Origin of the sequence: Pseudomonas sp. BF-R-19 (genome assembly GCF_019956445.1) — a bacterium.
GTDB lineage: Bacteria > Pseudomonadota > Gammaproteobacteria > Pseudomonadales > Pseudomonadaceae > Aquipseudomonas > Aquipseudomonas fluorescens_BH.
This window is the reverse complement of sequence record NZ_JAHBDN010000043.1, coordinates 1-82,101: the sequence shown is the minus strand read 5'-3', so window position 1 is coordinate 82,101 and position 82,101 is coordinate 1. Positions and strand designations below refer to the sequence as shown.

The following is an 82,101-nucleotide window of genomic DNA, read 5'->3' as shown; positions in this document are numbered from 1 at the left end:
TGGGCATCGATTCTCATCGAGGCGCGGGGCGACAACCCCAACTCAGACGCCGGATAGATGAAAGCAAGCCAAACACGACATCAACAACAGTATTGCAGAAAAGGGGGTAACCATAGATGTGGGAGCGGGCTTGCTCGCGAAAACGATTTTCCAGCCAACATCAACGTTGAATGTTAAGCAGCCTTCGCGAGCAAGCCCGCTCCCACATTGGGACAGTGGTGTTGATCAGGTGTTTTTATGGCGCTTGCGCACCAGTTTCATCACCACCACAAAGAACACTGGCACGAACACCACCGCCAACGTCGCCGTGATCATCCCGCCGATCACCCCGGTGCCGATGGCCTGCTGGCTCGCCGAACTGGCGCCGGTCGCGATCGCCAGCGGCACCACGCCAAGGATGAACGCCAGGGAGGTCATGACAATCGGCCGCAACCGCAGGCGTGCCGCTTGCAGGGTGGCGTCGATCAGGTCGTGGCCTTCGTCGTACAGGCTCTTGGCGAACTCGATGATCAGGATCGCGTTCTTCGCCGACAGGCCGATGATGGTGATCAACCCGACCTTGAAGAACACATCGTTGGGCATCCCGCGCAAGGTCACGGCCAGCACCGCGCCGAGCACACCCAGCGGCACCACCAGCAGCACCGAGGTCGGGATCGACCAGCTCTCGTACAACGCCGCCAGGCACAGGAACACGATCAGCAGCGACAGCCCCAGCAGGATCGGCGCCTGGCTGCCGGACAAACGTTCCTGCAACGACAACCCGGTCCATTCCTGGCCCAGGCCCGCCGGGCCTTGCGCCACCAGTCGCTCGATCTCGGCCATGGCCTCACCGGTGCTGTGGCCCGGAGTCGGTTCACCGGAAATGCTGATCGCCGGGTAGCCGTTGTAGCGGGTCAACTGCGCCGGGCCCTGAGTCCATTTGGCCTGCACAAAGGCCGACAAGGGCACCATTTTTTCTTGGGTGTTGCGCACGTGAATCTTCAGCAGGTCAGCCACTTGACTGCGTTGATCGCCTTCGGCCTGCACCACGACGCGCTGCATCCGTCCCTGATTGGGGAAGTCGTTGATGTAGGCCGAGCCCACGGCCGTGGACAGCACGTTGCCGACGTCGGCGAAGGACACACCCAGCGCGTTGGCCTGCTTGCGGTCGACCACCAGTTGTACCTGCGGTGCCTCGGCCAGGGCGCTTTCGCGCACGTTCATCAGGATCGGGCTTTTTTCGGCCGCCGCGAGTAACTCGGTGCGGGCTTCCATCAACTTCTCATGGCCGAGGCCACCGCGATCCTGCAGGCGGAACTCGAATCCGCTGGACGTACCCAGGCCATCCACGGGCGGCGGCAGCACGGCAAACGTCACCGCATCCTTGATCTGGCTGAGGGCGACGTTGGCCCGGTCGGCAATGGAAGCGGCCGAATCTTCGCTGCTGCGCTCGGACCAGTCTTTTAGCGTGCTGAACGCCAGCGCCGCATTCTGCCCGCTGCCGGAGAAGCTGAACCCGAGAATCACCACGCTGTCGCGAATACCCGGTTCCCCGGCGTTGTGCGCTTCAACCTGCTCGGCCACCTGCACCGTGCGATTCTTGCTCGCACCCGGCGGCAACTGGATGTCGGTGATGGTGTAACCCTGGTCTTCCACCGGCAGGAACGAAGAGGGCAGGCGACTGAAAGCCAGGCCCAGACCGATCAGCAGCACGCCGTAGATCAGCAGGTAGCGCCCGGTACGTTTCAACGCATAGGCAACCCAGCCCTGATAACGGTCGGTCAGTTGCTCGAAGCGACGGTTGAACCAGCCGAAGAATCCGGACTTTTCATGGTGCTCGCCTTTGGCAATCGGTTTGAGCAACGTCGCGCACAGGGCCGGGGTCAAGGTCAGGGCGAGGAAGGCCGAGAACAGGATCGAGGTGGCCATCGACAGCGAGAACTGCTGGTAAATCACCCCGACCGAGCCCTGCATGAACGCCATCGGAATGAACACCGCGACTAACACCAGGGTGATGCCGATGATGGCCCCGGTGATCTGTTGCATGGCCTTGCGCGTGGCTTCCTTGGGCGACAGGCCCTCGGTGGCCATGATCCGCTCGACGTTTTCCACCACCACGATGGCGTCGTCCACCAGAATGCCGATGGCCAGCACCATGCCGAACATGGTCAGCACGTTGATCGAAAACCCGAGCGCCAGCATCGTCGCGAACGTGCCCATCAGCGCCACGGGCACCACCAGGGTCGGAATCAGCGTGTAGCGGATGTTCTGCAGGAACAGGAACATCACCGCGAACACCAGCAGCATCGCCTCAAAGAGGGTGTAGACCACCTTGGTGATCGAGACCTTGACGAAAGGCGAGGTGTCGTACGGGATCGAGTACTCGACGTTCGCCGGGAAATAGCGCTTGAGTTCGTCCATCTTCGTCCGCACCAGGGTCGCGGTATTCAGCGCGTTGGCACCAGGCGACAGTTGCACGGCGACGGCGGTGGACGGTTTGCCGTTCAGGCGCGTGGAAAACTGGTATTCCTGGCTACCGATTTCGACCCGCGCCACATCGCTGATGCGCACGGTCGAGCCGTCCGGGTTGGCCTTGAGGACGATGTCGGCAAACTCTTCGGGGGTCGACAACTGACCCTTGACCAGAATGGTCGCGGTGATTTCCTGGGTGGTGCGGGTCGGCAGATCGCCGATGCTGCCCGCCGACACCTGGGCGTTTTGCGCGACGATGGCGGTGTTGACGTCCGCCGGCGTCAGGTTGAAGGCGAGCAGTTTCTGCGGGTCGATCCAGATCCGCATCGCCCGTTCGGCGCCGTACAGCTGCGCCTTGCCGACGCCGTCCAGACGCTTGACCTCGTTCATCACGTTGCGCGCCAGGTAATCGCTGAGCGCCACGTCGTCGAGCTTGCCGTCGCTGGAGGTCAGGGTGATCAACAGCAGGAAGCCGGAGGAGACTTTCTCCACTTGCAAACCTTGCTGGATCACCGCTTGCGGCAGCCGTGACTCCACGGATTTCAGGCGGTTCTGCACATCCACCTGGGCCAGTTCCGGGTTGGTGCCCGGCTGGAAGGTGGCCTTGACGGTGGCGCTGCCCAGGCTGCTCTGGGATTCGAAATACAACAGGTGATCGGCGCCGTTGAGCTCTTCCTCGATCAGGCTGACCACGCTCTCGTCCACGGTTTGCGCCGAAGCGCCCGGGTACACGGCGTAGATTTCGATTTGTGGCGGCGCAACATCCGGGTATTGCGCCACCGGCAGTTGCGGAATGGCCAGCGCACCGGCCAGCAGGATGAACAGGGCAACCACCCAGGCGAACACCGGGCGGTCGATAAAGAACTGCGGCATAAAAAAGCGTCCTGCTTACTGACCAGTCGCCTGGGCAAGTGGAAGAGGGGTGTCGTCGATCTGCACTTTCTCGCCGGGGCGGGCGTGCTGCAGGCCCTCGATGACGATGCGGTCGCCGGCTTTCAGGCCGCCGGTGACGATCCAGCGATCGTTCTGCACAGCGCCCAGTTCGACCGGTTGCTGCCCAACCCGCTGTTCGGCGTCGAGCAGCAGCACCTGGGCGATGCCGGCGCTGTCGCGCTGGATGGCCCGTTGCGGCACGCTGATTCCCTGCTGGTTGACCGCTTGTTCCAGGCGTACGCGCACGAAGCTGCCGGGCAGCAAGTCGAGGTCGGGGTTGGGGAACTCGCTGCGCAGGATGATCTGGCCGGTGCCCGGGTCGACGGTGATGTCGCTGAACAGCATTTTGCCCGGCAGCGGGTAGAGGCTGCCGTCATCCTGAATCAGCGTGGCTTTGGCCTGGCCCTGGCCGACCTGCTGCAACTGACCGGAACGGAAGGCGCGACGCAGTTCGTTGAGTTCGCGGGTGGACTGTGTCAGGTCGGCATGAATCGGGTTCAGTTGCTGAATCAGCGCCAGCGGCGTGGTTTCGTTCTGCCCGACCAGCGCGCCTTCGGTGACCAGCGCGCGACCGATACGCCCGGAAATCGGCGCGGTGACGGTGGCGTAACCGAGGTTCAACCGGGCGCGTTCCACCGCAGCCTTGTTGCCGGCAACGTCGGCGGCGGTCTGCCGTGCGTTGGCCCGGGCGTTGTCGTAGTCCTGAGCGCTGATGGCCTTGTCGTCGATCAACCGGGCGTAGCGCTGTTCCTGCAATCTGGCCTGGAACGCATTGGCTTCGGCCTTGCGCAATGCCGCTTCGGCGCTGTCCAGGTCAGCCTTGAATGGCGCCGGGTCGATGCGGAACAACACATCGCCCTGTTTCACGTCACTGCCTTCACGGAAGGTGCGCTGCAAGACCACGCCCGCCACGCGGGCACGCACTTCGGCCATGCGCGGTGCGGCAATCCGCCCGCTCAGTTCGCTGCTGATGGTCAGTGGCAGCGCTTCGATGGTCTCGATGCGAACCGTGGCCAGCGGCGCCTGTTCCTCGGCGTTCGAGGACTTTTCACACGCGCTCAGTGTCAACGCCAGTGCAATCAGGCTGAGCCTGGCAAGCAGATTCTTCGACATGTAATACCCCAATAAAGACTCCCAGCATCCTACTGGGCGACGGCGAGGGTAGCGGTGAAGCTTTGTTGGTGCTGTGTGAAATTGTGTAAGGGTTTTACTCAGGTGTGCGTCAGGGCGTATATCCTTCAGTCCTTGGATTTTATTGCGCCTGACAGGCCGCCTTCGCGAGCAAGCCCGCTCCCACAGTGGTCGGTGGTGTTCATATCATTTGTGTTCACCTCAAATCCCTGTGGGAGCGGGCTTGCCCGCGAAGAGGCCGGAACAGACGCCACAGCACTTTCTGGAAACACCCCATGCCCAACATCCTCCTGGTCGAAGACGACACCGCCCTCGCCGAACTGATTGCCAGCTACCTGGAACGCAACGGTTATTCCGTCAGCGTGATCGGTCGCGGTGACCATGTTCGCGAACGTGCGCGGCTCAATCCGCCGGACCTGGTGATCCTCGACCTGATGCTGCCCGGCCTCGACGGCTTGCAAGTCTGTCGCCTGCTGCGCGCCGATTCGGCGACCTTGCCGATCCTGATGCTCACCGCCCGCGACGACAGCCACGACCAGGTCCTGGGCCTGGAAATGGGTGCCGACGACTACGTCACCAAACCCTGCGAGCCGCGGGTGTTGCTGGCGCGGGTGCGGACCTTGCTCCGCCGCAGCAGCCTCAGCGAGCCGCAGACCGCCAACGACCGCATTCTGATGGGCAACCTGTGCATTGATTTGTCCGAACGCACCGTGACCTGGCGCGAGCAATTGGTGGAACTGTCCAGCGGTGAGTACAACCTGCTGGTGGTGCTGGCCCGGCATGCCGGCGAAGTGTTGAGCCGCGACCAGATCCTGCAACGCCTGCGCGGCATCGAATTCAACGGCACCGACCGTTCGGTGGACGTGGCGATTTCCAAGCTGCGGCGCAAGTTCGACGACCACGCTGGCGAGGCGCGCAAGATCAAGACCGTGTGGGGCAAGGGCTACCTGTTCAGTCGATCCGAGTGGGAATGCTGAGCCGATGTTCAGAATTCTCTTTCGTTTGTACCTGGTGACCATCGTCTCTTTCAGCGCGGCGATCTATCTGGTGCCGGACCTGGTGGTCAAGGTGTTCCAGGAGCGCTTTGTCACCTACAACCTCGATTACTCGCGAGGGCTGCAAACGCTGATCGTCAAACAGTTTCACGGGGTCCCGGCCGAACAGTGGCCGACCCTGGCCGCTGAAATGGACAAGGACTTCTCTCCTCTGCACATCGTGCTCAGCAGCAATGACGACAGCAGCCTGACCCCTGATGAGCAGCAGCGCTTGCGCCGCGGCGAGAACGTCGTGCGCGTGGGCGACTGGGGCTGGCGCACACTGGCGGTCGCGCCGCTGAACGAGCGCACCGTGGTGCAAATGGTCGTGCCACCGGATCCGCTGGACGTCAACCTGTTGTACTGGAGCATCAACGTTCTGATCGGCGCGACCATGCTTGCGTGCCTGTTGCTGTGGCTGCGCCCGCACTGGCGTGATCTGGAACGCCTCAAGGGCGCCGCCGAACGCTTTGGCAAGGGTCACTTGGGCGAGCGCACGCAAATCTCCCCGAGTTCCAACATCGGCAGCCTGGCCAGTGTGTTCGACACCATGGCAGGCGACATCGAGAACCTGCTCAACCAGCAGCGGGACTTGCTCAATGCGGTGTCCCACGAGTTGCGCACGCCGCTGACGCGCCTGGATTTCGGCCTGGCGCTGGCGCTGTCCGACGACTTGCCGGCGGCCAGCCGCGAGCGCCTGCAAAGCCTGGTGGCGCACATTCGGGAACTCGATGAATTGGTGCTGGAGTTGCTGTCCTACAGTCGCCTGCAAAACCCGGCGCGGCTACCGGAGCAGGTCGAGGTCTCGCTGGATGAATTCATCGACAGTATTCTTGGCAGCGTCGACGAGGAAATGGAATCCCCGGAAATCGTCATCGACGTGCTGCTCCACGGCCAGTTCGAACGCTTCAGCCTGGACCCGCGCCTGACCGCCCGCGCCTTGCAGAACCTGCTGCGCAACGCCATGCGCTACTGCGAGAAGCGTATTCAGATCGGTGTGCAGGTCTATGCCAGCGGCTGTGAAATCTGGGTCGACGATGACGGCATCGGCATTCCGGACGACGAACGCGAGCGGATCTTCGAACCCTTCTACCGCCTCGACCGCAGCCGCGACCGCGCCACGGGTGGTTTCGGACTGGGACTGGCGATCAGCCGCCGCGCACTGGAGGCCCAGGGCGGCACGCTGACGGTGGAAGCCTCGCCGCTGGGCGGCGCACGGTTTCGCTTGTGGTTGCCGGCTTCGGCCTGACGCGCTTCGCAGGCGCTGCCGCAGCGCCTGCGTTGAGCCAAGGTTTCTCAGGTACTCAGGCGACTGCGCAACAGCTTCGCCATCGCCTCCAGATCCGCGATCGGTTGATGCCCGATCAGCATCCAGGCGTGTTCCATGTCAGCCCAATACACGATGTTCAGCTCGCGCCGCTGCTCCCGGGCGAATTGGCGGCTGCCGCTGTTGGAGCGGGTGACGCACAGCGCCATGGGGCCGTGCGCCGGATCGAGGTAGGTGATCTGGGCGATGGGCGCACCGTCGTACTCGAGGATTTGCGCACGCTTGAACTCGGCACGGGGCAGGCTCAGTTTTGCCGGCGCGAGGTTGAGGCCCAGACGCGCATCGATGGTTCGCAGTTGTGCCCGTTGGGCGGCTTCATCGGCGGGTAAATGATCCAGGGTTTCCGGCACGTAGAGCGCCATATAATCGGCCACCAGGCCGCGCCAGTTGTGTGTCTGCCGGCTCGCTTGCCAGCCGAGGAACAAACGGTCCGCCAGCACGCCGCCGGCCAGCAGTCCGGCCGCGGCCGCAAGGAACCAGCGTCGGCTGAGCCCGGGACGGGCAGGTGAGGGCAGCGTGGCGAGCATGGCTTGCAGGCGATCTACCGGCGCCTGCCGGACCAGTTCATCGTAGGCGTCCTTGAACGGCAGGCTGCTGCGATCCAGCCATTGCAGGCGCAGGCCGAGCATCGGGTCGGCAATGATGGCCGCGTCGATACGCGCGCGCTGCTCGGTATCGAGTTGGTTGTCGAGGTAAGCCACCAGTTGTTCGTCCGAGGGTATCGCGTTCATCAATGTTCTCCTCGGTAGGGGGTTGGCACCGTGTGCAACGGTGGGTATTCAGCCAGTTTCGCCCGCGCGGCGGCCAGGCGACTCATGACCGTGCCGATGGGCACTTGCAATACTTCAGCGACTTCGCGGTAGGACAGGCCTTCGACGTAGGCGAGAAACACCGTTTCGCGCTGGGTCTCGGGCAACGCATCGACGCGGCGGATGACCTGCGCCGCCAACACGTGGGTCTGGGCCACGGCCTCACCATCGAACGACAAGGCCTGATCGGCGTCCACACAGCCCTGACCCTGGCGCACCCGCCGGGCGCGGACTTCGTTGAGCCAGATCGAATGCAGAATGCTCAGCAGCCAGTGGTCCATGCGCGTCCCCGCCACGTATTGCCCGGCCCGTTCCAGCGCCCGCACGCAAGTGGCTTGCACCAGGTCATCGGCGACATGCCGTTGCCGGGACAGCAGCAAGCCGTAGCGCCATAAACGCGCCAGATGCTGGTTCAGTTCCGTTCGTATTGCCTGATCGCTGGCGATGGCGACCTCCGTCCGCTCGGGTTGTCAGGTTTTCGATGAACCATTGATGGCTTCGGCCAGGTCCTGGTACTCCTCGCATTGAGTGCTGCCACAGATGGATTCGATCTGCTGCAGTTGCTCCTGCGCAAGATCCAGCCGGCCTTTGATCACATAGGCCTCGCCGAGGTATTCGCGGACTTGCGCGTACTGCGGGTCGAGTTTCACCGATTGCAGGTAATAGCCGATGCCTTCGTCGGTACGTCCCAGTTTACGCGTGGCGTAACCGCGATAGTTCAACGCTTTTGCCGTGTTTGGCTGTTTTAGCGTGTCGAGCAGGGCCAGGGCTTCTTCGTAACGCCCGTCCTTGGCCAGTCGATAGGCATAGTTGGTGCGGTCTTCGTCCGGCACCAGGTTGCTGGTCTGCCTGACGCAACGCTTGGATTTGCTGTCGAACACCTGACCTTTGGGGCAGTTGGGCCTGATGGGCGCGTCGTCGTCCCCGCCACCTCCGTTGGCCAGGGTGAGGGAGCCGGACAACGCAACGCTCAGCAACAGAGGGGGCATCGAAACAGCAAAGCGAATCTTCATGGGCGTTGCTCCACAGTTTCATGGGTTTCGGATCAGGTCGCGCCCTGCCAGATGCAGCGCATGATTGATGTGATGAGAACACCGCAGCATGAACAATTATTCGTTGCGTCCTGGCGGTGTTTTTCAAGGAAAGCTCATAACGCAGCATTGTGCGCGCCGAAGATCCCTGTGGGAGCGGGCTTGCTCGCGAAGGCGGTGGGTCAATCAACATTAATGCTGCCTGCCACTCCGCCTTCGTCGGATCGCCGCCCGGAGCAAGCCCGCTCCCACACAGGATTTTCGTCGAACACAACATGGGCGGCGTTCCGACGAAGCATGATGACGCGGTATCAACCCAGCAGACGAATCGGAGTGCCTGCCGACCAGGCCTGAATGTCCTCGATCATTTGCGAGAAAAACAGTTGGTAGTTCTGTTGGCTCACGTACCCGACATGGGGCGTCGCCAGTACATTGTCCAGGGTCCGGAACGGATGGTGGGCGGGCAGCGGTTCCTGCTCGAAGACGTCCAGTGCGGCACCGGCCAGCCGTTGTTTCTGCAGCGCCTTGATCAGCGCCGCTTCATCGACAATGGGGCCGCGAGCGGTGTTCACCAGCAATGCCGTGGGTTTCATCCAGCCAAGGGCTTGCGCGTCCACCAGGCCCCGGCTGCGCTCGCTGAGCACCAGGTGCACCGACAGCACGTCGGCCTGTTCGAACAATTCCTGCTTGCCGACACAGGTCACACCGACCTGCGCCGCACGTTCGGCGGTGAGGTTTTCACTCCAGGCGATGACGCGCATGCCGAACACCTGACCGAACTGTGCGACTCGCTGGCCGATGCTGCCCAGACCGAGGATGGCCAGCGTCTTGCCATGCAGGTCGCCACCCAGGCCTTGTTGCCATTGGCCGGCGCGCAGGGCATTGGCTTCGACCACCAGGTTGCGGGTCGCGGCCATGATCAGCGCCCAGGTCAGCTCCGGCGCGGCGTGTTTGTAGCTGTCGGTGCCGCTGACCGAAATGCCCAGCGCGGCGGCGGCTTTCAGGTCCAGGGCGGCGTTGCGCATGCCGCCGGTCACCAGCAGTTTGAGTTTCGGCAGCCGGCGCAGCAGGTCTTCATCGAAACGGGTGCGCTCGCGCATCACGCAAATCACCTCGAACCCGGCCAGGCGCTCGGCCAGTGATGGGGTATCGGAGGGGTAGTCATGGAGAAAACTCACCTGGCCGACGCTGTCCAGCGCCGACCAGTCCACCACATCCCGCGCCACATCCTGCCAATCATCAAGCACTGCAATCTGCACTGGCATCGCCTTTCCTCTTTAACGCACGGGGTTGGTCTTGTTCAGCCAGGCGAGCAGGGCCTGGTGGAATTCTGCCGGTTCTTCCATTTGTGGCGCGTGGCCCATGCCTGGGAATTCGACCAGCGTGGACTGGGGAATCAGCCTGGCCACTTGCTTGCCAAGGACGTCGTAGTGTCCGAGCTTCGCCTTGACCTCGGGGGAGGCGATGTCACTGCCGATGGCGGTGGTGTCGGACGTACCGATCAACAGCAGGGTCGGCATCTTCAGGTCCTGGAATTCGTAGTACACCGGTTGGGTGAAGATCATGTCGTAGATCAGCGCCGAGTTCCACGCGACTTGCGTATGCCCCGGGCCTTTGTTCAGGCCGGCGAGCATGTCGACCCAGCGATCGAATTCCGGCTTCCAGCGGCCGCCGTAATAGGTGCTGCGTTCGTAGTTGCGGATACCGTCGGCGCTGAGTTTGAGTTCGCGTTCGTACCATTGGTCAACCGTGCGGTAGGGCACGCCGAGGGCTTTCCAGTCTTCCAGGCCGATGGGGTTGACCAGCGCCAGTTGTTCGACCTGTTCGGGGTATAACAAGGCATAGCGAGTGGCAAGCATGCCGCCGGTGGAATGCCCCAGCAGAGTGGCTTGCTGGATGCCCAGGGCCTTGAGCAATTGCTGGGTGTTCGTCGCCAGTTGCTGGAAACTGTACTGATAGTGCGCCGGTTTGCTGGAGGTGCAGAAGCCGATCTGGTCCGGGGCGATGACCCGATAGCCGGCGTCGCTGAGGGCTTTGATCGAGTTGTCCCAGGTGGCACCGCAGAAATTCTTGCCGTGCATCAGCACCACGCTGCGACCATTGGCCTTGCCGTGGGCAGCGACATCCATGTAACCCATTTGCAGGGATTGGCCCTGGGATTCAAAGGCGAAGTGCTTGAGGGTGTAGGGGTAGTCGAAACCTTGCAGCTCGGGGCCGTATTCCGGTCCTTCGGCGTGGGCGATGATGGGCAGGGTTGCGGTCAACAGCAGGCCAGGTAACCAGCGGGAAAAGGGGCGCGACATGGGAGAGCTCCATGGAAAATCCGCCGATGCTGGATCGATTCGATTAGGGCGGCATTAAACACAGGCAACCGCCGCCCTTGATGGTTCAACCCATCCAGCCCAAAGTCGCCATGGCCAGTACGCCGTAGCGGGCACCTTTGGCCAGGGTGACGATCAGCAGGAAGCGCCCCAGCGGCTCGCGCATGACCCCGGCGACCAGCGTCAGCGGATCGCCGATCACCGGCAGCCAACTGAGCAGCAATGACCAATGGCCGTAGCGTTGGTAATGCAGTCGGGCTTTTTCCAGGTGCCGGGGGCTCACCGGAAACCAGCGCCGGTCGCGGAACCGCTCGATCCCGCGCCCCAGCCACCAGTTAAGCAGCGACCCCAGAACGTTGCCAAACGTTGCCACCGCCAGCAGTGTCCAGAGCCAATACCGATCGCTGAGCAGCAGGCCGACCAGCACCGCTTCGGATTGCAACGGCAGCAGCGTGGCGGCACCGAATGCCGCGAAAAACAGCCCGAGGTACGCGCCGGACATCAATGGGCGGGGTAGTCCGCAACCACCATGTCAGTGCCGTCCTTTTTCAGGCCGATGACCTGATAGGCATCGCTCATGCCGTCCATTTCCATGCCGGGCGAACCCATGGGCATGCCGGGCGCAGCGACGCCCAACAGATCGTCGCGCTTGCTCAAGGCCAGGACCTGGTCGGCCGGGACATGACCCTCAACGAATTTGCCGTTGATCAACGCGGTGTGGCAAGACGCCAGGCGCGGCGGCACGCCGTGTTGTTGCTTGAACTCACTCATGTTGGCTTCGACGTGGTCTTCGACCTTGAAGCCATTGGCCTCCAGGTGAGTGATCCATTTTTTGCAGCAACCACAGTTGGCGTCGCGATGAACCTCGATCGGAATGAGGTCGGCGGCCTGGGCCAAGGAGGACATGAACAGGGCGCTCAGGGCGATCAGACGCAGAGGGTTTCGCATGGGATTCGTCTCGGCTAACGGGCAAAAAAACGCATTCTGACCATTTTTATGGGTCAGGCATTCAAGGAGTGTTTCGAATTGCTACAAAGGTCTGCGATTCGATAATGGTAGATCATCGCTGTCAGGCAGATGAGGGGCACATTACAAAATCGTCAGGTTGAAATGCCGAGGGTAAGTATCGGCGTTGATGAACACCAACTAGTCGCTATGTAAGAAAAGTCTGAAAGACCATTCTTTAAGACGCCAGGATCCAATAAACAATAAGTTTTACAGTATGTATCTTAATTGTACGAGAATTGTTAAAACTCTTAATTAAAGTTTGGTGGCCTCAAGTGCTCCGACCGATACTCCTGAGCTCCTAACTTGGTCAAACAAGGAGTTTTCAATGACTATCGGATATACCGGCGCCTGGACCGCGAAAGCGGGCTTGTTGGTTCGAGATACCTCCAGCAGATCAAAGCCTGTTCCCCAGAGCGTCAAGGTCAGGCAGATGCTTGACCTGGTGGGCAACAATCCAGTTGAACTGGATACAGTCAAGATGGACAAGATGAAATTGCGCAAGCAGATGAAGGGTTTTGATCCTACTGATATTTCAGTCAAATCCATGGGCAGTCTCAGTGTCTTTCTGAAAGAACGTGGCCTGATCAGTGATGTGACGGCGGTCACGCTGAGCAATGCCGGTGACAAGTTCGACCGGTTTGGCATCAAGGACCCTGACGCCAAGTTCAATGCACTGGAATATTTCGCCACGCAACTGGAGAACATCCAGAACAACAATCTGAAGGGTAACAAGTACGCCAACTACCTGGTTCCCGAGTTCAAGAAAGCGATCTACGTGCTGCAAAACCTGGAAACTTACGGCAAGAACAACGGCCCCATGGTGAGGCCAGGCAGTATTCTCTCGGACGAGGCTTGAGGCCATGTTGCCCGGCCCGCCCGGTTCATTGAGCGGGCCGGCGGGTGCGTGTGTTCGTCGATTGGCTGGTGGAACTGTGTGCCCAGCCCGGCAATGACTTTTACCGCAAGGATTCAGGCCGTTGAACCGCTGTTAACGATGTGGGTAGTAACCCGGTCCGCCATGATTGTCATAGTGATCGTGGTGCCAGCCCCCGTGGGGGAACACAATGCATCCGCTCAGGGTCAGGATGGCCAGCAGGGGAATCAGCAGTGTGATTCGACGCAACATTTGAAAGTCCTCATGGTTATCGCCGCAATGAAGCTAAAACTCTTCATCGGCTGTAACATGAGACCCCGCTTGTAGCCGCTTATCCCCGAAACAGGGTAAGCGCTTGGCATGCGTGTCGATACAAACCGGATACATTTTCAGATTCAGGAACCCGCAATGACTCAGTCGCAACGTTTGAAATACTCGATTCTGATCTCCCTGGTGGTGCTGGGGATCATGTTTGGCCTTTCCTGGTTGCAGAATACCGGCGTCATCAGCGAAAAACTGTTCCAGTACATCGCCATTGGTGTGGCGGTGGTCGTGGTGGTCATCAATGGCGTGATGCGCCGCAAGGTCAAGCCCTGATCATTCGATCATCGGTTGCGCAAAATGGCAGCAGCCTGGGGATGCAGGCTGTAGCTTTTGTCGGGGTTGAGGACAATCACACCTTCGCTGCACAAACGCTTCAGCACTTCACGCACGCTGAGAAAGGACAGGGGAATATCCAGGTCGAGCAATTGGCTGTGCACGCCGCGCACACCAAGGCTGCGGTCGTTTTCGGCGGCCGTCAGCAGGGCGTCGATGACTTTCAGGCGGATCAGGCTGGTTCGCAGGCCAAAGCTTTTGAGCAGGATCCTGATCCGCTCGTTGCGGCGGCGATCGGTACGCGGCTCGAATACGCCGACTCCCATGGAAGTACCCTTTGGCGCGTTGCTGCCATCCGTTGGCAGTTGCGAGTTATACATTGCAAAACTCCTTTTCAGAGCCTGATCAGGAAAAAATGGGCGCTCTTACAGGACTAGACGTATGAGCAGCCCGAATCATGAAGGTTCGAATGTAGAAAATTTGTCGCCATCGCGTGATCAACCTGTCAGACCATGGGTTGTTGCGCAGTAGTTCCTTAAATTTTCGTGGTGAGCTTCGTCCCTACAGGGAGGCACGGTGCGCGTGGATATGCGCAGCTGTGGCCATCGTTTTTTCGATCAGGAGCGAGTGTGATTATTTCCAGCCAGTTAACCAGGTTGAGCCTGGCGGGTGTGACTCTGGGGTTGAGCCTGGGGCTGAGCCTTGCGGCGAGCGCTACGCCTGCGCAAACGAGCGCCGACATCCGCCGAACCGGTTTCGGCGTGCCGCACATCCGCGCCGACAACGAGCGCGGGCTCGGCTACGGCATCGGCTATGCCTACGCCCAGGACAACCTGTGCCTGCTGGCCAACGAGATCACCACGGTGAATGGCGAACGTTCGCGGTATTTCGGACCGGATCAATTCACCGTTGAGGAGCGTGAGAACCTGGTCAGCGACGTATTTTTCACCTGGCTGAACACCCCGCAAGCCGTCGCCGGTTTCTGGCAGGCCCAGACCTCGCCAGTGCGTGAGTTGGTCGAAGGTTATGTGGCGGGGTACAACCGCGCCTTGAGCGAGCGTCGTGCCCAGGGTTTGCCGGCGCAGTGCCAGGGCGATTGGGTGCGCGACATCACCCCCTCGGATCTGGTCAAGCTGACCCGGCGCCTGTTGGTCGAAGGTGGCGTCGGCCAGTTTGCCGAAGCCCTGGCCGGTGCCACGCCACCCCAAGCCGTGGCCCAGGCTTCCAACGCGCAGGCAGCGTTCCAGGTGGCCGCCACGCGGATGCAGCGCTTTGCCCTGGACCGGGGCAGCAACGCCGTCGCGGTCGGCAGCGAGCGCTCCTTCAATGGACGCGGCATGTTGCTGGCCAATCCGCACTTCCCGTGGGTGGGCGGCATGCGTTTTTACCAGATGCACCTGACCATTCCCGGCAAACTGGACGTGATGGGCGCGGCGTTGCCCGGCCTGCCGGTGATCAACATCGGTTTCAATCAACATCTGGCCTGGACCCACACCGTGGACTCGTCCAGTCATTTCACGCTGTATCGCCTGCAATTGGACCCCAAGGATTCGACCCGTTACCTGCTCGACGGCCAGTCCTTGCCGATGGACAAGCAGACCGTGACCGTCAACGTCAGGCAGGCGGACGGGCAGGTCCAGGCGATTTCCCACGTGGTCTACAGCTCGAAATTCGGTCCGGTGGTGCAATGGCCGGGAAAACTGGATTGGGATGATCAGTACGCCTACAGCCTGCGCGACGCCAATCTGGATAACGACCGCGTTCTGCAGCAGTGGTACGCGATGAACCGCGCTGAAAACCTCAAGGACTTCCAGGCCTCGGTGCACAAGATCCAGGGCATTCCGTGGGTCAACACGCTGGCGGCGGACGATCAGGGGCAGACGCTGTACATGAACCTCTCGGTGGTGCCCAACGTCAGCCTCGACAAGCTGGCGCAATGCAGCGATCCGCGAGTTGGCTTGCAGATGATCATTCTCGACGGCTCCAACAGCGCCTGTGCCTGGGACATCGACCCGCAGGCGCCACAACAGGGTATCTATGCAGCGGACAAATTGCCGCAATTGCTGCGCAAGGATTTTGTCCAGCACGCCAACGACTCGGCATGGATGGCCAACCCGGCGCAACCGCTGACCGGCTATTCGCCGTTGATCAGCCAGGACAGCCAGCCATTGGGGCTGCGCTCGCGCTTTGCCCTGGACCGTTTGAGCACGCTGGCCCAGGCCGGCAAGGTCGGGGCAGCCGACTTGCAACGCATGGTCATGGACGATCAGGTCTATCAGGCGGATCAAGTGATGCCGGACCTGCTGCAGTTCTGCGCGGCGGATCTCGGTACCGATGGCAAAACGCTCACGCCACTGTGCGCCAGCCTCAAGGCCTGGGACCGCAACGCCAACCTGAGCAGCGGTCTGGGCTTTGTGCACTTCCAGAATATCATGGAGGCGTTGGAGCCAGTGCCGGACGTATGGCGCGTGGCATTCGATCCGCAGGACCCGCAACATACGCCGCGTGGACTGGCAATTGATCAACCGCAAGTGGCGAAGGCGTTACGGGCAGCGATGCTGGCTTCGGCTGAACTGGTCAAGGCATCAGGACTGAAACCCGACAGCCGTTGGGGCGATATCCAGGTGGTCAGCAGCGGCGGACAACAGACGCCGATCCACGGCGGGCCGGGTACGCTGGGGGTCTATAACGCCATACAGAGCGTGCCGCGCAGCGATGGCAAGCGCGAAGTGGTCAGCGGCACGAGCTACCTGCAAGTGGTGACTTTTGACGAAAACGGACCGCAGGCCAAAGGGCTGCTGGCGTTCTCGTTGTCCAGCGACCCGGCGTCGAGGTATTCACGGGACCAGACGCAGGCCTTCTCCAGGAAGCAATGGAGCGTGCTGCCTTTCACCGAGCAACAGATCCTGTCCGATCCGGACTATCAGGTGCAGACGATCCGTCAGCAGGATGCAAAGGTGGCCGCGCAGTAAAGTAGTGGAGTTTTGCATGAACGCTGAAGGCCGCACCCCGCAAGGGTGGCGGCCTTTTCAGCTTTTCGGGGATTTTTGCGGAATCGCGTTGACCACCAGATTGCCGTTCTGGTTGCGGGTCAGGTAGACCGGCAGGACCCGCGGCAAGGACTTCACCAGGCCGTTGATCTCCTTGATGTTGTAGATGCCGCCGATATGGATCGAACCGGTGCTGTTGTCAGCCACCATCAACGGTTTGTCCAGGTAGCGATTGATCAATGGCAGCGCATCGCTCAGGGCCAGATCGTCGAGCACCAGCTTGCCCTGGCGCCAGGCCAGCGAGCTGTCATTGTCATAGGTCTGGCTGATGCGGGGGATGAAGTCGCCGTGGCGATAACTGGCCTGCATCGCCGGGCCAAGGCGCAAACCGTCGCCTTGCAGGTCGGCGTTGCTGCTGACCAGTACCGAACCCTCGATCAGGTTGACCTTGACCTGGTCTTCATACATCCAGACGTTGAATTGGGTTCCGGTTACGCGAATCCGGCCTTCGGCGGCCTTGACCACGAAAGGGTGACGGGTGTCATGGCTGACCCTGAAGAACGCTTCGCCTTTTTCCAGCGTGACTCGCCGCTGATCCTTGTAGTTGCTGTAGGTCAGCTCGCTGCCCAGGTTCAGTTCCACCTGGCTGCCGTCTTTCAAGGTGACCGTTCGAACATTGTCGGACGCTTCGAAATGCTGGTACGCGTTCGGAACCCAGCCCAGGTGCCAGCCGCCATAACCGGCCAAAGGCAGTGCCAGGGCACACACCGCCGCTGCAATAGCCAGGCGGCGCCACGGGTTTACGGGTTGGGTGCGAACCAGCGGCACCACAGGTTCGGGACGGGGCAAGTCGCCGGCGACATCCCAGATCTCCAGCATCGCTTCGTACTCGAAGGCATGGAGCGGATGCGCATCACGCCATTGCTCGAACGCCTGGCGCTCTTGCTCGGTACAGTCACTGGCGTGCAGACGCATGCACCAATGCGCGGCGGCATCGGTGATAGCGTCGAATTCGGCTTCCGAAAGCGTGTGGTCGGTCATTGGCCCTTCCTGATTTCCTGCATTCTAACCTTGGTGGAAGTCTGCGAGAACATCAGTCATGGCATTTAACCATCAATGGGCAGTTTTTTTTCAACGCTTCGTCTCTGGAGCACCTGCTGTCGCGTAGCAGTATCCACAGGACACGTGAAAAAAAGATCAAGACAAACACCGCTGTAGTGCGCAGATCCAGGGATCTGCGCGTTATTACGCCGGGATCAGGGTTTTGGGGGCATAGCGACCGGTACCGGGTCCAGTTGCCGGCCCATTTCGCAGATCAAAAAGGCGATCGAGTCGGCATTGTGCAAAATGACGTCGATTCGGAACTTCGAATCCTGCACGTTAAAAAAAGCCTCCCGTGCCTTATCCATGGTCTTGCTGCCCGTTAGCCGCAGGATAGCCTTGCCGATGTGGTAAGAATCCGCAATCGAATCCAGGCTGATCCACGATTGCAGCCCATTGTTCCAGCGTGCGAACAGTTGCTCCTCTGGCGTTTCCATCGACAACGCTTCTCGCTGGAAGTCCAATTGAGACTGTTTCTTTGCTGCGCCATAGCCGGTGACTGACGCGACCAAATCGCTGAACGGCAGCCTGGCCTCTAGGTATGCAATGTCCACGGCGCCGGAAAACAAATGAGCGAACTCGTGTATCAGGGTCACGGCCTGGCTGTGGCCGTCGACATCGAAGGGCTGTGTCAGACTGGATTTGTACCAGTCGAGTTGTTGATCGAAGAATTTTTCCGTGAAATGCACATTGCGCTGTAGATCCTTGTCCACGACAAACGCGACGAGGTCGTCCTTCGGGTCCCAGCTTGAACCCACGATAAAGCGTTGCGAGTTCATCCAGTCTTCATCGGGATCGACCAGCGCATTGCAGATGGGGACGATGGCCTGTTTGATTTTTTCGAGCAGTGCTTTGTCGACCTGACCAACATCAAAGAACTGTTTGAGGAAGGTATCGAGCCGTGTGCCCGGGACGAGTTTCCTGAGTTGCACCAGGTTGTGCAGGCTGTTGAACGCGTAATAACGAGCCATGTCGATGGCCTGCACGATCATGCAGGCTTTATCGGGATGTTTGGCCCGGATTTCGTCCATCCCCCGGGCCTCGATATTCAGTACCTCCCTGGCAACATAGGCGTTGGCATACCGATTGTGCATTTTCGAGACGACTTTGCCGAAGTGAACGGTATGGAAATCCGGGTCGATGACCAATTGTTTGTCAGACGTAGTCGCTAACACGGGGCCTTCTTCCTTGCCTTTGATCGTTCTCCAGACCGCGCCGGTCTTGTTCACGCCGTACACCTTTCCGGCAATGGTGGCGAAGGTTTTCTTGCTGCGCGCTTCCAGATAGGTGCCGTCAGTGCTGTTTTTCGCCAGGTCCTTGAGTTCAACCGTGGTTTCGAACGGTTGCAGCCGGGTACGCATTACCGCTGTCGACCGGAGCTGCGACCAGGGTTGCGCGATCACGGGGGTGGCAACCGGTTGAGCAACGGCTTCGCCGGTTGCCTGGGCGCTTTCAGCCCATCCTTCAAGCGACAACCGGCCCAATGACAGGATTTGGGCCGCGCCGGCAATAAAGTCGCGCAATGCGCTCGTCCAGTGATGGTCCTGCAGGGCTTCGGCTGAGTTCAGGGCGTCCTTGTAGGCCTTCCAAAGAAACTGCACGTACGCGAGCTTGCCCGGCAGCAGGCCTGAAACGAGCTCGATGCCGGAGCTGAACAGGTGTTTGACGGCCTCCCAGTCAGACTGCGCGGTAGCGGTTGCCTGGCTGCCGAGCATCTTCACCAGCAGCTTAGTGTTGTCATGGAACAAATGGGTGAGCAGGTTGCCACCGATGGGGTTGGACGCAAGGGTGATTTCGCTCGATTGGCCGACGGTGGACTTGAACAGGTTGCGAAACACGGTTTGCTGACTGTTGGGCAGGCGACGGAGCAACATGTCCTGCAATGGCCCCGGTGTGTTGAGCGCCGAGACAATGCTGGCCTCATTATCAAACTCAACGAACGGTGAGCCACCGGGCTGGTAGGGGGCATAGAGGATTTGCGGGCCTGCCTTGCCTTCGCCGGGACCCATCAGGTACATGCCCAGTGCCTTGACGGCGGAGGCACCGCTTGTCTTGAGCAGTTCCAGTGGTCGGGCAATGGAGTGTGCGCCTTCTACGGCCGCCCGGGCGATGGCGTCCGGCATGTCGAATACTTGCCGAAGCAAATCGAAAGCGCTGTCGGACAGTCGCTGCTGCAGTTTCAGTTCGTGGGCGTGTTGCAGCAGTTGCCAGGGCAGTTGTTTGACGAAGCGCAACACCCTGCTTTCGACGTCGGCCGCTTGATTCGACAAGCTGTCCGTGACCTGTTTGGCGTAGTTCTGCGCAATGTCCAATGACAGCAACAGTTGGCGGACAGCCGCCTGGTCCAGACCCCGGGGCAGCGTTTGCGTGGTTGCCGACCCGACCTTGAACCCGGTGCCTTGCGCAATGTTGACGTGGTGCAAGGCGAACTCGGTGAGGGTCCGGGCGGGGCCGACCAGGGCCAGGTTCGGGGTGATTTCAATATTGTCAGGGTCCAGCGCTGTGGCAGGGAAGCGGCTGGCGAGCAACGACTTCAACGTTTCATGCACATACGACTTGAGGGGTTTGATCCCGTGTAAATAGTCTTTGTCCTCAACAACGCTGTTGCGGTATTGCTCCAGCAGTTCAAGGTGCAGTCGCTGCTCATGTAGCGGAGCCATTCCCAGCCAGGCGGGCAGGGACTGCTGCTGGCTGATTGCACGGGCAATCGACGTGGCTCTTCGCAGGTTGGTGTTGAGGACCGTTGTGGTCAGGGCTTCCAAGGCTTTTTTCTTTTTTGTGTCGTCAAGGTCGAAGGTGCGTACGTGTTCGCAGCGAGCCAAAAAGTGCTCGATGGACGATTGCGCGACCCGCTCCAATGCAGGCCCTTCAATCAGCCGCAGCGGACCCAATGAGTAGCGCTGGTGGAAGATGCGTTGGGTCGGGGTCAGGTTTTCCAGCAACGCCAGGCGTAGTTGCGGTTCGAGCAGGCGCCGGTTCAGTTCCAGCCTTGCACGACCGATGGTGTCAAAGACTTCCAGGCCCTCGGCGGGTGTCCACAGGATCGTCCGGCCGGAATGCGAGGGGTCGAGTCCGCCACGCTCGGTCAACAGTAGGCAATGGGCCAGAGGCAGGACATCCTCCTGGCCGGAGCACTCCAGCGTCAATGAGTAGGCATCGGGTCGGAAGCCCTTGAGGGACGGACGGTTTAGCCGGTCGGTCTGGTCCGGATTGAATACCGTTTCGACAATGTCCCGATCCGCATCCCGCAGCGTCGAGTCGAGTACCCGCAGGCTGGCTTCGCCACGCAGGCCAACGGACAGTGCATGGGCCAGGCGGGGTTTGATGTTTTCCAGATAGACCCGTTGCAAGGCCAGAGAAGCGACCGGTTGTGCTGCGAAATCTGCGTTGATCTGTGTTTCGATGTCGTTGAAGGTCTTGACGAAAGTCTCCACCGTATCGGCCAGCACAGTTGAGGGATGCTGATCGCCGGATAACACGGGCCGCGTGCTCCAGCGTTCGTCGGTAGTGAGTGTCAGCAGGCGCTCGCTGATCATCGAGCGGATATCCAGCGCCTTGTCGAACAGAGCGTGGATGTCCACGTTGCCGTCACTGTGACGGAACACTTGCAGGGCATATTCCAGGTTCTGCAGTTGCTTGCCGATGATCCTGTCGAAGAGCTTGGGGAGGATCGCGCCGGAAATCACTTCGCCGGTCACATTCGGCCGGTCAAAACCAATGAAACGCTGACGCTCCTCCAGGCTCAGCAGGCCATAGAGCTCATCCTCGTGACCGGCCGCGCTGAACTTGCTCAGCACCGTATCGCGCAAGTCCTGATAGTCCTCGAGCACCTGCAGGCCTGCGGTGGGCGTGTAGAGAAACGCATTGCTGGCGCTGACCATCAGTGAGCCGGCCAGCTCCACATAGTTGGCCTGGTACTCCCACAGGCGCACGGTTTCGACCGTCATTGCTTCGTTCGTGCGGCTGGCCGTCGAGATCAATGCGTGCAAATCCTGGCTCTGCTCAGGGGTGATGATCCCGGCTTCGCGCTTGAGCAGCAGTTGCACTCGGACCTGATCGGCGATCGCCTGGCCGAAGAACTGGCGACGCGATGCGCCATCGGCGCTCGGCACAGCCCAGAAACCTTCGAGCTGCCCGACCAGCAGGTTGACCAGGTGGCGCGAGATTGTCGTGACGGCGGTTTCCCAGAATGGCTGGTCGCCTGTCGCCGGGGACTTTTTCGGATGGGAAAACTCAGGGGAAGACCCGGACGGCCAACGCTGGTGGCGATAGTGCAGAAGGACGGCCTCACTCAGGGACAGGGAGTTGACCCAGCGTCGCGCCGGATGGCTTTCGCCAGCATTTCCTGGCGTTGTTGCCTGGTAGAAGTTGACTTGGGTCTGGCTCTGATCCAGACCGGGGAACGACGCCGTCAGCTGTTGACTCAGCAATGTGTCGAGCAGCGAGGTCAGGGACGGCAGCGCTTTCAATTCGTCGAGCAGAGCCTGGTCATTGAGTTGCTGATGGGTGGAGAGGGTGTTGCGCTGGTCTTCGAACACGTCGCCTTCAATGGTTCGAAAGTCCAGTTCGATGTCGGCGGCGTCCACCACGGTCTTGCGTTGAGACAGCGCGATGAAGGCCAGCAGGTCGTCGTCTTCGCTTGCCGCCTTGAGTTGCGTCATCAGTTGTTCGGTCAGGTCCGAACGGTTGGCGAACTTTTTTATTCCGGCGTACGGGGTGTAGAGAATCAAGCCATTGTCATCGGGCGTAGCAGTCAGCAAAAAGCTGCCGGCCAGCGCCACGGGTTCCAGGCCAGGGATTTTCAGCAGGATCCTTTTCGCCAGCATGGGCGGCGTCTGCTCATCGCGCAGTGCCTGGGTGGCCAGTTCGATATGGCTGAACCATTCGAAGTCCCTTTGCGTCAGTCCGTGGGTTTGGCCAAGCTCTCTCCAGAGGCCGCGCGACGTCAGCGCCTCGGGGAAAAACAGCGGAGTTACTGGTGTAGACATCGTCGAGTCTCGTTCAAGGTGCCACTTAACGGCGCCTGTGGATTGAGCAGCGAGACTAAAAGCCGGTGCGTTGACGCAGGTGGTAAATAGATAACGCACGGGGCGCGGGCATTCGTGACAGGGATATATCTCATCGCCCCTGAGCGAAAGGTTGACAGTTCGCACGCCGCGCGTTGTTAATCGGCGGGTCTTTGTACGCTGTTGTTCCCTCCAATAATCAGTCTGGAGCTTCAGATGTCTGCGCCACACGATCACGCCTCTACCGCAGTCTCGTCACACCTGTCATTCGAAGCGCTGAGCGCTTTGCTGGAGAAGATTTTTCTGCGTCACGGCACGTCGGGCGAGGTTGCCAGGGTGCTGGCGCAAAACTGCGCCGGTGCCGAGCGCGACGGCGCGCACAGTCACGGGGTTTTCCGCATTCCGGGTTATGTTTCGACGCTGCAAAGCGGCTGGGTCAATGGCCAGGCCGTTCCAGTGGTCGAAGATGTGGCTTCAGGGTTTGTGCGGGTCGACGCCAATAATGGTTTTGCGCAGCCGGCCCTGGCGGCGGCACGCGAGTTGCTGGTGCAGAAGGCCCGAAGTGCCGGCATCGCGGTGCTGGCGATCCGTAACTCACACCATTTCGCGGCCTTGTGGCCGGATGTCGAACCCTTCGCGGATGAAGGCCTCGTGGCATTGAGCGTGGTCAACAGCATGACCTGCGTGGTGCCCCACGGTGCCGACCGGCCGCTGTTCGGCACCAACCCGATTGCCTTCGCTGCGCCGCGGGCCGATGGCGGACCGATTGTCTTCGACCTGGCCACCAGTGCCATTGCCCATGGCGATGTGCAAATTGCCGCACGCGAGGGTGAACGCTTGCCGGCAGGGATGGGGGTAGACAGCCTCGGCCAGCCGACCACAGACCCGAAGGCGATTCTTGAGGGCGGCGCGTTGCTGCCTTTTGGCGGGCACAAGGGCTCGGCGTTGTCGATGATGGTCGAGTTGCTTGCGGCGGCACTGACCGGCGGCAATTTCTCCTTCGAGTTCGACTGGAAGAACCACCCTGGCGCCAAGACGCCCTGGACTGGCCAATTGCTTATCGTGATCGATCCGGGCAAAGCGGCGGGGCAAAGTTTTGCCGAACGCAGCCAGGAACTGGTGCGGCAAATGCACGGTGTCGGTCTGAAGCGTTTGCCGGGTGACCGGCGTCATCATCAGCGCGCCAAGTCGCTGGCCAATGGCATTGAACTGGATGCCCGGACGCTGGCGAATCTGCGGGAGCTGGCGGGGGCGTGATCCTTTAGATACACCGCAACCTCCTGTGGGAGCGGGCTTGCTCGCGAAGGCGTCGTGTCAGCCAATATCCAAGTTGCTGACACACCGCCTTCGCGAGCAAGCCCGCTCCCACAGGGTTCAGTGTTTGCCAGTGCTTAGCGACGCCCCAACAACAACCCCACCACCAGGCCAAACCCGGCGGAAATCGCCACGGTTTGCCATGGATGCCCGCCGATATAGGTTTCAGTGGCCTCGACCGCGGGCAGGGTGCGGTCGCGCACGCTACTCACCGAATCCCTGGCCTGCTGGAGTTTCAGGGCGATTTGTCCGTGAAGGGTCTCCGCTTCTTCCCCGACCAGCGAGGCGCTGCTTTTCAGCAGCTTTTCCGACTCTTCGATCAGCGATTGAAGCTCGCTGAACGCTTGATCCTTGATTTGATCTTCGGCGGCTTGAGCGGCGGTTTTGCGGGCCATTGAAGTACTCCTTGCAGGTGAGTGGACAGTGAACAATGGAGTCAGTCGCCGTCGGAAAAGTTGCAGCTATTTTGCCCGGGGAGGCCATCTTGCTGAAAAACCGGCGCAGGACATTTCGTCCTACAGTGTAAGATGTCGCCTATTTTACGCAGCAGGAAATTCCCATGAGCTTCAATCTGGCCGACAAACCCCTCGCCGAGCGCGCTGCGCTTGAAGACGAGAAATCCCGTCTGTTCGAACTCTGGCAAAACAACCTGGGCAAAGCCAAGGGTGAGGCCGCGCGGTTGTTCGGCGAACGGGCCAAGCGCAAAGGCAAGTGGGCGGAATGGGTGCGCGCCGAACTGGATGGCATGTCGCCCCCGGAATACGCCAACATGGTGCGCAGTGAAGTCAATCGCCTGATGGCGGCCAACAAGTAACAACCGTTGTCACGCGAAGCTCGCGACAATCGCCTCGCGCACTTTCAACACCACCGGGTCAAGCTGGGTGCTGGTCCGCCAGCCCAGTTCGATCGGGTAGCGCGGCAAGGCCAAGGGGCAGGGCAGCAGCGCCAGTCCGCTGAGCGTTGCGATGCTTTGGGCGGCATGGGCCGGAATGGTCGCCACCGCCCGGCTGCCTTTGAGCAAATGGGGCAACGCGGCAAAATGCGTGGTCGAGGCGCACACCCGTCGACTGAGCCCCAGCGCCGCCAATCCTTCATCGGTAATCCCGATAAAACCGCCGGAGGACACCAGAATGTGTTCGCGGGCCACAAACTCCTCAAGACTGATGCTCTGCTGGCCCTCGACCAGGCTCGACGGGTCCACCAGGCACAGATAACCACCTTCCCCCAGCACCTGACGACTGAGCAGCCGCTCGGCAAACCCGCCCGCAGCAATCGCCAGGTCAATGCTGCGTTCCATCAGCGCCTGGGCGACGATCTGGCTGTGGGTCTGGCGGAAGATCAACCGCAGTTTCGGCGCGCACCGGGCGATTTCTTCGATCAGCCGCCGGCCGTAGGCAATCTCGAAATCATCCGACATTCCCAAGGTGACCGAGCGACCTTCGTACTGTTGCGCGGCCGGATCGACCATCGCCAGGCTCTGCCGGCATTTGTTCAGGGCATCGCTGACCACCGGTTTGAGCTGATTGGCCTTGAGCGAGGGGGCCAGGCCGCGTCCGGTGCGCACGAACAACTGATCGCCATACACCTCGCGCAACCGACGCAAGGCCGCGCTGACGGCCGATTGCGTCACGCCCAGGCGCAGTGCGGCACGGCTGGCGCTGGACTCTTCGTGCAGTGCTTCGAAGACTTTGAGCAGATTGAGGTCGACGTCGGTGATATTCATTTGGTTCATATCATTCAGCAGTGAATCGGTCTTTATTGATGATCACGTGGCGCAGGAGAATGAGCAACACCTGATGCGAATGGAGTTTCCGAGATGCCCAAATCAATCGTTGCGGCCCTGCAAATCGGCGCCTTGCCCGGTGGCAAGGCTGAAACCCTGGAACAGATCCTGTCCTATGAAAACGCGATCATCGAATCCGGCGCCGGGTTGGTGGTGATGCCGGAAGCGCTGCTGGGCGGTTATCCAAAAGGCGAGGGCTTTGGCACGCAATTGGGCTATCGCCTGCCGCAAGGGCGCGAAGCCTTTGCTCGCTATTTTGCCAATGCCATCGACGTACCCGGCGCGGAAACCGAGGCGCTGGCGGCGCTGTCTGCACGCACCGCAGCCAATCTGGTGATCGGCGTGATCGAGCGCGCCGGCAGCACCTTGTACTGCACCGCGCTGTACTTCGATCCGCAGGCAGGGCTGCTGGCCAAACACCGCAAGTTGATGCCCACGGGCACCGAACGGCTGATCTGGGGCAAGGGCGATGGTTCGACCTTGCCGGTGATCGACAGCCAGGTCGGGCGCGTCGGTGCGCTGGTGTGCTGGGAAAACATGATGCCGCTGCTGCGCACCGCGATGTACGCCAAGGGCGTGGAGGTGTGGTGCGCGCCGACCGTGGACGAGCGGGAGATGTGGCAAGTCAGCATGCGCCACATCGCCCATGAGGGGCGCTGCTTTGTGGTCAGTGCCTGTCAGGTCCAGGCATCGCCCCAGGCCTTGGGTGTGGACATCGCCAACTGGCCGGCGGAGCGGCCGTTGATCGCCGGCGGCAGCGTGATCGTCGGTCCCATGGGCGACATCCTCGCCGGACCGTTGCGTGACAGCGCCGGTTTGCTCACCGCACAAATCGACACGGACGACCTGGTACGCGCCCGCTACGACTTTGACGTGGTCGGCCACTACGCGCGGCCGGATGTGTTCGAGCTGACCGTGGACGAACGCGCCAAACCCGGGGTGCGCTTCATCGCTTGATACCCTGCGGGCTTTGGCCAAAGCAGTCAGACAACTTGATAGCTTTGACCATTGCCCGGTAACCCGCGCAGAGCGAGTATTTCCCTGTTGATTACGGTTCCCCCCAACCTAATAAAAAACACAGAGGGATTCTGGCAATGCGCGATTACTTGTCTGCTACTTCTCAGTTCAACTATCAGCACACCGTCGATGCCGCACTCGCGGGCGATTTGACGGCCCTCAACGCCTGTGTCGAATGCTGTGACCGGCATGCCTTGCCGGGTCGCATCGCACTGTTCTGGGAAGGACGCGACGGCACCGGTGCGACGTACACCTTCGCCGACTTGCAAGACAAGGCCGCGCGTTTCGCCAACTACCTGCTGGCTCAGGGCGTGAAGAAAGGCGACAAGGTCGCCGGCCTGTTGCCACGCAATATCGAGCTGTTGATCACCGTGTTCGCCACCTGGCGCATCGGCGCGGTGTATCAACCGCTGTTTACCGCGTTCGGCCCCAAAGCCATCGAGCATCGCCTGAGCAGCTCTGGCGCCAAAGTGGTGGTGACCGATGCAGTGAACCGGTCGAAACTCGCCGAAGTCGCCGATTGCCCGACCACGGTGACCGTCACCGGCGCCAAAGGGCAGGGCCTGGTGCGTGGCGATTTCAGTTTCTGGGCCGAACTGGCCAACTATTCCGCCGACTGTGAACCGGTGCTGCTGACCGGCGAAGATCCGTTCCTGCTGATGTTCACCTCGGGCACCACCGGCCCGTCGAAAGCACTGTCGGTGCCGCTCAAGGCCATCGTTGCCTTCCAGAGCTACACCCGCGATGCGGTGGATCTGCGCCCGGAAGACGCCTTCTGGAACGTCGCCGATCCGGGTTGGGCCTACGGTATTTATTTCGGTGTCACCGGGCCAATGGCCATGGGCCATCCGATCACCTTTTACGATGGCCCGTTCACCCTCGAAAGCACCTGCCGGGTAATCAACAAGTACGGGATCACCAACCTCACCGGTTCGCCGACGGCCTACCGCTTACTGATTGCCGGCGGCGATGAATTCGCCAGATCGATCAAGGGCAAGCTGCGCATCGTCAGTAGCGCCGGCGAGCCGCTGAACCCGGAAGTGATCCGCTGGTTCGCCGACAACCTCGGCGTCGTGATCCACGACCACTACGGCCAGACCGAACTGGGCATGGTGCTGTGCAATCACCACGGCCTTGAGCACCCGATTCACATGGGCGCCGCCGGTTTTGCCTCGCCGGGCCACCGCATCGTGGTGCTGGATGACGACTACAAGGAACTCGGCGTTGGCCAGCCGGGCATCCTGGCCATCGACCGCAGCCAGTCGCCGATGTGCTGGTTCGCCGGTTACGAAGGCGGGCCGACCAAGGCTTTTGTCGGCAACTATTACCTGAGTGGCGACACCGTCGAGTGGAACCCGGACGGCAGCATCAGCTTCGTCGGTCGCAGCGATGACGTGATCACCACCTCCGGCTACCGGGTCGGTCCGTTCGATGTGGAAAGTGCGCTGATCGAACACCCGGCCGTGGTCGAGGCCGCCGTGGTTGGCAAGCCCGATCCGGAGCGCACCGAACTGGTCAAGGCGTTCGTCGTGCTCAGCGCGCAATACCGCGCCGCCCCCGAGTTGGCCGAAGAGCTGCGCCAACACGTGCGCAAGCGTCTGGCGGCGCACTCGTACCCTCGTGAAATCGAATTTGTCAGCGAATTGCCGAAAACCCCAAGCGGCAAATTGCAGCGCTTTATCTTGCGCAACCAGGAAATCGCCAAGGCTCAAGAGGCCGCGGCGAAGAACCTTCCAGCTTGAATCCAGGGAAACAATGATGCAGATCGAGAACAAGATTTTTATCGTCACCGGTGGCGCTTCCGGCCTCGGTGCAGCGACTGCCGAGGTACTGGTCGCCGCTGGCGCGAAAGTGATGCTGGTGGACATGAACGCCGAAGCCGTTGCAGCCCAGGCCCAGCGCCTTGGCGCACACAGCGTGGTGGCGGACATCAGCGACGAAGCGGCGGCCGAAGCCGCGGTGCAGGCGACGGTCAAGGCTTTTGGCGGCCTCAATGGCCTGGTCAATTGCGCCGGCATCGTGCGTGGCGAGAAGATTCTCGGCAAAAATGGTCCACACGCGCTGGCCAGTTTCAGCCAGGTGATCAACGTCAACCTGATCGGCAGCTTCAACATGCTGCGTCTTGCGGCAGCGGCGATTGCCGAGACCGAAGCGGATGCCGATGGCGAGCGCGGCGTGATCATCAACACCGCGTCTGCCGCGGCTTACGACGGTCAGATCGGCCAGGCGGCTTACGCGGCGTCCAAGGGTGCGATTGTCAGCCTGACCTTGCCGGCGGCCCGCGAACTGGCGCGTTTCGGCATCCGTGTCATGACGATCGCCCCAGGCATCTTCGAGACGCCGATGATGGCCGGCATGACCCAGGAAGTCCGCGATTCCCTGGCCGCAGGCGTGCCATTCCCGCCGCGTTTGGGCAAACCGGGCGAGTATGCCGGGCTGGTCAAGCATATTATTGAAAACAGCATGCTCAACGGCGAGGTGATCCGTCTCGACGGTGCCTTGCGCATGGCCGCCAAGTAAGGAGGATTTGTCATGACAATGTCCAACGATCCAATTGTTATCGTCAGCGCCGTCCGCACCCCGATGGGCGGTTTCCAGGGCGAACTGAAAAGCCTGACCGCGCCGCAACTCGGTGCGGCCGCCATCAAGGCCGCCGTCGAACGTGCCGGCGTTGCCAGTGATAGTGTCGACGAAGTGTTGTTCGGCTGCGTACTGCCGGCAGGCCTTGGCCAGGCCCCTGCGCGTCAGGCGGCGCTGGGCGCGGGGCTGGATAAATCGACCCGCTGCACCACTCTGAACAAGATGTGCGGTTCCGGCATGGAAGCGGCGATCCTGGCCCATGACATGCTGGTGGCGGGCAGTGCCGACGTGGTGGTCGCCGGTGGCATGGAAAGCATGTCCAACGCGCCCTATCTGCTGGACCGCGCCCGTGCCGGCTACCGCATGGGCCATGGCCGGGTGCAGGACTCGATGTTTCTCGACGGCCTCGAAGACGCCTACGACAAGGGCCGCCTGATGGGCACCTTCGCCGAAGAATGCGCCGAAACCAACAGCTTCAGCCGTGAAGCCCAGGACGCGTTCGCCATTGCCTCGACCACCCGCGCACAGCAGGCGATCAAGGACGGCAGCTTCAAGGACGAAATCGTTCCGCTGACCGTGACGGTCGGCAAAGAGCAAGTCGTGATCAGCAACGACGAGCAGCCACCTAAAGCCAGGCTGGACAAGATCGCCTCGTTGAAACCGGCGTTCCGCGAAGGCGGTACGGTGACGGCGGCCAACTCCAGTTCGATCTCCGACGGTGCCGCTGCGTTGGTGCTGATGCGCCAGTCGCAGGCACAGAAGCAAGGTCTGAAACCCTTGGCGGTGATTCATGGCCACGCCGCATTCGCCGACACCCCGGGCCTATTCCCGGTGGCGCCAATCGGTGCGATCAAGAAATTGATGAAAAAAACCGGCTGGTCGCTCAATGACGTCGATCTGGTGGAAGTCAACGAAGCCTTCGCCGTGGTCGGCATGGCCGCGATGACTCATCTGGAAATCCCCCACGAGAAACTCAACGTGCACGGCGGCGCTTGCGCCCTCGGGCACCCGATCGGTGCGTCCGGTGCGCGGATTCTGGTGACCCTGCTTTCGGCCCTGCGCCAGAAAGGCTTGAAACGTGGCGTTGCAGCGATTTGTATCGGCGGCGGTGAAGCGACGGCCATGGCCGTGGAATGCCTCTACTGAAACTGACGCCAATCCCATGTGGGAGCGGGCTTGCTCGCGAAAGCGGTGTGTCATTCAACAAAGATGTCGACTGACACGGCCTCTTCGTCGGATCGCCGCCCGGAGCAAGCCCGCTCCCACAGGGGGCTGCGTCGTAACCAGATTCAAGGATTCACCATGATCCCCAATGACGACCAACAACAAATCCGCGACATGGCCCGGGACTTTGCCCAGGAACGGCTGAAGCCGTTCGCTGCCGAGTGGGACCGCGAGCATCGCTTTCCCAAGGAAGCCATCGGCGAGATGGCCGCACTGGGCTTCTTCGGCATGCTGGTGCCGGAGCAGTGGGGCGGATGTGACACCGGTTACCTGGCCTACGCCATGGCGCTGGAAGAAATCGCCGCCGGCGATGGCGCCTGCTCGACCATCATGAGCGTGCACAACTCCGTGGGCTGTGTGCCGATTCTCAACTACGGCACCGATGAGCAGAAAGAGCGCTTCCTCAAGCCACTGGCCAGCGGTGCGATGCTTGGCGCTTTCGCCCTGACCGAACCCCAGGCCGGTTCCGACGCCAGTGGCCTGAAAACCCGTGCGCGCCTGGAAGGCGATCACTACGTGCTCAACGGCTGCAAGCAATTCATCACCTCCGGGCAGAATGCCGGGGTGGTGATCGTGTTTGCGGTGACCGATCCGAGCGCTGGCAAACGCGGCATCAGCGCCTTTATCGTGCCGACCGATTCGCCGGGCTACACCGTTGCGCGGGTCGAAGACAAGCTCGGTCAGCATGCGTCCGACACCTGCCAGATCCTCTTCGAAGACGTGAAGGTGCCGCTGGCCAATCGTTTGGGCGAGGAGGGCGAAGGCTACAGGATTGCCCTGGCCAACCTTGAAGGCGGCCGCGTCGGCATCGCTTCGCAATCGGTGGGCATGGCCCGTGCCGCATTCGAAGCGGCGCGTGATTACGCCCGTGAGCGCGAGAGCTTCGGCAAGCCGATCATCGAGCACCAGGCCGTGGCCTTTCGCCTGGCGGACATGGCGACCCAGATCGCTGTGGCGCGGCAAATGGTGCACTACGCCGCCGCCCTGCGCGACAGCGGCAAGCCAGCGCTGGTCGAAGCGTCGATGGCCAAGTTGTTCGCCTCGGAAATGGCCGAGAAGGTATGCTCCTCGGCGCTGCAAACCCTGGGCGGTTACGGTTACCTCAACGACTTTCCGCTGGAACGGATCTACCGCGACGTGCGGGTCTGCCAGATCTATGAAGGCACCAGCGATATTCAGCGCATGGTCATTTCGCGCAATCTATAAGAAGGAGTCCCCTGTGAGTTATGAAACGATTTTGCTGGAAACCCACGGCCGCGTTGGCCTGATCACCCTCAACCGTCCACAAGCGTTGAACGCGTTGAACGCGCAGATCGTCAGCGAACTGAACCACGCCCTCGATGGCTTCGAGGCTGACTCGAACATCGGCTGCATCGTCCTGACCGGTTCGAAAAAAGCCTTCGCCGCCGGTGCCGATATCAAGGAAATGGCCGAGCTGACCTATCCGCAGATCTACATCGACGACCTGTTCAGCGACAGCGATCGCGTGGCCAACCGCCGCAAACCGATCATCGCGGCGGTCAACGGTTTCGCCCTGGGTGGCGGCTGCGAACTGGCGTTGATGTGCGACTTCATCCTGGCTGGTGACAACGCCCGATTCGGCCAGCCGGAAATCAACCTCGGCGTGCTGCCGGGCATGGGCGGCACCCAGCGCCTGACCCGCGCGGTGGGCAAGGCCAAGGCCATGGAAATGTGCCTTAGCGGTCGTCTGATCGATGCCGTGGAAGCGGAGCGTTGCGGGATTGTCGCGCGTATCGTGCCGAGTGATGAGCTGCTGGATGAAGCGCTGAAAGTCGCGGCGCTGATTGCCAAGAAGTCGCTGCCGATTGCGATGATGGTCAAGGAAAGCGTCAACCGTGCCTTTGAAGTGAGCCTGGCCGAAGGCGTGCGCTTTGAGCGCCGGGTGTTCCATGCGGCGTTTGCGACGCAGGATCAGAAGGAAGGGATGGCGGCGTTTATTGCCAAGCGTGAGGCTGAGTTCCAAGGCAAGTGATGTTAACGCCATTTTGAGCAAGCCTGCTCCTGTAGGAGCGAGCTTGCTCGCGAAAAACCTGAGGGCGCCGGGTTGATTCAGGTGCCCCGCGTCATTGTTGACCTCCATCGCGAGCGAGCTCGCTCCTACAGGGCTTCACACCAGGTAGTTCTTCAGTTCGCGGGCAATCACCATCCGCTGAATCTCGCTCGACCCTTCGTAGATCTGCGTGATCCGCGCATCCCGGTAGTACTTCTCCACCGGATAGTCTTCCAGATACCCATACCCGCCATGAATCTGAATGGCGGACGAGCAGACCTTTTCCGCCATTTCCGAAGCAAACAGCTTGGCTTGTGACGCCTCCGACAGGCAGGGTTTGCCGGCCGTGCGCAGGCGGGCAGCGTGCAGGATCAGCAGTCGCGCGGCGTTCAACTGCATGTGCATGTCGGCCAGCAGGTTGGCGATGCTCTGGTGCTCATTGATCGTTTTGCCGAACTGCACACGATCACGGGAGTAGGCCAGCGCCGCTTCGAACGCCGCGCGGGCGATGCCCAGTGCCTGGGCGGCGATGCCGATGCGGCCGCCTTCGAGGTTGGACAGGGCGATGGCCAGGCCTTTTCCGCGCTCGCCGAGCAGATTGGCCTCAGGGATGGTGCAGTTGTTCAGGGTCACCGCACAGGTGTCGGAAGCACGTATGCCCATCTTGTGTTCGGTGCGATCAACGATAAAGCCGGCAGTGTCGGTCGGCACCAGGAACGCCGAGATGCCACGTTTGCCCAGGTCCGGATCGGTCACGGCAAACACAATCGCCAGCTTGGCACGCTTGCCATTGCTGACGAACTGCTTGGCGCCGTTGATCACCCACTGGCCGTCGCGCAGTTCGGCGCGGGTGCGCAGGTTGTGCGCCTCGGAACCGGCCTGGGGTTCGGTCAGGCAGAAGCAGCCGATGACCTTTCCGCTGGCCAGGTCCGCCAGCCAGGTCTGTTTCTGTTCTTCGCTGCCGTAGTTGAGCACCGGCCCGCAGCCCACGGAGTTGTGGATGCTCATGAAGGCGCCGGTAGCACCGTCGCCGGCGGAAATCTCTTCTACCGCCAGCGCGTAGGCCACGTAATCGACATAGGTGCCACCCCATTCCTCGGGGACCACCATGCCCAGCAGGCCCAGTTCACCCATCTTCGCCACCAGACCGTCATCGATCCAGCCGGCCTTTTCCCAGGCCTGGGCATGGGGCGCGATTTCGCCGCGGGCAAAATCCCGGGCCATGTCGCGGATCATGACTTGCTCTTCGCTCAATTCGATATCGTGCATGGCTCAGCTCTCGCTCTGGTCAAACTCGCTGAAGAAGCTCGCCACGTGTTCGGCGTCCAGCGCCTCGAGGGTGGGCGGGTTCCAGCGCGGTGTCTTGTCTTTGTCGATCAGCAAGGCGCGCACGCCTTCGATCAGGTCGCCGCGCTCGAACCACTGGCGGTCCAGATGCAGCTCAAGGGCGAAACATTGTTCCAGTGGCAGCTCGCGTCCGCGACGGAGCATTTCCAGGGTCACGGCCATGGCCAGCGGCGAGCGGGTTTCCAGCAGGTCGGCGGTGGTGATGGCCCACTCATGGCTGTCGGCGACCGCTACCTGACGCAGTTGCTTCACAATACTCGGCACATCGGGTTGGGCGAAGAAGTGGTCGATGGCCGGGCGCAAGGTCGCCAGTGGCGCATCAGGCAGATGCTGCCTGGCGAGTGTTGCCAGCAGGCCTTGCAGATCCTTGAGCGGCGTGTCGTGCCATTCGAGCTGGTCGAGTTTTTCGTCCAGCGTGCCCAGCTTGGCGCTTTCGATGTACCAGTCGGCCAGGCCGCAATACAGCGCATCGGCGGCGCGAATCTGTACCCCGCTGACGCCGAGGTAAATCCCCAGTTCACCGGGGATGCGCGGCAGGAAGTAACTGCCGCCGACGTCCGGGAAGTAGCCGATGCCGACTTCCGGCATGGCCAGGCGGCTTTTCTCGGTGACCACACGCAAGTCCGCGCCTTGCACCAGGCCCATGCCGCCACCGAGGACAAAACCGTCCATCAGGGCCAGCACCGGTTTGCGGTAATGGTGGATCGCGAGGTCGAGGGCGTATTCCTCGACGAAGAAATCTTCATGCAGGGTGTCGCCGCTTTTGAAGCTGTCATGCAGCGAGCGAATGTCACCACCGGCGCAGAAGGCTTTTTCCCCGGCACCGCGCAAGACCACGGCATGGACTTGCGGATCCTGGGCCCAGGCGTCGAGCTGGCGGTGCAGGTTGCGCACCATGTCCAGGGTGAGGGCATTGAGGCCGGCGGGGCGGTTGAGGGTCAGGTGACCAATGTGGTTGCGTACCTCGGCCAGCACTTCGTTTTGCAGGGCATCCATGAACTGCGCCCCCTTCGATGAAACTTGAGCAGTCATCACTAACTCCCTGCTTTTATTGTCTTTATCGAGATGCTCGCGCGCGAGCGATGACGGATCGTATCAGTGCAAATTTGCCTTGTACAACCCGGATAAGTGCAGGTTATCTGTGCAATTTTGCATGTCGGTGTCCGGTATTGTTACAGCGTAGACCAAGGCCAATTCAGGCAAACGCCGCGAGCAGATCCTCTTCGAACGCCTTCTGCGCCTCGCCGGCCACCTGTGCCCGGTGCCGGGCCAGATGAAACTCGACATCGAAACTCATGTCGCCTCGGCGCACGGCCCTGAGCAAACCCTTGTCTTCCCAGCCACGAGCGAAGTGGCTGGGCAAGTAACCGACATGCCTGCCGGAAAGGATGAAGGCGAGGGTGCCTTCGACTTGTTCGGAGCGTGCCGAACACAACTTGCCCTGGAAGGGTTCGTCACTGCGCAGGAAACGGTAGGGGTGGTCGACCCGGTCGCAGGCCTGCAGATCCTGATCGTCCGGGTTCGGGTTGGTGAACAGCGGATGGCCGGGGGCGCAATACAGATGCTGGGTTTCAATGAACAATTGGCGGTAGTCAAACGCACTTTGCACTTGCGAGAAGTAGCCGATGGCCAGGTCCAGCCGCTGTTGCAGCAGCAGGCGCTCCATTTCGCCGGGCATGGCGCTGATCAGTTCGATGCGCACTGACTCGTCCCGTTCACGGAAGCGCCGGATCGCCCCGGCCACCCGTTGCAGCACCGATTGATCCAGGGCTTCGGACAGACCCAGGCGCACTTCGCCGATCAAGCGCCCGGCCACGCCGTTGGATTGATGACGGAAGGCTTCGATGGACTGGAACAATCCACGGGTGGCGCTGAGCAGTTGTTCGCCCTTGGGTGTGATCCGGAACCCGCCCTTGCCACGACTGCATAGCCGATAGCCAAGGCGCGTTTCCAGTTTGGCCATTTGCTGGCTGATGCTCGACTGGCTCAACCCCAACTCGCCCTGGGCGGCGCTGAAACCACCGCACTCCACCACGCTGACAAACAGACGCAACAATTGCAGATCCAGATCGTGGAGCTGGCCGAGCATCAAACATTACTCCGTCATAAAGTCAGGTTAATTAACTTGATATTTTACCAATGTATCCGACGACGCATCCTGCCACCACTTCCTCTGGTCAGGTGTTCGTCATGGCTCCCATGTTCAAGCTGTGTTTACCCGCGCTGTTCCTTGCCATGGCCGCCTCGGTCCAGGCCGAAGACAAGGTGGTCAATCTGTACAGTTGGGCCGATTACGTGGCCCCCGAAACCCTGCAACGGTTTGAGCAGGAGACGGGCATCCATGTGCGCTACGACACCTTTGATTCTTCGGAGGTGCTGGAGACCAAGTTGCTCACCGGTGGCAGCGGTTATGACGTGGTGGTGCCGTCCTCCAGCGTGCTGGCCCGGGGTCTTGCGGCGGGGGCGTTGAAACCGATTCCCCATGAAGGACTCAAGGGTTACGCCAACCTCGATCCGGACTTGCTGGAAAAACTCGCCGCTGTCGACCCGGGCAACCGTTACGGCGTGCCTTACACCTGGGGCACCCTGGGTTTGGGCATGAACGTCGAGGCGGTCAAGCAGCGCTTGCCGGATGCGCCGCTCAACAGCCTGGACCTGCTGTTCAAACCCGAGTACGCGAGCCAGTTGAAAGACTGCGGCATCGCCATTCTCGACTCACCCCAGGAGGTGATCGGACTGGCGCTGCATTACCTGGGTAAAGATCCCTACAGCACGGACAAGAACGATCTGTCAGCCGCCGAGGCGTTGCTGCATCAGCTACAGCCGAACGTGCTGTACGTCGCCACCGGGCGGCAGATCAGCGACCTGGCCAATGGCAGCGTGTGCCTGGCGCTGACCTACAACGGTGACGCGAGCATGGCCGCCGACCAGGCACGCAAGGCGAACAAACCCTATGAAATCGCCTACCGGATTCCCAGGGAAGGCACCCTCGTGTGGCAGGACAACCTGGCGATTCCCAAGGATGCGCCGCACCCCGAAGCCGCCCGCGTCTTTATCGAGTTCATGTTGCGCCCCGAGTCCGTCGCGGCACTGACTAATACGTTGTTCTTCGCCACGGCGAACCAGGCCGCCACGCCGCTGGTGGATGAAGCGGTGCGCACCGATCCGAACATCTACCCGCTGGCCGACGTGCGGGAACGGCTTTACGCCGACCGCAGCATGAGACTCAAGGACATGCGCCAGCGCACCCGCTTGTGGACCACTTTCCGTAGCCGCCAATAAGAAAAGAGAAGGAGCCTTCAATGGACGTCCCGATGCAGAACGATCAAGCCATTACCCGCGACAGCCTATACGGTACGGCCGCCGAAAGTACCTACGCTGGTATCACCAGTTTCATGCGTCGGCGCTACAGTCGTGACCTGCGTGGCGTTGATGTGGCCGTCAGTGGCGTGCCGTTCGACACGGCCACCAGCAACCGCCCCGGCGCCCGCTTCGGACCACGGGGCATTCGTGCCGCCTCTGCCGGGATCGCCTGGGAACGGCACTGGCCGTGGACGTTTGACCCGTTCGATCATCTGGCGGTCATCGACTACGGCGATTGCGATTTCGATTACGGCTCGCCGCAGTCGACGCCTGAAATGATTGAGGCCCACGCCGAGCACATCCTCAATGCCGGCACGGCAATGCTGACCTTTGGCGGCGACCATTTCATCACCTATCCGCTGCTCAAGGCCCATGCCCGCAAGCATGGGGCGTTGTCGCTGATCCACTTCGACGCCCACAGCGACACCTGGCCGGATGAAGAGGGCAAGCGCATCGACCACGGCACCATGTTCTGGCACGCGGCCAAGGAAGGGCTGGTAGACCCGTCGCGCTCGGTACAAATCGGTTTGCGCACCACCAATGATGATCACCAGGGCTTTCAAGTGCTGGACGCGCGGCAGGTGCATCGCCGTGGCTGCGAGGCGATTGTCGAGGCGATTCGCGCGCGGGTCGGCGACAACCCGGTGTACCTGACCTTCGACATCGACTGCCTCGATCCGGCGTTCGCTCCGGGTACCGGAACACCGGTGTGCGGCGGCTTGAGCACGGTGCAGGCGCTGGAGATTCTCGGCGGTCTGCGCGGGATCAACCTGGTGGGCATGGACGTGGTGGAAGTGGCCCCGGCCTATGACAGCGCGGAGATTACGTCACTGGCGGCGGCGACGCTGGCGATGGAGATGCTGTGTTTGTATGCGGCCAAACACAAGGTCGATAAGTAATACAAAACCCAATGTGGGAGCGGGCTTGCTCGCGAAAGCGGTATGTCATTCAACACCAATGTCGACTGAAACGACGCTTTCGCGAGCAAGTCGGATCGCCGCACCGCCGCTCCCACAATTTTGATTTGTGTCAGGCCACTGGAATGGCCGGCAGGTCGAGAATCTGCCCCCCGCTGAACCGCGCGAACGAACCGGAAATGGATTCGTGCGGCACGCCTTTGGCCACGTCACTGACGCCGTCCAGTCGCGCCAACTGCTCGGTGCTCAACTGCACATCCAGCGCCCCCAATGTCGCGTCCAGTTGCTCACGGGTCCGGGAACCGAGGATCGGGATCAGCGCCGTGGTCGAGCGCCTGGCCTTTTCCCGCAACCAGGCGATGGCCACGTGGGTCGGGCTGGCGTCCAGTTCTGCGGCGACATCGATCAAGGTGTCGAGCAGGGCGGTTTCGCGGGCGCTTTTTTCGGCGTGAATCAGCACGCCGAGCTTGTTCGCGCGATTGTCGCCCTCACTGTTGCGATATTTGCCAGTCAGGAAGCCGCCACCCAGCGGCGACCACAAGGTCGCTGCCAGACCCAGGGCTTCGGCCATCGGCAGTTGTTCACGCTCAGCAGTGCGTTCGGCGAGGCTGTACTCGACCTGGATCGCGGCAATCGGCGCAAAACCACGCACCTCGGCCAAGAGGTCGGCGCGGGCGATGCGCCACGCGGGGAAGTTCGACAGCCCGGCGTAATGAATCTTGCCGGCACTGACCAGGTCGTCGAAGCCGCGCAGGATCTCTTCCATGGGCGTGACGCCGTCGCTCATGTGCGCCCAGAACAGGTCGATATGCTCGGTCTTCAGCCGTTTAAGGCTTTCTTCGACGGCGCGCACCATGTTCTTGCGGCTGTTACCGGTGTGGGAAATGCCGGCCGCCGGTGTAGTCCCGAGGGTGTATTTGGTGGCGATGACCAGGCGATCCCGCTCTGCGGCGATGAATTCGCTGAGCATGGCCTCGGACTGCCCGCCCTGATAGCCGTTGGCGGTATCGATGAAATTGCCACCGGCTTCCAGATAGCCATCAAAAATCCGTCTGGCTTCGTCACGCTCGGCGCCATGGCCCCAACCGGTACCGAAATTACCGGCACCCAGTGCCAGTTCGGAAACACGCAAGCCGGTTTTACGACCGAAAACTTTGTAATGCATGGGATGACTCCAGAGGGATGGCGACAAGATTTAATAGATTTTCAGCAACATCTATTAAATATGATGCTAGTAATTTAAAGCGTCAAGGCGCTTTTCCTTTCTGCACAAAACTGCCGATCACCGGTCACGTTTTTCATTCGCAATGGCATACTGCCGCCCATGACTATCGATTCCCCCTTAAGCGCCTGGCAGCATGCCATCGAACAAAAGGGCTTCGTCCAGGACGAGGCCCAGGAACATGCCGTGTGGGCCCTGCAAAAGTGCCACGAAGCCCTGCACGAAGGCCGCGCGCCCATTTCCGGCGTGTACCTGTGGGGGCCGGTGGGGCGGGGCAAGACCTGGTTGATGGACCAGTTCTACCAAAGCCTGCGCGTACCGGCGCGGCGCCAGCACTTTCACCACTTCATGGGCTGGGTGCACCAGCGCTCGTTTCAACTGACCGGCACCGCCGATCCGCTCAAGGCGTTGGCCCGTGAACTGGCCGAAGAAGTGCGCGTTCTGTGTTTCGATGAGTTGTTCGTCAACGACATCGGCGACGCGATTATTCTCGGGCGCCTGTTCCAGGTGATGTTCGAACAGGGCGTGGTGGTGGTCTGCACGTCCAATCTGCCGCCGGACCAGTTGTACGCCGACGGCTTCAATCGCGACCGTTTCATGCCCGCCATCGCGGCGATCAAGCAGCACATGCAGGTGATTGCGGTGGATGGTGCGGAAGACCATCGCCTGCATCCGGGTGCCGGTTCGCAACGCTACTGGGTGGCCGAGCCCGGCAGGCCCGGCGCGCTGGGTGAAGTGTTCCAGACGTTGAGCGTCGGCCAGTCGGTTTCGAGCGAGTCGATCCAGGTCGGTTACCGCACCCTTGAGGTGGTCAAGGCCAGCCCGACTGTGCTCTGGACCCGTTACGCCGCGCTGTGCGAGCAACCCTTCGCGGCCATGGATTTCATCGCCCTGTGCGATACCTACGGCGCTATTCTGTTGAGTGACGTGCCCAACCTCAGCGCACAGAAACGCGCCGGGCGCATTGCCCGTGGCACCGAGGACGGTGTCGAGCGGGTGGACGCGGGGGATCGCGAGTTGCCGCAGTTGTCGGTGCATGACGACGGGGTGCGACGGTTCATTGCCCTGGTGGACGAGTGCTACGACCGCAAGGTGCCGCTGTACCTTGAGGCGCAGGTGCCGATGGCGTCGCTTTACACCGAGGGTTATCTGGAGTTCCCGTTCCGCCGCACCCTCAGTCGATTGCAGGAAATGCAACTGCAACGGTTTGCCGAAGTTTGATCGGGATTTGATCGGGAGCAGCGAACATGAATCAGCCCCTGTCACACCATTTGCTGACCATGGCCTATCAGAACGCCTGGGCCAATCACCGACTGGCCAAGGCCTGGCGTCAGTTGAGCCCGCAGGAACTGAGCGCACCCCGGGTCAGCTTCTTCCCCACGATCCGCGCCACGCTCAACCACATCCTCACCTGTGACTGGTTTTATGTGGACGCCCTGGAGCGCGAACTGCGCGGCGACGACCCGCATCCCGATTGCCGGGTGTTTTTCAAGGAAGACGAGCCCTGCCTCATGGCAACGGACCTGGTTGGCGAACAGGCCCACGTCGACCGCCGGCTGATCGCCTACTGCGAGCAGATGCGCGACGCCGACCTCGGCAAAATCGTGACCATCGCCCGCGACAACCCGCAACACGACAGTCGTTTGCGCCTGTTGTCCCATTTGTTTGAACACCAGATCCATCACCGCGGCCAGGTTCACGCCATGCTCAGCGGCACCTCGGTCCAGCCACCGCAACTCGACGAGTTTTTCTGCGCCGGAGAGTCGCACTTGCGCGCCGAGGATTTTGCCGAGCTGGGATGGACCGAAGCCTTGATCTGGGGCGCTTGAGCGCCAAAAATTTGCGCGGTTGCGATTGTCGGTACCACGGTGCTCGCGCTATGGTCTGCCGGCACTTCAGCGTGAAATACATGCTGGGGGCTACTTCATGTGTGATCGAGGATGGAAATGGACTCCGCAGAAATTCTTGTGCTTCAGGCCAGTTACACCAATCCGGTGCATGCCGAGGCTATTTGTCTGCTGTTGAACCACTACGCCGAGGACCCGATGGGAGGCGGCCAGCCGTTGCCAGCCAATGTACTGGCGCAACTCCCGGCAGAGCTCGCCAGGCGCCCCCACGCTTTCAGCGTGCTGGCCTTTGTCGGTGGCGAGCCGGCCGGGCTGGTCAATTGCTTCGAGGGATTCTCGACCTTTGCCTGCCGGCCGCTGGTCAATGTGCACGATGTATCGGTGGTGAAAAAATTTCGCGGCCTGGGCTTGAGCCAGAAGATGCTGCAAAAGGTCGAGGACATCGCCCGTCAACGTGGCTGCTGCAAGCTCACCCTGGAAGTATTGGAAGGCAATGCCGTGGCGCAGGGTTCGTATGAAAAAGCCGGTTTCGCCGCCGGCATGTTCGACCCGGCTCATGGTCGAATGCTGTTCTGGACCAAGAGCCTCTGACTCAACAGGCAAAAAAAAGGGCGCCGATCAGGACGCCCTGTAGTCTTCTCCGACTGTAGAGCCGCAGTCAGGAGGCCATGGATCATTTCGGTCTGTAGGTTTCAGTCATTTGTGCGGTTTGATCGTCCGGAACCCGCAGCTCAGTGCTTTGGATAGGGTGGCCCAGAGCTTGTTGCTGGGCCAGTCGCAGGCTTTCGTAGTAATAGCGCATGCGTTCGGCTCCACCTTCGGCAAAAGCGCTGGTTGAGCCCAAGGCCATCAGGCCGGCGAGAATCATTGCGGTGCGTTTCATGGTTTGCCTCCCACTACAGATGTCGGATGCCTTTCGTCCATGAATCAATGAAGCAGTGTCGAATTGGCATTATCCGCCGATTCGGTTAAATGGGAATGAACTTCACGAGCATGAAAAAGGGGCCGGAACCGGCCCCTTCAAGGATCACTGCTGGACGACCGTCGGTGGCGTCTTCGGCTTCATCAGACTGAAGTCGATCAACGCCCGTTGCTCACGTTCATACGGGTTGCCGATCATCAATGGCCGGGGCTTGAAGCTGTCGCTGACCACGCTCTTGCTGCGATCGAGCTCGTCGAAGCTCAGGCCTGCGAGGTCCGCCCAGGTGTGGATCAGGTGCGAACTGCTGTAAGGACGCGACAGATCGCCGGCGAGGTTCCAGTCATGGGCTGCTCGCCATTTCGGGGAGGCCCAGGCCATGAACGGAATGGTGTACATCGGTGCTGTCGGCTTGTTCTCGTTGCGCCCCAGGGTGCTGTGGCCCACGGAATCGAACACGTCTTCGCCATGGTCGGAGAGGTACAGCAGGAAGCCGTTCGGGTCGGTCCTGGCGTAGTCCTTGATCAGGCTGGACACCACGAAGTCGTTGTACAGCACGGCGTTGTCGTAGCTGTTGTACGTCGGCAACTGGTCATCGCGAATGCCGGCAGGCACGCCGTCACGGTCCTGGAACTTGTCGAAGGTCGACGGGTAGCGGTACTGGTAGCTCATGTGCGTGCCGAGCAAATGCACGACGATGAGTTTGCGCGGTGCCGCATCGGCCAAGGCCTTGTTGAACGGCTCGATCACGTCGCCATCGTACTGGGCGGCGTTCTGGTTGCGGTTGTTGTTCAGGTACACCTGCTCGTCGGCCTGTTCGGAGAAGGTCGTGAGCATGGTGTTGCGCTTGGTCATGGTCTGCTGGTTGGTGATCCAGAAGGTCTTGTAGCCCGCCTGTTTCATCATGCTGACCAACGATGGTGTCGACAGGTACAGGTCCGGGTTTTCTTCGTCGGCGAAGGTCAGGACCTGCTGCAGTGCCTCAATGGTGTAGGGACGCGGGGTGATGACGTTGTCGAAAACGTCCAGTTGATCCTTGAGCTTGTCCAGTTCCGGCGTGGTTGCCCGGGGATAGCCGTACAGGCTCATGCGCTGACGGTTGGTGGACTCGCCGATCACCAGCACCAGGGTCGCAGGCGTGTTGGCCGTGGCGTCCTTGAGGTTGTGCAGCGGTGGAATCTTGCTGGCGCTTTCGAGCATGTCCTGCATTCCGGCCAGGGTGTCGAGGTAACGGTGATAGGCCACGGCCATCTGCCATGGCACCGCAGGTTCGATGCGGGTTTCGAACTTCTCGAAACCGGCGGCGAAACTGCCGGTGCGCTGGGTCTGCTTGATCAGCGGATAGGCGACCACGGTGAACAGGAGGGCGGTTGCCGCGACCAGCGCCTTGCCACGGGGCAGGTACACCGGGCGCAGGCGTGTCCACAGGAACCAGGAAAAAGCGCTGTGGGCGAGGAACGCCGGGACCATCCACCAGGCAAAGTACTGGGTCATGTACTCGCCGGCTTCAGCCACGTTCGACTCGAACATGATGAAGATGACGCTCTGGGAAAATTCTTGCTGATAAATGAAGAAATATCCCAGGCTCGCCATGGAGCACGCCCACAGTACAACGCCAATCACGGCGGCCATGACACGGGTTTGCCGAGGGAACAGCAACATCGGCGCCAGCCAGATGGCGCTCATGACGAAGGCCTGGCGGAATCCGGTAAAGCCGGAGGTGCCAGTCAGCTGGATCAGTAGTTGGGTAATGCCGGAAAAGTACCAGAAGAATACAAACAGCCAGAGGAACCCGGCCCAATCAAATCCTGCCGCAGTCGTTTTGCTGCGTTTAAACAAAGACATTCAGCGCTCCAGCCGAGAATTCACTACCACCGCCGGGACTTGGATATCGCGGACGACGAACGAGGGCCGCGCGGAATCGGGCGACCTAAACGAGTAATTATTGTGAAACAATTGTGAAAATTATGTGAGTTGCCAGGAGTGGCAGGGCGTGAGCCGGTGCGGAAGCAGTGCAATCAGCTCCCGCTTGAAAGGAGGGGGTGTCAGGCCAGTGGAGCGCGTTGCGTCACAGCCAGGGGCTGCGTCTGACCGGTTTGCAGCAGCAGCCGCAAGTGCGCCAGCTCCTGTTTCAATTGATCGCGTTCGTCCTTCAACTGGCGCAATTCATCGCGACGGATAGTGACGTAAAGGGTTTGTGCTGGCAGTGCGGTGTGTACTGTGCCCATTGCTCACCTCGCAAATGGCGTGTCTCAACTGTAGGTACGCCTCGAAATCCGGGGCTGACCTACTATCGGCGCCAATTTTGATTTCTTTTACCCCCAAAGGGAACTTTTTTATTTTTCATGGTCGTTGTGTCTTCGGTTTGATTCCCGACGTTATCCATCAGGATCGGGCACAATGCCCGGAAACTTCACGCCAACGCTCTGGACTAACCTCATGAGTCGCGTTGGGCTATAACCTTTGACACACTTTTATTTGTAGTAGGGAGCATCAGCACATGCAACTCGGGATTATTGGACTGGGCCGCATGGGCGGCAATATTGCGCGGCGCCTGATGCTCAACGGGCACACCACCGTTGTTTATGACCGCAATACCGCCTTTGTCGAAGCCCTGGCCACAGAAGGCTCCACGGGCGTCACCGATCTGCCAGCGCTGGTCGCTGGCCTGGCCAGGCCGCGTGCGGTCTGGGTCATGCTGCCAGCAGGCGCACCGACCGAAGAAACCATCGACACCCTGAGCACCTTGCTCGAAGCCGGCGACACCATCATCGACGGCGGCAACACCTTCTATAAGGACGATATCCGTCGGGCGAAGACCCTGTCGGAAAAAGGCCTGCATTACATCGACGTCGGTACGTCCGGCGGCGTCTGGGGTCTGGAGCGCGGTTACTGCATGATGATTGGCGGCGATGCCGAGACCGTTAAGCGCCTGGACCCGCTGTTCGCAACCCTGGCCCCGGGCCTGGGCGACATCCCGCGCACCAAGGACCGCAAGTCCGACGACGAGCGTGCCGAACACGGCTACATTCACGCCGGTCCCGCCGGCGCCGGGCACTTCGTGAAGATGATCCACAACGGCATCGAATACGGAATGATGCAGGCCTTCGCCGAGGGCTTCGACATCCTCAAGACCAAAAACAGCGAGAGCCTGCCGCAAGACCAGCGTTTCGACCTGAACGTCGCCGACATCGCCGAAGTCTGGCGTCGTGGTAGCGTGGTGTCCTCGTGGTTGCTGGACCTGACGGCCGACGCCCTGGCCAGCGATCCGAAGCTCGACGGTTTTTCCGGGTCCGTGGCCGACAGCGGTGAAGGACAATGGACCATCGAAGCCGCGATGGAGCAAGCGGTGCCGGTGCCGGTGCTGTCGAACTCGCTGTTCTCTCGCTACCGCTCGCGTGGGCAAGGAACCTTTGGCGACAAGGTTCTCTCGGCCCAGCGCTTCGGCTTCGGCGGCCATGTGGAGACCTCGAAAAAATGACCCACTCGATCCGCAGAAAATCCAAGGCTGAACCCGCGCCGCCGACCACGCTGTTCCTGTTCGGCGCCCACGGCGATCTGGTCAAGCGCCTGCTGATGCCGGCGCTGTACAACCTCAGCCGTGACGGTTTACTCGGGGATGGACTGCGGATCATCGGCGTTGACCACAACGCCATCAGCGATGAAGGCTTCGCGAAAAAGCTCGAAGACTTCATCCGCAACGAGGTGGCCACCAGGACCGGCAAGGGCGATCAAGCCCTTGACCCGGCGCTGTGGGCCACGCTCGCCAAAGGCATCAGCTACGTCCAGGGCGATTTCCTGGACGACAGCACTTATCAAGCGCTGGCGGCAAAAATCGCCGACAGCAGTACCGGCAATGCGGTGTTCTACCTGGCCACCGCGCCGCGTTTCTTCAGTGAAGTGGTACGCCGCCTCGGCTCGGCCGGCTTGCTGGGAGAAACCCCCGAGGCCTTCAGAAGGGTGGTGATCGAAAAGCCCTTCGGCTCCGACCTGCATACGGCCGAAGCCTTGAACGCTTGCCTGCTCAAGGTGATGACGGAAAAGCAGATCTACCGCATCGACCATTACCTGGGCAAGGAGACCGTGCAGAACATCCTGGTCAGCCGGTTCTCCAACAGCCTGTTCGAAGCGTTCTGGAACAATCACTACATCGACCACGTGCAGATCACCGCCGCCGAAACCGTCGGCGTGGAAACCCGTGGCAGTTTCTATGAGCACACCGGCGCGCTGCGGGACATGGTGCCCAATCACCTGTTCCAGTTGTTGGCGATGGTGGCGATGGAACCGCCCGCCGCATTTGGTGCCGATGCGGTGCGCGGCGAGAAAGCCAAGGTCGTTGGCGCGATCCGTCCCTGGACGGTCGAGGAGGCCCGCGCCAACTCGGTGCGCGGCCAATACGCCGCCGGTGAGATCGACGGCAAGGCACTGGCGGGCTATCGCCAGGAAAACAACGTCGCCCCCGACAGCAATACCGAAACCTATGTGGCCCTCAAGGTCATGATCGATAACTGGCGTTGGGTCGGCGTGCCGTTCTACCTGCGTACCGGCAAGCGCATGAGCGTGCGTGACACCGAGATCGTGATTTGCTTCAAGTCGGCGCCCTATGCGCAGTTCCGCGATACCGAGGTCGATGAGTTGCAGCCGACCTATTTGCGCATTCAGATCCAGCCGAACGAAGGCATGTGGTTCGACCTGCTGGCCAAGCGTCCCGGTCAGGCCTTGAAAATGGACAACATCGAGCTCGGGTTCGCCTACAAGGATTTCTTCGAGATGCAGCCGTCCACCGGCTACGAAACCCTGATCTACGATTGCCTGACCGGCGACCAGACGCTGTTCCAGCGCGCCGACAACATCGAAAACGGCTGGTGCGCGGTGCAACCGTTCCTGGATGCCTGGCAGCAGGACTCCAGTGTGCAGAGCTATGCCGCCGGGGAAAACGGCCCCAAGGCCGGCGAAGAATTGCTCACCCGTGACGGTCGCGTCTGGCACAGCCTCGGATAATACGTATCTCCTGTGGGAGCGAGCTTGCTCGCGATGGCGGTGTGTCAGACACAGGGATGTTGAATGTGCCGCCGCCATCGCGAGCAAGCTCGCTCCCACAGGGTTTGGGGGTTACAGCCAGTAGCTCACCGCATACCACCCGAGCACGCCCATCACCACGGTGTATGGCAATGCCATCCAGACCATTCGCCCGTAAGACAGGCGCACCAGCGGTGCAATCGCCGAGGTCAGCAGGAACAGAAACGCCGCCTGACCGTTGGGCGTCGCCACGCTCGGCAGGTTGGTACCGGTATTGATCGCAATGGCCAGCGTTTCGAAATGCTCACGGGTCATCTCACCCGCCATGAACGCGCGCTTCACTTCGGTGATGTAAATGGTTGCCACGAACACGTTGTCGCTGATGGCGGACAGCAGGCCGTTGGCAATGAACAGCATGCCCGGTTGTTGGTCTGCCGGCAGCGTCAGCACCCAATGGATCAGCGGGGCGAACAGTTGCTGATCGTGAATCACCGCGACCACAGCGAAAAACACCACCAACAATGAGGTGAATGGCATGGCGTCCTTGAACGCGGTGCCCAGGCGGTGTTCGTCGGTGATGCCGGTAAAGGCGGTGATCAGCACGATCACCATCAAACCGATCAAACCCACTTCGGCGATGTGAAACGCCAGCCCGGCAATCAGAATCAATGCGGCAAAGCCTTGCACCAGAAGCGCTGCACGTTGGCGCGTGGTGCGCTCGGCATTGTCTTCGGCGGCGTAGTTGGCCAGCACCGCACGGACGTTATCCGGCAGCAGCGTGCCGTATCCGAACCAGCGCAGCTTTTCCAGCAGAATGCACGTTACCAGCCCGGCAACCAGTACCGGCAGGGATACCGGCGCAACCCGGGTAAAAAACTCGGCGAAGTGCCAGCCCATTTCATGGCCGATCAGCAGGTTTTGCGGTTCGCCGACCAGCGTACAAACGCCACCCAGCGCGGTGCCCACGGCACCATGCATCAGCAGGCTGCGCAGAAAGGCGCGGAACTGTTCGAGGTCGCCGTGGTGCAGGGTGGGCAGGTGTTTGTCGTCGCTGAACTCGCTGTCCTGACGCGGATCGTTACCCGAGGCAACGCGGTGATACACCGAATAAAAGCCTACGGCGGCACTGATGATCACGGCGGTCACGGTCAAGGCATCGAGGAACGCCGACAGGAAGGCCGACAAAAAGCAGAACATCAGGGCCAGCAGGGCCTTGGAGCGAACCCCGAGCAGCAGGCGCGAGAACAGGTACAGCAACAGGTCCTTCATGAAATAGATACCGGCCACCATGAACATCAGCAGCAGGATCACCGGGAAGTTGTGCAGTAACTCGTCGTACAGTGCCTGGGGCGTGGTCATCTTCAGCAGCAGGGCTTCAATCATCAGCAGGCCGCCAGGCATCAGCGGATAGCATTTGAGCGCCATGGCCAGGGTGAAGATGAACTCCAGCACCAGTAGCCAGCCGGCAGCCACCGGGCCTGCGGTCCACAGCACCAGGGCATTGAGAATCAGAAAGCTGACGATGCAGGCCTTGTACCAACGGGGCGAGTGCCCGAGAAAGTTGTGCGCGAACGCCTGGGCCATTGAACCGGACATCGGCTGCTCCTTGTCTTGAGAAGCGCGCAACTTGCCGTAAGCGCGCGAGAAGATCAAGCGCAGGAAAAATGCCAGTGTTTATCCCTGGAAGCGAGCGATGACCGCCTTGTAGTTTCCTTGCAGCGAATAGCCTCCAACGACGATGTTGCCATCGGCTTGCGCGGCGATACAGGTGGCGGTATCCAGGCTGGGGCCGAGGCGGGTACGTGTATAGCCGCTGCCTTTGCCAAAACGGCGATCGGGAAGGCCGTTAGGCAGGTATCGGCCGAGAATGAAGTCTGCTTCGATGCCGCCGATGGTGGCGCCCGCCGTCAGCACAGTGCCATCGGGCTGCAATTGTGCGGCGGTCCACTGGCATCCGCTGTAACCGATTTCCCGACGCTGCGGATGTCCTCCGTTGCAATGAGTGTCGGGTCGGCCGTTGCTGTGCATTTTAAATGTCAGGCAGTGCATTGGCTCGCTACTGCTGCCAAAACACAGGACGTCACCTTCGTTTTGCTGGACCACCCGGCTGACCCGGGCGCCATGCCCTTGCGCCTTGAAGGTCATGAATCCATCCACGGCAAAACGGTCGTCGAGGCGCCCGTCAGGGTGATAGCGTGCCAGCAAGCCTTCCTCGGGAAAGTTGATCGATCCACCGACCAGAATTCGGCCATCACGTTGTACCGTCAGGCTGCTGAGCCAGGTATTCATCAGCAGGTGCCTGACCATCACGAAGCCGCGGTCATTGAACGAGCAGTCCAGCGAGCCTTCGACATCCAGTCGTATCAACATACCGACGTGATCGGCCAGTTCGAAGTGATGGTTGGCCAGGATCAGGATCCGGCCGTCTTGTTGTACGTCGACATCGCAGGCTTCAGCGCCCGGCACACCGGGAGGGAGCCATTTATCGCGCATGCCCAGGGACAAACCGCCAGGCAATCGCACGACACAGCGGCCATTATCGCCAAAGCTTCGAACCAGGCGACCGTCCTGGTCCAGCAATGCCAGGGCCGGGAGCGTGCGGTGTGCGTTTTCGTATTGCAGGCCGGCCAACAGGATATTGCCGTCGGGCAAGATCAGGACCTTGGTGCCCATGGCTTCGAACCCCGGCTCGAATTGCCCGATGACACTGCCTTGTTTGCCGAACGTGAGGTCTGCGCAACCATCCTCCAGCAAGCGGGCCAGGCCAAAGCGGCTGCCATCGGCCATGCCGACTTTTGCAGCTACCAGCAAACGACCTTGCGCATCGATCGCAACGCCATTGGCCAGGCTGAAAAGGCTGTCGGCGAAATAGACCTGGGTTTTGCCGTTGGCGGCAAACGTCGTATCGAGGGCCCCGGCGTTGTTCCGGGTGGTGGGGTAGGCAAAAGCGGACTGGATAGACATGCGCCGCATCTCCTTGCGAGTCGTCTTGGTCCAGAAGTTTGGGTGGCGACTTGTAAGGACAATATTCAATCCCTGAATGAAAGGATGCGCAACGGTAAGAACTAACAGACGGAGGGTCGTTGTGTGCCACAACAGTGTCTTTTCGAACCAATGGCGAGCCTGCAAAGTATCAGGCGTATGCAAAGTTCGAATTAAACAGTGTCAACTAGTGCGCGCGGCCAAAAAAACCTGCGAGCTAAAGACAGGAGGAGGGCGCGGATTACTCCGGAGTAATCCGCAAAACGATCAGTGCGGCATCGACCACGATTGCAGTGTGTAACCTTCCTCGCTCAATTCGGCGCGGGCCTGTTCCAGCAGCAATTCGAGTTGGGCGGGATCGGAATAAGCGCTGCTTGGGATCTGCTTGCGGCCAATGCTGGTGCTGGTGCGGTCGATAACGGTCAGGCTGAGTTCGCCATTACCGTCTTGTGGAGCCCAGGCCACGCATTTGAATGGTTTAAATGCGCGGTCGGCAATCAGAAGTGCTTCGTTGATACGCAGCGGGGCGTTCATGGGGTCTTCTCTCTGTATGCCCAATCAAGTGATGTGCCGACGGTTGGGCTTACCGTTCGGCTGGTTACTTGTACTGATGCCCGCAACCGGGGTTTGGGTCACACACAATCAAAAGAAATTTCCACTTTATTTCACAGGCTCAAGAATGAGCCTGACATTGAAAGCTGAATGAAAGGAAAGAGTCGTTAGGTAACTAACATAATCGCAACTTATAACTGGTTGCATTGCATGCCTATAGTCAAACGGTACAAGCCCCTGTCAAATTCTTGCTAATGTTACAGCCAGGTCCGCCAAATGACTGTTTTTAATAAATTTTCGTAAATTTGGCGCCAAGGAACAGTCATGAGTGATGCGCCTGCCTTACGACGTTTATTAGTGGTGGACCCCTGTGACGATTGCTATCGTCTGCTCCCTGGATTGCGCGCGATTGGTTGGGACGTTGACAGCTGCACGCTGGAGAACGCCGCTGACCGAACCTGCGACGTGGGCTTGTTACGTTTGCAGCCCTTTCACCTTGAGCACCCGGAGGCTGTCAAAGAGTTGATCACCCGCAGCGGCACCGAGTGGATAGCTGTACTCAATCAGGAAGTGCTGCGGCTGCAAAATGTCGGCGATTTCGTCTGTGAGTGGTTTTTTGACTTTCATACCTTGCCGTTCGATGTGTCCCGGGTTCAGGTAACACTGGGCCGGGCGTTTGGCATGGCACGGTTGCGCGGGCAGGGCACGGTCCATGTTGACCAGCCCGAGCACGAATTGCTGGGCGACAGCAAACCTGTCCGTGAACTGCGAAAACTGTTGAACAAACTGGCTCCGACCGAATCTCCGGTGTTGATTCGCGGTGAAAGCGGCACTGGCAAGGAACTGGTCGCACGAACCCTGCATCGTCTGTCCCTGCGTCACAGCAAACCCTTTATCGCGATCAATTGCGGTGCGATTCCCGAACACTTGATCCAGTCCGAGCTGTTTGGCCATGAGAAAGGCGCATTTACCGGAGCGCACCAACGCAAGGTCGGACGGATAGAAGCCGCCAACGGTGGCACTCTGTTTCTCGACGAGATCGGTGACCTGCCACTGGAGTTGCAGGCCAACCTGCTGCGGTTCCTCCAGGAAAAACACATCGAGCGGGTGGGCGGCAGTCAACCGATTGCGGTGGATGTGCGGGTTCTGGCGGCGACGAACGTTGACCTTGAAGCGGCCATCGCGAAGAAACGCTTTCGCGAAGACTTGTATTACCGCTTGAACGTACTGCAAGTGTCGACCGTTCCGTTGCGCGAGCGCCATGGCGACCTGGCGACGCTGGCCAACCACTTCTCCCATTTCTACAGCCGTGAAACCGGGCGCCGCCCACGCAGCTTCAGCGACGACGCGTTGATTGCCATGGGCAAACACGACTGGCCAGGCAATGTTCGCGAACTGGCCAACCGCGTTCGTCGTGGGCTGGTGTTGGCCGAAGGCCGGCAGATCGAGGCCCGTGATCTGGGGTTGATCAGCCAGCATACAATCGCCGCGCCGATGGGCACCCTCGAAGAATACAAGTCCCGGGCCGAACGCCAGGCATTGTGCGATGTATTGAACCGCCACAGCGATAACCTGAGCGTCGCCGCCAAAGTATTGGGTGTGTCGCGACCAACCTTCTACCGGTTGTTGCACAAGCACCAGATTCGCTGAGCCACCATCCAGAAACCAAAAACCCGTTGCGATTGCAGCGGTTTTTTTGTTCGGCTCAGAAGTAGTAAGGGAGTTTCAGGCTGAACTGGAAGTCCGGGGCATCGTCCGTCATGCCGATGGACAGGTTGGGGACGATGGTCAGGTTGTCGGTGGCCGCAATGGTCATGCCGATGTTGAAGTAACCGGCGTTGGCATCGCTGGAGACCACCGATTGCCAATCCCCGCCATCTTCCTTGAGCTTGCTTTTGCGTTGCACCAGGTCGGAGACCGAGAACGACATGCTCATCTTTTCGTTCAAGGCGAACGCGATGCCGGCGCCAATCTGGAAGCTGTCGCCGATACGTACCTTGCCCGGTGTCTCGACCGCCGGGTTGGAGCTGATGTCGTCGAAAGACTCTTCCAGGTTGTGCGTGTAGGACAAGCTGCCGAACAGCACGGCCGGATCGAACGTCTTGACCAGCGAGATCCCCGGCGTAATCGACCAGACGCCGTTACCGGTAGGCAAGGATTCAGGCACGGCCAGATTGGAGTTATCGGCCACCCGAACCAGCTTGATGCCGAACGGGTCTTTACCGGTAGGCGCCTTGACGCGCAAGGTCACCACGGCATCCGGCGTGTTGGCCGATTCGTCGAGGAATTTGTAGGCGATACCGAAGTTGACGTCACCAATGGTCGGGTCTTCCTTGACGGTCTCTTCGGTGGTGACGTTTGCGGTGCCGCTATTGCCGCCACCGGACTGGTACGTGGACTCTCGGTAGACCACCGGCACGTTCAGGTCGAACTGCCAGCGGTTGTTGAAGTTGTAGCGGCCGGTGAGGTCAAGTGTCCAGGTGTCGGCCTTGATCCGGTCCAGGTTGATGGCGCCCAGGAAGATCGAGTCCAGGGCGAGAAAACCGTTGAGGACTAGTTGGCGGGTATCGTATCGGGAGTAGGTTATCCCGGTTTCGACGCTGAACTTGCCACCGCCGAAGAACCCGCTGGCCTCGTCATACAGGTTCGAAACGCTTTGCGCCGGTTGCGAGTCATTGGCCAGCGATTGTCCATAAGAGCTGCCGCTGCCCCCGGCGGCGCCCCCTGAAGCCGCCGCGGCACCGGTGCCGGTGGCGACGTTTGGATTGCCCTTGAGGTCCGCTGGCGACTTGGCCAGGCGTTTGGGAGGGGGCGCAGCGGGCTGTTCTTCGACCTGACGGACCCGTTGTTCGAGCACCGCCAGGGCTTTTTGCTGTACTTCGTATCGTTGCTTCAACTCCAGAAGCTCTTGTTTGAGAGCCTCCAGTTCCGGGTCAGGTGCTGCCTGCAACATCGCCGCCGGGAGCAGAGCACTCAAGCATGCAACTGCACGCAGTGATACTGATCGGTGCATGGAATAAGCCGTCCATTTGTGCCCAATGGTCCAGACTCAGCGTAGTTCAATAGCCCATGGTCCGTAATGCAGCGAGTTGGTTGAGGTTGCAGTCCAATGCACCCGCACTCGGGCCATTATTGTTGAGCACTACGTTGAGTTGAGTCATGTTGTCGACCACATTGCTGCTGCCCAGCAACCGGGTGTTTTGCAGCAACCCGCCTTGGGCGACCTGTTGCAGGCTGGTGCCCTGGTTGTTGTTGGCGGTAATGGCCATCTGAACACCGCCGCTCGTCGCGGATACGGCGACACTGCCTGCGGCATTGCTGCCGGTAATGGTTTGACCGGCTATCAGCGCCTGGCCCTGGCTCGGTACCAGTGCAGGGGCCGTGCTGGCCTCTTTGACGTTGATGGCGATGTTGTTGTTGGCGCTGTTGCCATCGCCTGCGGCCCGTGTGACCTGGGTTATGCCCCGGGAAGTGCTAAGGGCCGCGCCCCCTGTCACGTGACCGCTGCCCGACCTGGACGAACCGCCATGACCGGATTGCTTGATGGTTGAAACATAGAACTCGGGCTTGACCGTTGCGGCTTGAAGCTGCATTGAGGTGGAGGCCCCGATCAGATCACCACTGGCATTGCGCCAGGTACTGCTCATGACGACACCGAAGCTGATGACCCGCCCCGGCATCACATACCGGCCACGCAGCTCGGCCAGTTCCTGGTCCTTGATTTCGATGGGTCTGAACTCATCAGCAAAACCTGAAGTGTTCGCTGCCAGACAGGCCGCGACCACCCAATACGAGGTTTTCATTTGCTGCTCCCGGAGCATCCTGCCCCCTGTCATCTTGTTGGCGATTAAAAGAAGTCGCTCTGTATGAAACCAAAATCCATCAATTCAGCATCTTTGACCGGGTTGAAGTTATCCATCTTGTTCTTGGCTGTCAGCGGTTCCGGTGGACTGCGTAACGCATTGGTTTTGTCGTAACCGGGACCGACGATAGCGAAAATAATGCCATTCCAGCCTTTGACAAAGTCATCATGGGAGTAGCGTTTGTGACCGAGTACCGGGTCGCCGATATAGACCCAGTGCTTGTCCGCCCGCTGCATCACCACGAAGTGCTTGTAGCCGCGAATTTCCATCAGCACCACCACCGGAATCGTCACGGCTTCGAGTCTTTCCGGCGGGATCCTGTAGCCCCGGGCACGCATGCCGATGCGTTCTATGTAGCGCTTCATGTCCAGCATGGAAAAACCCTGGGTACGCACAATGTCCTGGTCTGCGGTGACCAGCATGCCCTTGATGATGTGCTCCTCATCGACGTCGAGCCAATAGGCCTGGCGCAGTATCGTTGCCAGCGCGGCGGCGCCGCAGCTGAAATCGGTTTTCTGTTCGACGATGTCGCTGAACTTGCGCTCGCGCAAACTCTGTACGTGCTTGTACACCAGCACGCCACCCGGCAGGGCGGCAACCGGCATCTGTGCAGCCTGGGTCAAGCCGGACAGGCAGAGCAGGGCGAACAGGACAGACTTACACATGATCGATACGCCTTGGGACTGTGGAAAAGCCCGTCGCCGGAGCTTTCATTGCAATCGCGATTACAGACAGGACTTGCAGCCCGCGGCGATGGACAGCGAGTTGCTTTGCTGGTTGCCCTCACCCGACGATACGTTGGCTCCGCCGTTGCCGGAGAAGTTGTTCATCGAGCCCGTTATCGAAGCGTTGTTGGTTACAGGGGCTTTCCAGCCCTCTGGCGTCATCACTTGTTGAGTGGTTACGCCAGCCAGACCGAGTACACCCACGGCTACGAAATCAGTCTGGGTGCTGTCGTCATGGTTGGCGTTGTTGGTGACGTTCAGCCCGGACGTGCTTTGGTTGGCCGCCGCCGCCGCTAGTGCTACACGACCGCCGGAAACGGCAATCGCCAGGTTGTTTTTCTGTTGGTTGAAGGCGCCGGTGGTCACGTTGATGCCGAGGTTGCCGGAACCGCTGTTGCCTGCGTTGTTGAGCGTTGTGTTGTTGGTGTTGGAGTGGTTCCTGGCGGTGTTGCCGGAGCTCTTCTGAGTCGCGCTGGAGACGGCGACGGCGGTGCCGAAGATGAAGCTTTCGTCAGCCGTGGCAAGGGCGGCGGCGTTGTCTTGCTGGTTGCCGTTACCGGCTGCGACGTTGGCGCCCATGTTGCCGTTGGAGTTGTTCAGGGAGTTATCGACTCTAGCGTCGTTTTTGGTGTCCCGGTTCAATACGCTGCTGTCACTGCTTTCCTGCGAGTCCAGCACGGCAGCCCCGGCGCCTGCTGTAATCTGCAGAATTTGTTCCAGCGTCGGGCCTTTAGGCTGCTGGTTGTTGCTCTGGCCATCGCTCTGGCCGTTGCCTTGATCATCATCAAGGCTGCCTGCTTGTGCTGCGAATGCCATCACTGCTGCCAGAGCGAAAGCCAGAGGTTTGAGAGCAGTTGTCGGGTTCATGGTGTTTCTCCGTGCTCATTAGTTGGTCAGGTGTTGGTACTTCCCTAATCGCACTGTTTCGGGGTCAGTCAGCGACCCGGATGCTCAGGGTGTTAGCCATTCGGTTCCCCACCCCGGCACTCTGGTTTACCTGGATCACTCCCCGGCTGCCGGTGAAGGCCTGGTCGCTTGTCACGACCTGGCGACTGCCATTTGGGGCGCCAGTTGCTCCCGAGTTCGGTAACAACGCCACGTTCTGTTGAGAAAGGGCACTATCGTCAATGGCTTGCGGTGCAGCGCTGATGCTGATGCGCATGGCGTTGGCCATCTGGTTGTTCGCCCCGGCGCTCTGGTTGACGCCCAGTACGCCGTTGCCATTACTGAAGGAGGAGCCGCCGATAGTGGCCGTGGCGTCCATCGACGGATTGGCGGGCGTAGTGATTTTCTGCCGGACACTGGTGGTCGCACCGGCTTGGGTACCTATGGCGATCGCGCGGACGTTGGCCTGCTGTTGTTGATCGCCAGCCGCCTGGTTGACGTTGAAGTTGCCGCGGTATTGAGTACCGGAATCCTGGAGGGTGGCGTTGTTCACCGAACTCACGCCCGAATCGGCCATCACACTGGTGCAGCCGAGCAGGGCAAGTAATAGCAGGGATCGACTCATCTCATTGACCTCCCGCCATTCTGCCCAGTGAACCGAGGCCGCTGCTCATGGCGCGGTTGATGGTTCCGGAAATCGCGCTGCCACTACCACCACCGTGACCGACGGACATGCCGGGCATACCGTTGGGGTTGGTGACGACGTTGAGGCCTTGCAGGCCACCCAGACTTTGCCCGTTGTTGTGGCGAAGGGCCGTCCCGGTGGTGACCCCGGCAATGTCGGCGTCGCTGAGTTCGCCGGTGACGCGGGCCGATGGGTTGGCGTTGAGGGTGTTCGGGTTTGGATCTCTGCCGCCGCTGCGGCCGATGGGAGTCGGGTGAATGGTGCGATCAAGCACGATGACGCCGTTGCCTTCGGCTCGAACGTCAAAACTGAAAGCCGCGCCTGCAGCGCTCGCGATCAGCAGCAGGCACGTCAAGGCTTTTTTATCGAGTATCCCCACGACGTTCTTTCCTTCTCATGTGGGCTGGCTCTGGTCGGCTTTTTGAAGGAGAGAGCGAAAGCTGTGCCGGTTTTTGAATTTCTCGTTGATTCAATGGCTTATGGATGTTGTCCGGATGGCCTTTGCCGGGAATGTTTCAAAGGTGAGACGAAACCCTGCGCAGGCAGCCCTTATTTGCGGATAAATCGCTCTGGAACAAGGGTTTCAGCGGCGTTGTATCAATGACTTAACAAATCCGATGATCCTGCGGTGAAGGGTGCTGAAACAGGCGGTTTGAGGCAGGAAGGGTGTTTCAGGATCGGACACTTTTCCCCCGGGACAGGGGGGGATGGTGGGGAAATTGCCCCAAACGCCGGTCAGGCGTCGAGCAATCGGGTCACGGCGTTCAGTGCCTGGAATCGACGTTCTGCCCAATCTCCGTGCAGTACTTGAACCGGTTGTGCGTGGCGTTCAAGCCAGGCCAGGGTCTGCTCGAAAAATGCCTGGCGCTCACTCAGTCGGGGCTGGCAACGCTGGCCATCATCCGTCCATTCGATGTGTTCCGGCGACAGCAGCAAGTGCAAGTCGTAATGCCGGGCCAGTAGCGCTTGTTCGATCCAGGCGGGGCAGTCGCCAAACAGGGTTTGGCTCCAGAGGATATTGCTCAGCAGGTGCGTGTCGAGGATCAGCAAAGACGGTTGTTGCGCCCGTGCTTCGTCTTCCCATGCCAATTGACCGCGGGCGATGTGCGGAATGTCGGCCAAGGTGGTGTCCCGCGGATTCTGCTCAATGAACCAGCGTACATACTCGTCGACCAGAACCCCGCCGAAACGCTGTTGCAACTCGGCCGCCAGCCAGCTTTTACCGCTGGATTCGGGGCCTGTGAGCACCAGGACTTTCATGCGCGCAACGCCGGATCGGCGCGCCATTGGCGCCAGCCCTGCACGGCGATAACGGCGAACAGCCCGTACAAGGTGGCGGTCAGGTACAGGTCCTTATAGATGAACAGTCCGACGAAAATCACATCCAGGGCGATCCACAGCGGCCAGCACTGGACACGTTTTTGCGCCATCCAGACCTGCGCCACCAGGCTGAATCCGGTCAGCGCCGCATCGAGCCAGGGTTGCGCGGCGTCGGTCCAGTGGGCCATGGCTGCCCCCAGCAACAGGCTGCCGAGTGCGCCGATGGCCAGGCTCAACGCCACGGAACGGGAATCGAGCCAACTGACCTCGCGGCCATGGGTCGTTTCGCCAACCCGTGTCCACTGCCACCAGCCGTAAAGCTGCAAGGCGGCATAGACGACTTGCAGCAACATGTCCGAATACAGCTTCACCTCAAAAAAGATCCAGCTGTATAGCAGCACCATGACCAGGCCGATGGGCCAGCACCAGGGGTTCTGTTTGACCGTCAGCCAGACGGCAATGACACCGAGGGCGGCGGCAAACAGTTCAAGCCCGGACATGGAGGTTCCTTGGTGAAATCGAAGAGGGGGCGGATTGTAACCGGATTGCCGTCGGGAATCCCGTGGCGCAGGGTGTGCTTCATTGGTGCGCGAAACGGTCCTGAAATCGGCCGTGTTCTTGCGGGTACAGCAGCGGATTCTTGTTCCTGTCATAAACCATTGCCAGCATCCAGCCACGCTCTGCCGCACAAGCCTGTGCAAGCGGCACCCGATAACACGGCAGCGCCAATCGGACTTGTCTGATAGGATTTCGGCCCCGCACGGGTAAACCCGGAACAGGGTTGTTTTTTCACAGGATTTTTACGGTTCTGTGGTGATCCTTGATACGCGGGCCTTCAGCATCGCTGATCGCAATTCAAGCTTTTGAAAAATACTAACGGGGCATGCCGATGTGCATAGCCTTTTGGGGGATTGATGGATCTTTGGACCGCCTTTCAGGCATTGATTCTTGGGGTTGTAGAAGGGCTGACCGAGTTTTTGCCCATTTCCAGTACCGGCCACCAGATCATCGTGGCCGACATGCTCGGCTTCGGGGGCGAGCGGGCGATGGCGTTCAACATCATTATCCAGTTGGGTGCCATCCTGGCGGTGGTATGGGAGTTTCGACGCAAGATCTTCGACGTGGTCATTGGCCTGCCGACCCAGCCGGGTGCTCGGCGGTTTACCGCGAACCTGTTGATCGCGTTCTTGCCGGCCGTGGTGTTGGGAGTGATGTTCGCCGACCTGATCCACGAGTACCTGTTCAATCCGATCACTGTGGCTGCGGCGCTGGTCGTGGGCGGGGTCGTCATGTTGTGGGCCGAGCGCCGTCAGCATGAAGTACACGCCGAAACGGTGGATGACATGACCTGGAAAGATGCCCTGAAAGTCGGCTTCGCCCAATGCCTGGCCATGATTCCGGGCACTTCGCGTTCGGGCTCGACGATCATCGGCGGGTTACTGTTCGGCCTGTCGCGCAAGACTGCTACCGAGTTTTCGTTCTTCCTGGCGATGCCGACCATGGTCGGCGCAGCGGTGTACTCGGGTTATAAATACCGTGACCTGTTTGTCCCGTCTGATTTCCCGGTGTTCGCGATCGGTTTCGTCACGGCGTTCGTCTTCGCGATGATCGCGGTCCGCGGGCTGCTCAAGTTCATCGCCAACCACAGCTATGCGGCGTTTGCCTGGTATCGCATTGTGTTCGGCCTGATCATCCTGGCGACCTGGCAATTCGGCTGGGTCGACTGGAGCGCGGTCAAGCCGTGAGTGACTCAAGCTCGCGCAATAACCCCGGGCGCCAGCCCGGGGGACAGATCCGCCAGCCACGGCTGAAGTGGCTGGTGTTTGCAATCCTGTGCGCGTTGCCGCTGTCGGGTTCGGTGTCGTCATGGCTGCACGGGGTGTCGCTGATTCCCCTGGCGGCCTACGGCATCGTCAGCGTCGTGACGTTTTTCCTGTACTGGAGCGACAAGCGCAAGGCCCGCGCCGAGCAATGGCGTACGCCGGAGAATGTCCTGCATGCGCTGGAGCTCGCGGGTGGCTGGCCCGGCGCCTTGCTGGCCCAGCAAGCGTTTCGGCACAAAACCCGCAAGGTCTCGTACCAGTTGGTGTTCTGGATCATCGTGCTACTGCATCAGGTGTTCTGGATCGATCACCTGTTCCTCGGCGCACACCTGTTCGCCTTGTTCTGATAAAGAAGGCCCTATAGCAACAGACCGACTTGAGTGCGCTTTGGCAGTTTGCTCACTACCAACTGGTGCGAACGCTGCAGCAAGCCCTGTAGTTCTTCGCTGCCGAGCGGGTAGGGCGTTTCCATGATGATCCACTGGGCACGCGCCAGATAAGGCGCCGGATGAATTCCCGGGCGGTCGCAATGACCGAGAAACAGATCCTTGTCGACCTTGAAGGCCAGGGAATCACCCCGCAGGCCCTGCAAGGCGAACATCTTGTTCCCGGCAATCGAAAATACCCGCACGCCTCCCCATTTATAGTCTTCCCGTGCTCCGGGCAGGCTAAGGCAGAATTTCGCGACATCCTCTTCGCTCATCCGTCCGGCTTTCATAACAAGCGTTCCCCACAGGCATTGAATGACTCGACCAGATGGTCGATCCAGGCGCGTACCGCCGGCATGACCCCGCGTCGATGAGGATAGACCGCTTGCAGCCAGCCACCGGGCAACGACCAGTCGGGCAACAACTGCACCAGTGAACCGCTTTCCAGTTCCTGCTCGCAATACATCATGGGCAGCATGGTAAAGCCCAGGCCGGAGAGGGTGCTGGCCTTGCGCACGATAAAGTCATCGATGCCCAGCCGGGCCTCGAGCGCCAATTCACAACTTTTGCCTTTTTCATCCAGCAGGCGGATGTGCACCATGCGGTCGGCTTCCAGGGCACCGAGCACCGGCAGGCTTTTCAGATCCTCGGGATGGTTGATCTCACGGCCAACGAGGAAGCCGGGACTGGCGACCATCAGCATCTGCGCCTGGCGCAGGCGGCGGGTGACCAGCAGCGGGTCTTCGTCGCCCAGTTCCCGTACGCGCAGGGCCACGTCAATGCCCTCGTTCACCAGGTCGACCCGCCGGTTGAGCAACATCACCTCCAGTTGGACTTGCGGAAAGCGTTCCAGAAAGTCGCTGATCACCTCCGGCAATATTTCATGGGCCAGCCCGACGGGGCAGGAAACCCGCAAACGCCCACGGGGCTCGCTGGACATGCTGGCCACGGCCTCGTCGGCCATTTCCGCCTCCAGCAGCATCGCCTGGCAGTGCCTGAGGTAGCGCTCACCGACGGCAGTCAGCTTCAGTTGTCGGGTGGTGCGTTGCAGCAGCCGTGCGCCGAGGCGCTCTTCCAGCTCGGCGATGCGCCGTGACAATCGGGACTTGGGGATGCCCAGCAAACGCCCAGCTGCCGCGAACCCCCCGGCTTCCACGACTTTGGCGAAGTAATACAGGTCGTTGAGGTCTTGCATGATGTAAATCCGATTGTTCTATCTGTGGGACGAACTATCGCAGTGTTACCGTCTAATCAGCTATTGGTTTCGTGTGTAGGATTAGTCCCATCAGATCGCCCTTGTGGGCGATCCTCACTTGGAGATCCCACATGAAACTGCTGCATATCGATTCGAGCATCCTGGGCGACAACTCGGCTTCCCGTCAGTTGAGCGGTGAAGTCGTCAAAGCCTGGCAAGCCGCCGAGCCAACCGCCGTGGTGACTTACCGCGACCTGGCCGCCGACGCCATCAGCCACTTCTCCGCCACCACTCTGGTCGCCGCCGGCACCACCGCTGAACTGCGCAACGCCGCACAACAGCACGAAGCCGAACTGAGCGCCTCGACCCTGGCCGAGTTCCTGGCTGCCGATGCCGTGGTGATTGCCGCACCGATGTACAACTTCACCATCCCGACTCAACTGAAGGCCTGGATCGACCGCATCGCGGTGGCCGGTCAGACCTTCCGTTACACCGAAGCCGGCCCTGAAGGCCTGTGCGGTGGCAAGAAAGTCGTGATCGTTTCGACCTCCGGCGGCATGCACGCCGGTCAGGCAACCGGTGTTGCCCACGAAGAGTACTTGAAGGTGCTGTTCGGTTTCATCGGCATCACCGACATTGAAATCGTCCGCGCCGAAGGCCTGGCTTACGGTGACGACGTTCGCAACAAGGCCATGAGCGCTGCCCACGCACAAATCAGTGAGCAGTTGTTCGCCGCAGCGTAAGGCTTGCGTAGAAGTAGGCAGCGTTCAGGTAATGCCCCAAAAAACTCTGTAGTCTGGTTACGCAAGTACCAGCTACGGAGTTTTTTGTTTCTGGTCGTTTCAGATTGTGGCCTGACTTATGCAGTCAGGGTTCACGTCACAAGTCCGGTAACAAGGTGGGGCATCCGATGATGCGTCTTTGTGCAACTTTACTGATTTGCCTGCTCAGCAGCCTGAATACAGTGCACGCCGCGCCTGCACCGCATCCTCACTGGAGCGTCGGCTTCCATGAGATGACTTTTCTCGACCCGCTGGACTTGCAGCCGATGCGCGCCATCGCCTTCTATCCTTCCAGTGATCGGGAGCACACCAGCAAGCTCGAGGGTTACACCGTCGAAGCCGGGGAGGACACCAAGGTCGCCATCGGCCGGTTCCCGATGCTGATGCTGTCCCACGGAAACACCGGTACCCCGCTGGCCCTGCACGACCTTGCCACGTCGCTGGCGCGCAAAGGCTTTGTCGTGGTGGCGGTGATTCATCCCGGTGACAACTCCAAAGACCACAGCCGACTCGGTACTTTGAGTAACCTGTACGGCCGGCCGATCCAGATTTCCGAAGCCATTACCGCGACCTTGGGCGACCGTATGCTGTCGCCGTTCGTCAATGCCGACCAGGTGGGGGTCATCGGTTACTCGGCCGGTGGCGAGACCGCATTGATTCTGTCCGGCGCGACCCCGGACCTGGATCGCCTGCGCCGTTACTGCCAGGAGCGCCCGGACGACCACGATGCCTGCAACACCCAGGGCGAATTGATTGTCGACCGCGACGACCTGCAACCGGTGGCCGATCCTCGCGTCCACGCCTTGATGCTGATGGCGCCGTTGAGCCTGAAGTTCGGTCGCCACACCCTGGCCGACGTGCATGTGCCGGTGCTGCTTTACAGCGGCGATGGCGACAAACTGGTGGCTGTCGACAAGAACGCCGCGGCACTGGCGCGCAAACTACCGACGGCGCCTGACTTCAAGCTGCTGGCAGGGGCAGGGCACTTCGTGTTCATGGCGCCGTGCAATGACGAGCAGATCGTGATCATGCCCGCGCTGTGCACCGATGCCGATGGCGTCGACCGGCAAGACATCCACCGCAATCTGATCTCTGAAGCCGGAAGGTTCTTCTCGCGCACCCTGGGCAGGCCGACCCGGGCCGGGATGCAGACGGCTGATCAGTGAGTGTCCTCGACCCTCTGTGGGAGCGGGCTTGCTCGCGAATACGGTGTGTCAGTAGATATAAGTACTGCCTGACACGCCGCCTTCGCGAGCAAGCCCGCTCCCACATCAAGCCATCGCGCGGCGCTTGAGTAGCAGGGTCAGCCCCAATCCCGTCACCGACAACAATGCCGCACTGAAAAAAATCCACGCATAACCCAGGTTCAACGCCACTGCGCCCATCAACGGGCCGGCAATGGCCAGTGCCAGGTCGAAAAACACCGCATAAGCACTCAGGCCCGCCCCCCGGCTGGAGTTGGGCACCTGTTTGATGGCCTCGACACCCAGCGCCGGGTACACCAGGGACAGGCCGAATCCGGTCAGGCCGGCGCCAATGAGCGCGTACCCGGTCGACGGTGCCAGCCACAGCAGCACCAGGCCAACTGTCTCAATGCACATGCAGGCAATGGCCGACGTGAACCCGCCGAAACGGCTGATGGCGGAAATGAACAGCAGCCGCGACAGAATGAAACACACGCCAAACACGGTCAGGCAGTAGGCCGCGCCGGTCCAGCCGCGATTGACGTAATACAAAGTGATAAAGGTCGTCAGGGTGCCGTAGCCAATGGACGCCAGGCTCAGGCTCGCGCCAAACGGCGCAATGCGCCCGAACACCGCCCAGAATGGCAAACGTTCACCGCGCACCACCGGCACCGAAGGCTTGTTGCGAATCAGCACCAGTGCAGCCAGGGCCAGCAGCGACAGGGCAATGCCCAGGCTGGCGAAACCCAGTTGTTGCACCATGACCACACCCAGCGGCGCACCAATGGCAATCGCCCCATAGGACGCGATGCCGTTCCAGGAAATCGACCGCGCGGTATGCTCGGCGCCGACCTGGCCCATGCACCAACTGATGGTGCCGACGCCGATCAACCCTTGGGCGATCCCCAGCAACAGGCGCCCGGCGATCAGGATCAGCAGGCTGAGCAAGGGAAGGCCTTGCAACAGGGTCGACAGCAAGGTCAGCACGCCGCTGAGCACAATCCCGGACAAGCCATAGATAATTGCGCGCTTGGTGCCAACGCTGTCCGACATCCGCCCGGCCATGGGCCGGCTGAGCAGGGTGGCGAGGTATTGCGAGCCGATGGTCAGCCCGGCCACGATGGCGCTGAACCCGAGCTGTTCGTGGACATAACCCGGCAATACCGCAATCGGCAAACCGATGCAGAGGAAGGCAATAAAGGTATAGAAAACGATGGAGACGATCTGCAGGGTGATCGCCATGGAGCTTTGCGGAGGCACTTGCTGCACAGACATGAGGGCTCGTTCGCGGGCGGCGGTGGGAGAACTGCATCATGGCGCGGCGTTGGGATAAAAGAAAGCAGGCTAACTACTTTCGCCGTGACATTATCGCTGTTCCTCATGGCCTCATCGCGAGCAAGCTCGCTCCCACATTTGGAATGCGTTCCCCCTGTGGGAGCGGGCTTGCTCGCGAAGGATTCGGCACCCAAGAAAATTCCACCCATGAAACGCAAAAAGCCCCGTCACATGGACAGGGCTTTTCACTTGAAGCTTGCAGCTAAAGGCTTGTAGCTGCCCTTAGAACACCACACCCTGGCTGCGCAGGTAGTCGTCGTAGGTGCCGCTGAAGTCGGTCACGCCGTTAGGGCTCAACTCGATGATGCGGGTGGCCAGGGACGATACGAACTCACGGTCGTGGCTGACGAAGATCAGCGTGCCCGGGTAGTTTTCCAGCGCCAGGTTCAGCGCTTCGATCGATTCCATGTCCAGGTGGTTGGTCGGTTCGTCCATCACCAGTACGTTCGGCTTTTGCAGGATCAGCTTGCCGAACAGCATGCGGCCTTGCTCACCACCGGAGATGACCTTGACCGACTTGAGGATCTCGTCGTTGGAGAACAGCATGCGGCCCAGGGTGCCACGGATGATCTGCTCGCCCTGAGTCCACTGGCCCATCCAGTCGAACAGGCTGACGTCGTCTTCGAAGTCATGGGCGTGGTCCTGGGCGTAGTAGCCCAGCTCCGCGCTTTCGGTCCACTTCACGGAACCGGCGTCCGGGGTCAGTTCGCTCATCAGTGTGCGCAGCAGGGTGGTCTTGCCGATACCGTTCGGGCCGATGATCGCCACGCGCTCGCCGGCTTCGACGGTGAAGCTGAAGTTCTTGAACAGGGTCTTGCCGTCGAAGCCCTTTGACATCTGCTCGATGGTCACGGCCTGGCGGTGCAGTTTCTTGGTCTGTTCGAAGCGGATGAACGGGCTCACGCGGCTCGATGGCTTGACTTCGGCCAGCTGGATCTTGTCGATCTGCTTGGCGCGGGAAGTGGCCTGCTTGGCTTTCGAGGCGTTGGCCGAGAAGCGGCTGACGAACGTTTGCAGTTCGGAGATCTGGGCTTTCTTCTTGGCGTTGTCCGACAGCAATTGCTCACGGGACTGGGTAGCCGCCGTCATGTACTCGTCGTAGTTGCCCGGGAACAGACGCAGTTCGCCGTAGTCCAGGTCAGCCATGTGAGTGCACACGCTGTTGAGGAAGTGACGGTCGTGGGAAATGATGATCATGGTGCTGTTGCGCGCCTTGAGGATCGTTTCCAGCCAGCGAATGGTGTTGATGTCCAGGTGGTTGGTCGGTTCGTCGAGCAACAGCACTTCCGGATCGGAGAACAGCGCCTGGGCCAGCAATACCCGCAGTTTCCAGCCTGGAGCCACTTCGGACATCGGGCCGAAATGCTGTTCCAGGGGAATACCCAGGCCCAGCAGCAGTTCACCGGCGCGGGATTCAGCGGTGTAGCCGTCCATTTCGGCGAATTCGGTTTCCAGCTCGGCCACGGCCATGCCGTCTGCTTCGCTCATTTCCGGCAGCGAATAGATGCGGTCGCGCTCGGCCTTGACCTTCCACAGCTCTTCGTGACCCATGATCACGGTGTCGATCACGGTGAATTCTTCGTAGGCGAACTGATCCTGGCGCAATTTACCCAGGCGCACGTTCGGTTCCAGCATGACCTGGCCGCCGGACGGCTCGAGGTCGTTGCCGAGAATCTTCATGAAGGTCGACTTGCCGCAACCGTTGGCGCCGATCAGACCGTAACGGTTGCCACCGTTGAACTTGACCGAAACGTTTTCGAAGAGCGGCTTGGCGCCGAACTGCATCGTGATGTTAGCTGTAGAAATCAAAGGTTTTTCCTGCGAAGCATTCAGAGTAGCTAGGGTTGCGGCAGTACCGGTTCAGTACCCGTTTCCACTGCTCAGCCCCCGGGACATTCATCCCGATCGGCAGTGGAAGATCCATCTGGCATTAAGTGGACAGCAGCATGTGGCGCGCCTGGCCCGAGTCAACGTGCGCTGAAAGGGGAATTTCCCGCTCTCAACCTGGGGGCGCGTAAAGTTTGGCGGCGATTGTACTGGTCTGGCTCTTTAAACGATAGGGCGATGAGGCCTCTGCTACGCTTTGGCGGTTTTTGCGGACACATTTTCACAGTTACAGGTTAACCATTGGTTACAAACTGTGGCTAAAATGCCATCTAACAGCTGAACGGCGACCATCGGCGTGGCTCGATGGCTCCAAGGGGCAGCTGTTTCGTATTCAGCCGCTGCACAAGACCCGGGGACCGGCATGCCGGTAAAGGGCGCAGTTTGTATACTTCCGACTTGTGACGATTTCCGTGAAACTGATCATAGCCGTTATCTACATTGTCTCTATTGCGTACGTCCACCTGCGTGGCCGAGTGCGCCATAAGCTGGGCCGCCAGTTGAGTGATCACTCGACGTTCCTGGCGCCGATCAACTGCTTTCTTTATCTGTTTTCGAAAATCCCCAACAAACCGTATCTCGATCCGGCTGATTTTCCCGACCTGAGCCCGCTGCAGGCGCATTGGGAAGAAATTCGTGCCGAAGGCCAGAACTTGCTTCACGCCGGCGAGATCAAGCGTTCGAACCAATACGATGACGTCGGTTTCAACTCGTTTTTCAAGACCGGCTGGAAGCGCTTCTATCTCAAGTGGTATGGCGATAGCCACCCGTCGGCCATGAAGCTCTGCCCGCGCACCACCGAACTGGTACAAGGTATTGGCTCGATCAAGGCGGCGATGTTCGCCGAATTGCCACCGGGCTCCAGACTGGTGCGCCACCGCGACCCGTATGCCGGTTCGTACCGCTATCACCTCGGACTGGACACACCCAACGCTGACGGTTGCTACATCAGTGTTGATGGCCAGAACTACCATTGGCGCGATGGCGAAGCGGTGATGTTCGATGAGACCTACATTCATTACGCAGAGAACACCACGCCGCACAATCGCATCATTTTGTTCTGCGATGTCGAGCGGCCGATGAAGTATCGGTGGGCAGCGGCATTCAATCGCTGGTTCAGTCGTAATGTCATGTCGGCGGCCGGTGCACCGAACGAGGACGGAGACCGGATCGGCGGGCTCAATCGATTGTTCAGCAAGGTCTACAAGGTTCGCCTGCGCGCCAAGGAACTGAAAAAGCGCAACCGCAAGCTTTACTACCTCCAAAAGTGGTCGATCTTTGCCGGGTTGCTGGCGGTCTTCATTCTGATCTGAGAGGTGTGTTCGCGCTGACGACGTGATCGCGGACGCCATCGTACCTGTGGGAGCGGGCTTGGTCCGGGCGGCGTTCCGACGATGAGGCCGGAACATCCAGCCTGTTACATCTTGCCGGGGAGGTTTTTGTTAACAAAACCGAACCCCGGGCGTAGCGTGGTATCGAAGCCCTTATCCACGCGGACGCAGAGAGGCACCCCATGAACCGATACGTGTTTGGCGCCATTGTGCTGGCCTTGAGTGGCGTACTGGGTCCCTTGGTCCAGGCCGACGTGTGTGTTTCGTTGCAGTTGGCCCAGAACCTGCCGGGCAGCACCAGCAGCAACCCATACAACAGCCCGATTCGGCGGGCTAATCCCAACAGCATGCAAGGTACTCAACCCAGTGCCCCGGCCATACGCGGGCCGAATACTGTGCCGGTCCCGCGCCCGCCGACGCTGGACAACGGAGGCATCGGTAATCGCTACCCCGACCGGACAGCGCCTGCCGGCCCACCGAAATTCATTCCCAATCCTCCCCCACGAGACACCGGCACCAGCAACCGTTGAGTGGCAAGCATGGCGTCTGGCCGCTATTTTTCAGCAGATCTCACTTTCATCGGAAAAGGAATCCTGCATGTTGCGTAAGAATTTATTGGCAACCTTCTGTGCCAGCGTATTGATCAGCGCCACTGTCCCGGTGCTTGCCGCGCCCATCCGGACGATGAAAAGCGAAGAAGGCACCCTTGAGGTCACCCCCATCGTGACGGGACTGGAGCACCCTTGGGCCCTTGCATTTTTGCCGGATCGTAAAGACATGCTGGTGACCGAACGGCCGGGCAACCTGCGGCTGGTGACCGCCGACGGCAAGCTGTCGGCACCGCTCAATGGCGTACCCAAGGTCTGGGTCAGGGGGCAGGGCGGTTTGCTGGATGTAGCGCTGTCGCCCGATTTCAAGCAGGACCGGATGGTCTATCTGTCTTATGCCGAGGGTGACGCTCAGGGCGACAAGGCCGGCACGGCGGTGGGCCGCGGTCGGCTCTCCGACGATATGACGGCGCTCAAGGATTTCCAGGTGATCCTGCGTCAGGAACCCAAACTCTCGGTTGGCAATCATTTCGGCTCGCGGCTGGTGTTCGATCGCGACGGCTATCTGTTCGTGACCCTGGGGGAAAACAACGACCGCCCGACCGCCCAGGATCTCGACAAGCTGCAAGGCAAAGTGGTGCGCATCTACCCGGATGGCACGGTGCCCAAGGACAACCCCTTTGTCGGCCAGGCCAACGTGCGCCCGGAGATCTGGTCCTACGGGCAGCGCAATCCGCAAGGCGCGGCGCTCAACCCGTGGAACGGCACGCTGTGGGAAAACGAACACGGCCCCCTGGGCGGCGATGAAGTCAACATCATCGAGCGCGGCAAGAATTACGGTTGGCCGCTGGCGACCCATGGCATCAACTACTCCGGTCAACCGATTCCCGAAGCCAAGGGTGAAACCGCCGAAGGCACCGTCGCCCCGAACCACGTCTGGGAAAAGTCCCCGGGTCTGAGTGGCATGGCGTTCTACGATGCCGATCGTTTCAAGGCCTGGCAGCGCAACGTGTTTATCGGCGCGCTGGTCAGCCAGGAACTGATCCGCCTGGAGTTCGAAGGCGACAAGGTGATCCATGAGGAGCGCATGCTCGGGGAGTTGAAAAAACGCATTCGCGATGTACGGCAGGGGCCGGATGGTTACTTGTATGTTTTGACCGATGAGGAGAACGGCGGGTTGTACAGGGTGGGCTTGAAGTTGCCTGCTGACTAAGGCATCTAAAAACTTGCCATTGACTTGCCATCAACGCCCGGCTAATTTCCAGCCATGACTTCCACTGTATTGCGCTGCCAGCCAAGCATTATTACCGCCATTCCTCATTTGGCGGGCTAGCTCACGACTGCAGCACCCAACCCGCCCTCGAGGCGGGTTTTTACTTTCTGTCTCCCGGGCCCCGAACAATGTCAGGAGACGACCATGAGTTTTACCGCTGATCAACAGGCCCTGCTGGAACGCTACGTCAAAAAAATCCTCGCTGCGCCGGTGTATGAACTGGCCGTGCGCACGCCGTTGCAACCGGCACCGGCCTTGTCCGAAGCCTTGGGCAACCAGATCCTGCTCAAGCGCGAAGACCTGCAACCGACCTTTTCCTTCAAGATCCGCGGCGCCTACAACAAGCTGGTGCAACTGAGCGAAGCGCAAAAGGCTCGCGGCGTGGTCACGGCTTCTGCCGGCAATCATGCGCAGGGCGTGGCACTGGCGGCGCGGGAGTTGGGGATCAACGCCACCATCGTCATGCCCTGCACGACGCCGCAACTGAAGGTCATCGGGGTGCGCAGTCGTGGTGCCGATGCGGTGTTGCACGGCGAAAGCTTTCCGTTTGCTCTGGCCTATGCGCTGGAACTGGCCGGGGAAACTGGCTGCACCTTTGTATCGCCCTTCGACGACCCGCAGGTGATCGCGGGGCAAGGCACGGTGGCCATGGAAATCCTGCGCCAGCATCAAGGGCCGCTGGAGGCGATCTTCGTGCCGGTGGGCGGCGGGGGGCTGATCGCGGGTATCGCCGCCTACGTCAAATACTTGCGGCCGGAAGTTCGCATCATTGGCGTCGAGTCGGAACATTCCGCGTGCCTGCAAGCGGCGATGCATGCCAGCGAACGGGTCGTGCTGCCGAGCGTCGGCACCTTCGCCGATGGGGTGGCGGTGGCGCAGATCGGCGCTTACGGTTTTGAGGTCTGCCGGTTCTGCGTTGATGACGTGGTGACGGTCAGCAACGATGAGCTTTGCGCCGCAATCAAGAATATCTACGACGATACCCGCTCGATCACCGAACCTTCCGGTGCGCTGGCCGTGGCCGGGATCAAGAAATACGTCGCGCAGACCGGTGCCTTGGGGCAGACACTGGTAGCGATCGACTCGGGTGCCAATATCAACTTCGACAGCCTGGGGTACGTGGCCGAGCGCGCCGCGTTGAGTGGCGCCCCGGCATGACGCTTGGGCCGGTCTACAGCGGACGCCGCAAGCGGGTGCCGCAAGCAGGCGCCGCGAGGGTCCGCCGGATGGCCGGATTATTCCTGAACGGCTTTCTCGACCTTGGTCGACGCCGACCAGATTCGGTAGCGCACTTCGATGTCCTTGGGCACGTACAGCACGAGCGGCAACTTGCTGTTGTAACGCAGCAGGAAGCCGTCACCGACCACCGGTACAAAACCCTGTTTGCTGGTGCCGCCCGGGCAGGCCATCAGCGTGCTCATCGGGCCAATGACTTTTTCCAGGCGGTAGAACGGATAGCCCCAACCCTCGAGGTTCTTCTCCTCGAGAATGCCGCCCAGTCGCGGGTTATTGCAGTCGACGGTCATCGTCTTGCCGGCCAGGATCTCGACCTGGAAGTCGTTTTCCCGGGTCTGTGGCGCGAGGTGGATCACCTGGCGGGTAAACCCGCTTTCGGCCTTCGGATAGGGTGCGGTGTCTTCGAGTTTGGCGGCGTGCGCCACGCCGGCAAGCCCCAGTGCGACTAGCGCTGTGCAAGCGTTAACGGTCAACGAATTCATGATGCCTCCTTGCTTGAAGTGAAGGGCGGCATTTTCACTGTCGTGTGCAGTGAATGCAAACCCGGGATGCCCAGTGTGCAAATTGCAGGGTCGCCAGGGTCTATAATTGCAAACGGCATGAGAGGCTTTACAGGTAACCCGTCTGAACCCTTGAATTGCCGATGAACTGCACCGCGAAATTCAGGGTATGTCTTATGCTGTAGCTGTCCTTGAAGCTTGCCGGGATTTCAAATGAGCGAGCATTGATCGTCAAGCAGTCTTACAAAGGAGGGAGTCGCCATGTTTCTTTCTGCCTTGGAAATTCGCAATATCATCGAAAGCAGTTTTCTGCCCAAGCGCTGCCAGTGCACGTTGTCACCGGATCTGTCGATGACCGTCAAAATCTATGCAGACGGGCAAACCGATCAGCTCGATCTTTTGGTCACCGGTATCGATGCCTCCGGGCTCAATGGTTGTCGGGAAATCAACGAGTTGATTGCCCAACTGCGTACCAGACAGCATCACGTCGAGGTCGAGCCGCACTCCATGCTGGGCAAAGCGCTCTAGCTTGCCGTTTCGAGTTCCACGGACACGCGCCGGGTCTGGAAGAACGCCAGACCCAGCGCCAGTTCAAACCCTACTGCCAGCAAAATGCCTGGACCGACGTGACCGTTGAGCCATTCGGCAAAACCCAGCACGGCCAATCCCCAACAGCCGACGACGAAGCCTAGGCTCAGCGCATTGCGGGTTGCACAAGGGGGTTCGTTGCGAACCAGATAAGAGATCACGCTCAACGCCCCAAACAGCACGGCGGTGCGTCGCGCGACCAATCCCACCGTGAATGAAAACTCGATGTCCCAGAACGACAATAACCATTGCGGTGTCAGGCCCCAGACCAGGCTGAGCAAAAGACATAAGGCGGCGGTAAACGTCGACAGCGTGCGAAACGACAACTGCATGGCGAATCCTTGCGGCAGAGAGGGAGGCGCTAGAGCATAGCGCCGCAACCCTCAAAGGAATACCGCCAAGTGCCAAATCAGACCTTCCGGTCAGCCCTGGTTCTCGCAAGCGTCGGAAAGTTTACGGTAGGAAATTTCTGCGGGTTTTCCCGTGTCATCGATGTACTTCATCTCGGCCTTCACCACTTTGCACTCCAGGGTGTCCGGCTCGGTCAGTGAAATCACTTTGCTGACATGCAATGGCATGCCGTAGTGATAGGGCACGGCTTGGGAGGTCGTGGTGTCATTGGCCTGAGCCAGGCCGGCAAATGCGGTGCAGGCGAGGGCGGCGGTAACCAGCAGGGTGCGAGTGTTCATCAGCGATCTCCGGTGCGGACGGAATGTCAGTTCGATGTGTCGCTTGTCGAACTTGCCGCACTGGGCGTCAGAACAGTCTGAGGGCGTGCGGTCCAGTGAAGTGTTGGACCGCACGGTTAAACGAGGGTTAACCCGGCTGAACACCGCTTGTCGCGGATGCGCGATCCTGTGTATCAGTTAAGACCATCGGGCGCCTGATGGAAAGTCATCGCGAACAAGGGTGGACACAAATGCTGTGAACGACCCGCAACCCTGTGGGAGCGAGCTTGCTCGCGATGAGGCCCTCGAATTCAGCGCAATTCCAGTTGCTGCCGATAAGGCAAATCCGGCCCGGTCTTGCTGCACGTCAATGCCGCCGCCTGCACCGCGAACTTCAGCATGCGGTCGATCTGCTCGCGGCCAAGTTGCTTCACGCCTTCTACCGAGTCCAGTTGCTGTTCGGTCAACCAGGTAATCAGCGCCGCCTGAAAGGTATCGCCCGCGCCAACGGTGTCGGCGATTTTTACCCCACAGGCAGGAGTCGACCACGAACCGTGAGTTCGGCTGAACACGCTCGCGCCTTCGCCACCCCGGGTAAGGAACACCAGCTGACAGCGGTGCTGCAACCAGCCTTCGATCACCTGCGCCGGGTCCTGGCCGGGGTACAGCAGATGCAGGTCCTCGTCGCTGACCTTGATCAGGTCGGCCAGCTCCACCAGCGTCGCGATCCGCGCGCGCCAGAGCTCAATGTCCGGCTCTGGATTCAGGCGCACGTTCGGGTCGAGGCTGATCAGGCGCTTGCCGCTTTCCCGGCGCACCAATGCCAATAGCGTGTCGGCAATCGGCTGCACCACCAGGGAAAACGAGCCGATATGCAGGCCGCGTACCTCAGGCCCGAGTGCCGGCAGGTGCTCCGGTTGCAATTGTCGATCCGCGCAGCCTTCGCCACGGAAGCTGTACTGTGGCGAGCCATTAGCCCCGACCGCGACCATCGCCAGGGTGGTCGGAGCGGCAAAATCCAGCAGGTAGTCCTGGCACACGCCTTCATCTTGCAGTACCTGCAGCAGGCGCCGGCCCAGATAGTCGGTGGACAACCCGGCCAACAGCGCCGCGTCCACGCCCAACCGGCGCAAGCCCACCGACACGTTGAACGGCGAGCCACCGGCAATGGCCTTGAAGTTCACTTTGGACGCCAGACCGCTGGCGTCGTCTTCACTGAAAAAATCGAACAGCGCTTCGCCACACACCAGGTACATAGTTGTTCACTCTTTAATTAGGGTCACGACTTGCTGTTGATAGCGTTCATACGCCTGCTGACACGCTTGTACATTGTCGGCGACCGGCTGGGTTTCACTGGCCGGGTCGAGTTTCACGCAGCGCTCGCACAAGTCCGCCAGGCTGTGTTCGTGCCCGTTCGCCCGGGATACGCACCATGCCGCCTGAATCGCCGCACCGAGGGCCGCGGCCTCGCTTTGTTCGGTGCAGATCACGGGCGTGTTCATGATGTCGGCGACGATCTGCCGCCACACCGCGCTTTTCGAACCACCGCCGATCAGCCGAATGCTGCGGCTTTGTAAGCCATTGCGGCGTAGCAGGTCCAGTCCGTAACGCAAACCGAACGTCGTGCCTTCGACCACCGCGCGGCACAGGTTGGCCCGGGTCAGGTTGGTCATGGTCAGCCCCGACAGGCTGGCGTTGGCATGGGGCAGGGCGGGCACGCGCTCACCGTTGAAGAACGGCAGCATGCAAACGCCTTCGGCACCGATCGGCGCCTGGGCAACGAGCTCATTGAACTGATCGATGTCGAGGTCCAGCAGGTCACGAATCAGGCCGGTGACATTGGTCAGGTTCATGGTGCAGATCAAAGGCAGCCAGCCGCCGCTCGAAGAACAGAAGGTGGCAACCGCGGAATCCACGGCGACGTTCGGCTGATCGGCATAGGCGTACACAGTGCCCGACGAACCGAGGCTCATGGTGATCGCCCCGGGCTGGATGTTGCCGGTGCCAATGGCGCCCATCATGTTGTCGCCACCGCCACTGGAGACCAGGGCCTTCGGGTTGATGCCCAGATGTTCGGCAATGCCCGGGAGAATGCTGCCGACCGCCTGGTGGGCATCGATCAACTCCGGCAGGGCGGCTTGCAGGCGTCCGCTGGGGTCGATGTCACGCAACAATTGCAAATCCCACTGGCGCGTACGCACATTGAAATACCCGGTGCCCGATGCATCGCCGTATTCGCTGCAACTGCGACCGGTGAGCCAATGGTTGAGGTAATCGTGGGGCAGCAAGATGCGGGCGATGCGGGAAAACACCTCGGGATGCTGCTCTTTGGTCCATAACAGTTTGGACAGGGTGTAGCCCGGCGCGATGACCACGCCGAGGCGTTCCAGCGATCCTTTTTCGCCACCCAGGTGGGCCAGCAGTCGGTCATTCTCAGGGGTGGTTTCGGTATCGCACCAGAGTTTGGCCGCACGCAACACCTTGCCCTGATCGTCAAGCAGCACCAGGCCGTGTTGCTGGCCGGACACGCCAATGCCGAGAATCGACTGGCCATCGACTTTGGCCGCGAGCAATGCGCGGCGGGTGGCAGTGGCGAAGGCTTCCAGCCACTGCTGGGTGTCCTGTTCGCGGCGGCCATTGGGGCCGCTGATCATCGTGTGGCTGGCTGCGCCCTGGCCAAGCACTTCACCGCTGGCCGCGTCGAGGATGATGGCTTTGGTGCCCTGGGTGCCGCAGTCGATGCCGAGGAAGAGTTGTCGGGTTGTCATGCAAGATCCTTGGTCGTCAGCTCGATACAAGTCTGGATTCAGTATCCCTGGTGCCTGTCCGGCCGCTTTCGCGAGCAAGCCCGCTCCCACAGTAGATTTATAGTGAACACCGCATTTGTGTTCGACAGCGCTTCAGTGTGGGAGCGGGCTTGCTCGCGAAGACGGACTCAGACTCACCACCACATTTATGCCAGCACCCGCTCCAACGTCCGCGACACCCCAACCTCGCGCAAACTGTTGCAGCACCACTCGAACGCCGCGACAAACTCCGGCGAGCGCGCAATGGCCGTACCAAAAATCTCCTCGACCGCCAGCAAGCGCTGGGTAATCAGCACATCATCGGCCACCAGCGTCTGGCAGAACGCTGCCCGCGGATCTGCAATCGAGTAGGTCTCGCCTTGCTCATCCACGCCTTTGAGGTACAGCGCCCACGCCGCCACCACCAACGCTGCGCGCTTGGTCTCGCGGCCATCGGCGATCAGGCGGTTGATGGTCGGCACAGTGAATTTCGGAAACTTCGACGAACCGTCCGAACACACCCGTTCAAGCTGATCGGCAATTGCCTGATTGGAGAAACGCGCCACCAGGGTGTTCTTGTACTCAGTGAGGTCGATTCCCGGCACCGACGGCAGCTGCGGCGTCACATCCAGGTCCATGTAGGCGCGCATGTAGCGCACGAACAGTGGGTCGTTCATGGCCTCGTGGACGAAGCGGTAACCCTTCAGGAACCCCAGGTAGGTCAGCGCCAGATGACTGCCGTTGAGCAGCTTGATCTTCATTTCTTCGTAGGGCGTGACGTCGTCGGTGAATTGCACGCCGACCTTTTCCCAGGCCGGGCGACCGTTGACGAACCGGTCTTCCAGCACCCATTGCGCGAAGGGTTCGCAGACCACCGGCCAGGCATCGTCCAGGCCATGCTGGTCGGCCAGTTGCAAGCGGTGCCGGGTGCTGGTCATCGGCGTGATACGGTCGACCATGGCGTTGGGGAAACTGACGTTGGCGTCGATCCAGTCGCGCAATTGGCTGTCGTGCAAGGCGGCGAAGGCCAGCAGGGCCTTGCGGGTGACGGCGCCGTTGTGCGGCAGGTTATCGCAGGACATCAGGGTGAAGGCCGTTGTGTCAGCGGCGCGGCGCCTGGCCAGTGCGGCACAGAGGAAGCCGAACACGGTTTTCGGCGCATCCGGGTGCGCCAGGTCATGCTGGATCTGCGGCAAGTGCGCCATGAACTCACCAGTGCTGTCGTCGATGCAGTACCCGCCTTCGGTGATAGTCAGCGAGACGATGCGGATCTCGGGGCTGGACAGTTTGTCGATCAACGCCTGGGCACCGTCCTCGGCCAGCAGCATGTCGCGGATGGCGCCGATCACCCGCACTTCGGTGTCGTCGCTATCACCGAGTTCGAACAGGGCGAACAGATAATCCTGATCCTTGAGATCGTCACGGGCGCGGCGGTCTTCAGCGCGCAGGCCGACACCGCAGATGGCCCAGTCCAGGCCTTCGCCGGTATTCATCAAGGCGTCGGTGTAGTACGCCTGATGGGCACGGTGGAAACCGCCGACGCCGATGTGCGCGATGCCTTGGCGGGTCTCGCTCAGGGCGTAGGCGGGCAGGACCACTTCAGGGGCGAGGCGGCTGAGGTTTTGGTTGTTCAGTTTCATCGCAGGCTCTCTGAAATCAGGCAGCAACGCGCAACGGACGGGTCAACGCCACGCCGTCGGCATCGAATAAATGGCAGTGTTGCGCATCCAGATGCAGGCTCAGGGTTTCACCGTAGCGGCTGGCCAGATCGCCGCGAACACGCAGGGTCAGGGCCTCGCCGGATGCCGCCAGGACGTGGCAGAAGGTGTCGCTGCCCAGGCGTTCGCTGACATCGGCGGTGACCTGCAAGGTGCAATCGCCGGGTTTGGCCAGTTCCAGGTGTTCCGGACGAATGCCCAGCGTCACCGCACTGCCGACGCTCAGATGCCTGCCGCTCAAGGGCAGGTTGATGCGGGTTCCGGCGTCCAGTTGCACTTCGCAGCCCTGGCTGTCGACGCGGGTGACCTTGCCCTTGAGGAAGCCCATTTTCGGCGTGCCAAGGAAACCGGCGACGAACAGGTTGGCCGGCTGGTGATAGAGATCCAGTGGCGAGCCGACTTGCTCGATCTTGCCGCCATTGAGTACGACCGACTTTGTCGGCCATGGTCATCGCTTCGACCTGATCGTGAGTCACGTAGATCATCGTGGCCTGCAGTTCCTTGTGCAGGCGCAACAGTTCCAGGCGCATCTGCACCCGCAAGGCAGCGTCGAGGTTGGACAACGGTTCGTCGAACAGGAAGATTTTCGGATTGCGCACGATGGCCCGGCCAATCGCCACGCGCTGGCGCTGGCCGCCGGACAGTTGCTTGGGCTTGCGCTCCAGCATCGGCCCCAGTTCGAGGATGCGCGCCGCTTCGCCGACCTTTTTTTCCACTTCGGCTTTCGCCACGCCGGCCAGGTCGAGGGCGAACGACATGTTCTTGCGCACGCTCATGTGCGGGTACAGGGCGTAGGTCTGGAACACCATCGCCAGGTCGCGCTTGGCCGGGCTCACTTCGGTGATGTCGCGGCCATCGAGCTCGATGGTGCCGCCGCTGACTTCCTCCAGTCCTGCAATCAGCCGCAGCAGCGTGGATTTACCGCAGCCCGACGGGCCGACGAAGACCACGAACTCCTTGTCGTTCACTTCAAGGTCGATGCCCTTGATGATGGAAAAGCCTTCGAAGCCTTTTTGCAGATTCTTGATTTTCAGGTTGGCCATGGTGGCGCTCCTTTTGTGCTTATTCTTTTGGGGGCTATTTCACGGCGCCGAACGACAGGCCGCGTACCAGTTGTTTCTGGCTGATCCAGCCGAAGATCAGGATCGGCGCACAGGCCAGGGTCGAGACGGCCGACAACTTGGCCCAGAACAGCCCTTCGGGGCTTGAGTACGAGGCGATCAATGCGGTCAATGGCGCGGCTTTCGATGAGGTCAGGTTCAGCGACCAGAAGGCCTCGTTCCAACACAGGATCAGCGACAGCAGCACCGTGGACGCCAGGCCGCCCTTGGCGATGGGCAGCAACACCCGGAGCATTTCCTGCGCCAGCGTCGCGCCGTCCAGCCGCGCGGCTTCGAGGATGTCCTTGGGGATGTCCTTGAAGTAGGTGTAAATCATCCAGACCACGATCGGCAGGTTGATCAGGGTGTAGATCACGATCAGCGCGATTCGCGTATCGAGCAGGCCGAAACTCTTGGCCAGCAGGTAGATCGGCATCAGCACGCCCACCGGCGGCAGCATCTTGGTCGAGAGCATCCACAGCAGCGTGCCTCTGGTGCGCTGGGTTTCGTAGAACGCCATGGAGTAGGCCGCCGGCACCGCGATCAGCAGGCACAGGGCTGTGGCGCTGAAGGAAATCACCACCGAGTTCCAGGCAAAACTGAAATAGTCGCTGCGCTCGTTGATGTGCAGGTAGTTCTCCAGCGTCGGCATGAAGATGAACTGCGGCGGCGTGGCGAAGGCATCGATTTCGGTCTTGAAACTGGTCAGCACCATCCAGAAGATCGGGAAGAAAATCACGATCGCGATGGCCCAGGCCAGCGTACCGAGCAGCAGGCTTTGCAGGCGACGGGATTGTTGAAGAGTCATGGCAGGCCTCAGGCTTTGTCGGTCAGGTTTTTGCCGATCATCCGTATCAGGATGATCGCGGCGATGTTGGCGATGACCACGGCGATCAGGCCGCCCGCCGAGGCCATGCCGACGTCGAACTGCACCAGCGCCTGGTTGTAGATCAGGTAGGCGAGGTTGGTCGAGGCGTAGCCGGGGCCGCCGTTGGTAGTGGTGAATATTTCGGCGAACACCGAGAGCAGGAAGATGGTTTCGATCATCACCACCACCGCAATCGGCCGTGCCAGGTGTGGCAGGGTCAGGTGCCAGAAGATCGCGATGGGCCCGGCACCATCGAGGCGCGCGGCTTCTTTCTGTTCCTGGTCGAGGGACTGCATGGCGGTCATCAGGATCAGGATCGCGAAGGGCAGCCATTGCCACGAGACAATGATGATGATCGACAGCAGCGGGTAGTGCGCCAGCCAGTCCACCGGTTGCGCGCCGAACAGCTTCCAGACGTAGGCGAGAATCCCCGACACCGGATGGAAAATCAGGTTCTTCCAGATCAGCGCGCCCACCGTGGGCATGATGAAAAACGGCGAGATCAGCAGCACCCGCACGATGCCGCGACCGAAAAACTCACTGGCCTCAAGCAACGCACTGATCAACACGCCGAGCACCACACTGATCAGCAGCACGCTGCCCACCAGCAACAGGGTGTTGGTGGCGCCGGGCAGGAAGCCCGAGTCGGTGAGGAAGTAGGTGAAGTTCTCCAGGCCGACGAACTCGTTCTCGCCGGGGTTGAGCAAGTTGTAGCGAATCGTCGAGAAGTAGACGGTCATACCCAGCGGTACGATCATCCACAACAGCAGCAATGCCACCGAAGGGCTGACCAGGAACCAGCCGGGATTGGCTGCGCGACTTTTGCGCTGGGGTTGGACAATGTCCATGTGAGCTTTGGCAGTTGATGTATTCATGGTGATCAGAACCGATTATTTACAGGCATATGAAGATCAACTGTGGGAGCGGCGGTGCGGCGATCCGACTTGCTCGCGAAGAGGCCAGTACATCCGACACGACTTTTGCGATTGGAATGCCGCTTTCGCGAGCAAGCCCGCTCCCACACTGGATAGGGGCTTACTTGGGATAACCCGCGCGCTTCATCTCGCGCTCGGTGGTTTGCTGGGCCGCTGCCAACGCCTGGTCGACCGTGGTCTGGCCGATCAGCGCTGCCGAGAAGGATTTGCCGACCTGGGTACCAATGCCCTGGAACTCGGGAATGGTCACTAACTGGATGCCGATGTACGGCACAGGCCTGGCGCCCGGCTTGCTCGGGTCCGCGGCCTTGAGCGATTCCAGCGTGACCCTGGCGAACGGCGCGGCACTCAAGTACGCCTCGCTATAGGTCGAGGCCCGGGTGCCCGGCGGCACGTTGGCGATGCCGTCCTTTTCCGCAACCAGTGCGCCGTATTCTTTGGACGTGGCCCAGGCGCTGAAGGTTTTCGCCGCGTCCTTGGCCTTGGAGCTGGTCGGAATGGCCAGCGCCCAGGAGTACAACCAGGCCGAGCCCTTGTCAGTGATCTGATGTGGCGCAAAGGTGAAGCCGACGTGATCGGTGACCTTGCTTTGAGACTTGTCGGTGACGAACGAGCCGGCAACGCTGGCGTCGACCCAGATCGCGCATTTGCCGCTGTTGAACAACGCCAGGTTTTCATTGAAACCGTTGCTCGACGCCCCCGGCGGGCCGGATTTCTTCATGGTGTCGACATAGAAGTTCAGCGCGTTTTTCCATTCGGGACCGTTGAATTCCGGCTGCCACTTTTCATCGAACCAGCGCGCGCCATAGGCGTTGGCCACGGTGCTGATCAGCGCCATGTTCTCGCCCCAGCCGGCCTTGCCGCGAAGGCAGATGCCGTACTGTTCCTGCTCGGGTTTGTTCAATTTGGCGGCGAATTCACCGATCTGTTCCCAGGTCGGGCGCTCGGGCATGGTCAGGCCGGCGTCCTTGAACAGGTCGGTGCGGTAATAGGTGATGGAGCTTTCGGCGTAGAACGGCAGGGCGTACAGCGAGCCTTTGACCGACAGGCCTTCACGCACCGACGGGAACACGTCGTCGAGGGCATAGCTTGAAGGCAAATTATTCATCGGCTCCAGCCAGCCCTTGGCGCCCCAGAGTGCGGCTTCGTACATGCCAATGGTCAGCACATCGAACTGCCCGCCCTGGGTGGCGATGTCAGTGGTCAGGCGCTGGCGCAGGACGTTTTCTTCGAGGACCACCCAATTGAGCTTGATCTCCGGATGCTCGGCCTCGAAGGTTTTCGAGAGCTTTTGCATGCGGATCATGTCGCTGTTGTTGACGGTGGCGATGGTCAGGGTCTGTGCGCCAAGGCTGACGCTGCTGAGGGTCATGCAGGTGAGGGCAAGCAGAGCTTTTACCGAAGGTTGCATCGTGCACTCCTTTTCTGCACCCGGCGGGATACAGAAGGACAGTTATTGTTTTTGTGTCTTCCTGCGGAGGGAAGAATCTGTGCTGATTACATCCTTCAATGGCAGGCGAGACAAATCATCCGTCGCACCTTTATCGATACTTTTTTGCACTGAGGTTTTGGGGGGGTAGACGCAGGGAAGGGCTTTTCAGCGAAGGAGGGGTATTGAATCCGTACAGGTTTGAGGGGGTAACGCTGTACCTGTGGGAGCGGGCTTGCTCGCGAAGGCGGTGTGTCAGTTTGCAAAATATCGTCTGACACGACGCCTTCGCGAGCAAGCCC

76 protein-coding genes and 2 pseudogenes are annotated in these 82,101 nt (G+C 60.5%); 30 read left to right on the top strand and 48 right to left on the bottom strand.

Going from position 1 to position 82,101, the window contains the following annotated elements; all coding sequences use genetic code 11:
* Window positions 1-225: 225 nt before the first annotated feature.
* Window positions 226-3,324, bottom strand: coding sequence for an efflux RND transporter permease subunit (locus tag KGB28_RS10295; protein WP_223444640.1), 3,099 nt, complete (start codon window positions 3,322-3,324; stop codon window positions 226-228).
* Between the two features lie 15 nt (window positions 3,325-3,339).
* Window positions 3,340-4,497 carry an efflux RND transporter periplasmic adaptor subunit gene (locus KGB28_RS10290; protein ID WP_223444638.1) on the bottom strand — a complete coding sequence of 386 codons (1,158 nt, stop codon included), beginning with the start codon at window positions 4,495-4,497 and terminating at the stop codon, window positions 3,340-3,342.
* Window positions 4,498-4,790: 293 nt separating this feature from the next.
* On the opposite strand from KGB28_RS10290, the gene KGB28_RS10285 reads away from it, so the two are divergent.
* Both KGB28_RS10285 and KGB28_RS10280 read left to right on the top strand, forming a co-directional pair.
* Window positions 4,791-5,492, top strand: a complete 702-nt coding sequence (locus tag KGB28_RS10285) for a response regulator transcription factor (RefSeq protein WP_007985461.1) — start codon at window positions 4,791-4,793, stop codon at window positions 5,490-5,492.
* A gap of 4 nt (window positions 5,493-5,496) precedes the next feature.
* Window positions 5,497-6,798 carry an ATP-binding protein gene (locus KGB28_RS10280; RefSeq protein WP_223444636.1) on the top strand — a complete coding sequence of 434 codons (1,302 nt, stop codon included), beginning with the start codon at window positions 5,497-5,499 and terminating at the stop codon, window positions 6,796-6,798.
* A 47-nt stretch (window positions 6,799-6,845) separates the two neighbouring features.
* Here KGB28_RS10280 and KGB28_RS10275 read toward each other — a convergent pair whose 3' ends face one another.
* From KGB28_RS10275 to KGB28_RS10245, 7 genes are all read right to left on the bottom strand, one after another.
* Window positions 6,846-7,607: a transcriptional regulator gene (locus tag KGB28_RS10275; RefSeq protein ID WP_223444634.1), complete on the bottom strand. Its 762-nt coding sequence runs from the start codon at window positions 7,605-7,607 to the stop codon at window positions 6,846-6,848.
* A complete protein-coding gene (locus KGB28_RS10270; RefSeq protein WP_411740584.1) occupies window positions 7,607-8,089 on the bottom strand; it encodes an RNA polymerase sigma factor in 483 nt (160 codons plus the stop codon). Before KGB28_RS10270 ends, KGB28_RS10275 begins: the two co-directional genes overlap by 1 nt.
* A gap of 66 nt (window positions 8,090-8,155) precedes the next feature.
* Entirely contained in the window at window positions 8,156-8,698 is a 543-nt protein-coding gene (locus KGB28_RS10265; protein WP_223444632.1) for a tetratricopeptide repeat protein, read from the bottom strand.
* A gap of 329 nt (window positions 8,699-9,027) precedes the next feature.
* Window positions 9,028-9,981: a D-2-hydroxyacid dehydrogenase family protein gene (locus KGB28_RS10260; RefSeq protein ID WP_223444630.1), complete on the bottom strand. Its 954-nt coding sequence runs from the start codon at window positions 9,979-9,981 to the stop codon at window positions 9,028-9,030.
* A 12-nt stretch (window positions 9,982-9,993) separates the two neighbouring features.
* Window positions 9,994-11,019, bottom strand: a complete 1,026-nt coding sequence (locus tag KGB28_RS10255) for an alpha/beta fold hydrolase (RefSeq protein ID WP_223444628.1) — start codon at window positions 11,017-11,019, stop codon at window positions 9,994-9,996.
* Between the two features lie 85 nt (window positions 11,020-11,104).
* Window positions 11,105-11,539 (bottom strand): YqaA family protein, encoded by a 435-nt coding sequence (locus KGB28_RS10250; protein WP_223444626.1) that lies wholly within the window; start codon window positions 11,537-11,539, stop codon window positions 11,105-11,107.
* Window positions 11,539-11,985: a DUF411 domain-containing protein gene (locus KGB28_RS10245; protein ID WP_223444624.1), complete on the bottom strand. Its 447-nt coding sequence runs from the start codon at window positions 11,983-11,985 to the stop codon at window positions 11,539-11,541. The genes KGB28_RS10250 and KGB28_RS10245 overlap by 1 nt, the downstream gene beginning before the upstream one ends.
* 385 nt (window positions 11,986-12,370) lie before the next feature.
* On the opposite strand from KGB28_RS10245, the gene KGB28_RS10240 reads away from it, so the two are divergent.
* On the top strand, window positions 12,371-12,901 hold the full coding sequence (locus tag KGB28_RS10240) for a hypothetical protein (RefSeq protein WP_223444622.1): 531 nt from the start codon (window positions 12,371-12,373) through the stop codon (window positions 12,899-12,901).
* A gap of 132 nt (window positions 12,902-13,033) precedes the next feature.
* On the opposite strand, the gene KGB28_RS10235 is transcribed toward KGB28_RS10240, so the two are convergent.
* Window positions 13,034-13,171 (bottom strand): hypothetical protein, encoded by a 138-nt coding sequence (locus KGB28_RS10235; RefSeq protein ID WP_223444620.1) that lies wholly within the window; start codon window positions 13,169-13,171, stop codon window positions 13,034-13,036.
* Window positions 13,172-13,327: 156 nt separating this feature from the next.
* Here KGB28_RS10235 and KGB28_RS10230 point away from each other — a divergent pair, with 156 nt between their 5' ends.
* The gene (locus KGB28_RS10230; RefSeq protein ID WP_056724563.1) at window positions 13,328-13,516 is read left to right on the top strand and encodes a hypothetical protein; all 189 of its coding nucleotides are present in this window, start codon (window positions 13,328-13,330) and stop codon (window positions 13,514-13,516) included.
* Between the two features lie 8 nt (window positions 13,517-13,524).
* Here KGB28_RS10230 and KGB28_RS10225 read toward each other — a convergent pair whose 3' ends face one another.
* Window positions 13,525-13,896 (bottom strand): fe2+ zn2+ uptake regulation protein, encoded by a 372-nt coding sequence (locus KGB28_RS10225; protein WP_150723726.1) that lies wholly within the window; start codon window positions 13,894-13,896, stop codon window positions 13,525-13,527.
* A 249-nt stretch (window positions 13,897-14,145) separates the two neighbouring features.
* Here KGB28_RS10225 and KGB28_RS10220 point away from each other — a divergent pair, with 249 nt between their 5' ends.
* Window positions 14,146-16,488 (top strand): acylase, encoded by a 2,343-nt coding sequence (locus KGB28_RS10220; RefSeq protein WP_223444618.1) that lies wholly within the window; start codon window positions 14,146-14,148, stop codon window positions 16,486-16,488.
* Window positions 16,489-16,545: 57 nt separating this feature from the next.
* On the opposite strand, the gene KGB28_RS10215 is transcribed toward KGB28_RS10220, so the two are convergent.
* Together KGB28_RS10215 and KGB28_RS10210 are read right to left on the bottom strand one after the other, a co-directional pair.
* Window positions 16,546-17,547, bottom strand: coding sequence for a FecR family protein (locus tag KGB28_RS10215; protein ID WP_223444617.1), 1,002 nt, complete (start codon window positions 17,545-17,547; stop codon window positions 16,546-16,548).
* A 215-nt stretch (window positions 17,548-17,762) separates the two neighbouring features.
* The gene (locus KGB28_RS10210; protein WP_223444615.1) at window positions 17,763-22,595 is read right to left on the bottom strand and encodes a dermonecrotic toxin domain-containing protein; all 4,833 of its coding nucleotides are present in this window, start codon (window positions 22,593-22,595) and stop codon (window positions 17,763-17,765) included.
* Window positions 22,596-22,829: 234 nt separating this feature from the next.
* Here KGB28_RS10210 and KGB28_RS10205 point away from each other — a divergent pair, with 234 nt between their 5' ends.
* Window positions 22,830-23,870: an Ldh family oxidoreductase gene (locus tag KGB28_RS10205; RefSeq protein WP_223444613.1), complete on the top strand. Its 1,041-nt coding sequence runs from the start codon at window positions 22,830-22,832 to the stop codon at window positions 23,868-23,870.
* Between the two features lie 134 nt (window positions 23,871-24,004).
* Here KGB28_RS10205 and KGB28_RS10200 read toward each other — a convergent pair whose 3' ends face one another.
* Window positions 24,005-24,322 carry a YqjD family protein gene (locus KGB28_RS10200; RefSeq protein ID WP_150723731.1) on the bottom strand — a complete coding sequence of 106 codons (318 nt, stop codon included), beginning with the start codon at window positions 24,320-24,322 and terminating at the stop codon, window positions 24,005-24,007.
* A gap of 164 nt (window positions 24,323-24,486) precedes the next feature.
* Here KGB28_RS10200 and KGB28_RS10195 point away from each other — a divergent pair, with 164 nt between their 5' ends.
* Window positions 24,487-24,741 carry a hypothetical protein gene (locus tag KGB28_RS10195; protein ID WP_007970091.1) on the top strand — a complete coding sequence of 85 codons (255 nt, stop codon included), beginning with the start codon at window positions 24,487-24,489 and terminating at the stop codon, window positions 24,739-24,741.
* Window positions 24,742-24,750: 9 nt separating this feature from the next.
* Here the strand turns inward: KGB28_RS10195 and KGB28_RS10190 are convergent, their stop codons facing one another.
* Window positions 24,751-25,659 (bottom strand): LysR family transcriptional regulator, encoded by a 909-nt coding sequence (locus KGB28_RS10190; RefSeq protein WP_223444611.1) that lies wholly within the window; start codon window positions 25,657-25,659, stop codon window positions 24,751-24,753.
* Window positions 25,660-25,743: 84 nt separating this feature from the next.
* Between KGB28_RS10190 and KGB28_RS10185 the strand changes: the two genes are divergently transcribed.
* The 6 genes from KGB28_RS10185 to KGB28_RS10160 all read left to right on the top strand — a co-directional run bounded on the left by KGB28_RS10185 (window position 25,744) and on the right by KGB28_RS10160 (window position 32,524).
* Window positions 25,744-26,667: a carbon-nitrogen hydrolase family protein gene (locus tag KGB28_RS10185; protein WP_223444609.1), complete on the top strand. Its 924-nt coding sequence runs from the start codon at window positions 25,744-25,746 to the stop codon at window positions 26,665-26,667.
* 137 nt (window positions 26,668-26,804) lie between these two features.
* Window positions 26,805-28,469 carry an AMP-binding protein gene (locus KGB28_RS10180; protein WP_223444607.1) on the top strand — a complete coding sequence of 555 codons (1,665 nt, stop codon included), beginning with the start codon at window positions 26,805-26,807 and terminating at the stop codon, window positions 28,467-28,469.
* Window positions 28,470-28,485: 16 nt separating this feature from the next.
* Complete coding sequence (locus KGB28_RS10175; RefSeq protein WP_223444605.1) at window positions 28,486-29,247, top strand: SDR family NAD(P)-dependent oxidoreductase; 762 nt, start codon at window positions 28,486-28,488, stop codon at window positions 29,245-29,247.
* Between the two features lie 12 nt (window positions 29,248-29,259).
* Window positions 29,260-30,453, top strand: coding sequence for an acetyl-CoA C-acyltransferase (locus tag KGB28_RS10170; RefSeq protein ID WP_150723736.1), 1,194 nt, complete (start codon window positions 29,260-29,262; stop codon window positions 30,451-30,453).
* Between the two features lie 156 nt (window positions 30,454-30,609).
* Complete coding sequence (locus KGB28_RS10165) at window positions 30,610-31,737, top strand: acyl-CoA dehydrogenase (protein ID WP_223444604.1); 1,128 nt, start codon at window positions 30,610-30,612, stop codon at window positions 31,735-31,737.
* Between the two features lie 13 nt (window positions 31,738-31,750).
* Entirely contained in the window at window positions 31,751-32,524 is a 774-nt protein-coding gene (locus KGB28_RS10160; RefSeq protein ID WP_223444602.1) for an enoyl-CoA hydratase, read from the top strand.
* A gap of 30 nt (window positions 32,525-32,554) precedes the next feature.
* On the opposite strand, the pseudogene KGB28_RS31640 reads toward KGB28_RS10160, so the two are convergent.
* From KGB28_RS31640 to KGB28_RS10140, 4 genes and pseudogenes are all read right to left on the bottom strand, one after another.
* Window positions 32,555-32,632: pseudogene (locus tag KGB28_RS31640) on the bottom strand (outer membrane lipoprotein carrier protein LolA); the annotation flags it as partial.
* Between the two features lie 27 nt (window positions 32,633-32,659).
* Window positions 32,660-33,811 (bottom strand): acyl-CoA dehydrogenase family protein, encoded by a 1,152-nt coding sequence (locus KGB28_RS10150; protein WP_150753569.1) that lies wholly within the window; start codon window positions 33,809-33,811, stop codon window positions 32,660-32,662.
* Window positions 33,812-33,814: 3 nt separating this feature from the next.
* The gene (locus KGB28_RS10145; RefSeq protein WP_150757053.1) at window positions 33,815-34,921 is read right to left on the bottom strand and encodes an enoyl-CoA hydratase/isomerase family protein; all 1,107 of its coding nucleotides are present in this window, start codon (window positions 34,919-34,921) and stop codon (window positions 33,815-33,817) included.
* Window positions 34,922-35,084: 163 nt separating this feature from the next.
* On the bottom strand, window positions 35,085-35,978 hold the full coding sequence (locus tag KGB28_RS10140) for a LysR family transcriptional regulator (RefSeq protein WP_223444600.1): 894 nt from the start codon (window positions 35,976-35,978) through the stop codon (window positions 35,085-35,087).
* A gap of 101 nt (window positions 35,979-36,079) precedes the next feature.
* Between KGB28_RS10140 and KGB28_RS10135 the strand changes: the two genes are divergently transcribed.
* Together KGB28_RS10135 and speB are read left to right on the top strand one after the other, a co-directional pair.
* A complete protein-coding gene (locus KGB28_RS10135; protein ID WP_223444598.1) occupies window positions 36,080-37,171 on the top strand; it encodes a polyamine ABC transporter substrate-binding protein in 1,092 nt (363 codons plus the stop codon).
* 20 nt (window positions 37,172-37,191) lie between these two features.
* Window positions 37,192-38,151 carry an agmatinase gene (gene speB, locus KGB28_RS10130; protein ID WP_223444596.1) on the top strand — a complete coding sequence of 320 codons (960 nt, stop codon included), beginning with the start codon at window positions 37,192-37,194 and terminating at the stop codon, window positions 38,149-38,151.
* 130 nt (window positions 38,152-38,281) lie between these two features.
* Here speB and KGB28_RS10125 read toward each other — a convergent pair whose 3' ends face one another.
* Window positions 38,282-39,334: an aldo/keto reductase gene (locus tag KGB28_RS10125; protein ID WP_223444594.1), complete on the bottom strand. Its 1,053-nt coding sequence runs from the start codon at window positions 39,332-39,334 to the stop codon at window positions 38,282-38,284.
* A 159-nt stretch (window positions 39,335-39,493) separates the two neighbouring features.
* Between KGB28_RS10125 and zapE the strand changes: the two genes are divergently transcribed.
* From zapE to KGB28_RS10110, 3 genes are all read left to right on the top strand, one after another.
* Window positions 39,494-40,612 (top strand): cell division protein ZapE, encoded by a 1,119-nt coding sequence (zapE, locus tag KGB28_RS10120; protein ID WP_223444592.1) that lies wholly within the window; start codon window positions 39,494-39,496, stop codon window positions 40,610-40,612.
* A 26-nt stretch (window positions 40,613-40,638) separates the two neighbouring features.
* Window positions 40,639-41,220, top strand: coding sequence for a DinB family protein (locus tag KGB28_RS10115; RefSeq protein ID WP_223444590.1), 582 nt, complete (start codon window positions 40,639-40,641; stop codon window positions 41,218-41,220).
* Window positions 41,221-41,337: 117 nt separating this feature from the next.
* Window positions 41,338-41,829 (top strand): GNAT family N-acetyltransferase, encoded by a 492-nt coding sequence (locus KGB28_RS10110; protein ID WP_223444588.1) that lies wholly within the window; start codon window positions 41,338-41,340, stop codon window positions 41,827-41,829.
* Between the two features lie 82 nt (window positions 41,830-41,911).
* On the opposite strand, the gene KGB28_RS10105 is transcribed toward KGB28_RS10110, so the two are convergent.
* The 3 genes from KGB28_RS10105 to KGB28_RS10095 all read right to left on the bottom strand — a co-directional run bounded on the left by KGB28_RS10105 (window position 41,912) and on the right by KGB28_RS10095 (window position 44,385).
* Entirely contained in the window at window positions 41,912-42,121 is a 210-nt protein-coding gene (locus tag KGB28_RS10105; RefSeq protein WP_150723746.1) for a hypothetical protein, read from the bottom strand.
* 144 nt (window positions 42,122-42,265) lie between these two features.
* Window positions 42,266-44,002, bottom strand: a complete 1,737-nt coding sequence (locus tag KGB28_RS10100) for a phosphoethanolamine transferase CptA (RefSeq protein WP_223444586.1) — start codon at window positions 44,000-44,002, stop codon at window positions 42,266-42,268.
* Window positions 44,003-44,202: 200 nt separating this feature from the next.
* A complete protein-coding gene (locus KGB28_RS10095) occupies window positions 44,203-44,385 on the bottom strand; it encodes a DUF6026 family protein (RefSeq protein WP_046042083.1) in 183 nt (60 codons plus the stop codon).
* A 272-nt stretch (window positions 44,386-44,657) separates the two neighbouring features.
* On the opposite strand from KGB28_RS10095, the gene gnd reads away from it, so the two are divergent.
* On the top strand, window positions 44,658-45,638 hold the full coding sequence (gnd, locus tag KGB28_RS10090; RefSeq protein ID WP_150723748.1) for a phosphogluconate dehydrogenase (NAD(+)-dependent, decarboxylating): 981 nt from the start codon (window positions 44,658-44,660) through the stop codon (window positions 45,636-45,638).
* Window positions 45,635-47,158: a glucose-6-phosphate dehydrogenase gene (zwf, locus tag KGB28_RS10085; RefSeq protein WP_223444582.1), complete on the top strand. Its 1,524-nt coding sequence runs from the start codon at window positions 45,635-45,637 to the stop codon at window positions 47,156-47,158. The genes gnd and zwf overlap by 4 nt, the downstream gene beginning before the upstream one ends.
* A gap of 111 nt (window positions 47,159-47,269) precedes the next feature.
* On the opposite strand, the gene nhaB is transcribed toward zwf, so the two are convergent.
* The 3 genes from nhaB to KGB28_RS10070 form a co-directional block, all read right to left on the bottom strand.
* Window positions 47,270-48,772 (bottom strand): sodium/proton antiporter NhaB, encoded by a 1,503-nt coding sequence (gene nhaB, locus KGB28_RS10080; RefSeq protein ID WP_223444581.1) that lies wholly within the window; start codon window positions 48,770-48,772, stop codon window positions 47,270-47,272.
* A 78-nt stretch (window positions 48,773-48,850) separates the two neighbouring features.
* The gene (locus tag KGB28_RS10075; protein WP_223444580.1) at window positions 48,851-50,140 is read right to left on the bottom strand and encodes a hypothetical protein; all 1,290 of its coding nucleotides are present in this window, start codon (window positions 50,138-50,140) and stop codon (window positions 48,851-48,853) included.
* Window positions 50,141-50,425: 285 nt separating this feature from the next.
* On the bottom strand, window positions 50,426-50,692 hold the full coding sequence (locus KGB28_RS10070) for a hypothetical protein (protein WP_007970062.1): 267 nt from the start codon (window positions 50,690-50,692) through the stop codon (window positions 50,426-50,428).
* Window positions 50,693-51,034: 342 nt separating this feature from the next.
* On the opposite strand from KGB28_RS10070, the gene KGB28_RS10065 reads away from it, so the two are divergent.
* On the top strand, window positions 51,035-52,360 hold the full coding sequence (locus KGB28_RS10065) for a sigma-54 dependent transcriptional regulator (protein ID WP_223444579.1): 1,326 nt from the start codon (window positions 51,035-51,037) through the stop codon (window positions 52,358-52,360).
* A 55-nt stretch (window positions 52,361-52,415) separates the two neighbouring features.
* On the opposite strand, the gene KGB28_RS10060 is transcribed toward KGB28_RS10065, so the two are convergent.
* The 8 genes from KGB28_RS10060 to pnuC all read right to left on the bottom strand — a co-directional run bounded on the left by KGB28_RS10060 (window position 52,416) and on the right by pnuC (window position 58,688).
* Window positions 52,416-53,723 carry a hypothetical protein gene (locus tag KGB28_RS10060; protein ID WP_223444577.1) on the bottom strand — a complete coding sequence of 436 codons (1,308 nt, stop codon included), beginning with the start codon at window positions 53,721-53,723 and terminating at the stop codon, window positions 52,416-52,418.
* Window positions 53,724-53,769: 46 nt separating this feature from the next.
* Entirely contained in the window at window positions 53,770-54,531 is a 762-nt protein-coding gene (locus KGB28_RS10055) for a hypothetical protein (RefSeq protein WP_223444569.1), read from the bottom strand.
* Between the two features lie 26 nt (window positions 54,532-54,557).
* Window positions 54,558-55,238 (bottom strand): C39 family peptidase, encoded by a 681-nt coding sequence (locus tag KGB28_RS10050; RefSeq protein WP_223444567.1) that lies wholly within the window; start codon window positions 55,236-55,238, stop codon window positions 54,558-54,560.
* 60 nt (window positions 55,239-55,298) lie between these two features.
* Window positions 55,299-56,165, bottom strand: a complete 867-nt coding sequence (locus KGB28_RS10045) for a heme utilization protein (protein WP_223444565.1) — start codon at window positions 56,163-56,165, stop codon at window positions 55,299-55,301.
* A gap of 64 nt (window positions 56,166-56,229) precedes the next feature.
* The gene (locus KGB28_RS10040; RefSeq protein ID WP_223444563.1) at window positions 56,230-56,808 is read right to left on the bottom strand and encodes an adhesin; all 579 of its coding nucleotides are present in this window, start codon (window positions 56,806-56,808) and stop codon (window positions 56,230-56,232) included.
* 1 nt (window position 56,809) lies between these two features.
* On the bottom strand, window positions 56,810-57,247 hold the full coding sequence (locus KGB28_RS10035) for a hypothetical protein (protein WP_223444561.1): 438 nt from the start codon (window positions 57,245-57,247) through the stop codon (window positions 56,810-56,812).
* A 356-nt stretch (window positions 57,248-57,603) separates the two neighbouring features.
* Window positions 57,604-58,128, bottom strand: coding sequence for an AAA family ATPase (locus KGB28_RS10030; protein ID WP_223444559.1), 525 nt, complete (start codon window positions 58,126-58,128; stop codon window positions 57,604-57,606).
* The gene (pnuC, locus tag KGB28_RS10025; protein ID WP_223444557.1) at window positions 58,125-58,688 is read right to left on the bottom strand and encodes a nicotinamide riboside transporter PnuC; all 564 of its coding nucleotides are present in this window, start codon (window positions 58,686-58,688) and stop codon (window positions 58,125-58,127) included. Before pnuC ends, KGB28_RS10030 begins: the two co-directional genes overlap by 4 nt.
* Before the next feature lie 414 nt (window positions 58,689-59,102).
* Between pnuC and KGB28_RS10020 the strand changes: the two genes are divergently transcribed.
* Entirely contained in the window at window positions 59,103-59,933 is an 831-nt protein-coding gene (locus KGB28_RS10020; RefSeq protein WP_150723761.1) for an undecaprenyl-diphosphate phosphatase, read from the top strand.
* Window positions 59,930-60,358: a DUF1294 domain-containing protein gene (locus tag KGB28_RS10015; protein ID WP_223444556.1), complete on the top strand. Its 429-nt coding sequence runs from the start codon at window positions 59,930-59,932 to the stop codon at window positions 60,356-60,358. Before KGB28_RS10020 ends, KGB28_RS10015 begins: the two co-directional genes overlap by 4 nt.
* An 11-nt stretch (window positions 60,359-60,369) precedes the next feature.
* Here KGB28_RS10015 and KGB28_RS10010 read toward each other — a convergent pair whose 3' ends face one another.
* Window positions 60,370-60,729 (bottom strand): MmcQ/YjbR family DNA-binding protein, encoded by a 360-nt coding sequence (locus KGB28_RS10010; protein ID WP_150723763.1) that lies wholly within the window; start codon window positions 60,727-60,729, stop codon window positions 60,370-60,372.
* A complete protein-coding gene (locus KGB28_RS10005; protein WP_223444554.1) occupies window positions 60,726-61,634 on the bottom strand; it encodes a LysR substrate-binding domain-containing protein in 909 nt (302 codons plus the stop codon). Before KGB28_RS10005 ends, KGB28_RS10010 begins: the two co-directional genes overlap by 4 nt.
* A gap of 131 nt (window positions 61,635-61,765) precedes the next feature.
* Here KGB28_RS10005 and KGB28_RS10000 point away from each other — a divergent pair, with 131 nt between their 5' ends.
* Window positions 61,766-62,377, top strand: coding sequence for an FMN-dependent NADH-azoreductase (locus KGB28_RS10000; protein WP_008053706.1), 612 nt, complete (start codon window positions 61,766-61,768; stop codon window positions 62,375-62,377).
* 167 nt (window positions 62,378-62,544) lie between these two features.
* Window positions 62,545-63,582, top strand: coding sequence for an alpha/beta hydrolase family protein (locus KGB28_RS09995; RefSeq protein ID WP_223444552.1), 1,038 nt, complete (start codon window positions 62,545-62,547; stop codon window positions 63,580-63,582).
* 105 nt (window positions 63,583-63,687) lie between these two features.
* Here KGB28_RS09995 and KGB28_RS09990 read toward each other — a convergent pair whose 3' ends face one another.
* Window positions 63,688-64,875 (bottom strand): MFS transporter, encoded by a 1,188-nt coding sequence (locus KGB28_RS09990; RefSeq protein WP_223444551.1) that lies wholly within the window; start codon window positions 64,873-64,875, stop codon window positions 63,688-63,690.
* Between the two features lie 282 nt (window positions 64,876-65,157).
* Window positions 65,158-66,744: an ABC-F family ATPase gene (locus KGB28_RS09985; protein WP_223444549.1), complete on the bottom strand. Its 1,587-nt coding sequence runs from the start codon at window positions 66,742-66,744 to the stop codon at window positions 65,158-65,160.
* A 488-nt stretch (window positions 66,745-67,232) separates the two neighbouring features.
* On the opposite strand from KGB28_RS09985, the gene lpxO reads away from it, so the two are divergent.
* The 4 genes from lpxO (at window position 67,233) to ilvA (ending at window position 71,129) form a co-directional block, all read left to right on the top strand.
* Entirely contained in the window at window positions 67,233-68,132 is a 900-nt protein-coding gene (lpxO, locus tag KGB28_RS09980; RefSeq protein WP_223444548.1) for a lipid A hydroxylase LpxO, read from the top strand.
* 200 nt (window positions 68,133-68,332) lie between these two features.
* Window positions 68,333-68,680, top strand: coding sequence for a hypothetical protein (locus KGB28_RS09975; protein ID WP_223444546.1), 348 nt, complete (start codon window positions 68,333-68,335; stop codon window positions 68,678-68,680).
* Between the two features lie 67 nt (window positions 68,681-68,747).
* Window positions 68,748-69,911, top strand: coding sequence for a PQQ-dependent sugar dehydrogenase (locus KGB28_RS09970; RefSeq protein WP_223444545.1), 1,164 nt, complete (start codon window positions 68,748-68,750; stop codon window positions 69,909-69,911).
* Between the two features lie 204 nt (window positions 69,912-70,115).
* Window positions 70,116-71,129 (top strand): threonine ammonia-lyase, biosynthetic, encoded by a 1,014-nt coding sequence (gene ilvA / locus KGB28_RS09965; RefSeq protein ID WP_223444544.1) that lies wholly within the window; start codon window positions 70,116-70,118, stop codon window positions 71,127-71,129.
* A 77-nt stretch (window positions 71,130-71,206) separates the two neighbouring features.
* On the opposite strand, the gene eco is transcribed toward ilvA, so the two are convergent.
* Window positions 71,207-71,689 carry a serine protease inhibitor ecotin gene (eco, locus tag KGB28_RS09960; protein WP_223444542.1) on the bottom strand — a complete coding sequence of 161 codons (483 nt, stop codon included), beginning with the start codon at window positions 71,687-71,689 and terminating at the stop codon, window positions 71,207-71,209.
* A 279-nt stretch (window positions 71,690-71,968) separates the two neighbouring features.
* On the opposite strand from eco, the gene KGB28_RS09955 reads away from it, so the two are divergent.
* Entirely contained in the window at window positions 71,969-72,235 is a 267-nt protein-coding gene (locus tag KGB28_RS09955; protein WP_223444540.1) for a DUF1652 domain-containing protein, read from the top strand.
* On the opposite strand, the gene KGB28_RS09950 is transcribed toward KGB28_RS09955, so the two are convergent.
* The 9 genes and pseudogenes from KGB28_RS09950 to KGB28_RS09910 form a co-directional block, all read right to left on the bottom strand.
* Complete coding sequence (locus tag KGB28_RS09950; protein ID WP_223444538.1) at window positions 72,232-72,627, bottom strand: hypothetical protein; 396 nt, start codon at window positions 72,625-72,627, stop codon at window positions 72,232-72,234. The genes KGB28_RS09955 and KGB28_RS09950 overlap by 4 nt on opposite strands.
* A gap of 90 nt (window positions 72,628-72,717) precedes the next feature.
* Window positions 72,718-72,984 (bottom strand): DUF2790 domain-containing protein, encoded by a 267-nt coding sequence (locus KGB28_RS09945; protein WP_150723777.1) that lies wholly within the window; start codon window positions 72,982-72,984, stop codon window positions 72,718-72,720.
* Between the two features lie 290 nt (window positions 72,985-73,274).
* On the bottom strand, window positions 73,275-74,219 hold the full coding sequence (locus KGB28_RS09940; protein ID WP_223444536.1) for a carbohydrate kinase family protein: 945 nt from the start codon (window positions 74,217-74,219) through the stop codon (window positions 73,275-73,277).
* A gap of 6 nt (window positions 74,220-74,225) precedes the next feature.
* Window positions 74,226-75,731 (bottom strand): xylulokinase, encoded by a 1,506-nt coding sequence (xylB, locus tag KGB28_RS09935; RefSeq protein ID WP_223444534.1) that lies wholly within the window; start codon window positions 75,729-75,731, stop codon window positions 74,226-74,228.
* Between the two features lie 185 nt (window positions 75,732-75,916).
* Window positions 75,917-77,389, bottom strand: a complete 1,473-nt coding sequence (locus KGB28_RS09930) for a mannitol dehydrogenase family protein (protein ID WP_223444532.1) — start codon at window positions 77,387-77,389, stop codon at window positions 75,917-75,919.
* A 16-nt stretch (window positions 77,390-77,405) separates the two neighbouring features.
* Window positions 77,406-78,510: pseudogene (locus tag KGB28_RS09925) on the bottom strand (ABC transporter ATP-binding protein).
* Between the two features lie 34 nt (window positions 78,511-78,544).
* Entirely contained in the window at window positions 78,545-79,375 is an 831-nt protein-coding gene (locus KGB28_RS09920) for a carbohydrate ABC transporter permease (protein WP_150723782.1), read from the bottom strand.
* 8 nt (window positions 79,376-79,383) lie between these two features.
* Window positions 79,384-80,283, bottom strand: a complete 900-nt coding sequence (locus tag KGB28_RS09915) for a carbohydrate ABC transporter permease (protein ID WP_223444641.1) — start codon at window positions 80,281-80,283, stop codon at window positions 79,384-79,386.
* Window positions 80,284-80,470: 187 nt separating this feature from the next.
* The gene (locus KGB28_RS09910; protein ID WP_223444530.1) at window positions 80,471-81,781 is read right to left on the bottom strand and encodes an ABC transporter substrate-binding protein; all 1,311 of its coding nucleotides are present in this window, start codon (window positions 81,779-81,781) and stop codon (window positions 80,471-80,473) included.
* Window positions 81,782-82,101 lie beyond the last annotated feature (320 nt).

What these genes read in the sequence shown, in the direction of transcription:
- KGB28_RS10110 (WP_223444588.1), top strand. Translation starts at nt 41,338, where the DNA reads ATGGACTCCGCAGAAATTCTTGTGCTTCAGGCCAGTTACACCAATCCG.
- KGB28_RS10165 (WP_223444604.1), top strand. Translation starts at nt 30,610, where the DNA reads ATGATCCCCAATGACGACCAACAACAAATCCGCGACATGGCCCGGGAC.
- KGB28_RS10000 (WP_008053706.1), top strand. Translation starts at nt 61,766, where the DNA reads ATGAAACTGCTGCATATCGATTCGAGCATCCTGGGCGACAACTCGGCT.
- KGB28_RS10105 (WP_150723746.1), bottom strand. Translation starts at nt 42,121, where the DNA reads ATGAAACGCACCGCAATGATTCTCGCCGGCCTGATGGCCTTGGGCTCA.
- KGB28_RS10140 (WP_223444600.1), bottom strand. Translation starts at nt 35,978, where the DNA reads ATGCTCGGCCAGCTCCACGATCTGGATCTGCAATTGTTGCGTCTGTTT.
- KGB28_RS09950 (WP_223444538.1), bottom strand. Translation starts at nt 72,627, where the DNA reads ATGCAGTTGTCGTTTCGCACGCTGTCGACGTTTACCGCCGCCTTATGT.
- KGB28_RS10040 (WP_223444563.1), bottom strand. Translation starts at nt 56,808, where the DNA reads ATGAGTCGATCCCTGCTATTACTTGCCCTGCTCGGCTGCACCAGTGTG.
- KGB28_RS10230 (WP_056724563.1), top strand. Translation starts at nt 13,328, where the DNA reads ATGACTCAGTCGCAACGTTTGAAATACTCGATTCTGATCTCCCTGGTG.
- KGB28_RS09970 (WP_223444545.1), top strand. Translation starts at nt 68,748, where the DNA reads ATGTTGCGTAAGAATTTATTGGCAACCTTCTGTGCCAGCGTATTGATC.
- KGB28_RS10050 (WP_223444567.1), bottom strand. Translation starts at nt 55,238, where the DNA reads ATGTGTAAGTCTGTCCTGTTCGCCCTGCTCTGCCTGTCCGGCTTGACC.
- KGB28_RS10060 (WP_223444577.1), bottom strand. Translation starts at nt 53,723, where the DNA reads ATGCACCGATCAGTATCACTGCGTGCAGTTGCATGCTTGAGTGCTCTG.
- KGB28_RS10265 (WP_223444632.1), bottom strand. Translation starts at nt 8,698, where the DNA reads ATGAAGATTCGCTTTGCTGTTTCGATGCCCCCTCTGTTGCTGAGCGTT.
- KGB28_RS10250 (WP_223444626.1), bottom strand. Translation starts at nt 11,539, where the DNA reads ATGTCCGGCGCGTACCTCGGGCTGTTTTTCGCGGCATTCGGTGCCGCC.
- KGB28_RS10030 (WP_223444559.1), bottom strand. Translation starts at nt 58,128, where the DNA reads ATGAAAGTCCTGGTGCTCACAGGCCCCGAATCCAGCGGTAAAAGCTGG.
- KGB28_RS10240 (WP_223444622.1), top strand. Translation starts at nt 12,371, where the DNA reads ATGACTATCGGATATACCGGCGCCTGGACCGCGAAAGCGGGCTTGTTG.
- KGB28_RS10010 (WP_150723763.1), bottom strand. Translation starts at nt 60,729, where the DNA reads ATGAAAGCCGGACGGATGAGCGAAGAGGATGTCGCGAAATTCTGCCTT.
- KGB28_RS10170 (WP_150723736.1), top strand. Translation starts at nt 29,260, where the DNA reads ATGACAATGTCCAACGATCCAATTGTTATCGTCAGCGCCGTCCGCACC.
- KGB28_RS10200 (WP_150723731.1), bottom strand. Translation starts at nt 24,322, where the DNA reads ATGGCCCGCAAAACCGCCGCTCAAGCCGCCGAAGATCAAATCAAGGAT.
- KGB28_RS10180 (WP_223444607.1), top strand. Translation starts at nt 26,805, where the DNA reads ATGCGCGATTACTTGTCTGCTACTTCTCAGTTCAACTATCAGCACACC.
- KGB28_RS10135 (WP_223444598.1), top strand. Translation starts at nt 36,080, where the DNA reads ATGGCTCCCATGTTCAAGCTGTGTTTACCCGCGCTGTTCCTTGCCATG.
- gnd (WP_150723748.1), top strand. Translation starts at nt 44,658, where the DNA reads ATGCAACTCGGGATTATTGGACTGGGCCGCATGGGCGGCAATATTGCG.
- KGB28_RS10235 (WP_223444620.1), bottom strand. Translation starts at nt 13,171, where the DNA reads ATGTTGCGTCGAATCACACTGCTGATTCCCCTGCTGGCCATCCTGACC.
- KGB28_RS10295 (WP_223444640.1), bottom strand. Translation starts at nt 3,324, where the DNA reads ATGCCGCAGTTCTTTATCGACCGCCCGGTGTTCGCCTGGGTGGTTGCC.
- KGB28_RS09920 (WP_150723782.1), bottom strand. Translation starts at nt 79,375, where the DNA reads ATGACTCTTCAACAATCCCGTCGCCTGCAAAGCCTGCTGCTCGGTACG.
- KGB28_RS09990 (WP_223444551.1), bottom strand. Translation starts at nt 64,875, where the DNA reads ATGTCTGTGCAGCAAGTGCCTCCGCAAAGCTCCATGGCGATCACCCTG.
- KGB28_RS10260 (WP_223444630.1), bottom strand. Translation starts at nt 9,981, where the DNA reads ATGCCAGTGCAGATTGCAGTGCTTGATGATTGGCAGGATGTGGCGCGG.
- KGB28_RS10150 (WP_150753569.1), bottom strand. Translation starts at nt 33,811, where the DNA reads ATGCACGATATCGAATTGAGCGAAGAGCAAGTCATGATCCGCGACATG.
- KGB28_RS09955 (WP_223444540.1), top strand. Translation starts at nt 71,969, where the DNA reads ATGTTTCTTTCTGCCTTGGAAATTCGCAATATCATCGAAAGCAGTTTT.
- KGB28_RS10065 (WP_223444579.1), top strand. Translation starts at nt 51,035, where the DNA reads ATGAGTGATGCGCCTGCCTTACGACGTTTATTAGTGGTGGACCCCTGT.
- KGB28_RS10275 (WP_223444634.1), bottom strand. Translation starts at nt 7,607, where the DNA reads ATGAACGCGATACCCTCGGACGAACAACTGGTGGCTTACCTCGACAAC.
- KGB28_RS10045 (WP_223444565.1), bottom strand. Translation starts at nt 56,165, where the DNA reads ATGAACCCGACAACTGCTCTCAAACCTCTGGCTTTCGCTCTGGCAGCA.
- KGB28_RS09915 (WP_223444641.1), bottom strand. Translation starts at nt 80,283, where the DNA reads ATGGACATTGTCCAACCCCAGCGCAAAAGTCGCGCAGCCAATCCCGGC.
- KGB28_RS10195 (WP_007970091.1), top strand. Translation starts at nt 24,487, where the DNA reads ATGAGCTTCAATCTGGCCGACAAACCCCTCGCCGAGCGCGCTGCGCTT.
- KGB28_RS10185 (WP_223444609.1), top strand. Translation starts at nt 25,744, where the DNA reads ATGCCCAAATCAATCGTTGCGGCCCTGCAAATCGGCGCCTTGCCCGGT.
- eco (WP_223444542.1), bottom strand. Translation starts at nt 71,689, where the DNA reads ATGAATTCGTTGACCGTTAACGCTTGCACAGCGCTAGTCGCACTGGGG.
- KGB28_RS10210 (WP_223444615.1), bottom strand. Translation starts at nt 22,595, where the DNA reads ATGTCTACACCAGTAACTCCGCTGTTTTTCCCCGAGGCGCTGACGTCG.
- KGB28_RS10280 (WP_223444636.1), top strand. Translation starts at nt 5,497, where the DNA reads ATGTTCAGAATTCTCTTTCGTTTGTACCTGGTGACCATCGTCTCTTTC.
- KGB28_RS10175 (WP_223444605.1), top strand. Translation starts at nt 28,486, where the DNA reads ATGCAGATCGAGAACAAGATTTTTATCGTCACCGGTGGCGCTTCCGGC.
- KGB28_RS10215 (WP_223444617.1), bottom strand. Translation starts at nt 17,547, where the DNA reads ATGACCGACCACACGCTTTCGGAAGCCGAATTCGACGCTATCACCGAT.
- KGB28_RS10125 (WP_223444594.1), bottom strand. Translation starts at nt 39,334, where the DNA reads ATGCATTACAAAGTTTTCGGTCGTAAAACCGGCTTGCGTGTTTCCGAA.
- ilvA (WP_223444544.1), top strand. Translation starts at nt 70,116, where the DNA reads ATGAGTTTTACCGCTGATCAACAGGCCCTGCTGGAACGCTACGTCAAA.
- KGB28_RS10055 (WP_223444569.1), bottom strand. Translation starts at nt 54,531, where the DNA reads ATGCTCCGGGAGCAGCAAATGAAAACCTCGTATTGGGTGGTCGCGGCC.
- KGB28_RS09910 (WP_223444530.1), bottom strand. Translation starts at nt 81,781, where the DNA reads ATGCAACCTTCGGTAAAAGCTCTGCTTGCCCTCACCTGCATGACCCTC.
- zapE (WP_223444592.1), top strand. Translation starts at nt 39,494, where the DNA reads ATGACTATCGATTCCCCCTTAAGCGCCTGGCAGCATGCCATCGAACAA.
- KGB28_RS09940 (WP_223444536.1), bottom strand. Translation starts at nt 74,219, where the DNA reads ATGTACCTGGTGTGTGGCGAAGCGCTGTTCGATTTTTTCAGTGAAGAC.
- pnuC (WP_223444557.1), bottom strand. Translation starts at nt 58,688, where the DNA reads ATGTCCGGGCTTGAACTGTTTGCCGCCGCCCTCGGTGTCATTGCCGTC.
- KGB28_RS10245 (WP_223444624.1), bottom strand. Translation starts at nt 11,985, where the DNA reads ATGCGAAACCCTCTGCGTCTGATCGCCCTGAGCGCCCTGTTCATGTCC.
- KGB28_RS10145 (WP_150757053.1), bottom strand. Translation starts at nt 34,921, where the DNA reads ATGACTGCTCAAGTTTCATCGAAGGGGGCGCAGTTCATGGATGCCCTG.
- KGB28_RS10205 (WP_223444613.1), top strand. Translation starts at nt 22,830, where the DNA reads ATGTCTGCGCCACACGATCACGCCTCTACCGCAGTCTCGTCACACCTG.
- KGB28_RS10005 (WP_223444554.1), bottom strand. Translation starts at nt 61,634, where the DNA reads ATGCAAGACCTCAACGACCTGTATTACTTCGCCAAAGTCGTGGAAGCC.
- KGB28_RS10225 (WP_150723726.1), bottom strand. Translation starts at nt 13,896, where the DNA reads ATGTATAACTCGCAACTGCCAACGGATGGCAGCAACGCGCCAAAGGGT.
- KGB28_RS10075 (WP_223444580.1), bottom strand. Translation starts at nt 50,140, where the DNA reads ATGTCTATCCAGTCCGCTTTTGCCTACCCCACCACCCGGAACAACGCC.
- KGB28_RS10255 (WP_223444628.1), bottom strand. Translation starts at nt 11,019, where the DNA reads ATGTCGCGCCCCTTTTCCCGCTGGTTACCTGGCCTGCTGTTGACCGCA.
- KGB28_RS10095 (WP_046042083.1), bottom strand. Translation starts at nt 44,385, where the DNA reads ATGGGCACAGTACACACCGCACTGCCAGCACAAACCCTTTACGTCACT.
- KGB28_RS10020 (WP_150723761.1), top strand. Translation starts at nt 59,103, where the DNA reads ATGGATCTTTGGACCGCCTTTCAGGCATTGATTCTTGGGGTTGTAGAA.
- KGB28_RS09945 (WP_150723777.1), bottom strand. Translation starts at nt 72,984, where the DNA reads ATGAACACTCGCACCCTGCTGGTTACCGCCGCCCTCGCCTGCACCGCA.
- KGB28_RS09930 (WP_223444532.1), bottom strand. Translation starts at nt 77,389, where the DNA reads ATGAAACTGAACAACCAAAACCTCAGCCGCCTCGCCCCTGAAGTGGTC.
- KGB28_RS10290 (WP_223444638.1), bottom strand. Translation starts at nt 4,497, where the DNA reads ATGTCGAAGAATCTGCTTGCCAGGCTCAGCCTGATTGCACTGGCGTTG.
- nhaB (WP_223444581.1), bottom strand. Translation starts at nt 48,772, where the DNA reads ATGTCCGGTTCAATGGCCCAGGCGTTCGCGCACAACTTTCTCGGGCAC.
- speB (WP_223444596.1), top strand. Translation starts at nt 37,192, where the DNA reads ATGGACGTCCCGATGCAGAACGATCAAGCCATTACCCGCGACAGCCTA.
- KGB28_RS10070 (WP_007970062.1), bottom strand. Translation starts at nt 50,692, where the DNA reads ATGAACGCCCCGCTGCGTATCAACGAAGCACTTCTGATTGCCGACCGC.
- KGB28_RS10115 (WP_223444590.1), top strand. Translation starts at nt 40,639, where the DNA reads ATGAATCAGCCCCTGTCACACCATTTGCTGACCATGGCCTATCAGAAC.
- xylB (WP_223444534.1), bottom strand. Translation starts at nt 75,731, where the DNA reads ATGACAACCCGACAACTCTTCCTCGGCATCGACTGCGGCACCCAGGGC.
- KGB28_RS09995 (WP_223444552.1), top strand. Translation starts at nt 62,545, where the DNA reads ATGATGCGTCTTTGTGCAACTTTACTGATTTGCCTGCTCAGCAGCCTG.
- KGB28_RS10190 (WP_223444611.1), bottom strand. Translation starts at nt 25,659, where the DNA reads ATGAACCAAATGAATATCACCGACGTCGACCTCAATCTGCTCAAAGTC.
- KGB28_RS10100 (WP_223444586.1), bottom strand. Translation starts at nt 44,002, where the DNA reads ATGTCTTTGTTTAAACGCAGCAAAACGACTGCGGCAGGATTTGATTGG.
- KGB28_RS10285 (WP_007985461.1), top strand. Translation starts at nt 4,791, where the DNA reads ATGCCCAACATCCTCCTGGTCGAAGACGACACCGCCCTCGCCGAACTG.
- KGB28_RS09975 (WP_223444546.1), top strand. Translation starts at nt 68,333, where the DNA reads ATGAACCGATACGTGTTTGGCGCCATTGTGCTGGCCTTGAGTGGCGTA.
- zwf (WP_223444582.1), top strand. Translation starts at nt 45,635, where the DNA reads ATGACCCACTCGATCCGCAGAAAATCCAAGGCTGAACCCGCGCCGCCG.